Genomic DNA, 115,343 nt, shown 5'->3' on the forward strand with positions numbered 1-115,343 from the left:
GTCACCTGAATCAAATCTCCTAAGAGTTTTAACTCTAACCCTTTATAAAAAGAGCTAACCGATACCGCTGCAAGTCCTATTCTATCTAGCGTTTACGACTATTTCTAATCTCAAGCGTTAGTACTAGTTGGCCTGCTGTGCCGTGTCAGTGGATGCGCATTATAGGGATATCTCGGAGTAGCGCAAGGGGCTTATTGATAAAAAGTACAATAAAAATGAAACAACTTAACTAAACGAGTATAAAGCCCGCACTTTGTCGATAATTCAGGCCAAACTAAGGTTAGTTTCGGATGTTAACCTCGAATACTAGTATCGAATTAGTATCGAAGTTAGACCAATGTGTAGCAGCGATAACCAGCTAAGAGGCCAGTTTTGCTAAGTTTCTCTAGCCACCATGATAGAGCATCTAATTTTGGTGATTCTTTTAGGAGCTACACGACCTCAGACATATGTTGGTATTAATTATATATTCAAGCTAGCATATTGCATTGTTACAGACTGTATTTAACTTAGTTCATTTTTACTAGGGATAGAAAATGATTAGAACAACAAAAGCGCTTCTTTCTATACTCACTCCTTCAACTTTGGCTATTGTACTTACGGGCACCTCCATTGCGCTTACTTTATCAGGTGCCAACGTGCAGGCCAGTGTCATTTACACTTGGGTCGATGATAATGGTGTCACCCATTATAGTCAGCAGCCACCTGAGCAAGCTCAATCACCGACTGAAACAGATAAGCTATATAGTGAAGACATTAAACCTAAACACATTGGTACGGTTGCGCCTTTAGTTAAAGTAGCACAAGGCAGTGGACCATCAGATATAGAGAGAAAAGCAGCCGCTATCAACCAAGCAGACCAAAAGCAAGCCAAGTTAATCTGTAAAAATGCTCAACACAGTCTTAATGTGCTAACAACTCATTCAAAGCTAAATAAAAAGAACAAAGAAACAGGTGATGTTATCGCGATGACCGAAGAGCAAAGGCTGGCTTCGATTACAGAGCAGCGTGAACGAGTTAAGCTTTTTTGTACAAAGTAGTACCGTTTAAACCAAAACAGACTCGATTGAGTCTGTTTTCAGTTTCAGTATCTACAGCTACTTTTTAGCTTGTAGATTATACATTGAGCGTGGAATCCCATCAGCACAAGCTTCTTGCCCTGCAGTCCAACCGTCATCAAATTGTTGTAAGCCATCCAATGCTTTGTCTTTCTTTATAGAGTCATAGAGCTCGGTCTGCTGGCGCTCAGTAACATAAGCATTTTTACAGCCTCGGTAATACCCATAATGATAAAGACTTTCATACGCTTTATTTCCTTCACCAATATAAGGCCCTGACACCGACTCTTTTTCATTAATCGAATTTGAAGAACAGCCAATCACACTTAACGAAATTAATGTAATAACGGCTAATTGTTTTTTCATAATGCTCAGCTCCGTGTCCATATCGAAAGACAAAAAATTCAAAATGCATGGTTCAACATTAACCCTGAGTATTATGTATTACTCAAATATTACCAATTCGGCTAAGTTAGATATTGAAAACAAATATGTTTAGCTCAAAAAACAGCCTTCACAGTTCAAATATACATTAACAATCACAACTTAACAGGGTTTGTTGAAAGTTTTTCAAACAAAAAAGGCTTCAACTTATGTTGAAGCCTTTTACGCTACCATTGATAGTACAGTCGCTAATACTAATCCGACTACTGCTTAAAGACTAATGCGTCGCCTTCAACTGAAACCTTAATATCCTTACCGGGCAATAGCTTTCCACTGAGGATTTGTTGTGCCAGTGGATTTTCCACTTCTTGCTGTAAGGCACGCTTAAGCGGTCTTGCACCGTAAACGGGATCAAATCCTGCTCTGGCAATCAAGGCCAAGGCTTCATCGGTCATCTCAAGCCCATAGTCTTTATCTGCTAGACGTTTTTTTAGACCTTCGATTTGAATCGATGCAATATGAGCAATATTTTGCTCATCTAATGGATGGAACACTACCGCTTCATCAATTCGATTCAAAAACTCTGGTCTAAAGTTTTGCATGACAACTTGCATAACATCAGATTTCATTTCGTCATAAGTTTGCGTACCGAAGCCCATCTGGATCAGATCAGAACCTAAGTTTGAGGTCATGATCACTACGGTATTTCTAAAATCTACCGTGCGCCCTTGTCCATCAGTCAAACGACCATCATCTAATACCTGTAATAAAATATTAAATACATCAGGGTGCGCTTTTTCGACCTCATCTAGCAAAATAACTGAGTATGGCTTGCGTCTGACGGCTTCTGTTAAGTAGCCACCCTCTTCATAACCCACATACCCAGGAGGTGCACCAACTAAACGCGACACTGAGTGCTTCTCCATAAACTCAGACATGTCGATTCGAACCAAAGCTGACTCAGTATCGAATAAAAACTTTGCTAATGACTTACATAGCTCTGTTTTACCCACACCGGTTGGACCTAAAAATAGGAATGAACCAATTGGACGATCGGGATCGGCAAGGCCGGCGCGGCTTCGACGAATCGCATTCGCGACTGAATTTACCGCTTCATTTTGGCCAATCACACGCTCATGTAGCGCATCTTCCATCTTAAGCAACTTATCCCGTTCACCTTCAAGCATCTTAGACACTGGAATACCGGTCGCCTTTGACAGCACTTCGGCGATCTCAACGTCTGTGACCTTATTACGTAGCAAGGTCATATCCTGCATTTCAGCTTGCGCCGCTAAGTCCAACTGCTTTTCGAGTTCTGGAATACGTCCGTACTGCAGCTCAGACATACGAGTTAAGTCACCCGCACGTCTTGCAACCTCTAAGTCCATTCGCGCTTGCTCAAGATCAGCCTTAATATGCTGAGTTCCTGCTAATGCCGCTTTTTCAGTACGCCAAATTTCATTTAACTCCGACGCTTTCGCTTCAACCTCTTTCAGCTCCGCACGTAGCACTTCTAGACGACGTAAACTCGCCTCATCAGCTTCTTTACTTAGTGCTTGCTCTTCAAGTTTTAACTGAATAGCACGACGTTCAAGCCTATCTAATGATTCGGGCTTAGAGTCAATCTGAATACGAATGCTTGATGCGGCCTCGTCAATCAGATCGATTGCTTTATCGGGTAGCTTACGATCTGAAATGTAACGGTGCGACATACTCGCCGCCGCAACAATTGCCGGATCGGTGATTTCGACATGATGATGCAATTCATAACGTTCTTTTAAACCACGCAAAATAGCGATGGTGTCTTCAACACTCGGCTCATCTACCAATACTTTTTGGAAACGGCGCTCAAGTGCGGCATCTTTTTCAATATATTGCCTGTACTCATCTAACGTCGTTGCACCAACACAATGTAAGTCACCACGAGCCAATGCAGGTTTGAGCATATTACCCGCATCCATCGCACCATCAGATTTACCAGCGCCAACCATAGTGTGCAGCTCATCAATAAAGAGGATCACTTGTCCTTCTTCTTGAGATAACTCATTAAGTACCGCTTTTAAACGTTCCTCAAATTCACCACGGTATTTAGCCCCCGCCACTAATGCGCCCATATCGAGTGATAATACACGCTTATTTTTGATGCCTTCAGGCACCTCATTATTAATGATCCGCTGAGCAAGCCCTTCAACAATCGCCGTTTTACCTACGCCCGGTTCACCAATAAGTACCGGGTTATTCTTACTACGACGTTGCAGCACCTGGATGGTACGACGAATTTCATCGTCACGCCCTATTACAGGATCTAATTTTCCCTGCTCGGCACGCTCTGTTAAATCAACAGTGAATTTCTTCAATGCTTGACGTTGATCTTCAGCGTTAGGATCATCGACATTTTGGCCATTACGGATCTGAGTGATTGTCGCTTCCATTAACTCTTTTGTCGCACCAGATTGTTTCAGGGCTTGCGCTAGCGCATCGTTGCCCTCTAGCGCAGCTAATACAAATAGCTCACTAGAGACAAACTTGTCTTTGCGTTTCTGCGCCAATTTATCGCAAAGGTTCAATAAACGAACTAATGCCTGCGATAACTGTACGTCGCCGCCAGTGCCTTCAACTTGTGGTCGTTGCTCTAAATCCTTACTCAATAAAGATCGCAGGGTACTCACCTGGATCCCTGCTTGCGTAAGTAGAGGGTGAATTGACCCTCCATCTTGATTTAGTAATGCCATCATCAAATGTGATGGTTCGATAAATTGATGATCTCGACCGAGTGCTAATGATTGAGCATCTGAGATCGCCATCTGGAATTTATTAGTCATACGATCGAGTCGCATAAATCCTCCGATAACTCATAAAAATTGGGTAAATAAAAGGCAATGAACATTGCGTTTCTGCTTCGAGACATTGAATTGGACGTACTAATACATTCCAATTCAATGGTACATATTCATTCGCACTAAAATTCACACAAGAAAAAGGGGGTACTCCGCAATTGAGCAGAATATCTGTTACTTAAAAGATGGGGACTATTTAAACAAAATCAAGTTTGATTTAGCGATTAAGCCAAATAAATGATGCCATGCGGCCCGTAATGCCATCACGACGATAGGAGAAAAAGCTTTTTACATCAGAAACTGTGCAGCGTTGATCTTTAAAAATACGCCCAACACCTAAGAGTGAAAGCCTAAAGCTGGCTAACCCTTGAATATCTGCCATATATTTTTGCTCCCCTTGCGGGTTGATATGACAAGTAAAGAATTGACTCGATTGCGGATGCTTAGTTTCAAATTGTGCTTTAACTTCAGCGCCCACTTCAAAAGCTGTAGGCCCAATGGCAGGCCCTAAATAGGCAACCAGTTCATTAGGTTGATGATTAAATTTTTCGACAGTAGCTTCAATAATTCCATCACACAAACCGCGCCAGCCAGCATGAACAGCGGCGACTTCGGTGCCATTCTCATCACACAATAATATCGGTAAGCAATCGGCGGTCATCACAACACAAACTTGCTCGGTGTTATCGCTATAACTCGCATCGGCATGATGAACTTGGGTATTGTCAGCATCGACAACGTCAATACTGTGGGTTTGTTCTAGCCAGGCAGGCTTTGCGGGAAGATTTAGCTGCTCAACAATGAGCGATCTATTGGCCAGGACCTTGTTAGGATCATCACCAACATGCAGCCCTAGGTTCAGGCTGGCATAAGGTGGCAAACTAGCGCCACCTTCTTTAGTAGAAAAAGCCAGGCTCACCCCAGATGGGATAAACCAAGCTTGATTTTCTATTTTGCTTATCATGAATAAACTAAAGGATTTTCTTCAGTATCTTTACGTAACGCTCTGGTCAGCTTCACCATATCTTCTGGGATAGGTGCTTGCCAGCTCATGATTTCACAAGTAAATGGATGTGCTAGCTCAAGTCTAACTGCGTGCAGTGCTTGACGCTTAAAGCCCATGTAAGTCTCGAAAAAGTCTGGTGCAGCCCCTTTTGGTGGACGTGGACGACCCGCGTAAACAGGATCACCAACCAAAACATGACCAATATGTGCCATATGGACACGGATTTGGTGCGTACGGCCAGATTCCAAACGTAATCTTAGGCGAGTATGCGCTCTGAACTTTTCCGCCACGCGATAATGAGTCATCGCAGGCTTACCGTTATGAACAACTGCCATATGGGTACGCTTAGTCGGGTGACGATCGATTGGTTCATCGACAGTGCCGCCGGCAATAATCGTACCTGTCACAATCGCTTCATACTCACGCGTGATCTCACGGGCCTGCAGTGCAGAAACCAAGTGTGTTTGCGCTTCAACCGTTTTGGCCACCACCATCAAACCTGTGGTGTCTTTATCCAAACGATGCACAATACCTGCACGCGGCACTAATTCGATACCAGGGCAATGATGCAGCAGGGCATTCATTAAAGTACCATCTTGATTACCTGCGCCAGGATGAACCACTAAGCCAGCCTGCTTATTGATAACTAGAATATGGTCATCTTCATAGATGATATCTAAATCAATAGCTTCAGCTTTAGCTTTCGTTTCTTCTTCTAACGTGGCAGCAACCGTAACTTCCTGACCTTCTAGCACTTTAACTCTAGGCTTGTCAGAAACTTCGCCATCAATAAAGACTGAACCTGATAAAATCCATTCTTTGATACGTGTACGCGAGTAGTCAGGGAACAAATCAGCCAAAGTCTGGTCTAATCTTTGTCCGGTTTGTGTTGCTGTTATCTCGCTTTTTAGATTAATCTCTTGTGTCATATGAACCGTACCCACTTTTCTGGGTCCAAAAATGTTTACTATCTGTTACAATCGGATTGTTTCTATTTTATCGTGAAATGGAAAAATTCTTAACAATAACTTTAAAAGAATCGAATTCAAGTATGCATAAAATTGCCAAAAGTGTCGCTGTAGTCCTTATCACGCTTGCAGCTACGGCCTGTAGTAGTAAACAGGGCGAAGACCCTCAGATGACAAAAAGTTCACCGGAAATGCTTTATTCTCAAGCAAGAACCTCGATGGAACTAGGTAATTACAGCAAAGCTGTGCGTTCTCTAGAAGCCTTGGATTCGCGTTTTCCATTCGGTCCACACAAGACTCAAGTACAGCTTGACCTCATTTATGCTTATTACAAACTTGACGATCCAGCGTCAGGCATTGCGAATATCGATCGCTTTATTCGCTTAAACCCAACACATAAAGATATTGATTATGTTTACTACATGCGTGGCCTAGTCAATATGCAGTCTGATCGATACATGTTTCACGATATGCTAAATATCGACCGTTCTGACCGCGACCCTAAAGCCGCACAAGATGCATTTAAAGATTTCGATAGACTGATTAAGTCATATCCAAACAGTAAGTATGCAGCAGATGCACAAAAACGCATGCAGCATCTAAAAAATAGACTGGCACTTTACTCGATCAAGGTAGCTGAATACTACATAAAAATGAATGCATGGAGTGCAGCTGCAGTACGTGCACAGTCAGTTTTGGAGACTTATCCAGGTACTCCATCAGCTGAAAAAGCATTAGAAATCATGTCTACTGCCTATGGTGAACTTGGACAAGAAAAGCTTAAAGATCATGCACTCATGGTGATGAAGGCTAATTTCCCTAACAATAAGTTAGTCACTAACTAAACCAGTTGAACATGCATATTTGACGATAAATAAGACCTCTTTTTGAGGTCTTATTTTTTTGTTCAAAATTTGACTAGTACCGAAAAATAAAGCCCCGTAACGAAAATTTGTCATTTCAAGCAACTAGTGTTCAGCTTTTCTCAATAGCCAGCGCCGATAAAGTACCGGTAACATTAATACGTCAAAACCCCAGGCAAAGAGCACCACGAGACAAGACAGCAAGCTTAACTGAGAGATAGGCGTAAAGTCTGATAATAGGCCGATTGAAAAGCCGAGCGTAATGGTCAAGGTGGTAAAACTAATAACAGGCAAGACCTTAGATAAACTATCCCATATAGAAACAGTGGTGATCTCTCCCCTATCAGGCAGCTTTAGCATCAAATGTAAGGTGTCATCAACGATGATCCCAAGCATCATTCCTAATACCAATGCGGTACCTAAACTGATAAAACCACCATTCATTTGCCATAGGGCAAATACCCACAACAAAGGTAAAAAGTTAAGCAGTAAGCCCATAAAACCAAAAATTAACGATCGCTTTAATACACTCAATAATATCGCCAAGCCAATTAAAGCGACAGCAAAAGAGACAAGCATACTATTGGCATTATCGACACTAAGATGAGCAAACAACAAATTACTCCCAAGTGGTGGACTGACACCAACACCGATTGCATTTTCGGCTAACCAGGTATCGACCCGTTGCTCAAAAGCAATAAGCTCCATGGCTGTCATAGGTTGTAAATATAGCGTCATTAAGCTCGATTGTTTATCAACCGACAACTCACTTACCAAGCCCAGTTGTGCCACGCTATTTCTGGCCAAGATCTGCTTAAACTGACTCTGCCCTAGCCCAGCACTTTTTATCCAGTCACCGATATGCTGCACCTTAATCACTTGTGGCTGCAGTTTTAAAAAACGGCTGAATTTATAGATAAAGCTGATCTCAGTCTTATTTATCTGTTTTCGCTCTACGCCACTGACAACATAATGCTGCAGATTTATCCCCGAAAAGTATTGCGCCATTTTCTGACTTGAAACAATAAAAGGGGTGCTTGGCTCAAAGTAACTTAAGGGATCATCATTTAAGCTCAGCTTCGATACGCTAACAAGAGCCATTGCACTCAAAATGACGATACCGAGCATCACCGCTAGCGGCTGTTTAGTGTTGAGCTTCGCTAACACCAGCACCTTATTGAAATTAAGCAGTTTGCTTTTGGGTGCGCCCGCATATTTAGCGAAAAAAATCAGACTTGTTAGACTGAGAATATAATTACACAGCACAGCAAACCCAACCAGTAAGCCAAAACTTTGGATTGGCGGTGATGGGCTCAGTAGTAATAAGCTAAAGCCAAAGATGGTCGTCATGCTAGAGTAAAACAGTGGCGCTTGATTAACCTCAACCGTATAACGTAAAGCCTGCTGATTTGTTTTTCCTAGTCTCATCTGGGTTTGCCAACCAAAGTACAAATGAGATGCATAAGCTAAAGCGAGTGTCACTATAATCACTGGCACAAAAGCGGTAATCGCCGCAAGCGTCAGTTTTAACCAAGCCGCTAACCCCACGGTTAATATTAATGTGACCCCAGTATTAACAATAAGCGCAAAAATCCACGACTTTTGCTGTATAAACAGCACCGCCATCAACAAGATAATGCCTAACAAGGCTGGGGCAAACCAGCTCAAATCATGACTTAATACTTGAGCATATTGCCAGTTAAGTGCGTGAGTACCATTAAGATAAAAGTTAACCCCTAAGGGTTGCCAATAATGGCGACTATCGTTAGTGACTCTTTGCAGTACATCGTCTAACCACAAACTCTGTGTAGTGAACTCAGGCGCTCTGAGACTAGTTAATTGCAACTTTAACAGTAGCGCGTGACCATCAGTAGACAGCACAGAGGACAGCCGAGGGTGAGCTTTATAAGCTAAAATTTTATCCTGTTTGGCTGTGCCATCAATAAACTGGTTATAGCCTTGGATACTGGCGATATCTTGGTTGGCATCAAGCTTATCCAGAAACAAAGCTAATTGCGCCTGTGGCTTTTTATCTCGCCAATCTTGCGGCGTTTCTAACAACAGCCAAAGTTGATCATGACGTTCAAATTTAGCCATCATGTTATTGAATGCCACAAATCGCGGATCTGACGGCGCGAAGTAGTCATTAAAATCCATATCGAGATTGAGGCGATTAGCCCCCAACACAGAAAGAAGCAATAAAACCGCCATCGCGATAAACATGACGATTGGATGTCGCTGAATATTCCAGATGATCTGCGTTTGATAACCCAATCAAACTCTCCCTCTATATAGCTGTAAGTCGTGTGCATCTCAAAAGCGTCACTTCCTTGTATGCTCACTCAAACCAGCAAAGCTATTTTCATCAAACTTATTAAGCAATTTAAGCAATAAACCATTCATTTACGATTATTGCTTACTTCTAAAGCTAAGTGCCGAATTATTCAACGGGCAAGCAATAAAAATCACTTATTTTCAAAAATGGGTTGACTAAAAACGGTAAAAGCCTTTTAATAGCGCCCGTTGCCCGAATAGCTCAGTCGGTAGAGCAGAGGATTGAAAATCCTCGTGTCCCTGGTTCGATTCCGGGTTCGGGCACCAATATTTAGTTTAGGTGTTGCAACAACAATAGCTAGACCAGCGACAAGGCATATTAAGACCTATTATCGCTACATTAAAACCTCGCATCGCGAGGTTTTTTTATGCCTAAAATTCAAGACCGATGAAAGTAAACGCCTAGTAATTAGATGAGTTACTAGAGGCTTACTATCATCATGTTCAAGCCATAGCCTTATACCTTGAACTTACTCACCGCATCTCGTAGATACGCGGCACGCTCACGCACCTCATCCGTCGCACTCGCGTTTTGCGTTGCCACCTCTGCCGTTTCCTGAGCGATATCGCGGATCACCACCACATTTTGATTAACCTCTGCAGCCACCATGCTTTGCTCTTCAATTGCCGCCGCAATTTGTGTGCTCATATCCATGATATTGGTTACGTCGCTGTTGATTTGCTGTAATAAACTACCAGCTGAGGCCGCTTGTTCAGCGCTTGCATTGCCCTGCTCACAACTCGCGTGCATCAAGCTCACAATAGAGTGAGTGCGGGACTGCAAGGTTTGTATGATCGCGGCGATCTCTTCTGTTGATTCTTGTGTACGCATAGCAAGACTGCGCACTTCATCGGCAACCACGGCAAAACCACGTCCTTGTTCACCGGCTCTTGCAGCTTCAATCGCGGCGTTTAATGCTAGTAAATTGGTTTGATCGGCAATGCCGCGAATGACATCAAGTACGCTACCGATAGTTGCGCTGTCTTTTTCAAGATCTGTCACCACATCAGTCGACTCGTTGATCTGCTGCGCCAATAACTCTATCTTTTCGATTGTGTGTTGCACACCAACCTGCCCTGTTTGAGCATTGTCGTGAGTCATACTGGCTTTATTAGCAGCAAGTTCAGTGTTTTTAGCAATCTCATCAATGGTGGCTCCCATCTCAGTAATCGCCGTTGCGACCATATCGGTTTCATTCAGTTGGTTCTCAGCACCTTGTGAAGCGCGCGCCACATTGCTTGCTAAATCTTGGCAAGAGTCATTCATAGTATCAACAGACTGAGTCACTTGATGGATAAGCTGCTGGAAGCTTTCTACCATACTGTTAAAGTGCCTAGCGATTTGACCAAGCTCATCGTCACTGCTCGCATCGCAGCGCATAGATAAGTCTTTATTTTCTTCGATATAAGTGATCACCTCAGTAATGCGCTTAACTGGCTCAATAATACTGCGAATAATCATCAAGGTCGCAAATGCCAGAGCCACAGCAATCAGCACCGCAATTGAAAGTCCGACAATAAATGCCGAGCTTTTTTTATCGCTAATCACATCCATCGCCAAAGATTCGAGCTGATTGAGCGCCCTATCGGTATTGGCGACAGCTTGGCGCAATTGTCCACGCTCACCTTCAGAAATGGTCAGACCGAGTTGCTGCTCTTTTTGCACTAACGTATTGAAGTCTGTGCTATATTGTTGGATATAGCGGGCTATCTTTTGCTTCGCTTGCTCATCAAGCTGGGCTAAGCTCAGAGTATTGAGGAATTGCTGCAGGTTATCATCAAATTTACCCACATAACTTTCGCTACGCCTTAGCATAAAATCTTTCTCGGCTCGCCTAAGTTGCAGCATCTGCACCATCAGTTCAGGCTCATTATATTGCTCAACTAAACCTTCAACCTGATGCACAGCGCCTCGCAACGTGCCGTATAAACCTGTTTTTGGCGTTAAGCCTATCTGCTTATTGAGACTCACAACATTGCTAAAGGCAGATTCATAACGGGCAAGTTCTTGGCTAAAAAGGGTTAAACTTGCAGCGGGTATAGCGTATTTTTCAAATACACTAGTCAACTTAACCACTGTTGCTTGAGCATCACGATTATCAGATTTATGCTGATCAACGTACTTAAGATCCTTTCTTGCTAGAAAATCCTTTTCATCTTTGCGTAGTGTTAACATCTCATTTTTAAGCCCCGAAATATCCTGCGAAGCTTGTGCTAATTCCGTTTGCACTTGGCTAAAATAAACTTGAAGGCCAAACATGGCCGCTAATGCAGTGATAGACACGCCTGCACTTAACATTAATTTATATCGAATTAGCATGTTACATCTCTTTTTTATTAGCTTAAGTCCCTTAGAAAACATCAAATAGCAGTTACCTAAGGCTGTCTTTTATTTTATCGGCTGATTAGGTAGGACATTTAGCTACAAAAACACCTAAAAACAGCAAATAATATCTAACAATATAATTATTAAGTTGAAATATAATTCAGCTCATAAAAGTTCATTGACTCAGGCAAAGCCTACAAATAGTATAAAATATACTTAAATGGAGATTTTCATGTTAGTCATCAATGCAGAGTCAGTTCATCAATCCCTTAATTTCCCAGATTTAATCAATGCCCTAGATGAGACATTTTCTCGCCCAGCAGGTATGCCGCAACGTCAAGTTTTCAGCTTAGATGAGTCAGCCAGCCATAGTGACGCTTTTGCAGTCTTACCTTCATGGAATGACAAAGCTATCGCTGTAAAAGCGTTTACTTACTTTCCTGGTAACCCACAAAAAGACCCTAAACTGGCTAGTCTCTACTCTAAAATATTGGTCTTTAGTCGAGAGACCGGTGAGCCTCAAGCATTAGTAGACGGCACTAGCGTCACCTATTGGCGCACCGCTGCAATCTCTGCACTAGGTAGCCGATACCTGTCTCGTGAAGACTCCAGCAAACTACTGGTTTGCGGTACAGGCAATTTAGCCTCTTTTATGGCACTGGCTCATGCCAGCGTGCGCCCGATCACTCAAATTACCATTTGGGGGCGCAGCGAAGAAAAGGCTCGCAAAACGGTTGAGCTTATCCGCAACAAACGCCAAGATATTGAAGTCATTCTATGCTCTAACTTAGAGAAAAGTGTACGCGAGGCCGATGTCATTAGCTGTGCTACCGGCAGTCCAGCACCACTGTTTAACGGTGATTGGGTTCAATCTGGCACACACACTGACTTTGTCGGTAACCACAACCACGATAGACGCGAATGTGATACCCAATTAATCACTAAATCGTCGGTGTTTGTTGATTCCAAAATCAATGTATTTGCTGAGGCTGGAGAGTTACAGATCCCAGTGGCAGAAGGTGTGTTTTCCCTTGACGATGTAAAAGGCGAATTAGGTCAGCTTTGCACAGCAGAAGTTAAAGGCCGTACTAGCAATGAAGAAATCACGGTGTTTAAGACCGTAGGTACTGCACTGGCAGATCTTGTTGGCGCACAGCTCGTTTTCTCAAAACTAAGCTAGGCTAGCACTCTAAAATCAAAGCTCGCAGTCCCAAGTGCTAAGTTAGCATTCTCAAATCTAAGTTAGCCTTCAAAAAAGCTGAGCTCGCGTCACAATGTCGGTTTATCTGTTTATCTATATTGAGAGAAGCATACTTGGCTTCTCTTTTTTTGCTAAATCCAGCCGCTATATCCATAAAAATAGCTAGCCTCAAGCCATAACAAACAAGATTTATCTTTGCATCTCGACCAGCAAAAAATAATTTCTATTGCATTTAAACCTTTTTATCTGTTGGCTATGTCTTATTAGTAACGTAAGCGCACAAGGAAAGTTGAGTGACGGTACAAATACAGGTCATGGCGTCAAGGCCGCTTCTAGAATCTGAACTTATAGATAAAGCAAAGTTAGGTGATAAGTCCGCTTTTAAGCAGCTCTATCAACTGCACCACCAGCGAGTATACGCACTTTGCTTAAGGATCACGGGTCAAGTGTCGTTAGCAGAGGAAGCCACCCAGGATTGTTTCGTCAAACTATGGCAAAAGCTGCCTCAGTTTCGCGGTGAAAGTCAGTTTACAACTTGGCTGCACACGCTCAGCGTCAATCAGGCTCTATCTAGCCTTAAGAAACATCGCTCATTTTGGTCGCGATTTGTCAGTAGTGACACCGATGTGCAGAGCATCAGTGATGAATATGAAGACCTAGATAAACTATTACTCAAATTGCCAGAGCGAGCGCGGATCGTTTTTGTATTACATGCCTTAGAAGGCTATAAGCACGAAGAAGTTGGCCAACTAATGGGTATTGCAGCAGGTACAAGCAAGGCGCAATACCACAGGGCTCGACATTTACTTGAATTGCTTATAGACCCAAACCCGCTAGAGAAAGGAGGCCGCAATGAATAACGTTAAAACAACACTCACACAATTAGTCAAACTGGCTCCTCAAGAACTCGCCCCTCAAAGAGACCTTTGGAGCGATATTGAAAAGCAACTCGATAAACCCGATTTTCAGCAGGCTCAGCCTCACATTAAGCAAAGCGAGCAATGGCAACGCCTCGCGATTGCCTGCATAGTGCTACTCACAGGCCTGTTGGGGATGAATGTTTGGCAGCAAAATAGCCTGCCCTCGCCAAGTGATTCACCATTGCAGCTTACCTTAGCCGAGATCCAGATGCAGCATCAGCTTCAAGTGCAGCAGCTTAGTCAGCAACCGCACCTAGTTAACTGGCAAGGAACCGAGCTAGGCGTCCCCCTAGATAAAGGCATAGAGCAGCTCAGAAAGGCAGCCGAACAGATCTACCAAACACTACAAAAATCCCCTAATGATAAGGAACTGTGGCAGCTATGGCTGTGGACTCAACACAAAGAGATTGAGCTATTACAGCAAGGTCAAACGCTACCCGTTAACCCATTACCTCAAGGAGCATTAATATGAAACCAACACTCATCACTACGCTAATGGCTAGCGCTGTTTTATTTACGAATATGACTATCGCAGGAGAAGCTATTGAACAGCAACAAGCTGTTCAAGCAAATCCTGCTGTAAAAGTGAAAGTACAGCGTGGTAGCGTCACATTTAAGTCTTGGGATAAAAATGAAATCTCAATAAAAGGCACTTTAGACGAACTCAGTGAAGGCTTCATATTCTCAATCAAAGGTAATAGTGTCACGATCGAAGATAAGATGCCGCGCCAATATAATGGTAAGAATAAAGACGGCTCTGATTTAGTTATCACACTACCAAAGCAACTTGTGCTTGAGGCCGAAAGCGTCTCGGCGAACTACACGCTAAATGCCTTAGTTGGCAAGCTTGAGGTAAGCTCTGTCAGCGGCAATATCAAGGCTAACGACTTACATGAAAAAAGTCTGCTACAAACCATATCCGGCGATATTTTTACACGTAATTTAACGGGGGAGACTCAGCTTAAAACCGTATCAGGAGATATCAAAGATAGCCAAAGTAGTGGCTCACTAGACTATCAACTCGTCAGTGGTGAGCTCAGCGCAGACACCAAGGCCAGCAAGGTTTCAGTAGAAACGGTCTCAGGTGATGCCACTTTAGCCCTGGGTAATATCGACTCATTGAATGTCAAAACCGTTAGCGGCGATGTAGACTTATCGCTGACAGCGTTAACCCGTCGAGCTAAACTTGGCAGCGTCAGTGGTGATATGAGTATTACACTCCTAGATACCACCAATATCAGTTTCGATATCAACGGCGGCCCCGGCGGCAAGATCAGCAACAAATTAACTGACGACAAGATCACTAAAGAAAAGTATTCGCCGCAATCCTACCTAAAATTCCAAACGGGTGATGGCCGTGCAGATCTCGGCGTGTCGACGATTAGTGGCAAAATTGAATTACTGAAGTAATAGCGGTAAGCCCCACCATTGATACAGCCTCTTGCTTCTTATAGGCTGGCAAAATACAGGCTGTAAAGCGTCATGACTTACAGCCTATATTTTTAGCGATAATTAATGCACTTCAAGAGCTTAACGCCCTAGCTTCCAGCGGTTCCTATAAATGAAATAAATTCCTTTGCAGCTGGAGTTAACCCGCGAGATTTTAAATACACAGCACCATAATCCACACTGATGTAAGGCATGTCTTTCACGTTTAATAACACCAAACGTCCAGCACTTAACTCTTCGTCAATAATCACTTTTGGTAATAAACTAATCATGTCGCTGTTATATAGCAATTGCCTTATTGAGTGGAAAAGCTCGAACCTTACTAAGCCAGAAAATGCATGTCGACTGCTATCAAATAGGTCGCCAAACAAACTTTCAAGCTCGTGAGTTGTTGCTCTAGGCAACGCGATAGGAAAGTCTTTTAATCTGGGAGTATATAAATTTTGCTCTCTCACCAGTGGATGGTCGGGCCGACAGCAAAAGACCCCCACAGAGCTACAATAATTAATAATGTTTAAGTCTTCTCGCTTATCGAAACCAGTGACTTTCGTTTCAGCAACAAACAAATCCAGCTCCCCCCTTGAGAGTAAGTCATTAAGTTCACTCACATCTCGGGTACGCAGCTCGACACTTATCGATGGTGAGAACCTTGAGAACTCGCTGAGGATCTCACTCAATATATTACTTGAAGCAAGAGTCCCACCACCAACAACCAATTTACCTGTTGATTTACCACTATTAATTTTTATATCAGACTCGAGCAGATGGACGCCATTTAAAATCTTATCGCTATGCTTTAGCACCAAGTCCCCATGAAAGGTCAACTTTACATGCCTTGAGTCTCGAGTAAACAGCTGCACCCCAAGGTTCTGCTCCATCTTCTGGATACTGCGTGTCAATGATGGCTGAGTTATGGCTAGCTTATCAGCTGCAACACTGAAGCTCTTGCATTCAGCCAACGCCACAAAATGTTTTATATGCCGCAGCTCCATAAACCTCATCCAATTAATAATGGTCAATCCAAAATAAGTTCAAGCCGAAGTCACACTTCAGCCTACAAACTATGCCAGATAAAGGCCCGACACAAGTTCGCTATAGCGGCAATGTAACAACTTGTATCAATTGTATCCCTGTTAATATTTCCGGTTCATCTTGCTATTAATTATAGGGTTTCTAAATGAAATTAGATCCGTTCAATTCAATTACCCTCGTACTTCAACACGATAAAACCGCATAAACAGTCCGTTTTTAATCATAAAAAAACTTGCATACCCATCAGCTATAACAGCATTCACTCTGACTATTGGCCACCAAAGCAACAAACGGTTAACAATCTAGTTGCACAAATACAACCAGAAGGCAGAACAATGAAACTAAAAAAATAAGTCTGATGACTATCGCGGCAATCTACGCCGCTAGTGCAGGCACAGTGGCCGCTTCTGGCACTGATAACAATATACGTAGTATCGAAATCACAGATGCCATCCTTAAATACAATGAAGAGCTCCGAAGTGGTAACAGTAGAGCCGGCAATAGCGTAAACCGTCCCGCGAGTAACGCACAAAATATTCACCGTGCAATCGCTACAAACCAAAACAGCAAAGTACCGTTTAAACACCAAGCAGGTTTACAAGGGGAACAAACTTATATCGTAGAGTTAAGCGACAAACCCGTTTCTCTCTACCGTGGTGGCGTTGCGCAATTTGAGGCAACATCCCCGACGGTTAACACCATCCCTAGTATGTTAAGCCCTCGTGGCCACAACAAACTCGATACTAAAAGCAGTTCAGTTAAGCAATACAGCCAATACCTAACTGATAAACAAGATCAAGCGCTTAACCAAATATCCGCAAGGGTTGGGGCCAATCTTGATATAAAAAATCGATACACATTGGCGTTTAATGGTATGGCGCTACGCATGACTCAAGAGCAAGCTGCAAACGTTGCCAGCCTTCCAGGTATTCGTAATGTTAGCCTTGAGAAAATGTATGAGTTACACACTGATAATGGTCCAGGACACATAGGTGCCGACGGCATCTGGACTGGAAGTGCAGCTGATGATAAATACAAAGGTGAAGGCATTGTCGTTGGGGTACTTGATACCGGTATCAATTCAGATCACGCCTCTTTTGCGGCAGTTGCAGGCGATGGTTATACCCATACAATGCCAGATCGCTATAGCAGTTACCTAGGTGACTGTGAAAAAGTTGAATTTGCCAGCATGTGTAACGATAAGCTTATCGGTATTCGCTCCTATGAGAGCATCACCGACAGTTATATGGATGCCGCTTTCCAGCCAGAGCAACCCTCTTGGAACATTACCGACCCTAAGCGCCCTCAAAACGGTGAGGATTATAATGGTCATGGTTCACACACGGCTTCAACTGCGGCGGGAAATGAGCTGTTTAATGTAGAGCATGTGGTCGCTATTACGGGCGAAGTTGGTGATGGCATACCAACTGGCCTTAAATTTGACAAAGTGTCTGGTGTTGCACCACGCGCCAACATCATTATGTATCAAGTCTGTTTCCCTGGTGACGGCAGCTATGGTGACGGTTATGGTGGTTGTCCTGGCTCTGCGCTGTTAGCAGGTATTGAAGATGCCGTTGCTGATGGCGTAGATGTTATCAACTACTCAATTGGTAGCCCTTTTGGTACTTTCCCTTGGGATGACCCTATGGAGATGGGTTTCTTGGCTGCACGTGAAGCTGGGATCTCGGTTGCTGCTTCTGCCGGTAACTCTTATGCACCGCAACATGCCAGTCAAGCACGCGGCGCCATCGACCACTTCTCACCTTGGATCACCTCTGTAGCAGCAACGACTCATGGCCGCGAAATAGCGGTTGAAGGTAAAACGCTAACTGCATCAACTGGGGGAGAAAAGCCGCTTGATGAACTTGTCGGTGGCGGGCTAACTGGCGCTTACACAGGCCCCGTTGTTGAAGCCAAAGCTTACGGCAGTGAATATGAAAAGTGTAACGACCCCTTCCCTGCAGACTTCTTCTCGGTAGATCCTGATGGAAATCCATTTGCTACCGCGCCAATTGTTGTGTGTAAGCGTGGTGATATTGCCCGCGTAACCAAAGCGACTAACGTTGAGGCCGGTGGCGCAGGTGGCTTTATCCTGTGGAACTCGGGTTACTCAGAAACCACTGCCAATGATCCTTACTCTATCCCAGGTATTCATATTGATTACAACGCTTACTATGGTGACTACAAAAACGGTTACTTTGGTCTAGAAGATTGGCTTAAAGGTGGTGACAATCACAGCATAACCATCACGGCCTCTGAAGTGGTGGCCAATGAACGAGTTGCTGATTACGTTGCAGATTTCTCATCGCGTGGTCCCAATCTTGAAGCGCCCGATGTGATGTCACCAAACTTAGCTGCGCCAGGTGTTGACGTGTTTGCAGCTTGGGCCGATGAGATGCCATTTAGCACGCAAGGTATGCCAGCGGATTACGCAGCAATTAGCGGTACATCGATGGCAGCACCTCACGTAGCAGGCGCTATGGCACTACTGACTCAGGCGCATCCTGATTGGACGCCAGCGCAGATTCAATCGGCATTGATGACCACAGCGTCATTAGATAATGCCACTCGCTCGCGCGATGGCTCGCCCTATGACCCCGTCCCAGCGGGATACAGTGATGCAGGTAGTGGCGTGATCAACGTATCACGTGCTAATAATGCGGGTTTATTGCTCAATGAAACAGCTGAAAATTACCGCGCAGCTAACCCCAATAATGGCGGTAACATTCACACCTTGAACCTGCCTTACTTCTATCAAGATAACTGTGCCAGTACATGTAGTTGGATGCGCACAGTAACAGCGACAGAAGAAGGGACTTGGACCGTTGATGCGACAGCTGAAACTATGGATGGTGCACCTATGCTAGAGCTAGAGGTGTCGCCAAAGACCTTTACTCTTAAAGCGGGTGAGTCTCAAGCCATTAGCTTAAAAGCAAAAGTGTTAGAGGTCGAAGCGATTGGCGCCGACTCGTCAGGACTGCAGCTGACAGGTTCAGTCAAACTGACTCCAGCAAATAGCAGCACACCAATGCAGCACCTACATGTAGGTGTTCGTTATAGTGGCGACAACTTACCTGCTGAAGTGTCCGGGATTATTCACCGCGAGCAAGGGCATACTTTAACGCCAATGCTTAACACTGAAGAGATCCAGTCGCTAAACTCAAAAGTATTTGGTTTAACCAAAGGGGAAACATTTACCTATGCACTCGCTCGCGCAGATGCAAGAACTTACTCGACTGGCTTAACGCTTGCTGAGATAGAAGCCGATGGCGGCGCCAAAGTTCATTTCTTCGATGTACCAGCCGGTACGCAGCGAATTGTGTGGGAAGTCCTGTCGGCACCAAAACACGCTTATACCTCTATCGATCTGGGTATGGATATCAATGAAGATGGTGACATTCAATGGTTAGATGAAGCTATCTGCTACTCATTTACCGATAACGGCGACTTCTGTGCCATTAACAACCCGACCCCGGGTCGTTACTGGGCAATTGCTGCCAACTGGAAGTATGACTATGAAGACCCTAAAAACCTTGCTGACGAATTTGTTCTCAGTCTAGGTATTGTTGGCGGTTCCGATGATGCCAATATGACGGTTGAAGGCCCTGCGACGACCGATGGTCTGACTCCTTATCAATTAAAACTTAACTACAACCTGCCAGGCGCTACCGACGGTGACACTTACTACGGTGTTGTTGCGCTAGGCAGTGATGACTACAACCCAACTAACTTGGGGGATTTTGCTGTTAAATTACAACATAAGGGGATAGACACTGAAATTACTGCATCGCAAACGGCGGCTAAGGTTGGTGATATAGTTGATTTCATCGTTGATTTAGCACCTAACTTACTCGGGGCAGAGCGTGAGTTCACATTAAATGCAGCACTGTCTGAAGGGATGCAGTTAATCGAAGACTCTATCGTTGTTGGCGGCGTAGGTGACTATCATGAAGGCCTGACAGTGAGCGGCAATACGATTAGCATCAACGCTGCACAGGCATCGTCTAGCGATATGCAGCGTCACTATGTGTTTACTACCAACTTAGATGACGCGACCTGTAAGGTGCCTTACGGTGACGATGAAACCTTCTATGACCTACCTTTGCAAGGCTATCAAGATTTAGGTATTTCAGGTCTATCTAACCAGATGCTATACATACCGATGGAAGAGAATGGGTTACCTCATATACCTCTGTATGCCAATCCTCAGGAGTTCACACAAAATGTACTTGGGATCTCGCCATTTGGTTATATTCAACTCGATGCTAACCCAGAGTTTTGGAACTATAACCAGCCATTCAATGAGAACTTTCAAACCTTCCCAGACACGGTAATCGCACCACTATGGCGCGGTGATGTGAAGATGCCGCAAGGCTCGATTGATTGGGCAACATTCCGCTACACCAACGTGGTATATGGTGTGGTAACCAATGATCACTATATCTTCCAGTGGGATGGCGGTGAAGAGTGGAACAGCTTCTTGGTCGGTAACACCAACCCAGATCCTGATGCTAAGTTTAACATTCAAACTATTATTGCTAACTCAATAAGCTTTGACCCGGAAACACCAGAGATGATCTTTGCTTATCAAACTTTAAAATCAGCAAATGCTCACTTAGGTTCAATTGGTCTGCATGGATTCTGGGGCGAGCGTACGCCATTTGGCCCACTCTCCGGCTACTTGAATGACGGCTTTGCTTATAACGACGTTGATGAAAAAGTCAGTGAAGGTACAGTGGTTTGCGCCGATTATCGGGGGCCAGAGCAAACAGCACTTTCGCTTAAGTTCTCAGCCCGTGTATCAGCCTCCGCGATAGGCAGTGACAACACAGTGTCAGTTCAGACTCAATATGCTGATTCAGAGTTAGTGTCTGTTACTCATACCGTGCTAGCACCAAGTAATATCAGTGTTGCTGCAATGCCAGATATGGAGATGGAAGAAAATAGCACCCTTGAAGGCTTAAGCGTTATGTATAACGACGTAAAAGGTACGGTCAATGGTTTGATGGTCAGCGGTGAGAATATTACAGCGACTATCACTGGTGAAACATTTGCCATTACACCTGATGCTTACTGGCACGGCACCACAGAAGTTACCGTTACCGTTACCGTGCATGATATGGCATATCCCTCAGATCAAGCATCTACCCGCTTTATGCTAACGGTGCACTCTGATGGTATAGAGCCAACCCCACCAGCAGAAGAAACTCCGGATGAACAACCGGAGTCAGATTCTAGTGGGGGTAGCCTGGGCTTCCTAGCGCTTACGCTACTTGGATTGTTAGCTGGCAGCCGTAAAAAACGTCACTCGCTAACTTAATTAAAAAACCGTAACGCTAAGTTAGAACGTTACTTTTCTTCATCACTTGTCTTTGGCCCCTGATTATAAGGGGCCTTTTTTATCCCATCTTAAAGTGAGTTAAGAGTTAGATAACATCAACTGTAAGAAACGTTTAGCCGCTACACTAGCCTGACTGCGCAACATCACCACACTAAAGCAGACATCCAACTTCGGCATATCGACAGGCTTAAAGATATGTAGCTCATTCCTCATCGTTTCATCCAATAAGGCTACCTGAGGAGTAAGGGCTAACATCTGCGAATGCTGCATCGCCGCTTTAATCGGCGAAAAAGCGTCATAATGCAAAAGCCCTGCAAAGTCACTGCGATATTGAAACAAGAGATCACCGAACATATCAACGACACCAGCAGGTAAGTTCCTTGGAATGGCGATCGGAAATTGACGAATATCATCTAAACTCAAAATGTCACGTTTAGAAAGGGGATGATCTTTTCTGGCACAAAACACCGCATTATAAGTGGGCAAGTTAAAGCTTTGTACTAACGCCTCATGACCTATCTCCTCCCCCCTCACATCGGTAACCAATAGAGATAATTTTCCCTGTAGCAATTTGACCAAATTATTCTGCCACGTGCCCTCTTCTAACTCTATATGCACATCAGGATGGCGATCGATAAAGCGCCCGATTGCAGGCCCAAGGATAGTATTAGCTGGAACCGGGCTAGTCCCAATTGCAAGATGTCCGCTGCTTTTACCCTGTAGGTATTGTAATTCCTTGCGTAGCGTGTCGACCCCTTGAATAATATTTTCACTATGATTGAGCACCAACTCACCCGATGCCGTCAACGACATCGCTTGATGACCACGGTTCAAAAGCTCTGTCCCTAGTAACCCCTCTAAACGCTGAATACTTCGGCTCAATGAAGGCTGTGCCAAGTTTAATCTCTGCGCCGCCTTCTGATAATTTCCTTCTCTAGCCAGTACAGTAAAATTTCTCAAATGTCTAAATTCAATCATGACTCATCCGAAGTCAGCAAATTTAACAGAAACACAACATACAACTGTTAAATATTTTGAACAAGAAGCTCACTGTTACAACTTGTATCCATCCGCATGCAATGCACACAATCTACAACAAAAGTTAACCAGCTGTTATTAAAGGGTAAAGGTGAACACCCTACCTATTTGCATACAAAATACGTATCGCTTTATACGCATAACGCATTAGCCCGCAACACTATTCTGCAGTTAAAAACGCACAGCGACATTAACAATTTCGCAACAACGAATAACAAGGAATGGACCATGAAACTCAAGAAAATTAGCGTAGTCACAATGGCTGCGTTATACGCTACTGGGTTAGGGACGTTAGTCGCGGACCCTTTATCCATAGACACCACTAATGGTGGTAATAGCGAGCTTATCGGAATAAAACTCACACCAGAGCAAATCGAACAATATAAAAACAAGCCAAAACATCCTGGTGTTAATCAAGGTAACCGCCCTGGGCAAGTTGGCATGAACGTACATCGTGCGGCTAAAGGCAGCAGCCATAAGGCGCCTTTCGTATGGGAAGACGAGATTGAAGGGGAGCACACCTACATCATCCAGTTGATGGATGCACCGATTGCATTGTATCAAGGTGAGCGACCTGAGTTCGCCGCGACCTCTCCTCGTAGCCAACAACCATCGATGCGCAGCAGTGAGCGCTTCGGTACACTCGATGTTAAAAGCCCGGCAGTAAAAAGCTACCGTAGCTACCTGACTGAAACCCAAGACTTAACAGCAAGTAAAATCAGAATGGTCGCACCGCGCGCCGAGATTAAGCGACGCTTTAATATTGCTTTAAACGGTATGACGATGACCTTAAGCCAGCAAGAAGCGGCTAAAGTGGCAGACTTGCCAGGCGTTAAAGTCGTGAGTCGTGCTAAAGAATATAAGCTATTTACTGATGTAGGCCCTAAGCACATTGGTGCTGATATGGTTTGGCAAGGCAGTGGTGTCCCCGATGGCGTAGAGATGCGCGGTGAAGGCATCGTTGCCGGTATTATCGATACGGGTATTAACTCGGATCACCCATCATTTGCTGCAGTAGCAGGCGATGGTTATGTACATACAAACCCACTGGGCAAAGGCGAGTTTGTCGGTGACTGTGTTGAATATCCAAACATGTGTAACAGCAAACTAATTGGTGTACGCTCATACGATATCATTACCGATACCTTTAAAGATCCAGTATTCCAGCCAGATATCCCAGAGTGGGAAGCTGACTATAAACGTGCCCCCAATGGTGAAGATTACAACGGTCACGGCTCACACACAGCCGGTACCGTAGCGGGTAATGTACTGCACGATGTAGCCTACCAGTTAGCAGGAATGACTGAGAAATCAGATGGATTTGATACCCCATTAGTCTTCCCTGAAATTTCAGGTGTAGCCCCTCGAGCCAACATTATTGCTTACCAAGTATGTTACCCAGGTGGTGGTTCATTTGGTGAGACCTTTGGTGGTTGTCCGGGTGATGCACTGGTTGCAGCGATTGAAGATGCGATTGTTGATGGCGTTGATGTTATCAACTTCTCAATTGGTGGCCTTGAAAGCTTACCTTGGTACGATGCGATTGAAATGGCTTTCCTATCAGCACGTGAAGCGGGGATCTCAGTTGCAGCATCTGCAGGTAACTGGGGCCAATACGGACCATCATATATCGACCATGTCTCACCTTGGTTAACTTCTGTTGCAGCGAGCACTCACGGTCGCCAAATTGAACCAGTAGCTGGCCGCATTGGCGACTATGTTGGTGCTGGTGCACCTGATGATATTGAAGGTTACGGTATCACCGGTGATTTTACGGGTAACTTAGTTGATGCTGCGAATTTTGGTGATGAACTTTGTTTAGAGCCATTTGCTGAAGGGACGTTTACAAGTGACGATATTGTCCTGTGTAAGCGTGGCGATATAGCCCGCGTACAAAAAGGCGTTAACGTTGCTGAAGGTGGTGCTGGCGGCGTTATCCTCTATAACGCTATCTCTTGGGATGATGGCCGAGGCGGTAATAGCCTTAATTTAAACCCCTTCCCTATTCCTGGTATGCATGTCGATATGGCATCAGGAAATTCACTTGTGGATTGGGTCGCAAACTCAGAGTCTGCACCTCAGTTAAGTATCTATGCTTCAGAGATCACCACGACTGAACGTGAGGCTGATATATTAGCTAACTTCTCATCACGTGGACCAAGCACCACAAATCCAAATACTATGGTGCCCAACGTATCTGCACCGGGTGTAGATGTATTTGCCGCCTACTCAGATGAGATGCCATTTAGCTTGTACCCTGCGCCAAGTGACTATGTTGCAATCAGCGGTACGTCAATGTCTGGCCCCCATGTTGCGGGTGCATTAGCACTACTGACGCAGGCCCATCCTCAATGGACACCTGCGATGATCCAGTCAGCACTAATGATGACTGCACAATCAGGTAAAGCCTACAACAATGATTACCCTGCAGAGCTGGAAACAGCAAGCTTCCATCAAATGGGTAGCGGTGTCATCAATGTGGCTAGAGCGGTAAAAGCAGGTCTCGTCATGGATGAGAACGGTGACAACTATCGTGCAGCTAACCCTATGGAAGGCGGCGATGTAACCGCACTCAACGTACCTTATTTGGTTGATGCTGAATGTCAAAGCACCTGTACTTGGATGCGTACTTTTACTGCAACTAAAGACGGTGACTGGGACGTAAATGCAGAAGTGTTAGCGATGGAAGGCGCGCCGTTCTTGCAGCTAGAAGTCTATCCGCAGAACTTCTCTATTCTGGCAGGCGAAAGCCAAAGCATCATGGTGACGGCAACGGTATTAGACGTGACTTCGGTAAACGCAAGTTCAGCTAATCTTGATGTCTTCGGTAAAGTAAACTTAACCCCCGCTGATAAATCCATGCCAGATCAGTATCTGCCGGTTATTGCCCGCTTTAGCGGCTCAAAATTACCAGAAATGGTGTCAGGTATTATCCACCGCGATAACGGTACGATGCTCACTCCAGAGTTGATGACTAACGAGATTGCAGAGCTCAATGTTAAGGTTCACGGTCTCACAGCAGGTGATGTGGTTGAGCATCAGCTTAGCGCCGCTTATATCGATATTGAGGACCCTAGCACTCTGGTCGACAACCCAGGTATTAAGCTGCACTTCTTCGATGTGCCTGAAGGTACAGCTCGCATAGTATGGGAGCAGGTCTCTGAAGATAAAGCCGCTGAGACATCGTTAGATATCGGCATGGACCTCAATGAAAACGGTTTGGTTGAATGGTATGACGAAGCAATTTGTTATTCATTTACCGGTCTTCAAGAGTACTGCGCAATTAATAATCCAGTGCCAGGTCGTTATTGGGCCATGCTTGGTAACTTCAAACGTCCTTGGAGCGATGAAGAAGATACCTTGGATAACATTGTCACTAGCTTAGCGATTATTCCAAGCGTTGATAATGGTTCAGTGACTGTCACTGGTCCACAAACAACCAACGGTATCGATCCATATAACCTTAACATCAACTGGTCATTAAGCGATGCTAAACAGGGCGACCGTTTCTATGGCTTGGTTGAAGTCGGTAACAGTGCTGAAAATGTCGGTAACCTTGGAAAGATGGCGCTAAATCTAGTCCATGCGGGTGATGATGTAATGGTTAGCACCAGTCAGCAGCAAGCTAAAGAAGGTGACATTGTTCAAGTGAACGTAATGATGGCTCCTAACATGCTTGGGCTTGAGCGTGACGTCAATATGCAGTTAGAGCTCCCTGAAGGTCTACAGCTAATAGCGGACTCAGTTACTGCTAGCGGTAATAATCTCGACTTAACCGATAACCTTACGGTTGAAGGCAATCAAATTAGTCTTGCTACCATGCAGCCAGCCAGTAACACACAGGCACGAGAGTATCAGTTTACCACCAGCGATGACGACTTAACGTGTCGCATTCCTGTTGGCTCAAACCCTTACTATCTCGACTTGTTTGAGGAAGCATACATCGAACCTGTATTTGCTATTGCAGGTCGTGCAAACGAAACACTCACCATTCCGTTAAGTGCTTTTGGTGTCGATAGGATCCCACTTTATAATAACAATCCAGACTTTATGGAGAAGGACACCCTAACGATTTCACCAGCCGGTTTCATCCAGCTTGATAGTATGCCGCTATTCTGGCCACTGCACTTCCCAATGGACGAGCAGTTCTTCCCAGATACAGTGATTGCTCCACTTTGGCGTGGTGACGGTATGATTATGCCTGAGTTCAATATGGAGACAGAAGCCTACGACGGTGTATCACTGGCATCAACTACTGACGGTCGTTACTTGATTGTAGAGTGGGACAACATGCGCCAAGAGTTTGCCTTTGGTGTTAACTTTGACCCTGACTATGACGCTCGTTATAGCTTCGAGCTGTTAGCGTCTACCGAGCTTAACTTTGCCGCGGGTGAGCATGAGTTCATCTTTGCCTACGACACTATGACAGGTAAAAAATCGCACTTAGGCTCAATTGGTCTGCACGGTTTCCATGGTCCTCGTGGCACCTTCGGTCCAGCTTATGGCTATATCGGTGATAGCTTCGCCTTCAACGATGTTGACGAGAAAGTCTCTGAAGGTTTAGTGGTATGTGCCAACTACTTTGGTCCTGAGCAATCAGCCGTTGAGCTGTCATTCTCAGCTCGAGTGGGTGCTACCGCTGTGGGTCAAGATCTACAAATTGCAGTCGATAGCGACTACACAGGTAGTGATAGCATCACAACAACCGCAGCGCTAAAAGTACCAACCAACCTTGCGATTGGCGCCTTGAATAACATGAGTGTTGATGAGAACGCTAGCATCAGCTTTGAAGTCATGGTTCAAGATAAAGAGAGCACTGCCAATGGAGTTCAAGTGTCTGCTGAGCATGTAACCGCAGTCGTTGAAGGCAATATGGTGACGTTAACTCCAGAAGAAAATTGGTATGGCGAAACTGTGGTAACCGTAATGGCACACGACTTAGCCTTCCCTAATGACGCTGCACAAACGAGCTTCACCCTAACAGTGAACTCTGATGGTACAGAGCCAACTCCGCCACCAGCGGAAGAGACTCCAGATGAGCAACCTGAGTCAGATTCTAGCGGTGGTAGCTTAGGCTTCCTAGGTCTTGCTCTACTTGGTCTGCTTGCGACAGGTTGCAGAAAACAGCGTTAACACAGCTGTTCGACCAAGCGCTTTTACGAGCATTAAGGTTAAGTAATAGCAGCAATTGTTTTCACAACGCTTAACCTTTTTTTGGGCCCTCACTAGAGGGCCCTTTTTTTACGTATAGTTGTGTAGTTACGTCTAGTAATGAACTATTAAGCGTTACTTTACTGACTTAACTTCAGCATAGGTAACCGTTAAGTTCTGAAATCAACCTATTAAAGTCGCCTTGCTGACTTTTACTGCCTTAACTTAACTGATTTACATAACTGGCTTACTTAACTGATTGAGTCTCAACATCGGTTAAGTAGCGCCACTCGCCCAGCCCAAGACTTGGGTCAAGTTCAATTGCGCCAACACTTTCGCGGTGAAGTTTAGTCACTTTATTACCAACGGCTGCAAGCATACGCTTAACCTGATGATACTTACCTTCAGTAATCGTTAAGCGCGCTTGATTAGCACCTAAAATCTCAAGTACAGCAGGTTTAGTCAGGCCATCTTCATTATTAAGCTGCACACCGTCGCTAAACTGCTGCACTAAGTCATCAGTTAACGGCTCAGCGGTTTCTAATAAATAGCGCTTAGCGCACTCTTTCTTAGGAGAGGTGATCTTATGCGACCACTGACCATCGGTAGTGATCAGTACTAGACCCGTAGTATCCGCATCAAGACGCCCAGCAATGTGTAAGTCTTCAGGGCGAATAACATCCAGCAGGCTTATCACCGATGGGTACTCTTCATCTATGGTTGAGCAGATCGTATCAACAGGTTTGTTAAGCATGATAAAGCGCGGACCAATGATGGTTAACACTTCACCGTCAAGACGGATCTCATGTTCATCGGTAACTTTAAAGCCCGAGTTTTTAACCACTTCGCCATTACAAGTCACATCACCACGATGTAGGGCTTTTTTAGCAGAAACACGAGAGTGTGAAGTCGATTCACAAATAAATTTATCTAAACGCACAGGCATAACTCAGCTTATATAACCATAATGGCCGACATTATGAGGCCAGCGCCGCCAAAGGGCAAAGTTTTGCTTAAATCAACAGTCACTCAACGCTTATCACTGCAAGGACTTCAGCATGAGAAGGCGAGCTTATAGACCTAGAACCTAGAACCTAGAACCTAGACCCTAGGACCTAGGACCTAGGACCTAGGACAAAGCTTATACGCTAAATCTTTGTACTCAGGCTATTTGATAAAAAGCACTTTAATTTCAATCCAGGAAACCTTTTCTTACACATGTTTACCCAATAATCCCCATAAGTTTACAGAGCGGGCTTGTTCGTTATACGCTAAAAACCTTAACATACGTAACTCAATGTAATTCATGCTGGCTTGATAAAAGCGTGAGTGCAGAGCTTACTTCTAAAAAAACAACAAATTGACGGTATAGATTAAGGAAGAAAAATGAAAAAAGTACTCGTTGGGGGCTTATGCGCTTCCCTTATCGTTGGCCTCAGTGCGTGTAATAGCGAACCGACTAATGTTAAAACACCAGATACAGGTAAAACAGAAGCGGCCGTAGCGGTAGAAAAAGCCCTCACTTCTGGCATCGACTTTGCCAACTTCGACAAATCAGTTCGTCCACAAGATGACTTCTATTCGTACGTTAATGGTACCTGGGTAAAAGATACGGTTATTCCAAGCGATCGCACTAGCTCTGGTGCATTTTACGATCTACGTGAAAAGTCACGTGATGATGTAAAAGTGATTATCGAAGAAGTGGCTGCAACCCCAAATCTTGCAGCTGGTAGCGACGAGCAGAAAGTTGCCGATCTGTATAACTCATTTATGGATGTCGAGACGCTAAATAAACTGGGTGTAACACCTATCCAAAGTGAGCTTGAAACCGTTAATGCCATTAAGTCAAAAGATGATCTAGTGACTTACTTTGCTCGCAGCCAAATTAACGGTAGCGGTACACCGATGGCATTTTATATCAACGTCGATGCCAAAGACTCAAGCCGTTATGCCACCCATATCTGGCAATATGGTCTAAGCCTGCCAGAAAAAGATTACTACCTAAACCAAGATGAGCGCTTCGTGAATATCCGCAAAGCCTATCTTGAGCACATCGAAAAAATGTATACCTTAGCTGGCCTACCCAATCCAAAAGCCAGTGCTGAAGCGATTCTTGCACTTGAAACTGAGATAGCTAAAAAGCACTGGGACGTGGTTGAAACCCGTGACAGCACTAAGACGTATAACAAATACCAAGTTAAAGATTTAGCTACATTGGCCCCCGACATTAACTGGGACGGCTACTTAGCAACACTTGGCGCCGACAAGCAAGCTGACATCATTATCAATCAGCCTAGCTATATCCAAGGTCTAAATGAAGTCATTAAAGACACCGATCTAGAAACCTGGAAAACCTACATGCAGTGGCAAGTGCTGACTCACGCAGCAAGCAGCCTAAGCGAAGCTATCGATACAGAAAACTTCGAGTTTTTTGCTAAAACGCTTAACGGCCAGCAAGAGCAGCAACCACGTTGGAAGCGCGGTGTGTCGTCGGTCAATGGTCTACTCGGTGAAGTGGTTGGTAAGGTGTACGTTAAGCGCCACTTTAAACCTGAAGCAAAAGAGCGCATGCAAGTGCTGGTTGAAAATCTACGTGGCGCCTATGGCAATAGCATTGAGTCGCTAGAGTGGATGAGCGCAGACACGAAAGTCGCAGCCAAAGATAAGCTGGCTAAATTTGATCCCAAGATTGGTTATCCAGACCGCTGGGAAGATTACAGCAAGCTGACTATCAAAGCTGACGATTTATATGGCAACAACCAGCGCGCAAGCAAGCTTAGCCATGAAAAAGAATTAGAAAAACTCGGTAGCCCAATTCGTAAGTGGGAATGGCACATGACACCGCAAACCGTCAATGCTTACTACAACCCAACCATGAACGAAATCGTATTCCCTGCCGCTATTCTTCAGCCGCCATTCTTTAACATGGAAGCCGATGACGCAGTAAACTACGGTGGTATTGGTGCGGTTATCGGTCACGAAATGGGCCACGGTTTTGACGACCAAGGTGCTAAGTTTGACGGCGAAGGTAACATGCGTGATTGGTGGACAGAGCAAGACTTAACTGAGTTTTCAGCTCGTGGTAAGGCGCTTGTTGACCAATACAATGACTACGCTGTATTTGACGATCTCAACGTTAACGGTGAGCTGACTCTTGGCGAAAACATTGGTGACCTTTCTGGTGTCACTATCGCGTACCGCGCTTATAAAAAGTCGCTTAACGGTAAAGAAGCCCCGGTGATTGATGGCCTAACGGGCGATCAGCGTTTCTTCATTGGTTTCAGCCAAATTTGGCGCGCCAAAATCAAAGAGGAATCTATGCGTAACCGCGTAGCAACTGACCCACATTCACCAGCACAGTTCCGTGCTCTAGGTGCCCTATCTAACATGCCTGAGTTCTACAGCACTTACGATGTTAAGCCCGGTGATGCGATGTACATTGCACCAGATAAGCGCGTGAAAATCTGGTAGTCAAACTTTAGGTCCTAGGTTCTAGGAAATGCCAAGAAAGGTCCTAGGAAAGCAAGAGGCGTGTGGCTGTTGTAGGTCGGGCTTTAGCCCGTCAAGCTCCTGCTTCTGCTAGCAAGACCATTCTAGGTCCTAGGTCCTAGGTCCTAGGTCCTAGGTCCTCCAAATAATAAAAACGAAAAAGCCGTTGATGTCTCATTTCATCAACGGCTTTTTCGTTTATTGTTACTTTTCAGAAGCGACAGCTCACACTATGAACAAATGTTAATTTGTCATTCAGCATAGCTTAAGCATTTGCCAGTTAGATTATGGGTACAGCCACAAACTAGGACTGCCATGAACCGGATATTACGGACTTTTTTCATATTCTTACTGCTACTGTCGACCCGTTCAGCTTTTGCCCATACTGTCGAGCATAGTCAAAACAATACCAAGGATAACGGTAGCTACGCCGCCAAACTGGCTTTTTCTAAAAACATCGATGGGCTTACCGCGATTCAGTCTATGCAATACCAGGTGCCTAGACAAACTAGCGCCGATCTCGACACCCTCTATAGCCAAGCCAATCACGCCCAACAAGAGCTGAGCCAGTTGCTTAAACTGATCACCTCACAATCTCAAACCCAATCAATATTGGCCGATATTAAGAGCCGCGAAAGAGCGCAGACCAAGGTACAAAACAAACTTGGTAACGACGCGAGCCAGCTCACCGATATCGTAAGAGCGAGTATCGTCAGTAACGACATCCATAACTTGATGCAAGCATTTGCCTTACTCAAGTCTGACAGCGAACTTATCCAGGTTAAAAACCGCTTTGCCACCCCAAAAGAGTCTGGCTACCGTGACCTTAACCTACTGATTAAACTCCCTCAGTCACAGATGATTGCCGAAGTGCAGCTGCACCTTGCCGATATTGCCGATATTAAAAGCGGCGCCGAACATAAGGTCTATGAGCAAGTGCAATCTATTCAAGCCTCTGCCATACAGCAGCAACGTGATTTAAGTGAGATTGAAAACGCAAAAATCACTCAGCTGCGTCAAGAGTCACATAAGCTTTACCACAAAGCATGGCTAAGGTATAAGCGCAGCGACCAAGCTAAAGTTATCGATGCAGTAGCAGCATAAAACCTCGATAAACCGATTCAACAAGGCCCGCTAACACGGGCCTTTTTTTTGTCCTCATCCCGCGGTGAACATCACCTAAATTCCAAAGTCATAAGTGCATTTAATTACTACTGTAACCTGCACTTCCAACTGATTTGGAGTTATACTCCGCTCCAATAATCTATACACCCAAATATACCCAAGACCTTATGAACGATATCATTGAGCAACTGCAAGAGATGAGTGAAACGGTACCTGTACCGTTAGAGCTAGCGACGTTTGAGCAAATTGTTGAAGTGGAAGAAGAAATTCTTATCCCACTGCCTATGGAGCTTAAAGAATACTTACTCTACGCCAGTGATGTGATCTGTGGCAGCCTAGAGCCTGTCACCGCAAGCGACCCCAATTCGCATACTTACCTGTCAGAAGTGACCTCTTATGCTTGGTCGGTCGGCTTACCGCGTGAGTTTGTTCCTATTTGTCAGCAGGGCGATAATTTCTTCTTTATTAGCCAAGAAGGTCAAATTCAGCTGTGGCAAGATGGTGAAATCGACGAGGAAGAAACCTGGGAATCTTTTTGGGACTGGGCCGAAGATGTATGGATGCGTAGCTAATAGCCATCGATATCGCTAATACGCCATCACAACAATTTTACTAAGGAAATATCATGTCTAAAGAACTTGGTTTCAATGCCATTGAAATGCAGTACCTTCGTCACTCTTTGGCGTTAACCACAGCTCAAGTTGCCGAAATTGGCAAAGTCAGCGAAGCCGATGTGATTGCCTGGGAAGCCGGCGAAAAACCTGCTCACATGCCAGTACAAAAGAAGCTAATCGAAATCGATGAAGCCATAGAGATGCAAGTACTCAATACTTGTGATGGTATTGAAGAGCTGTTCAAGTCAGAACCAAAGCGTACCTTAAGCTTTGTGGTATACCCAACTCAGGCACTTTATGCCCAGTACAACCCTGAGTTTTTAGGTACTCTTCCGTTAGCTGAGCTTTATAACACCTCAGCTTGGCGCATCAAGAAAGAATGTAAGCTAATGCTAGAAGTCGATGTGGTATTAGTGCCATTAGACTTTGAATCATATAAAGCGTACCGCGACAAAGATGGCTTAAAAGAGAGCCGCGAAAATCGCGCAAAATGGGCGAAGACGCAGTTATAAGCTTTAGCTCCTAGGTACTAGGAAAGGCAAAAAAAGGTCTAGGTCCTAGGAAATGCAAAAGGCAAAAACGATGAAAGCCGAGACGGATAAAGCCGGTTAAAAGCTGTGAACAACAGTGTTTGTTGTAGGTCAGGCTTTAGCCCGTCACGCTGTTGCTTTTCCTAGCAGGGCGGAGCCCGTCCTCGAAGCGAAGCGTTCTAGGTTCTAGGTTCTAGGTTCTAGGTTCTAGGTTCTAGGTTCTAGGTTCTAGGTTCTAGGTTCTAGGTTCTAGGTTCTACATTAAGAAAAGCATCCACTTTATTCTATATAATGGATGCTTTTTTTGTGCTTAATTTTTAATTTAAGCAGGGGTTAAGCTGCGCCAGCTTCCTCTTTTGCTAAGCCTTTGGCCATGGCTGGACGTGCGGTGAGTCGATCGCGATAGGCAGCAAGCTTTGGCGGAATATCTTGCTCAAATCGCGTTGCCCACAATAAGGTGTGCCCAAGTAAAATATCGGCAACACTTAGCTTATCCCCCAGTAAAAACTCGCTATCGGGTAACCACTTCTCAGCTATCGCAGCAGCCTTATCAAACTCCCACTTTGCTACCGCTAACATCTCGGTTAAACGCTGAGCTTCAGGTAAGGCAAACTTATGCTTACCCATGGTCCACAAAGGCTGCTCAAGCTCACTAATAATAAAGCTAATCCACTTATGGTGTAGTCCTGACTCATGGCTGCCCGCTAACGGCAATAACTTCCCCTCACCGTATTTCTCGGCCAAGTAGAGCACGATTGCTGCAGACTCGGTTAATGCAAAACCATCGTCTTCTAAGGCGGGGACTTTACCGCAAGGGTTAACGGCCAAAAACGCGGGATCACGCCCATCGCCATTCACAAAGTTGATATATTGATATTGCCACTCTAAACCGAGTTCCTCTAGCGTCCACGACACTCTTAAAGAGCGACTACGGGGAATGCCATATAACTTTATCATCGTGCGCTTCCTTAACCTGATAACAACTGAATAAATAGAGCCCTTAAGCTACTGTGAAGCAGTAAAAATAGAAACTAGCACTTTGTTTCAAAATAAGTCAGTTTCAAAATAGGCTTCAGAATGAGACGGCTTCAAATAAGCTCATTTCAAAATAAAACAGGTTAATAATATAACAGTTTCAAATCAGCTGTAATTTTGCTTAAGTAATGGATGAAATAAGAACATAAATTACAGCAATATAAAATAAGATGAAAATAATGAGACTAGTGTGATAAGCCTTTTACAAGAGATCTCTGATACTCTCAAACGCATTGAAACCAATAGTAAAAGTTAGAGACTAACACCAGGATCTGAACCGATAACTTGAGCTAGAGATAAGAATCAGCTTCATAACATTGCCTATAACAATAAAAAGATATTAAACATGAGTCATAACAGCGCGGCACTAACAAACCAAAAAATGAAATTACCCACACTACTGAACGCCATGGGACCAGGCCTGTTAATGGCCGCGGCAGCCATTGGAGCCTCACATCTGGTCGCCTCAACCCGAGCAGGCGCAGAGTTTGGTTGGCAACTGGCCTGGGTTATTTTAGCCGTCAATCTGCTTAAGTACCCATTTTTTGCGGCAGGAGCGCGATACACCAGCGCCACTGGCGAGAATTTATTGCAAGGTTACTTAAAGCAAGGACGCAAGTATCTGCTGGTATTTACCGCGCTCAATACTATCGCCGCCATCGCCAGTACCGCAGGCGTTGCGATGCTAACCGCCGCCATGCTGACTCAATTTATCCCTTTGCCCATAGATATTCTGGCGCTACAGGTATTAGTCTCCAGCCTAGTTATTCTAATCTTCGGCCATTACGCCTTGCTGGATAAACTCACCAAAGTCATTATGCTGGCGCTAACCCTTACCACCTTAATTGCCGTTGCACTGGCCTTTAACGCACCAGCAATTGTTAACCCAGAGTTTGTGCCTCAATCCCCCTGGCAATGGGCTTATATCGGCTTCCTGGTCGCCATGATGGGCTGGATGCCAGCGCCGATTGAAGTCAGTGCTTGGAACTCGCTTTGGCTAATAGAAAAACAAAAGTTATCTCCAGTGACCAAAGAGCAGGCACTGTTTGACTTTAACTTTGGCTACTTAATGACGGCGCTACTCGCCATAGTCTTTCTCGCCCTCGGCACTTTAGTTATGTACGGCAGTGGCGAGCAATTTTCGGCATCCGGCGCTAAGTTTGCCAGCCAATTAATCAACCTTTATAGCCAGGTGATGGGCAGCGAAAGTCGCTATCTCATCGGCACTGTGGCCTTTTTATGTATATTCAGTACCACAGTGACGGTGATAGATGGCTATAGCCGCACCCTCAACATGGGTTGGCAACTGCTGACTCAGCAACAAGATAGTGAGCGACGGTTTAATGGGGTAATGCTATCAATCAGTGCTCTGGGCTTAATTATCATATTGTTTTTTAAAGGGGCTCTACTTCCTTTACTGGAATTTGTTATGATCCTCGCCTTTATGACAACGGTCGTTTTTGCTTGGCTTAACTATAAGTTGATGATCAGCACAGCACTGTTACCAGCAGACAGGTATGGTAGCGCCATGAGAGTGCTCTCATGGCTAGGCTTAACTTACTTAGTAAGCTTTGCCCTGCTCTTTATCTATTGGATGCTAACAAAATAACGTACACGGACACCTACACCTCAAATGCACCTAATAACAAAAACACTTATAGGCACAGTCGTGGTTGGCTGCTGCCTTTGGGCAGCAAACAAAGCCAGTGCGAATCGAATGGCCAGCAGCGATATAGCCAAGCAATTACCAACCCTTATCGCACAAAATGAGCGCCCGTTTAGCGGCATCATCATGCTCAAGCGTGACAATCAGCCGATATTTACTTATATCTCGGGTGATGATGTTGAAATTAACTCAAGCTTTGTCATTGCCTCTTTATCTAAGCAAGTCACTGCGGCGTTAATTTTAAAAGCGGTGGATGAAGGCTTAATAGAACTAGAGAAAAGTGTCAGTTTCTACTTATCAGAAGACACTAACCAGACCCAACACTATATCCCCCCGAGCATCACGGTGTCGCAGTTACTGAGCCACACATCCGGTCTCGTCAATATCGGCGAAGCGCCCCGATATAAGCCCGGAAGTCAGTTTCAATATTCTAACTATGGTTACGCGCTATTAGGTGAGTTACTGGAAACCGTTTACCAAAAACCGATTTATCAACTGATTAACCAGCTCAATGAGCAAACTAAGCTAGATGGCCTGTATGCCCAAACGGGTGGTATTAGTAGTATTCAAGCCAAACACCCAAGCTTGATCCTTGGCCAAGTCGAAGAGCTAGGGCAAAGTAGCGATGGTAAAAGCCATGCTCACTACACTCAAGTCGATTTAAACATCGATAATCAATTGGTCGCTTTTGGTGGCATGATTGCCTCGGCAGAAGCGTACAGTCAGTTTCAGCATGCCCTGTATAGTGGTAATTTGATCACTGCCAACAGCCTTAAGTTAATGACCTCTCCTCAAGCAACCCGCAACCACAGATGGGGCGTCTTAGAATACGGTTATGGCATTCAAATTAGCCGAGACGAGCAGTTAGTCGAATACAGTCACAGTGGTTACCTACCCGGTTATGTGAGCCTTGCGGTCTACTACCCTAAGTCAAAGGTGAGTCTGGTTATCTTTGAAAACACCTCGTGGGATCTGAGCGATAGCCAAAGAACTTTTGGCTTGCATGACGACATTCGCAACAGCATTCGCAGTAAATTGATTGCAATGGAAAACCGTCCAGTCGAAAAACTCTATCAAGCTGGCATATCCGCAGTAGAAAATGCCTTATCGGCTAAACCTGAACCAAAATCAGAACCCGAACCAAGACCTGAAACTGCACAGCTTAAGAGTGCAGAGTAATTGCTATTGAAGAGTTAACTTCTGCTATAATAACCGCCGATGATCGCGCAGCCGCGCGATCCCATAGCTAGAAGAAATCAAACTTATGATTAACAATGATATTTTACGTAAAGTTCGCTATATCCTCGATTTAAGCAATGCAAAAATGATCCGTATTTTTGCCAAAGCTAAGCACGAAGTGACTCAAGAAGAGATCATCGACATGCTAAAAAAAGAGCATGAAGAAGGTTATACACCTTGCAACGACAAAAACATGTGTCGTTTCTTGGATGGTTTAGTGATCTACAAGCGTGGCCTAAAGCCTGGCGCAGAAGTACCAGAGCCATTATCGCAACTGACCAATAACCTTATCTTTAAAAAGTTAAGAGTGGCATTTGAGTTACGCGAAGAAGATATCATTGAAGCGTTAGAGCTTGCTGAGTTCAACATGACTAAGTCAGAGCTAGGCGCACTATTTAGAAAGCCTGGGCACAAGCACTACAAGCCATGTGGTGACCAAGTGCTGCGTAACTTCTTAATGGGTTTATCGCTAAAGCACCGTCCAAAAGACGCTGAATAATAGTTACGTTCACTCGTGATCAGAAAAGCACTGCCAGCGGCGGTGCTTTTTTTTTAAAGAAGGTACTAGGAAGAAGATCCTAGACTCTAGGGCGCTACGCTGCGAGGGCGGGCTTCGCCCAGCTAGAAAGTGCAAAGGCTTGACGGGCTAAAGCCCGACCTACATATCTTAGGCTCTAGGTTTTAGGACCTAGGACCTTTCTCAGCCTTGCCTATTTTTCCGTAAGCGCAGCGTTCCGTAGTGACGTAGTCACGTTCCCTAGGCAGCAGGCCGTTCGGCTGTTACCGTCTTTGCTTTCTCCGTCTTGGCTTTCATCGTCTTTGCTGTTTGCCTTTCCTAGAGCCTTCACTTTTCCCATATCTAAAAAAGTTAGCTTAATTCGGCCGCAACCGCTAACAAAGATCACGCTTTGTGTTAATCTTCCGTGATTCGCATCACCTGTCATCCAACTAACAAAAATAAAGAAAAGGTTTCCAATGGACGATAATAAACGCCCGCTCTATCTTCCTTTTGCTGGTCCAGCCATTCTTGAAGCCCCTTTGATCAACAAAGGCAGCGCTTTCACCGACGAAGAACGGATTTTTTTCAATCTTGAAGGCCTACTGCCGCACGTGATTGAAACTATTGAAGAGCAAGCCTCACGCGCTTACGACCAATATAAAAACTTCAGCAATGATCTCGATAAACACATCTATCTTAGAAACATTCAAGATACCAACGAGACCTTGTATTACCGCCTAGTACAAAACCATATTACCGAGATGATGCCTATCATCTATACCCCAACTGTGGGTATGGCCTGTGAGCGTTTTTCTAAAGATTATCGTCGTAACCGTGGCCTATTTATCTCTTACGCCAATAAAGACCGTATCGACGACATTCTTAATAACTCGACTCGTCAAAAGGTTAAAATCATCGTTGTGACCGACGGTGAGCGCATCTTAGGCTTGGGCGACCAAGGCATTGGCGGCATGGGGATCCCGATTGGTAAGCTGTCACTTTACACCAGCTGTGGTGGCATTAGTCCAGCTTACACCCTGCCAATAACCTTAGATGTGGGTACCGATAACCCGCACCTGCTTGAAGACCCAATGTACATGGGCTGGCGTAACCAGCGTATTGGCGGCGAAGAGTACACCGAATTTGTCGAAGCCTTTATGCAAGCCGTTCACCGCCGCTGGCCAGATGCACTGATCCAGTTTGAGGATTTCGCGCAAAAGAACGCCATGCCACTGCTAGAGCGTTATAAAGATCAATACTGCTGCTTTAACGATGATATTCAAGGCACTGCGGCTGTAACCGTTGGCTCGCTTTTAGCAGCATGTAAAGCGGCAAACACTAAACTTAGTGAGCAGCGCATTACCTTCTTAGGTGCAGGCTCTGCAGGTTGTGGTATTGCCGAGGCAATCGTGGCGCAAATGGTGTCAGAAGGCATCACTGAACAACAAGCGCGCAAGCAAGTGTTTATGGTTGATCGCTGGGGCATGCTGCAATCAAACATGCCTAACCTTCTGCCGTTCCAGCAAAAGCTAGCGCAAAACTGTGATGATATCGCTAATTGGGATAACTTCAGCGACAACATCTCACTGCTGGATGTGGTCAACAATGCCAAGCCTACAGTATTGATTGGCGTATCAGGTGCCCCCGGTTTGTTCACCGAAGAGATCATCAAAGCGATGCACAGCCATTGCAAACGCCCAATTGTGTTCCCACTGTCGAACCCGACTAGCCGCGTTGAAGCCACACCAAAAGATATTTTGCATTGGACTCAAGGTCAGGCACTTGTCGCGACAGGCAGCCCATTTGAGCCCGTAGTTGTTGACGACACCACCTATGAAATCGCTCAATGTAATAACAGTTATATCTTCCCGGGTATTGGTCTTGGCGTATTAGCATCTGGGGCAAAACGTGTCAGTGATGCCATGTTGATGGCATCGAGCCGCGCGTTAGCCGAGTGTTCACCATTAGCGCTTAATGGCGAAGGTTCGCTACTTCCTAAGCTTGAAGACATTCATATGGTGAGTAAGCGTATTGCGTTTGCGGTGGCCAGAATGGCGATTGAAGAAGGTCATGCTTTAGCGACAACCGATGAGCTGTTGACCTATGCGATTGAAGAGAACTTTTGGACAGCAGAGTATCGACGTTATAAAAGAACTTCTTTCTAGTTCTGAACGTTAGTATTCGCAACGTTTATTAGCGAAGTTGAAATCAAAAGCAGTCATATTTGGCTGCTTTTTTGTTTTTTGGATTTGGGGTTATCTGGTAGTTGGTTTGCTATCAGGCTTTGCCTGACCTTTAAGTTAGACTTCGTCTAACAGTTAACATCAGTGGTGATGCCACATTGGTAATGCATCAGGCTACGCCTGACTAGGGTCGTGAGCTTCCAGCTCACACTCGGGCAAAAGGGGGACAACAGCTTCCCCCTCTTGCATCACCCGAGCCGCCCCGACGAAGTTACATGCATTAGATACGGGCCTCATACTCCAATAAAAATCGCCTAACGGCTCAGATGGGACATCCATGTCCCCCCGAGCCTGAACCATCATCCATGATGGTTCCACGACATTTTCATCTACGTACTTCGGCAACTTCGATGGGGAATGGGTGTTTTCTGTAAGTGTCGCAACTCACTTTTGCCCCAAAACATGTTTACCTTCAAATGAAGGCTGATTACATTTTTTGGGTAGTTGCTACGGGGAAGCGAGTTCTCAATTGTCGCTTTAGAGTTATCAATCGCCTGCTGCGGGTGCTGGACAGGACGTCCGAATGTCGTGATCACATGGATGTGAAGGAACGACCTTATGTGCAGACACTGCCGTGACACGCAACAAGTCCATCCTTGGAAGCTCGGCCATGACGTCCATGTCATGGACGGTCACGGCCGCATCTACACCGGATAATTGGTGCCTTCATTTGGGCCGTGCAGGTTTGATTGCTAGCTTGGAAATGCCCCTTTATCAGTTTCACAGTTAAAAAGTAAGTATGCCAAATGCAACTTTGGCTTTAGAAAAGCTAATGTACTAGGGGTTTACTTAGCAGGAAGATTTTGCCTGCCACGTCCTTTGTTTTTATCGAAGCTAAAATTAGCTTAAAATGCATCGATGAATTTCAAATTAAAATATAATTGTTACATTTCAAAGGTTTAATTTTAGTGTGGACTTGCAATAGACTCGATAAATGTTCTTGTTCAACTTTGCGGAGTGATCAACCAGAAAATCACATGGAAATGAGAGGTTAGTCGCTTTACACCAATAGGTTACATTGATATTTTAATGGAAATTTTTTATAGGCAGATATTTATCCGAGACGCAGGATAAATAAGCTGTTAGCAGGTATGGCGATTACCCGTACCTTGAAGTATCAATACAGGAAAGTATTAAAATGAAAATAATATCGGTTTTCAATAACAAAGGCGGAGTAGGTAAAACAACATTAACTTATCATGTTGCCAATGCTCTGTCAGAGATGGGAAAAAAAGTACTAGTTATTGATGCAGACCCACAATGTAACCTCACTATTTATGCATTAAAACAAGAATACATACATGATCTTTGGGCCACAGAAGACTCCTTTATTGATGAGGGTTTTGAAACATCCAAGAAAAAACTATCAGAGGCTGATTATGGAAAAGTTATTAATTCACCAAGGAGTATTCATTTTCTACTAAAACCTACAGAGGAAGGTACAGGGGATCACGAAAAATTACCCCCACCGATAGTTTTAAATAACAATTTACACATCATACCTGGGCGACTAACACTTCACCTGTATGAAGAAAAAGTTGCAAGTAGATGGACTGATATTTATAGAGGTGAACCTTTAGCCATTAGGACAATTACCAAAATTAGAGCATTAGCAGAAGAGTATGCTGATCTTTATAGTTATGATTATGTAATTATCGATACATCACCAAGTTTAGGCTCCTTAAATAAGGTAATCATCTCTACTGTAGATGGATTTTTTGTTCCTGCATCACCTGATTTGTTTAGCTTATATGGTATAAAAAATATAGGGAAGGCTCTAAGTTCATGGAAGGCGGAGTTTGATGTTATTTATAAATTAATTTCAGATGAAAAAAGGCATGTTTTTCCTGAAAATTTTGTAACTTTCCTTGGGTATACGATATATAACGCTAAAAAATACACGGGTTATAACAAGTGGGATTTAGCTAAAGCTCACCTTAATTATGCAAGTAAAATCCCAGCTACAATCGAAGAAAATATTCAGCTTGAAATGAGGTCACACTTGACTCAAGAGGTAATGGAAGCGCCAATTGGTTTAACTTCAGTAATGCATACTCATAATACATTCCCGTCAATGGCTCAACATTATAATAACCCTATGTGGCTTGTACCTGATTTACCTAATTTAGATAAAGAGCACGTTAGTACTTTAGGTGGTTCTGGAAACAAATACAGGGAAACGAGACAAGGATATATTAGTTTTTGTGAAGATTTATTATCACGAATAGATTTATTGGGGTAATAATATGAGCATGGATGATGTAAATAAAATAATCGCAACATATGAGGATGAAAAACATTATTTTGAACGCTTTATGAATGGTGTTGTTGATACATTTAAATTAGAGCCAAAATTAAATGAATACGGAAATCCGATTATATATACAATAAAGAGTAGGTTAAAAGATCCTGATCATCTCCGAGATAAAATATCAAGAAAATGGGATGATGAAGATCCACTTACGCCAGATAATGTTTTTGAAAGGATTACTGATTTAGCTGGCGTTAGAGTACTCCACCTTTATCAAGATCAATTTAAAATTTTACATAAACATATTCAAAAACAAGTGGATAGTGGAGATTGGTTTTTAAAAGAGAATCCAGTAGCTTATTCATGGGATCCAGAATCCACAAGTTATTTTCAAGAACTTGGTTTAGATCCTAAAATCAAAGACTCTTATTACACCAGTATTCATTATGTGATTATGCCTAAGGCTAACTCGAATATTTGCTGTGAAATACAAGTTAGAACTCTTTTCGAAGAAATTTGGGGGGAAATTGATCACACAATTAATTACCCTCATCCGACAGAAAATATATCATGTAAAGAACAGCTTAGGGTTTTATCTAAATTAGTGTCTACAGGTACAAGATTAGCTGATTCAATATTTAGAACGCACAATCAATAAACTTGCTAAATCGGGTAGCCGGAGGTATCTAGCCTCCTGCCCCCACACCACCCTGCATGCGCCTTCGCACTGGGCAGTTAATTTAGAACACCTAGACTCTCTGGTTAGCTTCTTGTTTCGAGAATGAACTGCGATCCATCCATCTCTTAGTGAACATAAATGCACTTTCTTAAGATAGTCATTACAAATGATAATGCGTAGCATGAACTTTAGAGTTCAAGCCCTAGCTCATTTCTGTCCGTGCGACCTGAGGTCGTATGAAGCGCTGTTCACCGCGATAAGAGTGAACCATCTGTATCACCAGATGACCCTAAGACTCTGAATAAAGCAGCGAGTCTGACAATGTAACGATATTTGGCTTATGCCGAATGGGAACTGAATCGTGAGAGGACGTTCTTCCTGATAACCACAATCGGGTAAGTGCTAGGGTGTCAGTATGATGAACGTAAGTGAATCCATGTAAGGTGCGTTATATGAGAAACAGCGGAAGTGGTTAATACGCTGTGGCCAAAAGGCACGAGAGTTGGAAAGAGATTGGACAGTGCTCTTTCGTGATCAATATTACTCTCCGCACTATAGTGGGCATCTAACCTGACGTTGCGCGACATACGGAACAGGGTAAGCCTGTATTGCTCCCTTTGGGAACGCAGTCTGCGAAGGCTGCCGACAGTAATGCAGGTAAAGGAGGCTAGAAAAAGCGAATGCCGTGTTGTAATGATGCGGATACAGGTTGTTATCTGGCGCGAAAGCGAGCTGACTTCTAGCTGGTCTCCCATTGCAAGATGATTTGAAGAACTTTATTCAAGGAGAAACGCAAATGATGACTTCAATTGAAGTTAGTGCATCTCCTGACAATGCTCAATGGCAATCCATTAACTGGAAAGCGGTTAAGCAACATGTATTAAAGCTTCAAATGCGCATTGCAAAAGCAACCCGAGAAGGTAAACACGGCAAGGCGAAAGCATTGCAGTGGATATTAACTCACTCTCAATCAGCAAAATTGCTTGCTGTTAAAAGAGTTTCTCAAAATAAAGGCAGCAAAACGCCAGGAATTGACGGCATCATTTGGAACAGTGATGCTCGTTGTATGACTGCGGTTAATCAACTGAGTCGAAAAGGCTACCATGCCAAACCACTCAGGCGTATCTACATCCCCAAGAAAAATGGCAAACTCAGACCTTTAGGCATTCCCTGCATGATAGATAGAGCGCAGCAAGCGCTTCATCTTCTCGCTTTGGAGCCTATTTCGGAAACGGTAGCCGACCTCAATAGCTATGGCTTTCGACCTAACCGAAGCGCAGCAGATGCAATAGCACAGTGCTTCAAATGTTTATGTATGAAGCGCTCTAGCCAATGGGTTCTTGAGGGTGACATCAAAGCTTGTTTCGATAAGATAGGTCATCAATGGCTCATCGACAACATTCAATTAGATAAACGAATGCTGAAACAATGGCTTGGATGTGGTTATGTTGATAAAGGATTGTTCTACAAAACAGCAGAAGGAACACCGCAAGGCGGGATAATCTCCCCAACGCTTATGTTGCTCACACTTGCTGGGTTAGAACAATTAGTTAAGTCTATTGCCAGTAAAACAGGTAATAGGGTCAACTTTATCGGATACGCAGATGATTTTGTTATCACAGGTTCTTCGAAGGAAGTGCTGGTTAATGAAATCAAGCCGCAGCTAATTGGTTTTCTACAGGAAAGAGGCTTAACACTCTCTGATGAGAAAACGCACATAACTCATATCGATGATGGTTTTGACTTTCTGGGATTCAATCTTAGAAAGTACAAAGGCAAATTGCTCATTAAACCGAGCAAGAGCAATGTTCTATCATTTTTGAGTAATCTACGTGAATTCATCAGAAAACATCCAACAATCCCCGTTAACGATTTAATCAAAATATTGAATCCGAAACTGAGAGGATGGGCGAACTATTATCGCCACAGTGTTGCAAAGCAAGTTTTCGGTTATGTAGGCCATCAACTTTTCTGGTTGTTATGGCGTTGGGCAGTTAGGCGTCATCCAACGAAAAGTAAGGACTGGGTGAGGTGTAAATACTATATGAATCGCATAGGTGGGTGGCAATTTCACGGCTGGCAGAAGATTGCCAACATGGACTGCCATTTTAATCTGGTTCAGATAGCTCAAACGCCGATAAAGAGACATGTGAAAATCAGGAGCGCAGCCATACCTTACGACCCCGAATACGAAGCTTACTTAGGTAAGCGAAAACGGGCAAAGGAAGGCAGAAACTCTTGGTTTGATCCTGTTTTGGCTGCTATGTAGGGGGCTGGGTAACAGAATACGCCTTAGTGGAGGCTTGAGCCGTATGCAGTGAAAGTTGCACGTCCGGTTCTTAGGAGGGCGGTACTTGGTAACAAGTGCCGCCTATCCGACAGAAATGAGTTTGTAACATCTGAAGTAGCTAATTCTGAGAGATGAATGCTGAGATGTGAATACGGCAGTGACCTTCGGCAGCAGGGAAGCTGTCGTAGAGGCTATAGGGACACTTCTTACGAAATCAAAAGCCGCGCCGAGTCACTGAAGTGTTCGCACATTCAGCAACAGGCTATAAATCTAATGAAACAGAAAATCTAGAACAGGCATAACTCTTTCAAAGCACGAGTCTCACCACGAAGCGCTTCGCTTTCACGGAGGTCACGGAGGTCACGGAGAAGATCGTAGAGCAAAAGTTCAACATCTTGATGACGAGTCTTTTGCTGCTGCTTTTGTTATAGCTGTTGCTTTTCTTCGTGTAGCGTAGCGCTCCGTGTCCTTCGTGGTAAATGAGATCTTGCCCAGTAACGAGCTAGGGCTTTAGCCATAACTCCAAATGCCTAGAATGACGCTTGTCTAACCTAGTGTAGATGCGGCTGAGACCGTCGAAAACATGGATGTTTTCGTTGAGCTCACATGGATGTGCTTGCAGCGTGTCACGGCAGTGTCTGCACATGCGCAGGCCGCAGGCCATTGGAACCACTAATGGTTGATTTCAAGCAATGCTTGAATAAGTTTGCGTTGCCAAAAACCATACGCGAAATAGCAGAATGACTAATCTCAGCTAACAGAAACAAAAAAGGCTACAGAAACCCTGCAGCCTTTTTAAACTAACTTTTTAGCAAAAAGCTAAACCACTATTTGCCAGCAATCACTGTCTTAATGCTATACAGCATTGAGCGATCCGTTCGGGCTTTCTTAAGCTTGCGAACACTCTCTTTAAGTGATGCGTCAGCTAAGCGAGTGAAAATACCGTTGTATTCTTTCTCGGCAATCTCATCGTCAGTCTCAGCCATCTCGGCAATGTCTTGGGCAACGCGGCTAAGTTGAAACCAAGCGTTAGCAATGTAAAAACCATGGAAGTCTTCTTTCGGCAATAGGTTCTTGGCGCTCGCAGGTAGTGCATCCCAACCTGCGCTGAACTTAAGATCGGTATCTTCAATTAGCTCATTGCAAAGGTTTGCATAGGCTTCGAACAATCCCTCTGGAATGTCGCTCATCGGCATTACTGTGTTGCACACGTTTAATGCTACTTGCTCGGCGCGTTCTTTGTACGCTGCTGTTACTTCAGTCATTTCTTTCTCTCTACAGATATCGCTAAAAATTGTTTCTACAAACTGTTTCTATTCATTCACGCTAGAACTTACCGCTAACATATAGGCCGTAATGACCATTGCCAACCACTGGCGTGATGGTGATGCCTTTATATGGGTCGGTAAAGTATAGGCCTGATAATATGCCTATTGCGGCGCCAGCTAATACGTCTTCTACATGGTGCTTGTCGCTTTCTACGCGGGTATAGCCTACGTAAGTCGCACCTATATAAGCAGGTATAGCCCACTGCCAACCGTATCTTTGCTGCACAAAGGTTGCCGCGGCAAAACTGTCGGCGGTGTGCCCTGATGGAAACGAGTCATCGCCTGAGCCATCGGGGCGGTCTTTATCAACGCTGTACTTAAGGCCTTCCACGACTAAACGTGACACTATCCCCGTTTTGGCCAGCTGCCATGCGCCCTCAAAGTCGTCTTCATAAATAAGGCTTGTGCCCAATGCTGCGGCAGGAATTAATAGGTGCAATACATCACCTGACTTTTCTAAATCAGATGCTGCAAACGTTGACCCACTTGCCAGCAACAGTAAACAAGCAAAGACTTTTCTCATCCTTATGACCTTATTGACGAACTATTTTAAGGCCGTTGTTATACAGGCTGCTCAGCACAAATGCAAAAACTTGTCTAAGGTGTGATCTATTTGCGCTTACTCGCAATTTAAGTTTAGTTAAACTTCGTTACCATCGTGTATCCTACTGCATGAATATAAAGGACTTTAATACATAAAATAAATCTCAATGAACAAGCTGACCCTGTTACCTCTTTTTATGCTCGCCCTAAGCTTACTCTCTGTAAGCCGTCCAGTTACTGCTACTGAAATCGATATAATTCAAGCTGACAAGCTATTTGATATGTTCGATAGCGGCGTCGTTGAAAATAACGCCGAGAGAAAACAATACCTCAAAGAACTCAAATCATTAGTGCCTAAAAATGACATTGCTAGGCAGCTACTTTTAACTCGCGCCACCTGCTGGTCATTTAACATGAATGATGATGCTGAGACTGCCCAGGCCCTATTATTCGCGAAAGAGGCCCTAACCCGACCAGAGTTAGCCAGTTTTCCCGATGACAAATTAGATTTAGAGCTTTGCTACGCTTGGTTTTCAGAGCAAAGAGGCGATGTAGCCACCGCCGCCGCCTATTACGACCGACTCGTAAATGAAGCCTATAAGCTTGAAAATTTACGCCTGATGGCTGACGTGCGCATGATGCGTGGATTTTTAGCATCCCTCCAAGGTAACTACACCTTGGGGCTCGAAGACTTAATGACGGCTAAAACCCTTTATAAAAGTCTCAATGTCACAACCTGGGTACAACACAGCCTATACGAGATCGCGACCATCTATCGCCGTTTAGGTGATCAAGACAATGCCATTCGCTATTTCAACCAATTACGTGAGAGCCACATTGATAACGAGCAGTTTGATAAAGCCAATGTTGTGAGCTCATCAATTGCCATCGCAGAAGAAGAAGCGAATAATTTTGCTGAGGCTAAAAAGCTGTTTTTAGAAAGTTACCACTACTGGGATAGCAAAGGTGAAGCGTTCAAAAAAGCAGGCGTAGCCGTTAATATGGCGGGAACCTTAATCAAATTAGGAGAGATCAACTTAGCCCGCCAGTATTTAGACGAGGCCGCCCACGCTATCACTCCATCTGCGTCAGGGTTTTATAATTATATGCAGTTGTTTTATGCTCAGGTTTACTTGGCGCAAGGGCAATTTACCCAAGCTCACAACAGCATACAGTTAGCTCGACAAGCCTTTCAGCGAGTCAAAAGCTTGCGGGGTCTGGTGCAGCTGCAACTGGTAGAAAGCCAAATATTTCTTAAGCAGTACGATTGGCAAGCAGCCTATCAATCGCTACACAAATATATGGAGCTTCATATGGAGCTCGATAAAAAAATATTCTCTCGCTACAACACAGAGATGCGAACTCGCTTTAATGCTGAACAAATAGAGGAGGAAAATCGTCACTTAATTGAAAACCATAAGCTCAAAGAACTTGAGTTGGCGATGCTGGAACAAAATGAGGCGCAGCAATGGATTATCATTTTCATGGGTAGCATCATTCTGATTATCGTGTCGATTTTTACCTATAATCAGATACAAAAGAATAGGTTACTGTCTGTGTTAGCGCTCACAGACGATCTCACTCAGCTGCCTAACCGGCGTTATATTTACACTCAGGCCCAGCACCATTTTGAGCGTGCAAGCAAAACCCAGCAACCTTTGTCGGTTATTAGTTTCGATGCTGATTATTTTAAACGCATTAATGACAAGTATGGCCACGAAGTGGGCGACCTGACCTTAAAGCTGCTCGCCAATACCTGTAGAGAAGGGCTAAATTCTAAGTATGACGCTGCCAGAGTAGGCGGTGAGGAGTTCCTCATTCTTCTGCCAGATACAGATAAAGCCCAAGCCGTTAAGATAGCTCAGGACCTAGTCAATCAAGTTCGCGATGCTGATTTCAGTTCATTCCCGCCGGACTTCTCGATTACTATCAGTGCTGGCGTTTCGATGCTTCGCGAGAGTGACGATAAGCTGTCACTGCTACTAAAACGCGCCGATGACGCGCTTTATTTAGCAAAAACAAACGGCCGAGACCAGGTTAAAATGTGCTAAATGGCTAGGCTACTAAGGCTATTCTTTAGGCTTTTAACTGCTGCTTATTAGCGATATACCTAAGGCCTGCTATGTATAATAGCAGGCCTCTCCCCCTGTAATTCCAGTTGCAGTAACCGTCCCAATTACAGCCCCTGTTACTGCCCCCATTCTCGTCAATAGTACTGGCTAAGCCTGCATTCGCTTGTTATAGATGCAATCACACGCCATAACTAAGCAATGCACTAGAAGAGGTATTTGAGCATTCGCCATGATTGATTCTGTTAAAAAATAACTAAAATATATATTTTATCGTGTATGCTTGTGCATGATTATCAATGACTTTAATGCTAAGAAAGCGCTAAATGCCCAAGCCGTTTTTGTTAATAAAACTCATTCTGTTTTTAAGCTTACTTTGTGTGAGTGTTTTCGGTTATGCCGAGCAAAACTATGCAGAACAAAGCAATGCAGAAAAAGCCGATGCGATTTTTACACTACTCGATAGTGGCACCGTTAATAACAACCAAGTTCACCTCGCTTATGTCGCCGAGCTTGAAACGCTAATCGCTAAAGATGATATCGCAAGAAAGATGCGCCTAACCCGAGCGCAGTGCTGGTCATTTGATCCATTTAAAGAGGGAGAGGCAGCCAAAGCATTAGCGTTTGCTCAGCATGCACTTACCCACCCTGATCTAGCTCGCTTTCCTAACGACAAGCTAGATTTAGAACTCTGCCAGGCCTGGTATACCGAGCAAGACGGCAATGTTGAGCTAGCACTGCAAGGCTACAACAAGGCGATCAATCAAGCTTATGCGCTTGAGAACTTACGCCTAATTGCCGATGCCAGAGGTATGCGCGGTTACCTTCATTCTTATCAAGGTAACTTCACCCAGGGGCTAGAGGACTTAATCACCTCGCAATCCCTCTATAAAAGTCTTAACTTACCCGCTTGGGTCAGTATTAACCTGTACGAAATCGCCACTAGCTATCGCCGCTTTGGCGATCAGAAAAATGCCATTCGCTACTTTAAAAAGCTCGAAAAAAGTAAAATAGAGAGTAAAGACTTTGATGCCGCAAATAGCATTTCAGTCGCCATTGCCATTGCCGAAGAAGAGTTAGGGAATTTAGAGCATGCCAAGCAACTGTTTGAAACTAGTTACTTGTATTGGAAAGCTAAAGGGCGCGAACTCGAGCAAGCAACTGTCGCGGTCAATATTGCAGGAACGCTAATTAAACTGAGTGAACTTGATGAAGCAAAGCGATATTTAAATGAAGCTAAACCTTTTATTTTGCCATCTGATGAAGGTTTCTTCAGCTTCATGCATCTATTTCTCGCTCAAGTGGATTTAGCCGATGGTCAATTATCCCAGGCCCATGACAACATAGCACTGGCGCGTAGTGCCTTTAAACGGATAAAGAATATACGTGGCTTAGCACAGCTGCAGTTGGTCGAAAGCCAAATATTTCTCAGTCAAAATAACTGGAAACAAGCTTATCTGGCGCTTAAGCAGTACATGACTATCCACAACGAGCTTGATGCCAAACAGCTATCAAGCTACACCACCGAAATGCGCACACGGTTCAATGCCGATCAGATAGAGCAAGAGAATCGTCATCTCATCGAAAACCAAAAGCTCAGAGAGATAGAGCTGGCCATGTTGGAGAAAAATGAGCTCCAGCAATGGATCATCATCTTGCTAGGCGGCTTTTTGATGCTGATTGTGTCGGTGTTTGCTTACAAGCAGATCCAGAAAAACACATTATTATCAAAGTTGGCGCTCACAGACGATCTAACCCAACTACCAAATCGGCGCTATATCTATAGCAAAGCGCAAACATGCTTTGAAGAAACAAAAATAAAACAGAGCTGTTTTTCAGTCATCGCTTTCGATGCAGATAACTTTAAGCTGATTAACGATAACTTTGGACATGAGGTCGGCGACCAGGCTCTTGAGTTACTCGCTGAGATCTGCCGCAGTGCCCTCGCCCCGGAGCATCAAACCGCGCGTGTCGGCGGCGAAGAGTTTTTGATTATCCTGCCAGATACCGACAAGGCGCAGGCCTACAAAATAGCGCAAGCCTTAGTGCGAACCGTCTGTAATAGCAACTTTAGTCAGTTCCCACAGGGCTTTAGCATGACCATTAGCGCTGGCGTTGCCAGCTTAATGTCAAGCGACGACAAGCTGTCGCAGCTGCTAAAACGCGCCGATGATGCACTCTATCTAGCTAAGAGCGAAGGCCGTAATCAAGCTAGAGTGAGTTAGCCCATTGAGAGTCTAAGATGAGTCCAAGAAGAGTCGAATAACATCTCAGGATACCTATTTACTCTCAATAACTGCTATCATTAGCGCTTACTTAAAGCCGTTACTTTCGCCGATACTTTTCGCCGACAATAGACCTATGTCTGACTCTTCTTCACAACTTGCTGCAATCGACACCTTAACGCCCACTCAGCTCGGCGAATTAGCCCTTAATATTAAAATATGGGGTAAAGAGCTAGGCTTTGCTCAAATCGGTATTTGCGATACAAACTTAAGCGCTGAAGAGCCAAAATTACAGCAGTGGTTAGACAAGGGCTATCATGGTGATATGAGTTACATGGCCAATCACGGCATGATGCGCGCTAGACCTTATGAACTTCACCCCGGCACTAAGCGGGTTATTGCCGCTCGCATGAACTATCTACCACCCGAAGCCGGTTTTGCGGTTAACCTTAAAGACCCTAATCTTGGCTATATCTCGCGTTATGCTGGCGGGCGTGATTATCACAAGATGATCCGTAGCCGCCTTAAAAAGCTCGGTGATAGAATCGAAGCTGAGTTGAAAAACCTAGGCATTAGCAAACCAAACTCTCGCCCTTTCGTTGATTCTGCCCCTATTTTAGAGCGCCCTCTCGCCGATAAGGCAGGCCTTGGCTGGACAGGTAAACACAGCTTATTACTCAACCAAGACGCTGGCAGCTGGTTCTTCTTGGGTGAACTATTAATCGACCTGCCTTTGCCCGTCGATATTCCTATTAGTGAAGGCTGCAACACGTGCGTAGCGTGCATTAAATCTTGCCCGACCAACGCGATTATTGAGCCTTACGTTGTTGACGGTAGTCGCTGTATCTCTTACTTAACCATTGAGCTACAAGGCGCCATTCCAGTAGAGTTTAGACAAGCTATTGGTAACCGTATTTACGGCTGCGATGATTGCCAACTCGTCTGCCCAGTAAACGCTAACGCGCCACTCACCGATGAAACCGACTTTCATACTCGCCCCTCACTTAAGCAGCCACAGCTACTTGAGCTGTTTGCGTGGAGCGAAGCTGAATTTTTAAAGCTCACTGAAGGTAGCCCTATTCGCCGGATTGGCCATGCACGTTGGCTTAGAAATATCGCCGTTGCGCTGGGTAATGCGCCCCACAGTGAAGCGATTATCGCAGCGCTTGAGGCCCGTAAACTATCGAATGAAGTCGATGATATGGTGATAGAGCATATTGATTGGGCTCTACAGCAACAAGCAGCAGATGAGCAGAACCTAAGCCGCAAAACCCAAAGGGTGATCCGCAGTGTCGAAAAAGGCCTAGCGCGGGACGCGTAGGCCTAATAACAGATCATTAGAGAGCTGTTATGCATTTGGATCTAAGGTAAAGCCGACTTTAATTGTTACCTGCCAGTGCGCCACCAACCCCTCTTCAAGGTGGCCACGAGTTTCAACCACCTGAAACCATCTCAAATGCTTCAATGATTCATTTGCCGCGGCAATCGCATTCTTGATGGCCTCATCAGAACTAATAGGTGACGACCCGGTCAATTCAATAATTTTGTAGGTATGGCTCATAATGACTCCAGCGATGAGAAGGAAATAACTTTAGTCAGTATAGAACAACCTCTGTGATAGTCAGGACAAAGAATTCCCCCCAACACTCGCGGTAAATATGAGAGCAATTTTCCCTCAAAAGACAGCATGCACAGTTTATTTCAATCAGTATGATGCCAGAAACATACGCCATCCGATCCCGGGAAGGCTAGTAAAGCCGGTGGTATAAGACACCACTTTGCCTTCATTGATGATAATCAGAGTCGGTGTAACATGCACCGACCAATCTTTGGCACTGCGATTATCAGCATCATTAATCACAGGAAAGTGATAATCATGGTCCTGCATATAATCATTTATCTCACTATTAGTGCCCGATGCAATGGCCACGCTCACCACTGGAAAATAAGCCGAAATAGCCTCAACAGATGGGCTTACCGAACGGCAAATAGGACACCATGTACCCCAAAAATACACCAAAACGGGCCCATCGGTACTAAGCGTCGATACGTTAATCTTCTCACCTGTGATAGCAACACCACTAATCACCGGAAAATCATTGATCTCTAAGTTTCTACTACGCCACTTATCCATGACCCAAGCTACGGCGCTCAGCATGATAAGCAAAATCAATAACTGCTTAATCCAACCACCAATACGGTGCTTCAATGTCGGCTTTTTTTCTGGCGATTGTTTTTCTGTCATTTTCTTTTCAGTCGTTTTCTTTTCAGTCGCTTTCTTTTCGGTCGCTTTCTTTTCGGTCGCTTTCTTTTCGGCCATAGCGCTCAGCATTACCGGCATTATATTGCGGCAGTAAAATGAATATGACTCTATAAGACCGGATAAGTAAACAAATAGTTCATCACAGCACTCACTCTAGCAGCACTCGCCCCTTTAACCGCCAAGGATAACGGGCAAACAGACTAGGCAAGCACTCGAAAAAAACAGAATTGATAAACACACTAGGCTGACTAGGAAAACGAATACTGCCCCCCAACAAACTATCAGCTAATGACGAGCTAAAGACGAGCTAAAGACGAGCTAAAGACGAGCTAAAGCACCATAAAACAGGTAATGCTTTAGCTCGTTTGCTTAAGTTAACTCAGCAGGCGAGCAGCGCTAGCCTAATTTGCGCCGCAATATCTTAGTCGCCTCAACAAGGTTAACCAACGCGGGCTCCACTTCGTCCCAAGTGCGTGTCTTTAAGCCGCAATCAGGGTTAATCCACAGTTGTTCTACCGCAACTTTACTCGCCGCTTTTTCCATCAAACTGACAATTTCATCAACCCTTGGTGTATTGGGTGAGTGAATATCGTAAACACCCGGACCAATTTCATTTGGGTAGTTAAAGTCCTCAAATGCATTGAGTAGCTCCATTCTTGAACGCGATGTCTCAATGGTGATCACATCGGCGTCCATCGCCGCGATTTCTGCGATGGTTTCATTAAATTCGCTATAGCACATATGGGTATGAATTTGCGTTTCGTTGCTAACACCTGCCGCACTCAGCTTAAAGGCATTGACCGCCCAGTTAAGGTAATGCTGCCATTCACTCTTTTTAAGCGGCAAGCCTTCTCGAAATGCTGGCTCGTCGATTTGAATAATGCCAATACCGGCATTTTGTAGCTCAACCACCTCATCACGAATGGCGAGGCCGATTTGAGTCGCTATCTGCTCGCGACTGATATCTTCGCGCGCAAAAGACCAATGCAGTATGGTTACCGGCCCTGTCAGCATGCCTTTGACCGGCTTTTCTGTGAGGCTCTGAGCATATGTAGCCCACTCTACCGTCATCGCATTTGGGCGTGATACATCGCCATAAATAAGTGGTGGTTTAACACAGCGTGAGCCATAGCTTTGTACCCAACCAAACTGGGTAAAGCCGACACCATCGAGCTGTTCGCCAAAGTATTCCACCATATCGTTTCGCTCTGCTTCACCATGCACTAATACGTCGATACCTAGCTTTAACTGCCGCTCAATAGTGTCTCTGGTCACTTGGCGTAACTGATCATTATATTGCTCAAGGCTTATTTCACCTTTACGCCAGCGGCTACGCAGGCCACGAATTGCAGGCGTTTGAGGAAAACTCCCTATGGTGGTCGTTGGCAATAATGGTAAGCGGTATTTTTGTCTTTGCGCGGCTTGCCTGAGTGAAAATTCATCATCACGCAGGTAGTCTTGCTCAGTGAGAGCATCGACTCTGGCTATTACCTCTTGATTGGCCGCCTTTGCCCGTGCGCTACGTCGTTGTTGGCACTCAAGCACTATGGCTTTGGCCTCGACAGAGTTTGGAGCTGTGAGTAACGTCTTCAATTGACCCAATTCAGCCAGCTTCTGCTTGGCAAAAGAGAGTTGCAGCTTAAGTTCAGGCTTAAGCTGAGTTTCTACCTCTAAATCGACCGGACTATGTAGCAAAGAGCACGAAGGCGACAGCCATAAACGCTGCTTAAGATCCCGCGCTACACTCGATAATCCCTCTGCGAGTGTATCGAGCTCTGCCGCCCACACATTGCGGCCGTTAATCACCCCTGCTGACAGTATTTGATCTTGCCTTAGGCTGATGGAAAAAGCGCTGAGCTGCTCTGGCGCTGTAACCAAGTCTAAGTGTAACCCTGCCACGTTAAGCGATGCGACAAGCTGATGGTGGTGCTCAATACTGCCGTAGTAACTGGCGAGCAAGATGTTTAGGTTACAACGCTCAAAATCACGATAGGCTTGGCTAATCGCGGCTTGCCAATCACTGTCTAGCTCTAGGGCTAAAACAGGTTCATCAAGCTGAACCCATTCGACACCCTGACTAGCAAAGCGGGCCAATATTTTATGGTACGCTTGCAGAAGTTGCGGTAATAAACTCAGCTTATCGAACGATGAACCAACAGTTTTAGACAGGTATAGAAATGACACTGGCCCCAAGATCACAGGCTTGACCTGATAGCCTAAAGCCTGAGCTTCACTCACTTCATCAAACAATTGCTCATAACCAATATCAAAGCTTTGATCGACCGTTAGCTCCGGTACGATATAGTGATAATTACTGTTAAAAAACTTGGTCATTTCAGCAGCGGCAGCGTCTTTCCCCGTTGGCGCTCGGCCTCGTCCGATACGGAATAAGGTATCAATATCGGTGGGGGTATCACTTTGATGACGCTCTGGGATCACATCCAAAGTGGCACTTAAGGTTAATACCTGATCATAGAAAGCAAAATCGCCAACAGGCAACAATCTCACCCCGGCATCAGCCTGCCAGCGCCAATGTGTTTGGCGTAGTTCTTTTGCAATTTCAACTAACTGCGACTGCTTAATTTCACCACGCCAATACTTCTCTAAAGCAAATTTTAGCTCTCGTAAACGACCAATTCGTGGAAATCCCAAACTATTTAATTGCATATTGTATACCTTTTGATGTTAAGATGAGCAAAATTCAGAGTTAACGCCCCTCTGAATTTCATATAACTAAACAGAACAATGGGCGTCTGGACGTCTAGAAGTTTATTGTGTTAGCCTTAGTATTCGCAATCGAAACGAATTCAAGCGCAACATGAGCGAATTTCATGTGAGGATAAAATGATAGAGCTTAGACATTTACGTACGTTAGTTGCCCTAAAGGAAAGCGGCAGCCTCGCTGGGGCTGCAAAAAAACGCTTCGTCACCCAGTCGGCACTGTCTCATCAGATCAAGGAATTAGAGACTCGCATTAACTCAGCTATTTTTGTGCGCAAGAGTAAGCCCCTCTCTTTCACACAAGAGGGTGCGCGATTGCTCAACCTTGCTGAAGATATTCTGCCGAAAGTGATCGAAACCGAATTTGATTTAAAGAAAGGCTTAGCTGAAGGGGATAATCATTTAGGCGTAGGTATTGAGTGCCACAGCTGCTTCCGTTGGTTAATGCCGGTAATGGAGCAATTTAGAAAACAATACCCACAGGCGGATCTCGACCTCTCTAGTCGCCACTTATTCGACTCATTAAACGCGCTTGAGTTAGGTGAGCTAGATGTCGTGCTGACATCGGATCCAGTACCTGCTCAGTCGATTGCTTATCAGCACTTGTTTGATTTTGAAGTTAGATTAGTGGTTGCCAGCGACCATCCGCTGGCGCAGCAAGAGTATGTTACACCGAAACAGTTAGAAAACTTGGCGATTTTAAGCTACCCAGTTTCACTTGAGCGCTTAGATATTTATCGCCACTTCTTAGAGCCTGCAGGCATAAAGCCTGGGCCACAGGTAAAGTGTGATTTAACCATGATGTTACTGCAGCGTATTGCCTGTAAAGATGGTATTGCGGCGCTGCCTAGTTGGTCGATTAACGAAGCTCATGGACTTAGCCTTACCAGCGTTAAGTTGGGGCCAGATGGCCTTAAACGCCCGCTGTTTGGCGCATACCGTCGTAACGGTGCCAATGCACGCTTAGCCCAACATTGGTTAGAGCTCGTCTCAAAAGAAGGGTTAGCGAAGCAGAGATTGAACTGAACAATCCGTACTATAGTGAGCACTACGCTCTGTAGCATACAAAAAAGCCTGCATATTGCAGGCTTTCTTTTTATAGCGCTTTAAGTAGCAAATTTCTTCTCGCTAATACCCGTCTCAAGACCAAACCTGGAGAGTTAGCGTTATGGGTTTGACGTAAGTTATGCGCGATTAAGAACTCATCACGTAAATCATCATCTAGCCCTAATGACTCAAAAGCTTCAAGCGTTAAGGTTTCTTGTTTATCTTCAATCACAGACTTAAGCAGGCTCAGTGGGTAATCCTGTTCAAGTTCTGAGTTTAAGTAAGCAAATGCCGTTAGTGCAATAATGTCACCAAATACGCTAAATAGTGCCAGGGTTTGCACTTCATCAGGGCTAATTTGCAAACTTTCTAGCTGATGCAGTTGATCAACGGCGTCCGCTGCAATCGCTTCGGTAAGCGCCCAATAACCATGAACCAGCTTTTTGTAAGGCTCATTCAATTCGTCTAAACGCTCTTTCAGATAGAAAGTAAACGCATAACGATAAATATTAACCTGACCTAAACGTACTAAAGCATCTTTTAATGAGCGATTCTTACTCGATTGCGGTGTGGCGTGATCTGCACTGTTGCTGCGCCAAAGCAGATGGGCAGATACGGCCGGATCGGATGACACGATATCGATAACATTACGGATATCACCGTCTGCAATAATGGCCTTTTTCAATGGGATAAGGATCCCTCTACGACCAATTACCTGCTCTTCGTTGCTGATAATTGCGCGTACTTGAGTAAATACTTGCTGCTCAAGATCTGTCATGCGAAACATTAAACCTTATTATTTTTAATCATGATGTGCACTCAATTCCGTGGCAAATTAACCCACACAATGACGTCAAAGGTCAAGCCATATAAGCGACAACCTTAACAAGTTTCAACAATTTTATTCACCTCCACTAAATAAGTAGCTGATAAAACCTGCCATCAGTAGCAAGAGCCAGGAATAGTATTAAAACCGGAGGGATTTTGGCTACGCTAATATATTAATGTAAGCCTTTGTTATATAGCCTGATAAATCGCTTTGGCAAGGTCAAAATAGCCTGCGTCATTTAAATGTATCGCATCCGATTTTTTACTCGGACTTTTCAATAAGCGACTTAACGCATCGTCGACTAAAACCAACTCATATTGCTCTGCAAGCTCCTCATAAATCGGTGACGCCGATAAAAATAGGCTCTTTTGTGGCACCGCAACCAGTAAAACTGGGATCTGTTTCGACTGGGCCATCTCTATCATGGCGGCCAAATTAGATTTAGTCGTCGTGATAGCATGGTTTCTTAAGAAGTCATTACCGCCCTCTAACAAAATTAATAGCTCTGGTGAATGCTTATCTAATAACGAAGCTAAACGTGCTGCACCACCCGTTGTTGTCTCGCCCGATACGCCCGCATTAATCACCTCAAAACCACTAAGAGAAGCAAGCTGGCTAGGGTAGTCTTGGCCCTTCGACGCGCCAACGCCATAGGTAAGGCTATCGCCAAAAGCTAATATCCGTGCATTATCTGATAAGGGCGGAATACTCGCCCCAGAGCAAGCTTGCAATAACAGCAGTGCGCAACTAACGAGCAATAGGACAATAGGGCGACGCTTAAATAATGGTTTCATCAATAACTTTTAACTTGAGACTGTAGCCAAAAAATAACATAAAAAAAGCCAGACACAAGGTCTGACTTAAGTACGCATATCATTTTAAATATGTCACAAAAAACTAGAATGCTTGATAGCTAACACTCAAAAATAGCTCTCTACCAGGGCTAAAGTAGTTTTGAGCGGAGATAATCTCTGCGTCAAAGATGTTGTTCGCTTTTAAACGTAAGCTCCAAGCATCATCGAGCTGATAACCCACACTTAAATCAACTTTATGATAGGCATCCAAAAACGCATCATAACCAGCATAACGCTTACCTTGATAATGGTAGTTAGCCAAGAGATCAAAACGTTGCCAGCTATAGCTCAGCATATAGTTAAACTCATTCTCGCTACGGCCAACAAGCTGCTCACCTGTTTGTTTATTCTCAGCATCCAGATAGGTATAACCCAGTTGGTGCTCAAGGCTCAATAACTGGAAATTAGCAGACAGTTCGATACCGCTGATCTCAGCTTCATTGATATTCGCAGGCTTCCAGATATCCCAACCATAATCGTCTTTCTCACCCGTAGGGGCCCAAGCAATCAGATTATCGATAGTATTTTTAAATACACTGATATAAGCACGCACATCTTTAGCATTAAAATGCAGCGTTAGATCGTAACTCTCAGCGGTTTCTGAGAGCAACTCTGCGTTACCAGAACCTGGCCAGTACAGGTCGTTAAAGGTTGGCACTTTAAAGGCCGTACCCGTTGTCGCGGCCAAACTCCATTGAGCATTAAACTGATATGCGAGACTAGCGTTATATGAAACTTCGCTGTCGATATTTTCCACATCATCATAACGCACCGCAACTTCAGCCAGTATATTGCTCCACTGCTTTTGCACTAAGGCGTAGACACCTAAGATATCTCGCTCATCTTGGGCATAATCGCCCTTAACAGACTCATTTGACCAATCGACACCGCCCGTCAGGGTCAAGTCGCTTGCCGCTAGGTATTGGTTACTCCAATTGACCTGATCGCGTTTGGTTTCAAACTCAGATATTGGCACACTGATATCGTTACCACGAAAGTTCTCGTTTGAATCGCGAGACTGGCTTAAGGCTAATTTGCTGGTAAATCGGTCATTACTGTATTGCGTAGCAAGATCCCAAAAGTAATTCTCATAGTCTGACTCATCTGCCGAACCTGAGGCATAGATATCGTCGTACTGAGTGTTACCTTTATCGTATTGTCCGGTCCAAAGTGCTTGCCAGTTTTGATTAATTTGCTGAGAGCCGTTTACTGAAAGCGCGTTGCGCTTATAACCATCATCATCATTTTCAACCTCTGCGCCGTTATATACATCATAACCTTCTGATTGCTCATGGTTAACGCTCAGTGTTGTACTACCATCGCCATGGGTCATACCTGCGCCAAATGAGCCGCGAATATATTCATTGCTGCCATATTCAGCACCCGCAAACCATTCACCGCCCTTGAGTTGGCGAGTAAAAATCTGAATGACGCCGCCAATAGCATCACTGCCCCACACAGACGCTCGAGGCCCTTTTAGGACTTCGATTCGCTCAATATTTTCAGGTGATAAACTGTTAAAGCTAACTGTACCTAATGTGGCAGAGCCGACTTTAACGCCATCGATTAGGACTAATACATGGTTGGAGTTACTGCCGCGAATACTGACAGATGTTGCCTGACCCGCACCGCCATTGCGCGATACACTAACACCCGGAAGTGTTTCTAATACGTCAGCCACAGACTTTGGATTAAGACGCGCTATCTCTTCACGTTCAATGGTATTAATGACGGTTAGCTGCTGATCGGCGCTTCTATCAAAACGAGAACCGGTTACGGTAATCGTTTCATCAACATTTGCTAAGTGAGATGCGACTTCTTCGGCCGAAACTGAAAAGGCTGATAAGCTAACAAGACTACTGACTAGTAGTGCGATTTTTGATGGTTGTGTTCCCATTTACCTTTTTACTCCTAAAGGAAAACGGGGCAAATACGTCACGGTGACACGACCCATAAATGAAAAAAATCACTCGTTTATTGGTTCGTTTAATTGCCGCATTTCGAGATCTGCCCGCCGAAATCATCGAAATCACTTTGCTGGCCGGTCTCCGGACTTAGGTTCTGTATTAACGTATTAATACCCGAATACAAGCTTTCAACACCTATCCATTAAGGCGCACTTGTCTCTCACCATTCACCGTTGCGGGGGCAGTGTCAGAATTTAACTGACTTCCCGATTATCCCTAAGTTACAGCCGTAACCTGAGGCACCAATAAAGTTGACTAAATATCGTTATAAGTTTTTGTTACTCAAAAGTGAACAAATATCACTATCAAGAGTTCCGCGCATTATAGACGTCTATACGGTTAAATGTCTAACTTAACACCACTTAAAACCCGTATTTAAGCCGAGGAATATTCACCTTGTACCTAGCGATCTAATGTTTCACATTAATATCAGCAACATATAATTATCACATTGAGTCTACCAAGCCTTTAATACAAGCCTTTAATACAAGCTCAGAGGGGTAATACTAGATAAAAACTCTTGCTGATTTTGCGCTTTGATGGGAGGATTTTCTTTGCTAAATGCGTCACCACGAATCGATTTATGAATTAAATACAGATCCAGTTTCCCCCTGATAGCGGTGTAATGGCCAATCTCTCCTAGAGTTTGCACCTCATCATAAGCAATACCTGCTACCGACTTAATATGAGAGTTGGGCATCTTAGTGCAGCCGATAATCGCGCTTGCTGTTTCATGGCCGTTGAGTGGCTCACTTTGCAAGGTTTCAAACACCGTTTCCCCTTGGCAACTGTCGAAGTATACCTCTGCCATAGTCTCTAAAAATTTTTGTGGGCTCACATCTTCAGCGATCCCTTTAAACCCTTGCACACACAGCATAGATGACCAGGTTTGTAACGCTTGAGAAGCGGGAACAAACTCAGCAGAGAACATCGTCTCTTGTTGATTTGAATAAGCGAGTTTCCAGTCTAACGGCAAACTAAAATTAAATGTTTGACTAAAAATCGCTAGTTGCTTGGGAGTTTTATCGACGTGCGCTGTAACCGCTTCATCACTTAAACCGTATGATGGAAAAGCTAGAAATATTACACATAACAGGCCTGCTGCCATGCGCGGAGATAATGACGTCATACCTTTACAATCCTTGTTGGGGGTACTTTTATGAACAGATATTCTATCTGTGCATCTGTCAAAGTGGTACTTAAAAAGTCATTAAATTGAATCCGCATAAATGCACAGTCATCTTCAATGGCTATCACCTCCGCCCTTCTATATTTAACAATAGCTTATATACCGACAGTTAATCTAGAACAAAAAAAACACCAAAAAGTACTTGCGCAATACAATTACATTTGTAATCTTAAATATACATTACAGCTGTAATCGTAAAGAACATTCAGCAAAGGATGACTTTGAAAGAGGCCGACTTTGAAAGAGAGCAACTATGAAAAAGGTTTTACTATGAAAGAGGTTTTACTATGAAAGAAATCAGTAATGCCGAGCTGTGTGTGCTCAATATCCTTTGGCAATCATCGCCAATGAGTGCTAACGATGTCATCAGTGAATTATCTCGCAGCAATGACTGGCACGAAAAAACGGTCAAGACGCTACTTAACCGCCTAGTAAAAAAACAAGCCATTGGCTTTGACAAGCAGGGCCGCTCATATCTTTACTTCCCTCTCATCGAACAGAGTGAATACCAGCTTAAAGAGAGTGAGTCTTTCATCGAGCGCTTATTCTCTGGTCGCGTCGCTCCCTTAGTGGCCGGTTTTGCCAAGCAAAACAAGCTCAGCGCCGAAGACGTGGCCGAATTACAACAACTGATTGATACCTGGCAAAAGGACAACAAATCATGATGCTATGGATGGCACAGCAAACCCTGTTACTTACTCTTGTTTGTGGTGGTTTACTCATAAGCCACCGCTTTTTACAGCAGCGATTGGGGGCACGTAAAACCTACCAGCTATGGTTAGCAGTTCCCGCTTTACTGATAAGCTCTGCGTTAATCGCAAGCATGCCCAACACTCTTGCTGCAGCCCAGGCAGAACAATTCGCTCACTATAGTGTTATCGCTAGCAAAGCTATGGCTACAGTTCAAACCAGCGATTACGCCAAGATTGCGCTGTCGATATGGTTAGTTGGCATTGCGGCTATGGTGACTCTGCTCAGCCTACAAGCGATAGCTTTAACTCGTATATTAAGCACTGCGACTAGAGTCCATCACACTGGCGCCAACTTACCGACCTATAGCCACCCCGGTGTGCAATCACCTATGCTCGTCGGGGTCATTAACCCGAAAATCATACTGCCCTCTAATTTTATTCAGCTTAACGCCGATGAGCAGCAATCGATTATCGCCCATGAGCAATACCACCACCAGCGCCGAGATCTGCTCAGTAATTTATTGGCCTACAGCGCACTCAGCCTGTTCTGGTTTAATCCTATTTGTTGGCTCGCTTATCGACGCTTTAGAGATGATCAAGAGTTAGCCTGTGACGCCTTTGTCACTCAATCATTGAATAAACAACAAAAGATCTGCTATAGCCAAGTGCTGTTAGCCTACTCCCAGCAAGCTCATCACGGCCTGCTACACACACATTATGGAAATAAAAACATACTCAAGGAGCGTATTATGCAAATGAAGACATTTCAACAAGGTCAGAGCGGTTTTGCCATTATCGGTTTGACTATCGCATTAGGGATCAGTGGCTTGCTGCTCAATCAGCAGGTGCAGGCCGGCGATCACAACCATGACGCTGTTCACCCAACAATCCGTATCGAGCCTAAGTATCCTATTGAGGCAGCTAACGCTCACCAAAGTGGTTTTGTTGTCTTACAGTTTGATATCAGCCCAAGTGGTGCGGTTAGCAATGTAAGCGTTGTTAAGTCATCACCTGAAGGGGTATTTGATAGCTCTGCGACAACTGCACTTAAGCAGTGGCAGTACAGTGAAAGCAGTAAAGGCCTTAAACAGGCAAAGGTACAGCTCGACTTTATGATTGATCCACCAGCGACTGACGTTGAGCGCATCAAAGTTACGCCTTAAACAAGCGGTTATCACTTAAACGAGCTCTGATAAAGAATCTCGCGATATACATGTGATGTGATAAAAAATAGCTAAACCGATAAAAGCGCCAGCAGCTGGCGCTTTTATCGGTTAAAAAATAATGATATCAATAGGTCACACCTCAACCCTTGTTTATTTAAACCTTAGCTTATTTAAACTTTAACTTATTTCAATAAAACGACCGCTTCTTTCAACGCCGCTACAAGTTCAGGATTTCTCAACACTTGCGTTTCCATATCGAAGTTATCAAAAAAGCTTGGCACTGAGAGCGTTGCCCTGACATCTGCAGCAAAGTATGGCGCAGATCCTGAAGCTGCAGCTAATACGCTTGATGCACCGCCCGGCCCCGGAGAGGTAGCAAGTAATAGCATTGGCTTGTTTTGAAACACTTTCATGTCGATACGTGATGTCCAGTCAAACAGGTTTTTATAAGCGGCAGTGTATGAACCATTATGCTCAGCAAAAGAGATAATAATGGCGTCGGCTTCACCAATCTTGGCAAAAAACTGCTGCGCCAGCTCTGGGTGACCAAGCTCTTCTTCTCGGTCCTGACTAAAAAGTGGCATCTCATAATCGTTAATATCAAGAATTTCAACCTCAGCTCCCTGCACTAATGATGCTGCATAGGTTGCAAGTTGCTTGTTGATTGACTTAGTGCTGCTGCTAGCTGCAAAGGCTAATAGTTTCATAATAGGACTCTCATATTCAGTGACTGCAGTTAACTCTGCAAATTGCGTTGGGTTCAAGTACCGTGCTCACAATTAAGCAAAGGTTAAGTTTAGAACGACAACTCGATGTAGAGCAGTGTATATTGATGACAAATAAAGATTAATAACCTCAAAAGATATTTACTATTTCCATATGGCTTTTAATTAAGGGGGATATGACTATAAATAAACTATTTGATGGAATTGTAATATTTGTCCAAGTCGTAAAAAGTGCTGGCTTCTCAGCCGCGGCAGAGGCTTTAGGTCACTCTACCTCTTATGTGAGTAAAGAGGTCAATAAGCTTGAAGCTCGACTTGGGGTCAGGCTACTCAATAGAACCACCCGCTCTATCGGCTTAACACCCGAGGGAGAGGCTTACTATCAGCAGTGCTTACAGTTAATAATTGATGCCGAACAGGCGGTGGGCTTGGTCACTCAACACGATGTCAGCCCCCGCGGTGTACTTAAATTAAGTTGCCCGGTCGGCTTTGCGCAAAACTACCTTAAGCCCATTATTTCTGAATACCTGCAGCGATACCCCAATGTAAGTTTAGACTTAGATTTAAGCGATAAACGCACCGATGTGATTGCCGACGGTTATGATTTAGCCATTAGAGCATCAGCACACCTTGAAGAGTCGAGCCTTATTTGCCGCAAACTTTATAGCTGCAAAGCCTACACTGTGGCGTCGAAAGCGTATATTTCACGCCACGGAAAACCCCACCATCCCAGAGAATTAGAAACACACTACGGCATCTGCTACTCCAATCATAAGCAGCCAAGCCGCTGGGATTATATTGATCATGACGGCAAACATTTTGTCGTTGATATTCGCCCAAAAATACTCTGCAACAATGGTGATATGCAGCTGGATATGGCACTGGCGGGTCATGGTATCACTCGTTTACCGAGTTTCTATATGCGAGATGCGCTTGAAAGTGATCAGTTAGAGATTTTATTTGAACACTTGCCTAATTCCGATATCGATGTTTTTGTCGTTTACCCGAGCCGTAAACACTTATCGCCTAAAGTCAGGGCATTTATCGACTTAGCGGCTAAACACTTAACCCGCTGCTAATGTTAACCTTTATGCCCAAATTTTAAATTTATTACTTTAAAGTAAACCAATACCGAACTTATAATAAATAACATTTCCCAGTCACAGTTAACGCTTCTTTTTAACTGTGCTAAAAATCTTTCCACTGGGATCTCAAACTACTTAGGTGATGTGCGTGCTAAAGAAAGCTCTTGCAATGTCCAGCTCAACCCAGATGTTAGTGGCCATGTTTGTTGGTTTTGCCGTGGGGCTGTTTTTCGGGGAATCCATCGCTTGGATGGCGACCATAGGCACAGGGGTGATCTTGCTGATGCAGATGACGGTACTGCCCTATATCGTTGTGTCACTCGTTGGCGGTATTGGTAAACTGCAAAAAAATACAGCCAAACTTATTTTTAGCCGCGCCGGTCTTATCATGTTGCTGCTTTGGCTATTAGCGATTGTAATGATTGCTTTAATGCCGCTGTCTTTCCCTGTTATCGAATCGGCCTCCTTCTTTAGTACCAGCAGCATTGAACCTGTTACACCAATCGATTATTTCAAGCTGTATATTCCCTCTAACCCCTTTGAGTCCATGGCTGATGGTTATGTACCTGCCATGGTGGTATTTAGCATCGCTATGGGGCTTGCGCTTATCGGCATGCAAGGCGAGCATAAACAGCAAATACTGACCTTTATGCATACCAGCTCAGAAATTTTTTCGCGCATTACTCAAGGTCTAGTGAAAATTCTACCTATCGGTATTTTTGCTATGTCGGCCTCGGCAGCAGGCACCATGGGAGTCGATGAGTTTGCCAGTATGCAGGTTTACCTTATCAGCTACTTTGTGCTGTGTTTGCTACTCACATTTTGGGTATTGCCCTGGATTGTAGCTTCGTTGACGCCCATTACCTTTGCTCAAGCACTGCGCATTTCTAAATCCAGCCTAGTCACCGCTTTTGCTACCGGTAACATCTTCATCGTAATCCCGGTGATTGTTGAAGAGTGTAAGCAGGTGATGCGCGAGCACGACGACTTATGCGAAGACGGCGCCACCTTGATTGAAATTTTGGTGCCTATCGCCTTTACCTTCCCTAATATCGGTAAGCTCACCGTTATTATGTTTATCTATTTTGCAGGTTGGTTTAATGGTACTCCTGTTGATATTACCAGTATCCCTTCGCTTTCTATCAGTGGGCTATTAGCGCTATTTGGCAGTGTCTATGTGGCCATTCCGTTTATGCTCGACTTAGTTAAACTCCCAACTGATCTATTCCAGTTATTTGTCATGTCTGGCTTTATCACAGGTAAATTTAATTCTATTGCGGCGGTAATGAACCTGTTTGCACTCACCTTATTAACGGCATCGCTGTTTCAAAAATCACTCAAAATACGCCCACCGCAACTATTGAAGATGAGTTTAGGCATTGGTATCAGTGTGTTTGCAACCTTATTAGTTTGCCGTGTCGGCATGGGGATGTTTATTCATAGCCCAGAGATCACCAGTGGCGTTATCGCCAACATGCAGGTGGCCGATAAAGTACCTACCAAAGTAAAAAAACAGTTCCCGATTGTAGGCCAAACTCCCGCAACCCCCATCCGAGGGGTACAAGCGATTCGAGATGCGGGCACCCTCAGAGTGGGTTATATCCCAAGTAACGTGCCCTTTAGTTATTACAACAATGCTGGACACTTAGTCGGGTTTGATACCGCTATGGCGACGAAACTTGCAGAAGACTTAAAGGTGAAAATTGAATTTATTCCCTTTAAAAAAGACCAACTGGTCGCCTCTCTAAAAGCGGGTTTTTTTGATATTGCCATGTCAGGACTTGCCATGGACATCGAGCAGATGGATGCCTTAAGTTACGCTAACCCAGTGCTTGAGCTTAACCTTGCTATAGCGACTAAAGACTATTTGGTGAACGACTTTAAGAGTAACGAAAAAATTAAACAGATGCAGGGCATGACCATAGCTTATGTTGAACATAGCGATGCTATCGAAGAGGCTAGGCGTTTCGCCCCCAACCTCAAGTTTGTAAAAATTGAAGGCTACAAAGACTTCTTTAGGCAGAAAAAACACAAATATGATGCGGTAGTGATCAGTGCCCAGGCAGGCTCAGCCTGGACCTTGTTCTTCCCGGGCTACGGTATTGCACTGCTAGAAAATAAAACACATTATCCTGTGGCGTACGCGGTCGCACAATATAACCAGTCGCTGCTCAACTACATCAATAATTGGCAGCGCTTACGTAAAGTTGATGGTACCCAAGCAGCTATTTACGATTATTGGATGCTAGGTAAAGGCGCTAAAAAAGTAGAGCCGCGTTGGTCAATCATTCACAATGTACTGCACTGGACAGACTAATCACTAAATGAGGCTGGTGCCCAGTGAGCTTGAGTTTAAGTTTAAGTTTAAGTTTGAGCCAAGTGGTTACTTAGCAGACTATTGCTTTAAGGGCTATGTCGGCGTTGGCGTCGACAATTGCTTAACTTCAACCTCGCTCAGATAGCGCCACAGCCCCAGCTCAACATCGAGTTTAAGCTCGCCTATCTGCTCACGATGCAAGCCGTTGACGCGATTCCCCACTGCGGCAAACATCCGCTTCACCTGATGATACTTGCCCTCGGTAATGGTAAGTAACACCTCTTTAGGCGTGACAATCTCAAGCTTCGCTGGGAGTGTTAGCGCCTTTTCATTTTGCAATTGCACACCCTGTTTAAACTTTTCAGCAACGTCTTCGGCAACTGGGTCTCTTAAGGTCACTCGGTAGGTCTTTTCACACTGTTTGTCGGGTCTGATAATATCAAACGACCAACGACCGTCATCGGTCAGTAGCACTAAGCCTGTCGTGTCGGCATCAAGCCTACCTACAATGTGTAAATCTTCCACTCTTTCGAGCTTAATACAGTTAAACAGGCTTGGATAATCGCCATCCACATTCGAGCTTAGCGTATGCATAGGTTTATGCAGCATGATGTAACGCGATGGCCGCGCCACTAATCTGCCCCCTTGATAGCGGATCTCATTGCTTTCATGTACCTGAAAAGCCACATCCGTGATGGTCTCGCCATTGACGCTAATTTCAGCGCGCTCAATACAATCGCTAGCCTGAGCACGACTGAGATCGGTACTTTTACAGATAAATTTGTCTAAACGCATGTTACTTAGTTATCACCCAATATTTTTACTGTACTTTTTTACAATACGACTCACCGTACTAGCCCCAGCATTAGCGCCGAGACGACTTACTGTAGTTAGCCCCTGTATTAGCGCAAAGAGGACTTACAGCACCCCAATACTAAGCTGGATTATCGCAAGCAGCCAAAATTGCACAAGCGCTCATTTTAAAATGGTCAGTATTTATCGACTCTTATAGAGGTTCAGCTATTAAGCGGCCGCGATTTCAGGCACAATACCGGCCTAAGAAAAGGCTGAAAAAGCCAGTTACTTTGTCGTAAACGCTTAGGAACCCCAAATGACGCAGATCACCCTACTTACCCCTGACGATTGGCACCTACATTTTCGCGATGGCGATATGTTACAAGAAACGGTTCCCGCAACAGCGCGCCTGTTTCAACGTGCGATTGTTATGCCTAACCTTTTACCACCTGTCACCGATGCAAAGATGGTAACTGAGTATCGTGAACGTATTTTGGCTGCGCGCCCAACAGGTTCGACTTTTGAACCGCTTATGACCATCTTCTTGACCAACAACACCACAGAGCAAGACATCATTGATGCTAAAGCTGCCGGCGTTGTTGCTGCAAAGCTTTACCCTGCAGGTGCAACCACCAACTCAGACGCGGCTGTCAAAACGCTTGATGCGCTGTTCCCTGTATTTGAAGCCATGGCTAAACACGGTATGTTGCTATTGGTACACGGTGAAGTCACTGAATCGCATATCGATATTTTCGACCGTGAAGCCATATTTATTGAGCGCTACCTTGCCCGCATCGTTGCCTCTTTCCCAAGCCTAAAAGTGGTATTTGAACACATCACCACTAAAGATGCGGCTGACTTTGTTATGTCAGCAGCGGACAATGTGGCGGCAACGATTACCCCGCAGCATTTATTACTTAACCGTAATGACTTGCTTGTAGGTGGCGTTCGCCCACATAACTTCTGCTTGCCAGTTCTTAAGCGCAGCACCCACCAAGAAGCGCTTCGCGCTGCGGTTGCAACAGGCTCAAGTAAGTTCTTCTTAGGCACCGACTCCGCGCCGCACGAGAAGCACCGCAAAGAGTCAGCTTGTGGCTGCGCCGGTTGTTATAGCGCGTGGAGTGCATTAGAGCTATATGCACAGGTCTTTGATGACTTAGGTGCACTAGATAAACTTGAAGGCTTTGCTAGTAAGCATGGCCCTGACTTCTATGGCCTCGCTCGCAACACTAGCACGGTGACGCTAGTGAAAGAGAAATGGACGGTTCCGAGCGAAATCATCTTGCCAAACGGTAATCCAATCGTGCCATTCTTCGCCGGTGAAGAAGTTAACTGGAAAGTGAAGAACGCTTAACAAGCATTCCCGCCTTCACTTTTATTAAGATTGAAAAGCTCGCTTATTGCGGGCTTTTTTGTTTTTAAAGTCTCGTTATGTCGCCAAATGTATGCATATTTGCGCCACATACACATGTTGTTACCTGCAGACATCAACTGAATTGAGAATAAGATAAAGATACACTTGTATACAAAGTTAACACATCATTTATCATCAGCTTGCGCTTAAATAGCTCCATGCAAACGCATAACTTAAAGTCTTTTTAAGTCCCCCACGCAAGGAGCAACCGATGAAGAAAATGATTACATTAACCGCGATTATACTGACCTCAATCACTTTTAATGCATCAGCCGCAATGGAACCTAATTTAGAGAAAACACTCATCGCAGTCTGTAAAACAGGCTTAAATAACAACCTCTTTTTGTATAACAGAACCATGCAGGAACATAAAATCAACAAGCGCAGAGTGTTTCCAAAACTCGTGTGTAACGGTCAGAGTTTCCATCAATTCGCACTCTCTAATGGCGCTAACAAAATTGCCGCTAAAATTACCCCCTATAGCTTAGGTACAACAACGATTACCGATATCGCAATGACGCCCCCACAAGACGCAAACTACTCAGTCACGTTTTAACACCATTAAGCTAACGAAAAGCCACCAGCTTTTCGTTAGTTTCTCTGATTTAAGATGACTGCGACTCTCGCCCTATCGCATCACCTAAAGGCTCAAAATAAGCGATGAGCGCATTAAAAATCTGCGCTCTATGCTCAATACTTGGGTAACCTCCAGCATCAAATAAGGACGACTTTAAGGTTTCATCAACCAAGTAAGGGTTACAAATCTCTTGATAAGACTCAATGCAGCTCTCAAAGGCCCGCGCCATTAACTCGGTTGGCCGCGAAAAATACTGAGTACCGTACTGCTTATCGAGCACAATTGCCCGACTAACATAGTCATGGCCATCGTTGCCATTATCAGAAAGCATCGTCACCTCAAATACCCGCTCTAAACGCTGATTCAACGGATGCTTTATCGGTTTAACATCGGCTATCCAGCTGTGGCTAGCAAATGAGATCCCCCGTGGTGACGTATGGTAGGATTTTGGCGCAATATAATGGTCAAACGCATGCCAGAATTCATGGGCAAGCGCCCCAGCTCCTGCATTTTTGGCCAGTGCTAACTCACACCGGTGCGGCGCATAATGGGCCTGTACGCCTTTTTGACCACCACTACCAAAAGCGAGGTTTAAGGTTTCGCGCAGGCCGATTGCTTTAGGAGGGAGTTTTAAGATAAACGCCAAATCTGCTAACGAATCAAAAATCAGGTTAGCCGCTTTATCCCGCTCCTCGTTTTCAACCCACTTACCAAGGCGAATATGACCAAGACCGAATACCTGTTTGATATCAACAAAACTCACTTGCTCATCGAACCGATAATCTGGACCTATACGTTTATAACTGCGGCTTTTTAACACTTATCGATTCCCAGCTGAGACTGTTATGTGACTTTAAGGCCATCATTATAGAGCAACCAATAACGACACACGAATGCGTATATCAGCGTCACTTTAGCTTAACGCTAGCCTAAGACACGCCATAAACGATATAATCTCGCCCATTAGTTTCAAATTATATAGGCCTTAAGATGGCGCGCACTGCAGCCGCATTACACATTTTGGTGAAACACCAAACACTTGCCGAAGATATTATTAAGCAGCTCAATAAAGGGGCTAAGTTTGACGTACTAGCCAAGAAGCACTCAACCTGCCCATCGGGTAAGAAAGGCGGTAGCTTAGGCGAATTTAAGAAAGGCCAGATGGTGCCGCAATTTGATAAGGTTTGCTTTACAGGTGAGCTCATCACACCGCATTTGGTTAAGACTAAGTTCGGTTGGCATGTGATAAAAGTGTTGTACAGAACATAAATCAACCAAGTTACTGGCAATGATCACGTAACTAAAGTGTTGTACAGAACTTAAGGTTAGAGCATAGGCCCTAGAACCTAGGACGCTTCGCTGCGAGGACGGGCTTCGCCCTGCTAGGAAAAGCACAAGCTTGACGGGCTAAAGCCCGACCTACAACAGCCACCGCTTTTCCGACTTTCCTAGGACCTAGGACCTTTCTTAGCTTTTCAACCCGTTCCGTAAGTGACGCAGTCACGTACGCAAGACCGCAGGCCGTCCGCCTTAGCTTTTCCGACTTTTCTAGGACCTAGGACCTTTCTTAGCTTTTCCTAGCACCTATCTTTTAAGCTTATAAATATTACCGCTATCAGTACTGAAATAGATATCGCCTTTGGGCGAGACTTCAATATCACGAATCCGCTCGCCAAGCTCTGACATTATTCGCTGCTCTGCAATAGCCTCATCAGCATCATTAATGCTAATCACATTGATGTGAGTTAGCTTCAATGCGCCAGCTAGCAGCTTCCCCTTTAACTGCGGAAATTTATCGCCTCGATAAAGCACTAAACTACCGGGTGCGATAGAGGGGATATACACCTTAACTGGTGGTTCAACCCCTTCTTTTAATTTACCGTCGCCAACACTAAGCGGCCCCCAATACTCTTTACCGTGTGAGGTTATTGGCCAGCCATAATTTGCGCCCTTTTTAATAAGGTTAAGCTCATCGCCGCCGCGGGGTCCATGCTCAATTGACCACAGATTTTGGCTATCAGCATCAAAGAATAAGCCTTGTGGATTGCGGTGTCCGTAGCTCCAGATCTCATCAAGCACCGTTGCATTATCGATAAATGGGTTATCACTTGGCACTGTGCCATCGGGGCTTAGGCGTAAGATAGCACCAGCATGAGTTGTTGTGTTCTGGCCGTTATCGCGTACACCGCGATCGCCAATGGAAAAGTAAATACTGTTATTATCAAAGGTAATTCGGCTACCAAAGTGCCTACCGGTATCTGAGCGGGAGTTTGATACAAACACATCTTGCCAGGCAGACAATTTTCCGTCTTTATATATCGCACTTGCTAGTGTGGTGGCGCCCTCACCTTGAATATCTTTACTGTAAGTAAAGTAAATTTTATTCGCTTCGAAAGGAGAGAGTGCGATATCAAGCAGACCACCCTGACCTTCTGCCCAAACATTGGCAGGCTCAAGCAAGGTCTTATGCAGCCCAGTTTTAAGGTCCAACTGTTTAATCGCCCCATCTCTTTGGGTAACGAGCATAGTGTTAGCATCAATGTAAGCCAAGCCCCACGGAGTGCCCAGTCCACTAGCAACCTTTTCAACCTCAAATGCCTGAGGGCTAGTTACCGCGACAAGCGTTAACATCAACGCGCTTATTCGTTGGCATATTTTCATCGTCATCCCTTCCTTTGGTCATTTGATGTTATACCAAACCATAACGCTTTATGAGGCTGTAGAGAATAGTTTTAGCAATAAACTCAAACGGTCTGCCAGGTACAACTTACTTATAAATGGTACCGAATAGGCAATAAAAAACGCCCTGTTACGTGAGTAACAAGGCGCTTTATTAACACTCTAGCTTGTATTAGCGGATTGCCGATATAAGGTAGTCGATCACGGCTGTCTCAGGTGTCGATTTATGCTTAAGCTCAAATAACGGGATTGGACGCTCTAACATATTACGCTCAACCATTTCGTTGATAATCGGTAAATCAAGCGTACCCGCTTTACCTGCTAGTAAGTTATCTAACGACGTGGTTTTGCTTAAGTTAACGATATCTCTAAAGCCTTTTAAGTAAAGGAAATCTTTAGTTAATCCACCGCCACGGTAAACACGTGTGGTTAAGGTAAAGGCTTGCTCTGTTGTTTGACCATACTCACGCTTAAGCGTTTCAAAGGTCATCGAGAAATCACGCTGCTCTAGCATCAGATTCACCGCAATAACTCGCAATGCCAAGATCTTAAGGCGATTTAAGGTCAAGTTGCCCGAGCAATACTCACTGTAAATTGCCACACCTTCTTGAGTATGGGTGTTACCCACAAGCCCTAAGGACAACACCCTTAACTTTTGGCGGCGAGCATTAACAGTGGTCAGCATATGTACGCCCAGCTCATGGTAGGCAAACGCAATCAACTCTTTGCTAGTAAACATGGCATCTTTGTTGATTAACAAGCTACCACGCTCATTGTTTACCATCGCCTTAGCAACAATACGCGATGACTTTTCAACCTTACACTTAAGACCCCATTCATCCGCTTGCTGTTGGAATGACTTCACCGCATAGGCAGAATCATAAATGGCCTCTTCGTCATCACCTTCAAGATCGGGTGCTCGCAGTAAGAACTCAGCATTAGCAATATCGTCTTTATCTGGCTGACCGTAATATTTAAGCGAGTTATAAACAAACTCGTCAGTGCCAATAGAGCATAACAGATCAATTTTTGTTGCTAAGTTATCAATCACATGGCGATAAAGCTGTTGAATATCCGCATCCATAATATTGGCCACTGGCAGCTTATATAGTTGCTCGCGGAACTGATATGGGTTTAGGTTTAGCTGCTTATAGCTAAACTCTGGCGCAGCGACACCTTTACGGGCTAAAAACTTTTTCCGCTCACTGGCAATATTAATCGGGTTAATATATTTCAGTGTGGCGACGTTACTGGCTAGCTTAAATAGGCTCTTATCAAGCGACAAGATCTCAGGCGGTAAGCTTGACGATAGTAAGTCAACATTTCTGACCGATTTTCGCTTACCAAAACGGCGCATAAAATAAGCCGCCGTCTCAGAGATAGCCTGCTTAGTGCCCGCTTTCAGCTCCTCTAAAACCAATGGGTATAGCTCACCAGAGGTTTCATCCATAAACACTTTTTTCACTTCAAGTGGCAACACTAAGGTGTTATCGAAATGCGCGTTCACATGTGCGATAAGATAGCCGCGACCTTGGAACACTTCATCTCTTGCTGCGCGTACAGCAAGGTTCGGTAACTCAATTTTACTCAGCTGCTTTTCAAAGTTCTGGCAAGTCGTCCCCCAACGTTCAATATCAATCTGGCTGGTTCCAATATTAAATGTTGGCGTATCGGCTTCAATTTTTTGGTAATTATATGAGTGAACATCAAATACAATGCTGTTTTTGAACTGCTTCTCTAAACGCGCAACCAATGCACTCAGTACATTATAAAAAGACTGATGTTTTGCATGGCTTTCGTTACGCTGCTTAATGGTTAATGGCTTTTCCCAGGCCGTTTTAAAATGAGTTGAATGCGCCTTTGGGCGGTTCAAGTCATATTCAAAACGTGAGTCGTTACCCACTAATACAATAGGAAAAGACGACAACATTTCTGCGGTATAAGGCGCCTCAGCATAAAGACGTTCTTCATCGGTTAATTTGCAGTTCTTTTTCAGTTCATCTCGCAGACGATGGCCGTTATGGATAGCGGTACACACAAACGGCGAGTACTCATCAATCTTGACCGTAAATGAACCAGACTCAACTTCAGCGTGGAAACACTCACCTTTATTAATTAACGTAATACATTCTTTTTCAGATAACGTGAGCATCTTCTATCGCCTTTCTAAATTCTGTTTTTCTTGTGTTTAATGCTTGTTTGGCATTGATTACACTTTCAATAAAATCAATAACTTTCTTTTGAAGCTTAACGTTATTCAGCTTGTTTATACGCATAATGCCACCAGGGCTTTGTACGTTAACTTCAATCAACTTTTCACTGATAACATCAATACCTACAAAAAATAAGCCATCACGCACTAACTTGGGGCCAATATGCTTGCATAGCTCTTTTTCTTTCTTGGTCAATGTGTGCTTAACCACACTGCCACCTGCATGAATGTTGGAGCGAACCTCTCCTTCTGCAGGCACACGCTTCATGGCACCAATAGGTTCGCCATTGAGCATTAAAATACGCACATCGCCAGCTTCAGCACCCGCTACATATTCTTGTAAAATAACGTAGTTGCCGCCTTTGCCACTGTTGATATAAAACTGCAGCAGTGAGTGGAAACTCTTTTGCGCCGCTTTCTCAACTAAAATAACCCCTTGACCGCCAAAACCATCTAGCGGTTTCATGATCATCTTGTCCGTCTTTGACTCACGCAGCACCTGCTCTAAATACTCAGGTGTTTTCGAAACGTGAGTAACCGGAATAAAGGTATTATTGGGGTCATCAAATGATGCGGTATAGAGCTTATTATTGGCGATACGCAAACCATCAATATCGTTCATGATGAACACATCATCACGCACAGAATCAAGGAAGTTTAGCGCGATAGGATCCAGCGGCGGGCTGGCACGCATAAAGATGCTGTCAAATCCAGCCAGTGGCAACTGAACCGTTTTAAACCGCGCCTTCTTATAAAAAGACACGATGTTACTCGGCGCTGATGCCTCTTTATTGAATACTTGGCAAAATGCACTGGCTTCAGAGTCACGCATGGTTAAATTACTTGTGGTGGCAAGCGCAACGGTATGCCCCCTTGCAACACACTCATGAATTAACCGCAGCGTTGTGTCGGTCTCCGGCACAATCGTCGACCACGGATACATCAAAAATAGAATATTCAATGGGATCTCTTAATAAAACGGAATGCTCTAAAGATCTTGGGCCAGGTGGTGGCTTGGGGAGGAGTAGAGTATTCAAAATAAACAACACAATGACTTAGGTGAAATGACCTAAACCGGACTATGGCATCTATCTATCAATACAAGTTGAACTAGATAAGGTAGCGGTAATTTACACCAAAACTTGCAATTGGAATATAAAAATATTCACACAAAATAAAATAAATTTATTCACTAATCACACAACAAGTCGACAAGCCCCGATGCCCTGTAGCATAGGCTTTCAGGGCTTTTGGGTTATACGTATATGTAGCTATATAGAGCAGCGCTAAGCACGACTGACAGGGTCCAGAAAGTAGATGAATGCAGAGGCCGTTACCGGGAGCGCTACCGCCATGGATACTATGACGATGGATACTAGCGCTGAGACACAATTAATGACCTTGCCTTAACAGCGCAAAGTCATCAAAGGTCACCAAAAGACATCACTCAAAAAACATCATCAACCAGAGATACGCGAACGTTCGAGTCAATAGCAATTTATTGGCACTGACACACGGCAGACGCTCCACATGGATCAGCCTGAGCCACGGTGCACATGCCACTAGTATTGCCCGTCCCAACACACCAGGCATTACAATCAAATACATCAGGGTGACCGGTATCATCGGTATGACGGTGCAGCACATCTTTACCTGGGTTTGACTCCACCAGCAAGCCATTTTCAAGGCAGGCTTCTCCAAAGGTTCTTCCGTTTAAGTTACCTTCTATATCGGTAGCCACGTGACATCCAGCCACATCAGGGGCCACACCGTCGGTATCTTTCCACCAGGTTGTTTCACCGGCTATCCAATCTGTAGGTTTAAAAGCAAAGGTGCCCTTTGCCCCGGGCATATCTTTAGCGCCTTTAGAGGGAGCATCATAGTGCTCTTGAGCACTTAACATGGCACAAAAGAAAACACTGATGATGACTAGTAACTTTTTTAACTGGCTCATTTTGGTACCTTCATATAGAGCGACTCTATAAGGCTCTTTAGCTTTTCGCTAATCCTGCAAGTGGTAAAGAGTGGACTCTGAATAAGTAAAAGACTCAGCTAAAAAACTTAGTCGTGATTTATCAAATGTTCAAGCCGAGTTAACTGCTGGCCCAAGGCTTTAAATAGAAAGCTTTCTATTTAAAGCTTGAACTCCCCCCTTGAACAAGTGTGCTTAATCAAGAGCGCTGGCAGTCATCCTAATCCGCAAGCTAAGCCTTAATTCAAATCCATCAGCATGTTAAAAACATCAAGTGAATAGATTTATGGCTATGCTTTAAGCAACTTTCGACGTCCAATTTTTAGTGGTGCACACCTTAAGGGGGGGAAATGAAACCTATCATTGCCGATAACAAACCAGCTAAAGTCACCCTAGTACAGGGAAAAGAGTACTACTTTTGTCGCTGCGGTCGCTCTAAAAGCCAGCCTTTTTGTGACGGTTCCCATGCTGGTACCGAGTTTACACCTCTGGCATTCACTGCTGATAACAACGAAGAAGCCTATCTGTGTCAGTGTAAATACAGTGCTAATCCGCCTCTTTGCGACGGCTCACATGAACAATTTGTTCAAGCCGATGTAGGTAAACAAGGCCCTGAAGTCACTCTTATCAGCGACGCGCCTCCCCAGGCTACCAATACGCCAGCAGAGCCGACCCTTGAATATATCCACCTACTGGCACGAGAAGGCTTATCTAAAGTTGGCCGCCATGGCCCAATGACCGCGATGGGCGTACCGCGCAACGAGCTACCACACTGGGACGATTTACAATTGATGGTGGCACAAATGGCCACAAAACCTTTAATGGAAGACATAGAAGTATCAACCGAGCTCATCATTGGCCCACAGGCACGTAAACCACTTAAATTAGCCATCCCACTGTTTGTTTCTGATATGAGTTTTGGGGCCCTATCTGAGGAGGCCAAAATAGCACTCGCCCGTGGCGCTGAACTCGCAGGCACTGGGATCTGCTCTGGTGAGGGAGGGATGTTAGCGGAGGAGAAAGCCGAAAACTCGCGTTATTTCTATGAACTTGCCAGCGCAAAATTTGGCTATAAAGAAGCCTTGCTGAGCCAAGTGCAAAGCTTTCACTTTAAAGGCGGCCAAGGCGCAAAAACAGGTACTGGTGGCCACTTACCCGCGAGTAAAAATGTTGGAAAAATATCTGAAGTGCGTGGTTTACCTGAAGGCACTGATGCTATCTCGCCCCCTACCTTTACCGATCTTAAAAGTAGCGCTGACTTTAAGCGGTTTGCCGACCGTGTCCGAGAAGTATCGGGCGGTATTCCCATTGGCTTCAAGCTCAGCGCTAACCATATCGAACGCGATATTCAATTTGCTTTAGATGCCAGTGCCGATTACATCATACTTGACGGCCGAGGAGGCAGCACCGGAGCGGCACCTGACATTTTTCGCAACCATATCAGTGTGCCGACTATTCCTGCGATTGCTAGAGCAAGACGTTACCTTGAGCAACAAGGTGAGAGTGGTCGAGTCACGTTAATTGCCACTGGCGGTATACGTACTCCCATCGACTTTGTCAAAGCGCTCGCCTTAGGCGCCGATGGTGTAGCAATATCAAATAGTGCAATACAATCAATTGGCTGTGTTGCCGCGCGAATATGTAATACCAACAACTGCCCTTCTGGCATCGCGACTCAAAACCCTGAGCTTCGCAAAAGGCTTAACATTGATAAATCTGCCAAGCAATTACAGAATTTTTTTAACGCTTCGGTGCAACTTATGCAGGTCATGGCCCGCGCTTGTGGCCATGACGACTTGAGTCAGTTTAATAAGGACGATTTAGCCACATGGCATATTGAAATGGCTCGATTAACCGGGGTTGAATATTCCGGATTTATGGCGCCTTAACAGTCCACAGAGCACTAGCCAAGACTTTAAAGTTCCATTAATGGTTAATACATTATTTTTAAAAGCCCTAGTGAGAAACTAGGGCTTTAATATTTACAACGTTGACAACTAACAAGAGTAGCCCCTTTACTGCTCCACTCCCCGCATATAGGCTTTATCAGCCAGCGCCAACATGGCTAAATCCTCTTTAGTGTCACCATAAGCATAAATGATATTGTACTGGCTTAAATCAAACTGTTTACTGACCTTGTCAGCTTTGACATGGCAACTGCAATCATCAGCACTGTAGTAGCCAGTATAGCGCTGATCATGGTAGGCCATTTCGCTGCAGATAAGCTCAATATTCATCATCTGACACCAAGGTTTAAGGTAGAGATCTAGTGAGGCTGAGACGAGGACAATGGTCGCACCATCTGCTTGATGTTGCTTGAGGGTTTGCATTGCATCGAGTCGAATATGGCTGGGGATGATCTTATCTGCATAAACTTGCCCTATTGCCTCAACTTGCTGTTTATTGCGGCCAGCAAACGCAAAAAAACTCACAAACGGCCGAAGCCTTCTCGCAGGGATAATACCTAACTTGTATAGCAGATAAAGCGGTGACATAAATACCATGCCAAGCACTAATCGCACAGGCGTGGCAGAGTAAAGGATAAATTTGGTAAACATATCTTGTTGAGTCAAGGTGCCATCAAAATCAAACAAAACCAATTTCAAATCGTTCTCCTAACGCCTAACTCTTAATGCTTAATGCTTAATGCTTAATGCTTAATGCTTAATGCTTAATTAATGTCTAACATCTAACTCTTAACTCTAACCCTAGCCTTAACCACAAATTAATCAGGCATTTTAACTGAGGTTAGGCTATCTCTTCTTCAATAATATCCACGAGTTTTAACTGTTCATCATGACCAAAGGAACTGTTTTCTGCGTTAGAGACCAAAAATACATTTTCGGTACATTCCCCTAAGGTACTAATTTTCGCCGAGTGGATACTCAGGTTACGTTCAGATAATAGATTACAGATCTGCTCTAAATAAATAGGGTCATCTAAGGTATTTACCTTTAGTAGGGCTCTATTTTTCTTTGTGGTGTGCAGCACTGTTACGACCGGAGGACTATCGAAATTCTTCAATGCTCTTGGCGTCATGAGTTTTCTAGGTCTGTCTTTTTGGTCAATAGCGCGATAGATCCGCTTAACTATTTGCTCTAACCTTGGCTCATCATCAATAGGCTCATCTTTATGATCTAGCACCTTAATTATCTCCAATACTTGACCATTTTTAGTCTGCATCATCTGTGCATCTTTCACCTTAAGCTTCGAACTTGCTAACGTCTTAAACAGGTCAACAAACAGCTTAGGCCTATCCTCGGTATAAACAAAAATACTGGTAAAGCCGTTTTCACCATTTTTACCCACCAACACTCGAGTCGTGCCCGCTTCCCCCGCCAAAATACCTTGGCTTATCTCAATGATATCCACTAACGAATTACCACTAAAGAAGTTATTCGGTAAACTGTGCCAGAAGCGATTAAGGCGATCTTCCTCAACCCCCTGTTTTAGCAACTCAGCCTTGGCATCCGCCTGGTTTTCACGGATAACTGTTCGCACTTCGAATATATTTTCAATCCCCTGCTTTAACGTCTCACGAACCGCCATATACAGTTGAGTTAACTGGCTTTCTTGCCAGTCATTCCAGTAGCTTTCGTTGGTCGCCATCATATCGGCAATGGTAAACAAAAACAGTGCGTTTAGCTTACCCTCCGAGCCAATGGATTTAGCCAAGTGTTTTATAACATCAGGATCGCTAATATCTTGGGTTTGAATGGCACTAATGAGTACATCTTGATTCGCCACTAGCCAATAAATCAGCGCTGTGGTCGAGGCTTTAAGCAAATGTTCCTCGGCTAACTCTTTCGCTTGAATTGCACTTAATTCGCTGTTTTCAATCGCCTGCTTCCCAGATAGGTGATGACAGAGTGTGGCAAATACCAGTGCGAATCGATTACCAATATTTTGATAAATACTATAGGTAAGGCTGTTTTTCTTATTGAGGGCAAAGCTATCGATATATTGGATCGCTTTAAAGGTGTGCTCATCCACAGTAAAAGCGTTATGCATGTCAAACTGCATCTGACCTTCAATAGCATGCCACTGTGAGCAATACGCAGCGAGTACGCCGTAACGGTGCATTAAACCTAAACATTTACGCAGTCCCTTAGGGTGCGCCAAAATCGCTAAAAACTCTTCACGACACCCTTGATAATCTTGTAACTCACCCAATAAACCACGGCGAGTTTGCCTAAGTAATCTAAGGGTTTGCGGCGCAATGCCATCAATATTATCGTTCTCAGCAATAAGCTTGAACATCCGCATCACTTGGCGTTTATCAATAAACGCCTGAGTAAACTTAACCTCAATCAGTCCGTTACAAACACTGAAGTATTTATCAATTGATTGCAGATTGCCGCGCTCGGTTTCGTTTAGCGTATCAAGCTTAAATGAGTCACAGATAATTTGATTTAACTCTCGCACACGCGTCATGGCTCTAAAGAGTTGACGCATCATACGTTCGATCGCCAACTGGCTATTATCGCCTTGGCCAAACTGCATAAACTCGGCCACACCTGCTTGATGCTCAAATAACAAAACATCCTGCGCCGATTGTGTCACGCAGTGAAGCGCCCATCTAACACGGCAGATGAAGTCATACGCTTCGAGCAGCTCATACACTTCATCTTGCTGTAAAAAGCCTATGGTTTTAAGGGCGTTGGCATTAGCCAATGAGAAATGCTTTTGCGCAATCCACATGATCGTATGCACATCGCGCAATCCACCAGGGTTATTCTTAAGATTGGGCTCTAAATAAAGTGCGGTGTTTAGCGCTTTATTGTGCCTTAATTGCTGCTCAGCCATTTTAGCATCGTAGAAAGACAGGCTGGTCCATAGCTGATTTTGATAAAGCTGCTCTTTAATGGTTTGCGCATGTTTTTTGGCGCCAACTAAACAGCGGATATCGAGCAGGTTGGTGGCAATGGTAATATCTGAGCGGGCTGATTCTGTCGATTCAGAGAGTGTTCTAACGGTTTGGCCTATATCTAAACCAAAATCCCAGAGGCGGGTGAGAAAAAGTGATAATTGTTCTTGCTGATGTGGGGTCAGTTCTTGCTCGACAATAATGGCTAAATCGATATCAGACCTTGGATGCAGTGCCCTTCGACCATATCCTCCCACCGCATTAAGTGACATAGAGGTATTATGCAGGTTGTACATCTTCCATAATGCAACCAACATTTCGTCTATATGCTTAGCGCGCCTCTTAAGTAGAGTTTGCACAGGCAGCGTTAAAAACTGCTCGTTAAGCTTTTCGTCGAAGGTTTTTATATGAAACTTCAACTCCGAGAGAGAATTCAGTTCCACTATATTAGACATAATAAGGTACTTTCCTATTCGCTATATAACCACTGGTTTATACCTTAAGACACCAAGGTAGATGACAACATTCAACGTGCTATTTAGTTCGCTGAAAACATGATTTGACTGGATTAATCGCGACACAACCATAACAATTACAGGACTTTTTTTCAACAAATCACAGATTTAGCTAGCGTTACCTAGCAAGATAAGCCTACCTTTATCAACAAAAATGAATAGCCGTTGCAATAACATTGTGAAAGTATTTTCGCTAACCCACCGTCATTCCCCCTCTATAACCGCCTTGAATAATAAAGAGTTAATCATATTTACCGGTTAGTGCTAATAGAGTAATCTGTAGCGTTAAACAGACAAGACTCGCGTTATCAACGCCTCTAAATATTGCACGAAAATAACAGACTAAGGCGCATCAATGAAACAGAAAATAGTATTAGTGAAGAGCTATTTTGCCAAGATTGAAACCGATAAGCGTGAGGAGATGTGGGCCGCGAAGCCGAAAACATCTGACTTTGAATATTCAACCTGTAAGATTGATAACGAACGCCTCAATGATGATCTGCAACAAGCTATCGAAGCCTTGAATAATGATGGCTTTAAAGTGCAGCAGATAACCCCTGTGACGTCTGGAGATTATGTCTTTAAAGATCACTTCAGCGACCCTCACCTACTCGGTAATGGCGTCAGCACTGAAGGTGGCTATGGCTATGGGTTTTCCTATACCGATAGTCTTATTATCTTGGCAGAGCAGCTAACAACCCCTGTCCTACAGGCTGAGATAAAAACCGAGCCTAGCATCAACGCGGTTATTGGTGTCGATTAATACTGTTAGCCAATAACAATAATGGCAAAGTTAATCCCAGTAGCAGTAATGCTACACATTCTGGAATAGCACTTCGAGAGAAAATGTAAGGATGAATTGATTGATACGCTCTGAAAACTCATCCTCTTTACTCCAATTATATTCAGGAGTGATCGAATAGAATAGCCAATCCCTGGCAACATTCTGCCGATAAGTGAGGCTGACACTGGCATTTTTCACATAATGATAAGGCTCATTAACGCCATAAATGCTGGCTTGGTAACTTAGCGCTTGTTTATTATTGATGTATTGATACAGCTTGGCACTTGAACCAAACTCCCAACCATTACCACGACTCTCGTACTGTGCTACCGCACTCCAGCGCCCCACAAATGTTTCGTTAAAAGCATGCTCAACATCAAATTCAGTCGACTCCCCCGTCACCTTTTTCTCCTGATAAAGCTTCTGAGTTAACCGAGTCACTGTACTGTCAGAAATGGGATAAGTGTAGCGCCAACGCGCTTCTACTTTAGGTTTAAAGTTAGCCTTAATATTAAAACTGACACGATCTTTGGCGTACCAGTCGTACCTCAGTCCAATGTCTCTTTCATTTTTGTCATTTGGAGATTTAATAAACGCAAAAGGGTCATCTTCGCCTGTTGAGTCCAAAATAAGCTTTACACGTTTAGTGACACCGGGTAAATGCAATCTAGCGTTAAGGTTAGCCCGATACTTAAACCCTTCTTTTTCATAATAAGAAAAGTCGTTATACCAGCGCACTATAGTGCCTGCTCTAGCATCCTCTTCGACGCGCTCATCCACAAAAAAGCTATCAAACCAAATAGCAGGCTGACAAAACTTAGTATTGAGGTAATCAAAAGCCCTATCGATTGTGCCTTCCATCTGCGACTGGCTATAGCAAGGATCGTCTTCAGCACTAAGAGACGACGGATCTTCATCCTGGCTCTGATCATTCGTTTCGGCCTGAGTATCCCTCTTTGTAGTATCAGCCTGAGTATCGCTCTTGGCAGTATTAGCCTCTGCCCCCCGTATTTCAGAGGCATGTACCGGGACAAATAAGCTGTGATAACACGCTAAAGCCAGAGGGAAGAATAATCGCTTATACAACAAGTATGGTACTCAAAACATGAAAGAAATGTTTCGCAAGAGTATCACTCATCACATCGGCTTTACATCTGGATTTTCAACCTTAACCCGCGAATATGACCAATAAGTTGCACCATGCTGCACTAACAATAGTTTTGCTCATCTATGGCGTATTTAAATAAAAGTGTCATACAAGCTCAATAAACTGGCGTTATATGGAGTAAGAATCTATCTAGCAGGATGCGCTAGCGCGATTAGCTCAACGATGTATTTAAGCTGAATCAAAATAGGATAGGCAGTGTCTTCAATCAATCCAGATTTATTTATCGACAAAGAACTCTCTTGGTTATCTTTCAACGAACGGGTATTACAAGAAGCGTGTGATAAGGCTGTTCCGCTAATCGAAAGGGTCAGATTCTTAGGGATCTACTCCAGTAATATGGACGAATTTTTCAAAGTCAGAGTGGCAGCGGTGAGGCGTGAAATATTACTCACTTACCCCAACGCATCAGATAAAAACCAGAAGCTGATGAATAAGATCCAAGATAAAGTGCTTAAGCTTCAGGAGCATTTCGATGACACTTATCATGCCTTGATGAAAGCCCTTGCACGAGAAAACATCTTCTTGATTAATGAGAAACAGCTCAGTGACTTTCATAGTGCCTGGCTAAATAAATACTTTAAAGATCAGCTTATTCGTCACATCGCCCCACTTATCATCACCAAGCAGAATAAACTTATTAACCATATTGATGATGACTCGACTTACCTTTGCACAAGCTTGCAAAAGGGAGAGGTGAGTCGCTATGCATTTGTAAAAATCCCCAATACCAACTTACCTCGCTTTATTGAGCTTCCCCATGAAAAATCAAGTAAGAATAGACATTTTATCTTACTAGACAATATCATTCGCCACTGTATCGACCAGCTGTTCCAGCCTTTCTTTGACTACGACAGCATCCAGGTCTATTCAATGAAAATGACCCGAGATGCAGACTTTGATATTACTGAGGAACTTGAAAAAACTCAGTTAGAACAAATGAGTAATGCCATTCGCAAGCGTTTACAGGCACAACCCGTAAGACTGGTTTTTGACCGAAACATGCCAAGCTCTATGCTAAAGATGTTAAAACGAAGCTTAAGCATCAGCTCAACCGAATGCTTAGTGCCTGGCGGGCGTTACCACAGCTTTAAAGACTTTATCGACTTTCCGGTATCGAGTCGACGCAAGCATAGCTATGAGACCCTTAGCGCCATCGAAAGTAGCCAATTCAATGCTTTCAACAACTGTTTTGACGCCATAAATCACAGCGATATTGCACTGAACTACCCGTATCATAAATTCTCTCACTTTACTGAGTTGGTGCGTCAAGCCGCATTCGATCCGGCTGTACATTCAATTAAGATTAACCTTTATCGCGTCGCCAAAAACAGCCACATCATGCAGTCTCTTATCGATGCTGTACAAAACGGCAAGCAAGTGACTGCGGTTATCGAACTCAGAGCCCGCTTTGATGAACAATCCAATATCGATTGGACCAAACGCTTAGCAGAGGCTGGCGTTAAGGTGCATCACGGGATCCCGAGCCTAAAAGTACACTCAAAACTTTGCCTGATCAGCCGTAAAGAAAACGACAAAACTCGGCTATACGCTCATATTGGTTCAGGCAACTTTAATGAAGGTACTGCGCGTTTTTATACTGATTTCTCACTGTTTACTGCTAACCAAGCCATTGCCCGAGAGGTTAAGCATGTCTTTGATCTACTTAAGCGTCCCTATCAGCGAGATTACTTTGATCACTTAATCGTATCGCCCTTTAATTCAAGGCAGCAATGGCTCAACCTTATCGATGATGAAATTGATAACGCTAAGCTGAGCAAGCCCGCGGCTATCACGCTGAAGCTAAACAATTTAGTCGATAAAGTCATGGTCGAAAAGCTGTATCAGGCCTCTCAAGCAGGTGTGATCATTAAGCTGATTATTCGCGGCATGTGCATACTCATCCCGCAACTTGCTGGAGTCAGTAGTAATATCGAGGTGTACAGTATTGTTGATCGCTATTTAGAGCATTCTCGCGTGATGCTATTTCATGCCAATGGTGAACAGAAACTCTTTTTAGGCTCATCTGACTGGATGACTCGCAACCTTGACGAGCGAGTTGAAGTTTGTACGCCAATTTACAGCCAGGCGCTCAAAAAGATGATTATCGATATCATCCATATCCAGCTAAGTGATAACACTAAATCTCGTATAGTCGATCAAGAGCAAAGTAATCAATACCGCTCCCGCGGTAATAGAAAAAAGGTACGTAGCCAAATGGCTATTCATCAATATTTACAACGCTACGAAGCAACTCAAGCACAAATACTAGCGAACTCTCCTGCGCCATTTGTTTATTGGCAAACTGACACCATACAAAAGAAGGCTTAATAGAACGTGGCCCCACAAGACAACTCAGTCCATTTTGTTGCTATCGATATGGGCTCTAATAGCTTTCACTTAGTGATTGCAAGAGAGCAAGACGGCACGATTCAGATCTTACATAAAGAAAAGCGCCAGGTTCAGCTCGCTGAAGGTATTGCAGACAACGGCCAGCTAGATCAGCAAGCCATTGAGCGCGGCCTCACTTGTTTAACTGAATTTCATCAGCGCTTTTCAGGATTAGAACAACCCAGAGTGCGTCTGGTGGCAACCCATGCCCTTAGAGTCGCTAAGAATGCCCGCCAGTTTATTAAGGCCGCCTATAAGATCATCCCCTACTCGATAGAGATTGTATCGGGCCATGAAGAGGCGAGATTGATCTACAGTGGGATCAGCAATAGCCAAAGCCTGCAAACACGCAATTTGGTTATCGATATTGGCGGTGGTTCGACCGAGGTTGTGATAGGCAAGCAAACAAAAGCCACAGCATTAGCCAGCCTCAAATGTGGCTGCGTGAGTTATAACAAGCGCTTTTTTTCTTCTGGCGTACTCGACAAAGCCAGCTTCAAGGCCGCACAGACTTCAGCCGATAAGCAGTTTTCTTTACTACCCAATGCCTATTTTAAGGGAAACTGGCAATTAGTGCTCGGAAGCTCAGGCAGTGTCAAAGCGATATATGAAGCGATAAATCACCAACAAGAAACACCGACTGACATTACATTAGAACGCTTAATTACGCTCAAACAATATCTGTTAGATGCACGTCATATCGATAATATAAACCTGCCCAATCTTGACCCCAAACGCATTGCGCTACTGCCTGCTGGTCTGTGTATATTGATCAGTTTTTTCAAACGCCTCGCCATAGATACCATGCAAGTTGCCCAAGGGGCTTTACGTGAGGGGATCTTGTACGAGCTGGCACAAATAGGCCAACAAAAAAGCATTAAGCAGCGCACCGTTACCAGCTTGGCACAGCTCTATCATGCCGATCCTGTCCAGGCGAGTAATGTCAGTCACTCTATCAATCATCTATTTGAGCAAGTCAGCGAGGACTGGCAGATTTCGCCTTACCTTTGGTTGCTAGAAAGCGGAGCCGAACTACACGAGATAGGCATCCATATTAACTCACGATCCCATCATAAACATGGTGGCTATATTATTGAAAATAGCGATCTTCCGGGTTTTAGTCAGCATCAACAGACCCTGCTCGCACTACTTGTGTTAAACCATAGAAAACGCATCAATCAAAATAGAGTTGAGCTACTGGAGCCAGAAGATAAATTACTCATAACCAGGTTACTCGTTATCTTTCGAATAGCTATCGTGGTTAACTTAGGACGGATTAGCACTCAACCGGTACAGTTGAAAATGGCTGTTAAAGATAACCATGTTATATTAATCATCCCTGACATGCCTGATGAAGAAAAACTGCTATTGAGTCGAGATTTAGCGGTTGAGCAATCGAAGATCGCCAAACTAGGCATTAAGCTTCACTTTTAACCCCAGAGAAACACCCTGTGAAGCGTAATAAAAAGTAACAACATAAAGAGCGGCCCTAAGGCTGCTCTTAGCTATCGATTGTTAAAGCTATTGTTATTGCGTTAACCAAACAAACTTAGGCAGTTGCGTGAGATCTAAACAGTTTCCCTGCTCAGCTATCGCACTGTGAGTTGGCGCATTGTGCGCATCTTCATTAAGTGCAGCCAACAACGCTTGCTGCGATTCACTCTCGCCATGCACCAGCACAAGAGGCGGCGAGTCGTTAAAATGTCGATACCAGCGCAGCAGTTCAGCCTGATCAGCATGAGCCGATAACCCACCAATCGTATGTAGCCTCGCTGCAACATTAATACTTTGGCCGCTGATGGTTAAACTTGTCGCACCATCGACTAACAGTCGTCCTGGCGTCCCCTGCGCTTGATAGCCACAAATAATCACATCAGACTGACTATTAGCTAGGTTATGCTCTAAATGACAACGAATACGACCACCGTTACACATACCACTGCCCGCGATAATAATCAGTCCTTGGTGAATATGGTTGAGCTCCATTGACTCTTCAGTGGAATCGATAAAATCCACATTCGATAGTAACGGGTGCTTACCGGGCGATAAGCGGGTGAAGCGCTTAAAATCCTCATCCATTAAGTTATAATTCTCGACATAGATCTTGGTCGCTTTTATTGCCATAGGGCTATCGAGACAAATACGCCAGTGAGACAGATCCCACTCTTTAGCGTAGAGGTGAAACAGATAGAGTAACTCCTGGGCTCGGCCAACTGAAAATGCAGGCAGTAAAATATTGCCACGGCTCTGCTCTATGGTACGTGCAAATATTGATTTAAGCTCTTCTAGCGTATCGTCCCAACTACGGTGTAACCTGTTACCGTAAGTGCTTTCCATCAATACCAAATCCGCCGTATCGATTAAACTTGGGTCATCTAATATCGGCATGCCTTCACGGCCAAGATCGCCGCTAAAGACGAGTTTTTTAGTCGCTTCGCCCTCACCTAGCCAAAGTTCCACCACAGCGGAGCCTAAAATATGTCCCGCATCAGACAAACACACCTTAAGCTGTGGGATCACTTGCGCTTTCTCGCCATAATCGAGCGCCACAAACTGCTGCATAACACGGTCAACGTCGCCATCATCGAATAACGGCTCTAATAAAGGTAAATCATTCCTTGCACGCTTCTTGTTGAGTCTCTCTATATCTCTGGCTTGGAGCATGGCGGCGTCTCTGAGCATTACCGCACAAAGCTCTACCGTCGCCTTATGGCTATATATAGGCCCAGTAAAGCCTGACTTTACCAGTAAGGGCAGCCGCCCAGAGTGATCGATGTGGGCGTGGCTTAATACCACCGCTTGGATCTGTGACGGCGTGAAAGCAAAAGGGTCATGATTTCGTAACACATCAGCCTTACTGCCCTGGATCAGGCCGCAATCGAGCAACACTTGCTGACCATCAATATTGAGTAGGTGACAAGAGCCTGTCACCTCTTGCGCAGCGCCAAGAAAAGAGAGAGTCATCTGCATAGCAATCTTCCTTATAAAGGCACCGTCCCCCTTTGGGTTACTTCAATATGGGGTGAGTCAACTCTGGTGCTTATCATTAAAAGATAAACCCTTAAGCTGATCCCGACTAGTTGGAGATCAAAATAAAGGAGCTTTAAAATCCACTGCCTTTATGACAATCATCAATGCCAAGGCTTTAAAGTCAGTTGACGCCAAAATTAAAGCTAAGGTTGTCAAGGTCATGGCCTGTAAATGTTACTTGTTCTATCGAGAATAGCTGCTTGGTTAACGACACAATCCGTACAATCGAATAAGTGTAATCGAGAGAACCAAGCCAGCTCAATAAGTAAGTTGTAACGTAAAATAGGCTGCAAATATCGCCCAGATTTTAGGTAAGATGAGCAGTTGTTACGTAAGCTTAATTGTGAAAGAAGTATTAAACCTCAACAAGTAACCTTGAAATTAATCCTACGATTAGCTTTACTTAGCTTTGTAACAATACTGTCCATTAACGATTTAGGGGTTGATATGTTAGGCGAAAACCACTCAATAATGCATGAGTTTCCTGAGTACCAAGATATCATTGTTAAGCTTTGCCAAACCGATGAAGCTTTTGCTAAAGATACCAAGCACTACAATGCGCTAGATAAAGAGATCCGCGAACTTGAATTAAGAGGCGCGCCTATTGATGACGACGCCATGAATCAACTGAAGCATGATAGAGCAGAGTTAAAAGACTCACTGTTTCATCGCCTCAATACCAACTCTTGATTAGCCAACACTTAACAAGTCAAAGCTAAACCAACTAAGGCTTAATCAACTATGGCTTAATCAGCTAATGTGAGTCAGCAAGTTCTGAGTCATTAGCTGACAACAAAAAGGGAGCCGAAGCTCCCTTTTTTAGTCATTGTTATTCATTACTGAGGCATGCTGCCCTGAATGATTGTCGCACTATTATGACTTCCTACAGAAGTCACTGTAGCAGCGTTACTTGCATCGTACTGAGTAACAGAAACATGATTACCTACGCCACCATAAACATGCACATCAGTAACATGAGACTCACCCGTTTGTGCAACAGTGATATCGTTTTGCTCTCCCCACCAAGATTCAACCGATGCCTCGTTGAAGTCACCTTGCTGAGAGATATCTACAGTAGACTGATCATGTGCTGCATCAGCATAAACGCGGTTACCCGTGCCGTCTTGAGAAACCATAAGTAAATTATCACGTCCCCAAGTACCCGCTCCAACGGTGTCACCATAACCACTTGGTGTATTACCACCGCCCATGATGACGTTATCAGTACCTTGCTGGTCAATCGTTATTTGGCTACCTGAACCAAAACGTGTGCCTGCTGCAGCAAAGTTACCTTGACCATTTTGATTAATGCTAATACTGTTACCGTAGCTGTCGTCTGCTTGTTCTACTACAGCAGTGTTGCTTTCGCCAAGTTGAGTAATGATGGCTGAATCACCGTCACCCAATTGGCTAACTGTTGCTGCATTACCGTTACCCGCAGTGCTGCCACTCTGAGTTAGTGAAAGCTGGTTATTCATACCACCTTGAGTCACGTTTGCAACGTTCGATTCATCAAACTGAGTAATAATTGCAGATTGCACAGTACCAGTTTGATTAACTGTCGCGCTGTTGCCAAAATCTTGCTGGTTTAACGAAACAACACTTAAATCACTTGCTTGAGTGATGCTAGCGCTTTGGCCTGCACCTGACTGATTCACTGTTGCCTGGTTTTCATTACCAATTTGATCAATCGATGCGGACTGTGAAGTCCCCGCATCCGCAGTTTGATTGACATAGATGTTGTTAAGGTTACCAGTTTGGCTAGCGCTTAACGTATTACCTAAATGCTCTGAACCCGCTTGATTAGCAAAAAGGCCGTTACCATTGCCTGTTTGTGTTGCGGTTACACTGTCTTTAGCTTGTTGGTTAATAAAGCCTTGGTTGTTATTACCAATTTGATCAAGGTTAGCTACAGCCTCTTCACCAGTTTGAGTAACACTGGCAATGTTTGCATCGCCTAACTGACTAACATTTGCCGTGGTTTGCATCGCTGTCTGGCTAATATAACCATTATTGCCTGCACCATTTTGATTCAATGTCGCGGTTGTTGAATCTGAGCTATCATCAAAATCATCAGCATTGGTGAACTGATCAATAGTACCAATGTTCGCACTACCCGTTTGGTTTAACTCTGCAGTTGCATAATCAGCATCACCTTGTTGAATCGTTGCGTTATTACCGCCACCCACATTTTGAGTAATCGTCGCACTTGCATGATCTGTTGCCATGTTATTGATAAATGCCGTATCACCAGAACCGTTTTGAGTAATGCTTGATAGTGAACCATCGGCACTGTCTTGGAAAATAGTCGCGTTGTTAGTATCACCATTTTGAGTGATGATTGCAGTCGCTTCTTCCTGCGTACCACGTTGCTGTCTAATGCTTGATACGTTCGCATTACCCGTAGTGTCGATTGTTGCCGTTGAGGTGCTGATCTCGTCATTTTGCTCAATATTAGCACGGTTACCTTGACCTACTTGGTCGATATCAGCCGTTGCATTTGCAGTTTCAGTTTGCGAAACAGATGCTTGGTTCGCACTACCATTTTGATCGACTGTCGTAGTGTTATTCACACTTTCGTTGGCTTGAAGAACATATGCTTGGTTACTGTCACCATTTTGAGTGACATCTGCGTTATTGTTGTTGCTTCCCGTCGCATAAGCGCTTGTCGATGCAAAAATAGCTGATGAGACCAGCAGTGCAATTTTAGTGTATTTCATATCCCTATACCTTTCCCTAAATTAACAATTTTGAGGTAACAGACCGAGCCCGCTTACCACGACAAGGAGCAATTGCAATAATAAAAACTCCAAAAAACAATTCTGAGTACTCGGCTGACAGCAAAAGATAGTCACTAGCTCGCAACAGGGGTAACCAGAATGTCGCCACAGATTATGCTTAGAGAAAAGCGTCCTTGAATCCGCTCAAAGTATTAAGCCAAACTAGCCTAAAGTTGTAAAAATCTCCCACACATAGACTTAACTACTAGTTATTTCGAGGGGAAGCAACCAGCCTTCACAGCATTAAAAACTAATAAAAATCCGATACCAAACACTATTAACCAAACAGTGTCAAAATAACGCCCAGCAGAAGTGTATAACGTATCCAAAGTGACAGTTGCCCCTATATTCTATTTTAGTGAATATGGCCGCGACTCCAAAAGTAAAATCAGCTACATGTGTTCAAAAAACTTCAGTTCTAACGTCACATCCTCTCGTGCTAATTGCTATGAATATACTAACTTGATTAGCTTGACTAGCTGCAAAGCTCGATAGTATTTAAGCCTATAAACTGAAGCCCTAATTAGTCATTACATCGGGCTATGGGGAGGTTCGGTAAATTTTTATTTAATTGCCTAGCTTGCTCAAGATCAAAGTATTAACCTTCTAATGTCACCACTTCCCAAAAGTCATTGAAACATAAAGCCATTATCAATATATTCAGCACCAAAATTGTCAGTAAATCGATTGAATATAGCGTAAAAAACTCGAATTAGAGGTACAGACAATAAACTGACCCAGTATTTGGAATAAGGATAAGCAACAAATGACATCATTGAAGTTAACCGCAGGCTTACTGGCATCAAGCCTGTTAGCCTTAAGCGGCTGCGCCCTAATACAAGCTCCAAAGCAAGTCAGCGAGGTTCAATTTACCGACCCACAATTTGCACAATGCGTTCAACAAAACGGCATCACGGAACTGGCCAAAATCACCCAACTTAGCTGTAATAGTCAGCAAATAACCAACGTAGACGAAATTAGCTTGATGCCTGCTCTGACAGCATTAGTGTTGCTGGATAATCAAATCAGCCACATTGATGTCAGTCATCTAGAGCAACTTGATAGGCTTATCGTAGGTAATAACCAGCTTACTGATATTGATCTGTCTAACAACCCATTACTCATTGCACTCAATATTTCAGGCAATAACATTACCACTGTCGATGTGAGTGAAAACCCACAGCTTATAAGCCTTTATGCCTATAAATTACCACTGACTCAAATTGATACTTCTACGCTACCAAAACTAAGAGATTTAGGCTTAAGCCGCCATCAGCTGACCGAGATTGACCTGTCTCATAATCCTGAATTACAGACATTAAATCTATCGGTTGGCACCTTGAGTAAAATAGATCTGTCCCATAATCCTAAGCTTAACCACCTTTACCTACCGAGCAATCAACTTACCGCGCTGGATCTCGAACACAACCCTGATCTCAGAGTTGTTGCGGTCAGAAATAACCAGCTCAAGCAATTGGATTTAAGCCAAAATCCACGCTTAATAAAAGTCAAAGCCGATTACAACCAGATTGATGATATGACATTGAGCCCTGCCGCACCTTTAATTGAACTAGAGCTCAACAATAACCGCATCACAGAGTTAGACATTTCAACCTTTAACAAACTGAATAAGCTCGTTGCATTTAATAACCCGCTACAAAGTTTGATACTTGATCCGCAATACCATCCTAAAATGCTATCGATAGAAGGCACACCGGTTTCAATCGCCAATAACGTCTTAAACCAACAGGATATCTCAAACCTATTATCGCCCCGAGTCAGTATCATCGAAGCCGGCACCATTACCCAGGATGGGGCTCAATATGATGTCAATTCCAGTCAATTAGTGATGCCGACACTTGGCCAATATATCGGTTATCGTTACGCGGTTAATTTACCTAAAGATGCCTCAGGTAAAGTCGATTCTCACCTTGCCAAGCAAAACCAATTTCCCATTACAGTTCGCATGACTCACCCAGAGATTGTCGACCCTAAAAGTGGTAAAGGCTTCACCACCTCAAGCTGGACGGACACCATGTTCAAGCACGACCGTAATCTGGCGATGTGGTATTTCGGCGACGCCCATGAGTTAGTAACTGGGCGATGGACACTTGAAATTCTTTATCGCGATTCAGTGGTCTCCAAAAAGTCTTTCATGTTGGTGAATATGGATGAAAAAAACGTGCTAAAAGGCGGGAAGAATAAGGCTGTTGAGCAAGCCTTAACGCTAGAGAAGTTAATCACTCAAGGTGAGTATTACCTTTGCAATCAGGATAAATACCAGCGTTGTTTAGGTTTTAAAGATGCCAAAAGCTGCGCAATTAAACTGCAGCCTTTTAAATCTCAATGCTTGAAGGACGCATTAACTGCGGTTAAACAACAATCGGCACTGCCAATGAACGACCAATTAAAAGAGTTCTTTAGTCATTACATCGCCTGTATGGGCAGTCAATACATCACCACTACCGAGCTTGATCCGCAGCAGGTCGGTAGCTGCTTAAAGCGTTAAAAACACGCATTAAAAAATAACCATTGTCGTTATAAGTAGAAGCCCTACCGCCCCCTTATGAAAGCAAACCCGCACCTAGCGGGTTTTCTTTATATCTAGCTATATCTATCAACATATATACCTATCATGCGCCTTTACACTTCTTTAATTGCAGTTGATAGTGATATTGATTATCATTCACACCTATTTAATTGCCGTAGCCAGTTTACTCAACCTATTAAAAAATAATTTTACACAGGTTGCTACGTTAAAACCCTTTCAGGGTCTTTTGGCAAAATGTGCCTAGACCGATTCGAGAATATCAATATGAATGTAGTACCTTTTTTAAAGTGGTTTCATAATTGGGTAGGTTTTTTTATCAGTATTACCATGCTGATTGTACTGACTACCGGTGTCTATCTTGGTAGCGTCGACATGTATAAAAGGCTTGATGATAAAGGTCAGCAATATGCGTCGCTATCTATTGAGCAAAAAGCGCATACCGTAGAAGTCTTATTTGAACGTTATCCAGCAATGAGTACCGTGCGCTTTCCAACAGAGCACAGCCCTTATATTCAAGCTGCAACTCGCGGAAAAACCATCGCATTAGATAACCAACTTAATGAGCTTTCTATCAGCTCATTTGGTGACATTCCGGGTTATGCCACTGTATTTTGGCTACACCGTAACTTCTTATTAGAAGACTTTGGCGGCAAGTACATTAATGCTTGGGCATCCCTGCTTGGCGGCGTGGTCACACTTGTCGGTATCTATCTTTGGTGGCGAGTACGTAAGGGCTTTAGATTGAAACAGAGTATTCCAACGAATACCCGTTCAAGCAGCTTAGTTAAGAGCCATATCCAGCTCGGCCTGTTTATCTCTGTACCGCTGTTTATCTTGTGCATTAGTGGTTTTTTAATTACTTACAAGAGTTTGTGGACCGGAGCACTTAAGCAACCAGCAACTGAAATGGTCTACCCGATTAGCCAAGCAAACAACTGGCAGAGTCAGCTACAAACAGCGCAAGATTTATGGCCAGAATCACACTTAGTCGCGATTAGTAAACCAAGAGTTAAAAAGGGAGAAACACCGACAGAGCTTAACTACAGTATACGTTTTGATAGTCATAGTGGTGTTTGGCTGCGTGAAGCCGACCGTATAACAATGAGCTTCGAGCAAGGTGTGATTAAAGACGCGATAAAGCACAGCGATAGACCGCTTTCAGGCCAAGTGGCAAGTTTTGTTAGACCACTGCATGACGCTTTAAACATGCCGCTCAGCTACTCCTTGTTTATCACCACTGTATCGCTGGTTGGTAGCTTAATCTTAATGTTCAGCGCAGTGACTTTCTATCGCCGTATATTTAAAAAGAGCATCAAACGTATTAATCGAGAAGTAACGGCATAGGTTTGTCACCGCTTAATTTACATTAAAAATAGCAGCCACTTGGCTGCTATTTTTATATCAGTAAAGCTAGGTGTCTTCGCATTCAGTCCTTCACTCAAACTTATTAACAATTCAAATGTTGACATTTTATGGCAATTCTACAAGATAGCTTGGTTAACAATAATAAAAAGTTTATTGCAAAATCATAATAAGAACCGTTACAAAAACGATAAAAACTATTGGCAAGGAAGAGATTAACATAATGAAAAAGTCCCTTATCGCAATGGCCCTAGCAACCTCCTTTTTGGGTGGCTGTGGCACGTCAGATGTAAATAACGAACCCCAAGCAAAAGTGACTGAAGCTGAAGTCACTAACACTGCTAACAACAAAGCAGAACTCGGGAGCTTTGGTGTCGATCTCAGCGCGCGTAACGAAGCCGTAAATCCAGGCGATGACTTCTTTATGTATGCTAGCGGCACATGGTACGACAACTATGTAATGCCAGCTGACAAAACCCGCTTTGGCGCCTTTACCGGTCTTGCTGAGCGCAGTGAAAAACAGGTTAAAGAGATCATCGATGATATCGCTAGCCGCACTGACCTTAATGCCGAAGAACAGCTAATCGCCGATTTTTACCAGTCATACATGGATACTGATACGATTAATAAACTCGGTATCACCCCTATCCAGAGCACGCTAGAGCAAATCAGTGCGATTAAGTCTACTGACGATTTAACTAAAGTATTTGGTCAAGCTTGGTTAACGGGCGCCACCTCCCCAATATCTGGTGGCATGTGGTTTAACCGTCTTGATCCAAACCAGTATGAAATGTCTATTGGTGCCGGGGGCTTAGGCTTACCCGATCGCTCTTACTACCTAGAAGACGCCGAGCGTTTCGTTAAAATCCGTGAAGCTTACGTCAATCATATTGCTGAAATGCTGGCCTTTGCTGGTATAAAAGATGGTCAAGCACGTGCAACCGCTATTCTTGCACTAGAGACTAAGATGGCTGAAGGCCAATGGCCACGTGAGAAGCGCCGTAACCGCGACCTAACACTGAACCAAGTGAAGCGCGCTGATTTAGCAAAAGACTACCCAGGATTTGATTGGGATGTTTATTTTGAACAAACTGGCTACCAAGTACCACAGCTAAATATCTCTCAGCCAGATCCTGTCAAAGCGATGATTGACCTCGTTAATACGCAACCTCTGAATGTATGGCTGGATTACCTGACCTTCCACACAGTCAGTAACAATGCTGGTCTTTTATCAGAAGATATTTACGCGGCCAACTTTGGTTTTTATGGTAAAACTCTAAGCGGTCAAGAAGAGCCTCGTCCACGCTGGAAACGCGCGGTATCAGAGATGTCAGGCACTCAGTCACTCGGCTTTGCTATCGGCAAGGTGTATGTGGCGCGTTACTTCCCAGAGTCATCTAAGCAACAAATGGCAGAGCTGGTTGAAAACCTGCGTACCGCTATGGGTGAGCGTATTGACGGCCTAGACTGGATGGGCGCTGAAACTAAGGTCAATGCCCACGCTAAGCTTGCAGCATTTAACCCTAAAATTGGTTACCCAGATGTGTGGCAAGAGTTTGATGGTTTAGCGCTCACCAACAAAGACCTCGTAGGTAATATTCAAAACCTACGTCAGTATTTTAATGCCGATAGTGTCGCTAAAGAGCTTAAGAAAACTGACCGTAACCGTTGGGGTATGACACCACAGCGCGTTAATGCCTATTACAACAGCTCGTTTAACGAGATTGTATTCCCAGCTGCAATTCTACAACCACCATTTTTCGATCCCAATGCCGACCCTGCCGTAAACTATGGTGGTATTGGCGCGGTTATCGGTCATGAAATGGGTCACGGTTTTGATGACCAAGGTTCAAAGTCTGACGCTAACGGGATCCAACGTAACTGGTGGACAGATGCTGACCGTGCTGCATTTGAAGCCAAAGCCGATCAGCTTGCCGCGCAATACAGTAAGTATGAACCAATCCCAGAAAATTTCGTCAACGGCCGTAACAGCCTAGGTGAAAACATTGGTGATGTTGGTGGTTTATCAATGGCTTACCATGCATACAAGTTGAGCCTAAACGGTAAAGAAGCTCCTGTGATTGATGGTGTAACTGGTGATCAGCGTTTCTTCCTTGCTTGGGCACAAGTATGGAAAGAAAAACGTACTGAACAAAGCATGCTAAACCAGCTACGTGCAGGCACTCATGCTCCGGGCCGCTACCGCGCTCAAGCACCACGTAACCACGATGCTTGGTACAAAGCATTTGACGTAAAACCGGGTGACGAGCTGTATCTACCAGAAGATCAGCGCGTACGCATTTGGTAATGGGCTAACTCACACTTTAACAAGTCCACTGAAGTTAAAGTAAGTTAAGTTCTCCCTTAAATGCCAGTCAGTCACCTGACTGGCATTTTTTATTCCTCATCGCTCTCAATCAGATTAAACGGTTATATTCATAACTCGATTTTAAGGGTTTAAAAAAGAGCAACTGACCCGATATCTATACTGTTAACACAAAGCAATCAATGTCGCTCGGCGCTAACAACAAATGCAGTTAACAATTGTCGTTAACAGAGCTAATACCTATTAGGACAGAACATGACAAACCCATACACACCAGCAAAAGTTTGGACCATGGATAATGAAAATGGCGGCGAGTGGGCCAGCATCAACCGCCCAGACTCTGGTCCAAGACATAAACACGTATTAGCCAAAGGTAAACATCCGCTGCAGCTGCATTCACTGGCGACACCTAATGGCCAAAAAGTCACGATTATGCTAGAAGAGTTACTCGCCAAAGGCGTGACTGGGGCTGAGTATGATGCCTATCTAATTAACATCGGCGAAGGCGATCAGTTCGGTTCAGGCTTTGTCGATATCAATCCAAACTCTAAAATCCCCGCCCTTATCGATACCACAGAGACAAAGCCAATTCGTGTGTTTGAGTCGGGTAATATTTTGCTTTATTTAGCCGAAAAATTTGGCTACTTTTTACCAACAGAGCTGGCGGCTAAAACCGAGGTCATGAACTGGTTATTCTGGTTACAAGGTTCTGCACCTTACCTTGGCGGCGGCTTTGGCCATTTCTATGCTTACGCACCAGAAAAGTTCGAGTACCCCATCAACCGCTTCACTATGGAAGCAAAGCGTCAGCTTGACGTGCTCGATAAGCAACTTGCTAACAATGAATATATTGCGGGTGACGAGTACAGTATTGCCGACATCGCAATATGGCCTTGGTACGGTAATTTAGTGCTTGGCAACTTATACGATGCCGCCGAATTTTTAGATGTTGCTAGCTACCCTAACCTACAGCGCTGGGCTAAACAGATTGAACAGCGCCAAGGCGTGCAGCGTGGCCGTATCGTTAACCGCTCATGGGGTGAGGAGTGGGAGCAACTAGCTGAGCGCCATAGTGCTGCCGATATTGATGCTGTGTTAGCAAAGCAGTCATAACGCTAAGTTAATAACTTGCTTAAGGACCTGCTTAAGGGCTTGCTTAATTACTAAGTTAAAGCTTGAGCTAAGGGCTGAGCTTAAGAAAAAAAAGGCGGCGGGTCACATCGCATTCGGCGCCTTTTTGCATCTGCAAGCGAGGGCTTCCACTAGCGTCTCATCCCCTATGCAGTCACTATTAGACTGTCACACTTAGGCAATCATTCTTAGACTGTCATAATTAGAGAGTCATCACTAGCTACCGACACCACTACGGCTAAGGCGCTTAATAATATCTTGATGCTGCGGGTAATCCGTCAACAAGGTTTCTTGGCTAAACAACTCAAAATCATCAAAGGTAAAACCTGGAGAAACCATACAACCGACCAGTGAAAAGCCTGGCTTATTCATCGCCGAACCAAAAATACAGCCCTTAGGGACTAAAAATTGTGGGCGCTCGCCCGCAGCCATATCTAAGCCTAATTGTGCGCTGGTCAGCTCCCCTTGCTCATCAATCATATAAATCGTTAATGATTCACCTGCGTGGAAATACCACATCTCATCCGCCGTTAAGCGATGAAAATTCGATACTTCGCCGGTACGCAATAAAAAATAAATACTCGTCCACAGTGCCCTTGTGTCATCGAACTGCTGCTTTGAGCGATATGACGAGCGAAAATAGCCACCTTCAACATGTTGTTCTAATTCGAGATGTTCAATAAATTTTTCAGCGGTTTGCATTGCAACTACCTATTATTTTGGTTGGGAACGTTTTAATTGAAAACGTTGTTGTAGGGAACGTTTCTAAAACAGAATATCCCGAAAGTGTAATCCAATACCGTAATAAAGACTGCGAGCAAAATTAGAATTTCGGGCATTGCTAATACTTTCTAATACTGTAAAAGGTGCAATAAAAAAGCCAAAACTCATTAAGCTCGGGCTTCCATAATCTATCCATAAAATAACGGATTTAGTGTTTGCCGGTCACGCCGTCACGCACCATATCTTTGCCAGTTTCATACACTTCATCGGTTACCCAACGGGCATGTAACAGCTTATGGTTATTATCAAATACGGCAACAAAGTGACGACCATCGGCATTATTAGTCGCCATGCCAACACCAGCTACACCTTCAAGACCCAAACCACCCGTTTCAATCGACACTAATAAACGTCTTAGGTCATCCAAATTATCGATAACTTTTTGCTCGTCACTCATCTTCAATACTCTTGTGTTCGTTACTTAGCAAATGGACCATATGACCCAAAGCCTACTATGTGGCGTACTTTACAGATCCTAGCTTCTGATGAAAAGACTGTAAAATGAATAAGCCAACGAATGTATCTATTGTGGCTAAATGAACGCTTATATCTATTTCACTGGCTGCATTTTAATCGTCTGCATATTGAGTCTATTAGCTTAGTCACAAAACGCGGCTTATTTTACTCAATCTGATTGCGCGCATGTAATACTCCCGCCGTGATAATACCAATCAGTTTAAAGATTTGGTCGCTCAGCGAGAATTTAGCGGTTATGAGGCAAGGTCATTAAATGCTCCAGCATGAATGACATTCACCACATCTGACCTTCAAGGATGGAGGAAATGTCTTATGTATGTCTGGAACATACAAGACCATGTGGTTTGCGATGAGTGAAGATCATAGTTGAACTAAAGTTTAGCTCCCTCTTGTTCATTAAGAGTCACAGCAGCTGAGCCGCTAAAACTCGCCATTCTGGAGCGATTTTGGCTGCCTACTTCTGCGTTGAACAGCTTTACAAGGGAATAACCATTCTTTCAGCTATTCGCCTTGAATTAGTTTGCCAAAAACCGCTCTGAGTAGAGCAACTTCTTATACTGATTGATATAACCCTACAAACAATAAGATGGATGCATACTGATGTCTGAGATTAAATTTGGTGTATTAGGACAGTATTTTCATTGTCCTGTGAAAGGTGATTTTGAGTACGCAGCTCAAGCGCTAATCTTGGTCGATAATAACGGTATTATTAAATCCGTTCTCACAGAAAAAAACGTCGATTTTGACCAGCAAATAAGTGCATTATCGAACAATAAGCAACTCATAGAATTGAGTCCTACTCAATATCTCATGCCCGGTATGGTCGATTTACATGTACATGCGCCGCAATTCCCACAAGCGGGGAAAGGGCTAGATCTGCCACTGTACGATTGGCTGCAAGATTATACTTTCCCGCTTGAAGCCAAGTTTGAAGATATGGGCTTTGCCAAGAAAGTTTATCCAGAGCTAGTGCAATCACTGCTCGCTAACGGCACCACCAGCGCCGTGTATTTTGCCACTATCCACAAAGACACTTCAGTTGAGCTTGCTCGTGAATGTGTAAAGCAAGGCCAGCGTGGCTATGTTGGCAAGGTCAATATGGATGAAGCCAGCCAATGTCCGCCATATTATATCGAAGCATCTACCCAAGATGCCCTTATCGAGACCGAAGACTTTATTAAGCAAGTCTTGGCACTTGAAGGCAACGAGCATCAGTTAGTATCACCGGTTGTCACCCCGCGTTTTGTGCCAAGCTGCACCAGTGAAATGCTACAAGGGCTGGGCACATTAGTACAAAAATACCAATGTCATGTGCAAACCCACTGCTCTGAGAGCGACTGGGCACGGGATTATAGCCAACAGATGTACGGCAAGACAGATGTTGAGATCTATAACGATTTTGGCTTAATGACCAGCAAAACCATTTTGGCGCACTCGATCTTTTTAACCCCAGAAGATCACCAAATGATTAAGGCTACAGGCGCAAGTATTGCCCACTGCCCGCTATCTAACATGTACTTTGCCAATGCGGCAATGCAGACTCGAGAGATTTTAGATAACGAACTTAAATGCGGTCTAGGTAGCGACTTAGCTGGCGCGCCAATCCCATCTATATTCCACACTTGCTTAGATGCCGTGAATCACTCTCGCGTACGCGAAGATGGCACTTCAACTTATTTGCCAGCTGATACTCGCGGTGAAAGCGGCAGTCGTATTTCATTCTTAGAGTCTTATTGGATGGCAACGGTTGGCGGCGGACAAGCCATTGATGTCAAGGTAGGCTTGTTCCAGCCAGGGTTTGAATTCGATGCGCTGGTGGTTGATACCTGCGTCACTGACAGCAACATCTTTATCCTCGATGAAATGGACAGTGCTAAAGATAAGCTTGAGAAAATCATCACCCTCAACAGTCGCCAAAACATCCGTAAGGTGTGGGTAAAGGGCCAGATGGTGGTTGAAAAATAATTGCCTAGTGACTACTAAGCCACGGCTATAAAAAAGGCTCAGAAGGATTACCTTCTGAGCCTTTTTTTATGCTTAACGCTTTTTTACAAGCTACTCATTAACACGGGAGTGATTAATGACCATCAACAAAAGCAAATTTGAAAATAAACAGTAGTGCAACGATAGCCACCCCTGGGTGAATTTCACGCCAGCGATTTGTGCCTAGCTTTAACACGCAATAGGTAATAAAGCCAGCCGCAACGCCTTCGGTGATAGAGAAGGTAAATGGCATCATCACTGCAGTAATAAAGGCTGGAGCTGACTCAGTTAAGTCTTTGCCATCTATTTTTGCTAGTTCAGATGACATTAAAATCCCCACATAAACCAAGGCGCCAGCAACCGCATAACCTGGAACCATTGCCGCCAGTGGCGAGAAGAAAATAACCAGGATAAACAGCAGACCCGCAACGATAGCAGTTAAGCCTGTGCGGCCACCAGCAGCAACACCGGCAGAACTTTCAATGTAAGCGGTCACTGTAGATGTGCCCATATAGGCACCAACCACAGAGGTTGCAGAGTCAGTAATCAACGCTTGCTTCATACGCGGAAAACGACCACGTTTATCGGTAAAACCACATTTCTCTGTTACACCTATCATGGTGCCAGAACTATCGAACAAGCTCACCAAGGCAAATGAGAAAATAACGCCCATCAGCGCCACATCAAGTGATCCAGCCAAGTCTAACTGACCGAAGGTATTAGCAATGCTCGGCGGCATAGACACAATACCGGTGTACTCAATATCACCCATCAAGGCCGCTATGGCGGTCACAATAGCAATAGACACCAGCACTGCAGAATGAATGCCGCGAGAGGCCAAAATAACGATAATAAAGAAGCCTAGCGCGCCCAAGACACATTGTAGCGAGCTCAAATCACCGACCGTGATCATAGTTGCAGGGCTTGCCACCACTATCCCCGCGTTACTAAAACCGACCATAGCGATCAGTAAGCCAATACCGCTAGGAATACCGATGCGCAGACATTTGGGAATGTTAGTTAAGATCCACGAGCGGATCCCGAGTAAGGACACTATGGCAAAACAAACTGCGCCCCAAAAAATGGTGCCCATACCGACTTGCCAACTGACGCCCATACCGACTACTACGGAGAAGGCAAAAAACGCATTCAGCCCCATGGCTGGTGCCAATGCTATCGGTAAGTTAGCAATCAAGCCCATACCAATACAGCCAATCGCACTGATCATACAAGTCACCACAAATACCGCACTGGCATCCATTCCTGCTGCAGAAAGGATTTGCGGGTTCACAAATACGATATAAACCATGGTCATAAAGGTGGTAATGCCTGCAATGACTTCGGTTGATACTGTAGTGTTATGGGCTGATAGTTTAAAAAAGTGCTCTAGCAACCCGCCTTTAGCTGGCACCTGCGCATCATTAACTGCGGCTGCGTCAAGGTTGTCGTTACCAACAGAGTTGGGTTTGTTGCTTGCGGTACTCATGAATAGATTGTTTCCATCTTTAACTCAGCGAATCTGCGCCCCAAACAGTAGGTATAAAGTGTATCGCGCTAATTTTTTTGTAAAAAACGCACGCACTTAATCGCCAGAAATATGCTTTCTGCCGACGACGACTTATTGATTATGATATGACATTACGAGATGGCGATATTGTAGGCTACGAGCCCCTTAACCATGAGTGATTAACTTCACATATTTCAGAGTTAATTTGAAAACAACCAATCTTGGCAATGCAAGCCTAAATAAGGCTTATGAATGATAGCTGCTATCAATATTGCTGCGAAAGCCGAGTGCACAATCATGCCAAGTACTGCTTTCACGGTGGTCAGTCTCAACAAGCACAGCAAGAACCGATCGTCACTCTTAATGCCATAGTCGTTAATAGCATTAATAACATAGACGTTAAAGCCGAAACCACTACTAAATCAGCAAGTGAAATAGTCGTATGCGAGCAACTAAGTTGCGCCAGTAGCCAAGCCCCAACGGCGGAACCGATAAAGGCTGCGAGCCCTCGTAAGAGCCCAGCGCAGATGCCACAGTCTGTGGTCAACTATGACAAGACCTGCTTTAGCGCCTAATTTTTGGTGGCACTACGACTGGGGTTAACGGTTACAGCGGCCTATTATAGTAGCGAGTACCTTATCTGCGCTTCTGTTCTTGGGGCAATCATGTCGACCGTTTACGGCCTAAGCTTGCGTAATGAACGCCGCAACCTAAAAACGGCAAATCAGGTAATTAAACCTATCATGGACATCCTATATCGGGTTCGCGATGGTAAGCAGCAACTTTTAGCCTTCTTACATAAGCTTAGCTAGAATAAAACGAGAGTTAATCTTGAAAGCCAGCAATCAATTGCTGGCTTTATTATTTGTCCTATTTTATAGGTTGCCAGCCTATCGGCATAAACATACCTTTGCTCTGCTTCTATTCTGGGATAGGTTTTTTTTCAACTTCGCGTTTAAGTTCATCGGCTTTTTTACGGGCTTCATTTTCATATTTATCAGCATCTTTTCTCACTTCGAACGCATCCTTGTCAGCCCTGCGCATATCCTCGCTCATATCTTTACGGGCATCACGCTCATACTTATCGGCATCTTTTCTCGCCTCGATCGCATCCTTGTCAGCCCTGCGCATATCCTCATTCATATCTTTGCGGGCCTCACGCTCGTATTTATCGGCATCCTTTCTAGCGTCTTGTGCCTCTTTCTTAGCTGCTTTCATGTCCTTATCAGCCGCTTTACGCGCTTCACGATCATACTTATCGGTATCCTTTCTAGCGTCTTGTGCTTCTTTCTTAGCAGCTTTCATGTCCTTATCAGCCGCTTTACGTGCTTCACGATCATACTTATCGGCATTCTTTCTTGCCTCGCGCGCCTCTTTAGCTGCCTGTTTTTCTTCTTTTCGCAGCGTTTTGTCTAGCTCTTGCTGCCCTTTATTCAATTCTTTTTGCGCTTGTTTTTCGGCTTTTTGTGGTGGCTCTGCTACTGCACTTGGTGCGAGCACCAACGAGGTCGATACTAGCAGTACACTGACTAGTTGTGTGGCTGTCATCTTCAAACTCCTTTTAGCTTAACCTAAGCAACTGAATAAATGAGTAATTAACTAAGTAACTGTCTAAGTAACTATAGCTCTGTCGGTAACATTTCAAGCTGCTGCTACCAAAAGAGCAAAATTGAATCATTCAAGTATAGTCAAAATATCAGCGTTAAACGCTTTATCCTCTGTAACTAAGAGCCTAATAGACTTGGGGTTTGTTGCGGACAATTTATAAAAAAAGATTAATGTGAAAACTCCGCGTTTTTTCTATATATGGGATATCTAAAACATAAATAAGTGTGGCAGTATATTCAGCCACAAAGGCATAGCCATAAAAATAAATCAATAAAAATAAAAAGTTAGCAACAAACTGGTGTTTTTTTTATAACGCCTTTATCTATTTTCTAGGAGTCATATGAATACAGTCTTTACCATTGGCGAACTGGAATCGTTTTTAGTTGCGATTCTGGTGCTTTTCATAGGTCATACGGTTAACCGCTATGTTCCACTGCTTAAGAAATACAATATCCCCGAACCCATTGTTGGTGGGCTTCTAATTGCAGCCCTTATCACTGTGCTGCACTTTAACAATATCACAGTGGCATTTAGCCTCTCGATGCAAAACACCCTAATGCTGATGTTCTTTAGCACCGTAGGATTAGCCGCAAACTATAAGTTATTACTCAAGGGCGGTAGTAAAGTATTCCAATTTCTCGGTGTCGCCTCACTGTTTATCGTTATTCAAAATATCGTCGGCATTAGCTTAGCGAACCTATTGGGTCTAGAGTCTTTCATGGGCTTACTAGCAGGTTCCATTACCCTTTCAGGTGGCCACGGTACCGGCGCGGCCTGGGCGGATACCTTTCAAAGTGAATATGGTGTCAATACCTTAGAGTTTGCTATGGCTGCTGCCACATTTGGTTTAGTCATGGGCGGGATTATCGGCGGACCTGTGGCGCAACGGCTTATTAATAAAAATAACTTAGTATCAAGTTACGGTGTGGGTGGAAATCATCATACCGACCACCCAGATCTGGTAACTTATGATCAGCTTGAAGAGGACAGAGTCACAGCTAAAAGTGTATTAGAAGTCCTGTTTATCATGCTGTTGTGTGTCGCGGGCGCGAAATGGACTAGCGCCATTATTGAAGCCCTAGGAGCGAGCTGGCTCAAGATGCCTGAGTTTGTCTATGCGCTGTTTATTGGCGTAATGATTACCAACTTAACTGAAATATCTCGCGGCTACAAAATCAACAGTGAATGTGTTGACGTACTGGGCTCAGTCTCGCTAGCGCTGTTTTTATCTATGGCTTTAATGAACTTAAAGCTTTGGGAGATCTTTGATCTCGCCATACCGCTACTTGCCATCTTAGTGGTACAAACAGCCGTGCTGGCGCTCTTTGCCTATTTTGTGACATTCAGAATAATGGGCAGTAACTATGATGCAGCAGTAATGGCGGGGGGCCATTGCGGTTTTGGCTTAGGCGCAACGCCTACTGCAGTGATGAACATGGGTGCGCTAGTATCAAGAACAGGCCCATCACCACAGGCCTTTATGGTGGTACCGATTGTGGGCGCTTTCTTTGTTGATATCGTTAACGCGTTGATCCTCAAAGGCTTCATGATTTTTATTGGCTAGGTTTCAATAGCAAACTGTATTCTAGCCGCAAAAAAGCCAGCGATTAACGCTGGCTTTTTTATCACAGTTTCTAGTCTCAGCTTGTACCGTCTCAGTACTCCCTAGCACCTTTCTTTGCCTTTTCTAGAACCTAAGGCCTTACTCGTCCCATAAGCGAAACGTTCTGTAGTGACCTAGTCACGTTCGCTAGGCCGTTCCACTCTTCTAAAACCATCTCATGTAACGTCTCAGCTCTTCCTAGGAGCTCGCACCTAGGACCTTCTTTCCCGCCTCAACTTGTCCGGCTTTTACTTGCTCAACCTTGGCATAGTATCTAGAAAGCTTGATATAGATAAGTAAGGATAAAAATATCACCCCACCACCAATAAGCTTTTGGCTTTCAAGGGATTCGCCTAGCACTATCACGCTAAGGATCAGCGTCCAAATCGGTTCTAAGATCATCAAAAGCGCGGCGGTTTCCATACTCACCTTATATTGACCCATCGTCTGTAATAGGTATCGCACAGACGTTGCGATTAAGGTAGATATGGCAAACCAGATAATCAGGTTACTCGAAAACACTATGGTGTGAGGCTGAGTAAAAATCGCATATACCACGCCCACAACCCCCACAACAAACAGCTGCAAGCAGATAGAAACAAGCGGTTTTAAGTTGCCACTGATTCGTTTATTCAGCACGAAATGTACCGACAGTAAAGACGATGCTAGCAAGAACAACAACTGGCTCACTTGCATATTCCAGCCGTTGGTTAGGCTAAGTAGCATCATGCCGCTAATACTCACGGGCAGTGCAATCCAAAAGGCGCGGTTAGGCTTAATTTGAAACAGTAACCAAGCCGTAAGCGGGGCTATAATCATCGCTAAGCTCATGATAAACGCGCCTTCAGATAAGCTCTCACTGATCGACACTGCGTATATCCAAACCTGCAATGCGCCGCCTAGAAATACACCGACACCACAAGCCGATAGCACTTGCTTCAAGCTCAATTTGAGCAAGCTTTTATAGCAAAATGGCACCAAGATCAGGCTTGCCAATATAAAACGCGTTCCAATAAAGACCTCGCCAGGTATCGATTGCACCACAATTTTTGAGGCTACCCACCCCACAGCGGCCAACAAGGTGGCGATAAATAGATACAACACTCCGCGCATTAATAGCACTCTTAAATAGAAGGCCTACAGCCAATTAGCAAATGGGATTAGGGGGTATAGCATGGGTGAAAAGTAATTCTTTCACCTTGCTAATAACAAAAATAGCAATCCCATTTACATGGGATTGCTATTGGCTTGTCGTGCTATTTTAAAGTAAGAACCGCTATTAACGCTACAGATTATACTCAGTGTAATCCGTTAAGCCTTTTTCAGCGCCGCCAAACAAGGTTGCCGGATCATGAGCGGCCAAAGGATAGCCATGCTTTATGCGATTAGGTAAATCTGGGTTAGCCACAAATGGACGACCAAAACCAATCATATCGGCAAGGCCATCAGCAATGGTTTGCGCCGCTTTGTCTGCGTCATATTTACCGGCATAAATCAAAATACCATCAAATGCTGCACGCACTGCATGTTTAAAGCTTTCTGGTGTTTCTGGCGCATCATCCCAGTCCACTTCAGCAAGATGTAAATAGGCAATCCTATGCTTATTGAGCAGCGCTGCCGCTGCGGTATACGTCTCTTCAGGGCTCGCATCCACTGTGCCGTTGAGTGAGGTAAATGGCGCTAAACGCACGCCCACTTTGTCGCTGCCAATAGCATCTACCATGGCGGCAACGACTTCATCTAAAAAGCGTAAACGATTTGCAATGCTGCCACCGTATTCATCGGTGCGATTGTTCGCTTCAGAATCAATAAACTGATTCACCAAGTAACCATTAGCTGCGTGCAGTTCAATGCCATCAAAACCTGCTTCTACGGCATTTAATGCAGCTTGTCGGTACTGAGCTATAACCTGTTCAATATCGTCCTTGGTCATTGCTCGTGGCTCAACCACCTCAACAAAACCAGGCTCCTCAGTACCATTATCGATAAACACTTTAACGCCTTCAGCTTTTAATGCTGATGAAGAGATAGGTTGCTCGCCGCCAATATTATCAGGATGAGTAACACGGCCTACATGCCATAATTGAGCAAAAATCACTCCGCCTTTTGCATGTACTGCGTCGGTAGTTTTCTTCCAACCGGCAATTTGCGATGGGCTATAAATACCAGGCGTCCAAGCATAACCTTGGCCCATTGGTGAGATTTGCGTGCCTTCGGCAACAATTAGACCCGCCGATGCTCGCTGAGCGTAATAAGTGGCCATAATATCGTTAGCTTCATTACCCGGCTGACTCGCTCGCGAGCGGGTCATTGGTGGCATCACAATACGGTTATTAAGAGTATGTCGGCCAAGCTGTACGGACTGAAATAATGCATTTTTCATCTTAAGTTCCTTATCAATAACCCGCTGTATTTACTCTTATAGACGCGCTCTGCTGCATGGCTATCTTGTTCGCCTAAATTGGCTATTAATCTGCTTACGCTACTGATCCGGCTTTAATCCAACAGGATCAGTTCTATTTGGTATCCATCAGGGTCTAGCCCAAATGCGATATGCGGCTCTTGCTAGTTTGTCTCTTGCTAGTTTGTCTCTTGCTAAGAGATTATTGCTAATAGTTTATGGCCGTCATATTAAGACAATTTAGATAAGATGAATAATTATGATATTTTCTGATAACAATAACTTTTTGTTATTAAGAGTTGTACTCAATCTTGCCGATGCAACCTATCCTGACACTGGGTCCGTATCAGCAGCATAAACAAAAAAGCGAACCTTCTGTAAAATACAAAAGATCCGCTTTCAACTATCTTATTACTATTGTTTTAAGCCCAATATGGCTTAAACAGTATAAAGACCTATCACTTAGCGATTAAGACAGGGCTCTACTGAGCCGCTTTCGCTCGTGCACTGTGCAGCTTTTTATAGCTTTCAATCAGTCTTAGATGTGGCTCGATGCCTTCAAGCGCCATGCTGGTTTTAGTTAAACCATAAAAACGCACGTCACCATTAACAGTACCAACGACATTATTCATCACTTCTTCACCAAACATACGCTTGAAGTTATAGATGAAGTGTTCAAGCTCAAGCTCTTCGTCCATCTCAACTTCAAGCACAGCACTAACCGCTTGATAGAATAAGCCACGCTCAACCGTGTTGTCGTTAAACTGTAAGAAACTATCGACTAGCTCCATCGCCTCTTCTGCGGCGCCAAGTGCTAGATAGATTAAGATCTTAAGCTCGATAATAGTTAGCTGACCCCAAACGGTATTTTCATCAAACACAATACCAATCATGGTGCGAATGTCGGTGTAGTTATCTAGCTGACTTTCTTCTAAACGATTCACTAAGTCCACTAACTCTTCATCACTTAATGAGTGCAGATTTAAAATATCTTCGCGGTACTCCAGCGCCTTATTGGTGTTATCCCAAATCAAGTCATCAACTGGATACACTTCAGAAAAATCAGGTACTAGCATACGACATGCTGACGCACCTAACTGGTTAAACTCAGCGGTATAAACCTCTTTACCTAAGTCAGCCAAAATGCCAAATAAGCTGTCAGCTTCTTCCTGGTTGGTACCAGAGAAATCCCATTCGCAGAAATCAAACTCTGCATTGCTGCTAAAGAAGCGCCATGAAATCACACCGGTTGAATCGATAAAGTGTTCAACAAAGTTTTCAGGCTCAGTTACCGCCATGCTGTTAAAGGTTGGCTTTGGCACATCGTTCAAACCTTCAAAGCTACGACCTTGCAATAGCTCGGTTAAGCTGCGCTCTAACGCCACTTCAAAGCTTGGATGCGCGCCAAATGAGGCAAATACGCCACCGGTTTTCGGGTTCATTAAGGTCACACACATCACCGGGAATTGACCACCTAATGATGCATCTTTAACCACTACCGGGAAGCCTTGCTCTTCAAGACCATTAATGCCAGCTAAGATACTTGGGTACTTTTCGAGTACTTCCATTGGCACTTCTGGCAGGACAATTTCTTGCTCGATGATTTGGCGTTTAATCGCACGCTCAAAGATCTCTGACAGACACTGAACCTGCGCTTCTTGGATATTGTTACCCGCGCTCATACCGTTACTTAAGAACAAGTTCTCAATCAGGTTTGATGGGAAGTAAACCGTCTCGCCATCTGAATGACGGGTGTAAGGAATAGTACAAATGCCGCGGTCGATATTACCCGAGTTGGTATCAATCAGGTTAGAACCCGCAAGTTCACCTTCTGGGTTATAAATGTCTAAGCAGTATTCATCAAGCATACCAGCAGGTAATGAGTCGTCGTCTTCCAACGCAAACCATTTTTCGTTCGGGTAATGTACGAACTCGCTATTAGCAATCTCTTCACCGAAGAACTGATCATTGTAGAAGAAGTTACAGTTTAGACGCTCGATAAATTCGCCCAATGCCGAACATAGTGCACTCTCTTTCGTCGCGCCTTTACCATTGGTAAAGCACATAGGTGATGCCGCATCACGAATATGTAGCGACCATACATTAGGAATAATGTTGCGCCATGATGAAATCTCAATCTTCATGCCTAAATCGGCAAGCATTCCAGTCATATTAGCAATGGTTTGCTCAAGTGGCAGATCTTTACCCAAAATATAGGTGCTAGCATCGCTATCACTTTGCCCCATCAGCATTGCATTGGCATCTGCATCTAGGTTTTCAACAGTTTCAATCTTAAACTCAGGGCCAGTTTGTACCACTTTTTTCACGGTACAGCGCTCAATTGAGCGCAAAATACCTTGGCGGTCTTTATCTGAAATATCGTCTGGCAACTCAACCTGGATTTGAAAAATCTGGTTATAGCGATCTTCAGGATCAACAATGTTGTTCTGCGACAGTTTGATGTTCTCTGTTGGAATATCGCGAGCCTTACAATACACCTTAATGAAATAGGCCGCACACAAGGCAGATGATGCTAAGAAGTAATCAAATGGACTCGGTGCAGAGCCATCGCCTTTATAGCGGATTGGCTGATCGGCGGTGACGGTAAAGTCATCGAACTTGGCTTCTAATCTCAAATTATCGAGAAAGTTAACTTTGATTTCCATTGAATATGATTTCCACTTTGTTGCGAGCGTTGCCCTTGGCACAGATATCAGCCTGTCACACAAGCATCTAGCTTAATTGTGGATCCAGACTGGGTATCAGCCCTGAGGCCAAATAAACGAATTGGGGGAATTATCGGTGTTTTTGGCGCATTAGTCTTGGGTTAATTACACAAAAGCTCAGATTCACAGCACTGACATCTAGAATAAGCATTGTCAATCAGTATCAAGCTGCGCGCTCATCGAGTTTTTTGCTTCCCAAAGCTTATTGATTCTTATCGGCCTCGCGCTTCACTAAGATAAACGTGAGGTACATTTTCGTCGGCAGTGACAGCACCATGCCAAATGCCACGCAAACGGCACTAATGATAATCCCGGTTACGCCCATAGCGTGGATGGTGTCGTTGAAGTTATGCAGGTAAATCCCAAGCAAGATTAAACATAACCCAATTCCGATACAGGTTTTAAGAATTAAGATTAGCTTTTGGTCTGTGACTTGACTATCTGACACCACGTCGCTCCTTACAATCAGCCTCTTGTAATCAGCTGTTTGCAATGAAGCTCTTGGCAATAAACCTTTTACACTAAACAATGTATGATTATGGCGACACGGTGTTTTTTTGTGCTGATGTAGATCAAGTTTAGTTAAGCTAGCGCTAATTAAAGCTCACTCTGTACAACCGCAAAGCCCTCAATATAAAACTGCAAATAGTCTCTAAGCTGTTTGTTAAAGCTATTTATTCAAGCTACTTGATAACTCGACTTGTGATGGCTGGTTAACCAAAGGCTATCTAATAACTTCACGATTAAAGACCTTTAGCTAAAAGAACTGGCGATTAATGGCCATCTATCGGCAGCGTTACCAAGGCTTTATCTGGCTTGGCATAACTTAAACGTGCCAACCTTTGTGTTTGGTGATAGCTATCAAGCCCTGATACCGCAACACTTTCCAGCGCTTCAATATCAATATAGCCATCGTCTTTTAGGCCTGACTCATCAACCATAATATGAGTGATTTCGCCTATCACTAAGATAGTACCGTTAATTGCCAGTGGCATTATCTCTCGTAGGTCAAGCGAGAATTTAAGCTGACTTTGCGCAACAAAAGGCGCCTCAATACCAGCAACAAATTCAGCTGATAGACCGACTTTATCGAATTCTGACACCTCTTCGGCATAA

The 115,343-nt window shown here is 44.2% G+C and carries 84 protein-coding genes, 1 tRNA gene and 1 riboswitch (1 of these 86 running past the window's edge); of the genes, 44 read left to right on the forward strand and 41 right to left on the reverse strand.

Annotation, left to right across the window (positions count from 1 at the left end):
* Positions 1–536 precede the first annotated feature (536 nt).
* Positions 537–1,040, forward strand: a complete 504-nt coding sequence (locus ACVBJC_RS09635) for a DUF4124 domain-containing protein (protein ID WP_447160768.1) — start codon at positions 537–539, stop codon at positions 1,038–1,040.
* A 57-nt stretch (positions 1,041–1,097) separates the two neighbouring features.
* On the opposite strand, the gene ACVBJC_RS09640 is transcribed toward ACVBJC_RS09635, so the two are convergent.
* The 4 genes from ACVBJC_RS09640 to rluD all read right to left on the reverse strand — a co-directional run bounded on the left by ACVBJC_RS09640 (position 1,098) and on the right by rluD (position 6,214).
* Positions 1,098–1,424: a hypothetical protein gene (locus ACVBJC_RS09640; protein WP_447160767.1), complete on the reverse strand. Its 327-nt coding sequence runs from the start codon at positions 1,422–1,424 to the stop codon at positions 1,098–1,100.
* 281 nt (positions 1,425–1,705) lie between these two features.
* On the reverse strand, positions 1,706–4,279 hold the full coding sequence (clpB, locus tag ACVBJC_RS09645; protein WP_447160766.1) for an ATP-dependent chaperone ClpB: 2,574 nt from the start codon (positions 4,277–4,279) through the stop codon (positions 1,706–1,708).
* A 217-nt stretch (positions 4,280–4,496) separates the two neighbouring features.
* A complete protein-coding gene (pgeF, locus tag ACVBJC_RS09650) occupies positions 4,497–5,243 on the reverse strand; it encodes a peptidoglycan editing factor PgeF (RefSeq protein WP_447160765.1) in 747 nt (248 codons plus the stop codon).
* Positions 5,240–6,214, reverse strand: a complete 975-nt coding sequence (rluD, locus tag ACVBJC_RS09655; protein ID WP_447160764.1) for a 23S rRNA pseudouridine(1911/1915/1917) synthase RluD — start codon at positions 6,212–6,214, stop codon at positions 5,240–5,242. The genes pgeF and rluD overlap by 4 nt, the downstream gene beginning before the upstream one ends.
* 122 nt (positions 6,215–6,336) lie before the next feature.
* Here rluD and ACVBJC_RS09660 point away from each other — a divergent pair, with 122 nt between their 5' ends.
* Positions 6,337–7,098 (forward strand): outer membrane protein assembly factor BamD, encoded by a 762-nt coding sequence (locus ACVBJC_RS09660; protein WP_447160763.1) that lies wholly within the window; start codon positions 6,337–6,339, stop codon positions 7,096–7,098.
* A gap of 123 nt (positions 7,099–7,221) precedes the next feature.
* Here the strand turns inward: ACVBJC_RS09660 and ACVBJC_RS09665 are convergent, their stop codons facing one another.
* A complete protein-coding gene (locus ACVBJC_RS09665) occupies positions 7,222–9,390 on the reverse strand; it encodes an efflux RND transporter permease subunit (RefSeq protein ID WP_447160762.1) in 2,169 nt (722 codons plus the stop codon).
* A 251-nt stretch (positions 9,391–9,641) separates the two neighbouring features.
* Here ACVBJC_RS09665 and ACVBJC_RS09670 point away from each other — a divergent pair.
* Positions 9,642–9,717, forward strand: a tRNA-Phe gene (locus ACVBJC_RS09670).
* 190 nt (positions 9,718–9,907) lie between these two features.
* Here ACVBJC_RS09670 and ACVBJC_RS09675 read toward each other — a convergent pair.
* Positions 9,908–11,770 carry a methyl-accepting chemotaxis protein gene (locus ACVBJC_RS09675; protein WP_447160761.1) on the reverse strand — a complete coding sequence of 621 codons (1,863 nt, stop codon included), beginning with the start codon at positions 11,768–11,770 and terminating at the stop codon, positions 9,908–9,910.
* Between the two features lie 238 nt (positions 11,771–12,008).
* Between ACVBJC_RS09675 and ACVBJC_RS09680 the strand changes: the two genes are divergently transcribed.
* From ACVBJC_RS09680 to ACVBJC_RS09695, 4 genes are all read left to right on the forward strand, one after another.
* Complete coding sequence (locus tag ACVBJC_RS09680; protein WP_447160760.1) at positions 12,009–12,956, forward strand: ornithine cyclodeaminase family protein; 948 nt, start codon at positions 12,009–12,011, stop codon at positions 12,954–12,956.
* A 335-nt stretch (positions 12,957–13,291) separates the two neighbouring features.
* Complete coding sequence (locus tag ACVBJC_RS09685) at positions 13,292–13,837, forward strand: RNA polymerase sigma factor (RefSeq protein WP_447160772.1); 546 nt, start codon at positions 13,292–13,294, stop codon at positions 13,835–13,837.
* Positions 13,830–14,369: a hypothetical protein gene (locus tag ACVBJC_RS09690; protein WP_447160759.1), complete on the forward strand. Its 540-nt coding sequence runs from the start codon at positions 13,830–13,832 to the stop codon at positions 14,367–14,369. Before ACVBJC_RS09685 ends, ACVBJC_RS09690 begins: the two co-directional genes overlap by 8 nt.
* A complete protein-coding gene (locus ACVBJC_RS09695; protein WP_447160758.1) occupies positions 14,366–15,307 on the forward strand; it encodes a DUF4097 family beta strand repeat-containing protein in 942 nt (313 codons plus the stop codon). Before ACVBJC_RS09690 ends, ACVBJC_RS09695 begins: the two co-directional genes overlap by 4 nt.
* Positions 15,308–15,435: 128 nt before the next feature.
* Here ACVBJC_RS09695 and ACVBJC_RS09700 read toward each other — a convergent pair whose 3' ends face one another.
* Positions 15,436–16,338, reverse strand: a complete 903-nt coding sequence (locus ACVBJC_RS09700; protein WP_447160757.1) for a LysR family transcriptional regulator — start codon at positions 16,336–16,338, stop codon at positions 15,436–15,438.
* Between the two features lie 398 nt (positions 16,339–16,736).
* Between ACVBJC_RS09700 and ACVBJC_RS09705 the strand changes: the two genes are divergently transcribed.
* Positions 16,737–21,698 carry a S8 family serine peptidase gene (locus ACVBJC_RS09705; protein ID WP_447160756.1) on the forward strand — a complete coding sequence of 1,654 codons (4,962 nt, stop codon included), beginning with the start codon at positions 16,737–16,739 and terminating at the stop codon, positions 21,696–21,698.
* A gap of 99 nt (positions 21,699–21,797) precedes the next feature.
* Here the strand turns inward: ACVBJC_RS09705 and ACVBJC_RS09710 are convergent, their stop codons facing one another.
* Positions 21,798–22,697, reverse strand: a complete 900-nt coding sequence (locus tag ACVBJC_RS09710; RefSeq protein WP_447160755.1) for a LysR family transcriptional regulator — start codon at positions 22,695–22,697, stop codon at positions 21,798–21,800.
* A 288-nt stretch (positions 22,698–22,985) separates the two neighbouring features.
* Between ACVBJC_RS09710 and ACVBJC_RS09715 the strand changes: the two genes are divergently transcribed.
* Positions 22,986–27,890 carry a S8 family serine peptidase gene (locus tag ACVBJC_RS09715; protein WP_447160754.1) on the forward strand — a complete coding sequence of 1,635 codons (4,905 nt, stop codon included), beginning with the start codon at positions 22,986–22,988 and terminating at the stop codon, positions 27,888–27,890.
* A 265-nt stretch (positions 27,891–28,155) separates the two neighbouring features.
* Here the strand turns inward: ACVBJC_RS09715 and rsuA are convergent, their stop codons facing one another.
* Positions 28,156–28,854, reverse strand: a complete 699-nt coding sequence (gene rsuA / locus ACVBJC_RS09720; RefSeq protein WP_447160753.1) for a 16S rRNA pseudouridine(516) synthase RsuA — start codon at positions 28,852–28,854, stop codon at positions 28,156–28,158.
* Between the two features lie 440 nt (positions 28,855–29,294).
* Here rsuA and ACVBJC_RS09725 point away from each other — a divergent pair, with 440 nt between their 5' ends.
* The 4 genes from ACVBJC_RS09725 to ACVBJC_RS09740 all read left to right on the forward strand — a co-directional run bounded on the left by ACVBJC_RS09725 (position 29,295) and on the right by ACVBJC_RS09740 (position 33,648).
* Entirely contained in the window at positions 29,295–31,379 is a 2,085-nt protein-coding gene (locus ACVBJC_RS09725) for a M13 family metallopeptidase (protein ID WP_447160752.1), read from the forward strand.
* Positions 31,380–31,712: 333 nt separating this feature from the next.
* Positions 31,713–32,501, forward strand: coding sequence for a RelA/SpoT domain-containing protein (locus ACVBJC_RS09730; protein WP_447160751.1), 789 nt, complete (start codon positions 31,713–31,715; stop codon positions 32,499–32,501).
* Between the two features lie 188 nt (positions 32,502–32,689).
* The gene (locus ACVBJC_RS09735; protein WP_447160750.1) at positions 32,690–33,094 is read left to right on the forward strand and encodes an SMI1/KNR4 family protein; all 405 of its coding nucleotides are present in this window, start codon (positions 32,690–32,692) and stop codon (positions 33,092–33,094) included.
* Positions 33,095–33,147: 53 nt separating this feature from the next.
* Complete coding sequence (locus tag ACVBJC_RS09740; RefSeq protein WP_447160749.1) at positions 33,148–33,648, forward strand: DUF4447 family protein; 501 nt, start codon at positions 33,148–33,150, stop codon at positions 33,646–33,648.
* Positions 33,649–33,999: 351 nt separating this feature from the next.
* On the opposite strand, the gene ACVBJC_RS09745 is transcribed toward ACVBJC_RS09740, so the two are convergent.
* Positions 34,000–34,623 carry a glutathione S-transferase family protein gene (locus ACVBJC_RS09745; RefSeq protein WP_447160748.1) on the reverse strand — a complete coding sequence of 208 codons (624 nt, stop codon included), beginning with the start codon at positions 34,621–34,623 and terminating at the stop codon, positions 34,000–34,002.
* Positions 34,624–35,047: 424 nt separating this feature from the next.
* Here ACVBJC_RS09745 and ACVBJC_RS09750 point away from each other — a divergent pair, with 424 nt between their 5' ends.
* The 4 genes from ACVBJC_RS09750 to ACVBJC_RS09765 all read left to right on the forward strand — a co-directional run bounded on the left by ACVBJC_RS09750 (position 35,048) and on the right by ACVBJC_RS09765 (position 40,270).
* Complete coding sequence (locus tag ACVBJC_RS09750) at positions 35,048–36,310, forward strand: Nramp family divalent metal transporter (RefSeq protein WP_447160747.1); 1,263 nt, start codon at positions 35,048–35,050, stop codon at positions 36,308–36,310.
* Positions 36,311–36,334: 24 nt separating this feature from the next.
* On the forward strand, positions 36,335–37,546 hold the full coding sequence (locus tag ACVBJC_RS09755) for a serine hydrolase domain-containing protein (protein ID WP_447160746.1): 1,212 nt from the start codon (positions 36,335–36,337) through the stop codon (positions 37,544–37,546).
* A gap of 85 nt (positions 37,547–37,631) precedes the next feature.
* Positions 37,632–38,105 (forward strand): DUF1456 family protein, encoded by a 474-nt coding sequence (locus ACVBJC_RS09760; protein ID WP_447160745.1) that lies wholly within the window; start codon positions 37,632–37,634, stop codon positions 38,103–38,105.
* Between the two features lie 476 nt (positions 38,106–38,581).
* On the forward strand, positions 38,582–40,270 hold the full coding sequence (locus tag ACVBJC_RS09765) for an NAD-dependent malic enzyme (RefSeq protein ID WP_447160744.1): 1,689 nt from the start codon (positions 38,582–38,584) through the stop codon (positions 40,268–40,270).
* A gap of 192 nt (positions 40,271–40,462) precedes the next feature.
* On the opposite strand, the gene ACVBJC_RS09770 is transcribed toward ACVBJC_RS09765, so the two are convergent.
* The gene (locus ACVBJC_RS09770; RefSeq protein WP_447160743.1) at positions 40,463–40,666 is read right to left on the reverse strand and encodes a hypothetical protein; all 204 of its coding nucleotides are present in this window, start codon (positions 40,664–40,666) and stop codon (positions 40,463–40,465) included.
* A gap of 820 nt (positions 40,667–41,486) precedes the next feature.
* Between ACVBJC_RS09770 and ACVBJC_RS09775 the strand changes: the two genes are divergently transcribed.
* From ACVBJC_RS09775 to ltrA, 3 genes are all read left to right on the forward strand, one after another.
* The gene (locus ACVBJC_RS09775) at positions 41,487–42,590 is read left to right on the forward strand and encodes a ParA family protein (protein WP_447160742.1); all 1,104 of its coding nucleotides are present in this window, start codon (positions 41,487–41,489) and stop codon (positions 42,588–42,590) included.
* A 4-nt stretch (positions 42,591–42,594) separates the two neighbouring features.
* Positions 42,595–43,257, forward strand: a complete 663-nt coding sequence (locus ACVBJC_RS09780) for a hypothetical protein (RefSeq protein ID WP_447160741.1) — start codon at positions 42,595–42,597, stop codon at positions 43,255–43,257.
* Between the two features lie 817 nt (positions 43,258–44,074).
* Positions 44,075–45,547 (forward strand): group II intron reverse transcriptase/maturase, encoded by a 1,473-nt coding sequence (ltrA, locus tag ACVBJC_RS09785; RefSeq protein ID WP_447160740.1) that lies wholly within the window; start codon positions 44,075–44,077, stop codon positions 45,545–45,547.
* An 848-nt stretch (positions 45,548–46,395) separates the two neighbouring features.
* Here ltrA and ACVBJC_RS09790 read toward each other — a convergent pair.
* Together ACVBJC_RS09790 and ACVBJC_RS09795 are read right to left on the reverse strand one after the other, a co-directional pair.
* Positions 46,396–46,833, reverse strand: coding sequence for a DUF3069 domain-containing protein (locus ACVBJC_RS09790; protein WP_447160739.1), 438 nt, complete (start codon positions 46,831–46,833; stop codon positions 46,396–46,398).
* A gap of 61 nt (positions 46,834–46,894) precedes the next feature.
* Positions 46,895–47,419 carry a phosphatase PAP2 family protein gene (locus ACVBJC_RS09795; protein WP_447160738.1) on the reverse strand — a complete coding sequence of 175 codons (525 nt, stop codon included), beginning with the start codon at positions 47,417–47,419 and terminating at the stop codon, positions 46,895–46,897.
* A 187-nt stretch (positions 47,420–47,606) separates the two neighbouring features.
* Here ACVBJC_RS09795 and ACVBJC_RS09800 point away from each other — a divergent pair, with 187 nt between their 5' ends.
* The 3 genes from ACVBJC_RS09800 (at position 47,607) to queG (ending at position 53,054) form a co-directional block, all read left to right on the forward strand.
* The gene (locus tag ACVBJC_RS09800) at positions 47,607–49,490 is read left to right on the forward strand and encodes a tetratricopeptide repeat-containing diguanylate cyclase (RefSeq protein WP_447160737.1); all 1,884 of its coding nucleotides are present in this window, start codon (positions 47,607–47,609) and stop codon (positions 49,488–49,490) included.
* Positions 49,491–49,834: 344 nt separating this feature from the next.
* Positions 49,835–51,733, forward strand: coding sequence for a diguanylate cyclase (locus ACVBJC_RS09805; protein WP_447160736.1), 1,899 nt, complete (start codon positions 49,835–49,837; stop codon positions 51,731–51,733).
* Positions 51,734–51,869: 136 nt separating this feature from the next.
* Positions 51,870–53,054, forward strand: a complete 1,185-nt coding sequence (queG, locus tag ACVBJC_RS09810) for a tRNA epoxyqueuosine(34) reductase QueG (protein WP_447160735.1) — start codon at positions 51,870–51,872, stop codon at positions 53,052–53,054.
* Between the two features lie 27 nt (positions 53,055–53,081).
* On the opposite strand, the gene ACVBJC_RS09815 is transcribed toward queG, so the two are convergent.
* The 3 genes from ACVBJC_RS09815 to metE all read right to left on the reverse strand — a co-directional run bounded on the left by ACVBJC_RS09815 (position 53,082) and on the right by metE (position 56,663).
* On the reverse strand, positions 53,082–53,294 hold the full coding sequence (locus ACVBJC_RS09815; protein ID WP_447160734.1) for a dodecin: 213 nt from the start codon (positions 53,292–53,294) through the stop codon (positions 53,082–53,084).
* Positions 53,295–53,438: 144 nt separating this feature from the next.
* A complete protein-coding gene (locus tag ACVBJC_RS09820; RefSeq protein WP_447160733.1) occupies positions 53,439–54,053 on the reverse strand; it encodes a redoxin domain-containing protein in 615 nt (204 codons plus the stop codon).
* Positions 54,054–54,392: 339 nt separating this feature from the next.
* Positions 54,393–56,663, reverse strand: a complete 2,271-nt coding sequence (gene metE / locus ACVBJC_RS09825; protein ID WP_447160732.1) for a 5-methyltetrahydropteroyltriglutamate--homocysteine S-methyltransferase — start codon at positions 56,661–56,663, stop codon at positions 54,393–54,395.
* Positions 56,664–56,840: 177 nt separating this feature from the next.
* Here metE and ACVBJC_RS09830 point away from each other — a divergent pair, with 177 nt between their 5' ends.
* Positions 56,841–57,743 carry a LysR family transcriptional regulator gene (locus ACVBJC_RS09830; protein WP_447160731.1) on the forward strand — a complete coding sequence of 301 codons (903 nt, stop codon included), beginning with the start codon at positions 56,841–56,843 and terminating at the stop codon, positions 57,741–57,743.
* Positions 57,744–57,813: 70 nt separating this feature from the next.
* On the opposite strand, the gene ACVBJC_RS09835 is transcribed toward ACVBJC_RS09830, so the two are convergent.
* The 4 genes from ACVBJC_RS09835 to ACVBJC_RS09850 form a co-directional block, all read right to left on the reverse strand.
* Positions 57,814–58,542, reverse strand: coding sequence for an HDOD domain-containing protein (locus ACVBJC_RS09835; protein WP_447160771.1), 729 nt, complete (start codon positions 58,540–58,542; stop codon positions 57,814–57,816).
* A 239-nt stretch (positions 58,543–58,781) separates the two neighbouring features.
* Positions 58,782–59,387 (reverse strand): arylesterase, encoded by a 606-nt coding sequence (locus ACVBJC_RS09840; protein WP_447160730.1) that lies wholly within the window; start codon positions 59,385–59,387, stop codon positions 58,782–58,784.
* A gap of 103 nt (positions 59,388–59,490) precedes the next feature.
* Positions 59,491–61,344, reverse strand: a complete 1,854-nt coding sequence (locus ACVBJC_RS09845; protein WP_447160729.1) for a TonB-dependent receptor domain-containing protein — start codon at positions 61,342–61,344, stop codon at positions 59,491–59,493.
* A 125-nt stretch (positions 61,345–61,469) separates the two neighbouring features.
* A riboswitch (cobalamin riboswitch) is annotated at positions 61,470–61,676 on the reverse strand.
* 219 nt (positions 61,677–61,895) lie between these two features.
* Positions 61,896–62,543 carry a hypothetical protein gene (locus ACVBJC_RS09850; protein ID WP_447160728.1) on the reverse strand — a complete coding sequence of 216 codons (648 nt, stop codon included), beginning with the start codon at positions 62,541–62,543 and terminating at the stop codon, positions 61,896–61,898.
* A 347-nt stretch (positions 62,544–62,890) separates the two neighbouring features.
* On the opposite strand from ACVBJC_RS09850, the gene ACVBJC_RS09855 reads away from it, so the two are divergent.
* The gene (locus ACVBJC_RS09855; RefSeq protein ID WP_447160727.1) at positions 62,891–63,268 is read left to right on the forward strand and encodes a BlaI/MecI/CopY family transcriptional regulator; all 378 of its coding nucleotides are present in this window, start codon (positions 62,891–62,893) and stop codon (positions 63,266–63,268) included.
* Complete coding sequence (locus ACVBJC_RS09860) at positions 63,265–64,458, forward strand: TonB family protein (RefSeq protein ID WP_447160726.1); 1,194 nt, start codon at positions 63,265–63,267, stop codon at positions 64,456–64,458. Before ACVBJC_RS09855 ends, ACVBJC_RS09860 begins: the two co-directional genes overlap by 4 nt.
* Positions 64,459–64,643: 185 nt before the next feature.
* On the opposite strand, the gene ACVBJC_RS09865 is transcribed toward ACVBJC_RS09860, so the two are convergent.
* Entirely contained in the window at positions 64,644–65,168 is a 525-nt protein-coding gene (locus ACVBJC_RS09865; protein ID WP_447160725.1) for an NADPH-dependent FMN reductase, read from the reverse strand.
* Between the two features lie 194 nt (positions 65,169–65,362).
* Between ACVBJC_RS09865 and ACVBJC_RS09870 the strand changes: the two genes are divergently transcribed.
* Complete coding sequence (locus ACVBJC_RS09870) at positions 65,363–66,265, forward strand: LysR family transcriptional regulator (protein WP_447160724.1); 903 nt, start codon at positions 65,363–65,365, stop codon at positions 66,263–66,265.
* Between the two features lie 175 nt (positions 66,266–66,440).
* Positions 66,441–68,588, forward strand: coding sequence for a cation:dicarboxylate symporter family transporter (locus ACVBJC_RS09875; RefSeq protein WP_447160723.1), 2,148 nt, complete (start codon positions 66,441–66,443; stop codon positions 68,586–68,588).
* A 93-nt stretch (positions 68,589–68,681) separates the two neighbouring features.
* Here the strand turns inward: ACVBJC_RS09875 and ACVBJC_RS09880 are convergent, their stop codons facing one another.
* Positions 68,682–69,383, reverse strand: a complete 702-nt coding sequence (locus ACVBJC_RS09880; RefSeq protein ID WP_447160722.1) for a pseudouridine synthase — start codon at positions 69,381–69,383, stop codon at positions 68,682–68,684.
* 316 nt (positions 69,384–69,699) lie between these two features.
* On the opposite strand from ACVBJC_RS09880, the gene pyrC reads away from it, so the two are divergent.
* Both pyrC and ACVBJC_RS09890 read left to right on the forward strand, forming a co-directional pair.
* Positions 69,700–70,737: a dihydroorotase gene (pyrC, locus tag ACVBJC_RS09885; protein WP_447160721.1), complete on the forward strand. Its 1,038-nt coding sequence runs from the start codon at positions 69,700–69,702 to the stop codon at positions 70,735–70,737.
* 271 nt (positions 70,738–71,008) lie between these two features.
* Positions 71,009–71,353 carry a DUF3718 domain-containing protein gene (locus ACVBJC_RS09890; RefSeq protein WP_447160720.1) on the forward strand — a complete coding sequence of 115 codons (345 nt, stop codon included), beginning with the start codon at positions 71,009–71,011 and terminating at the stop codon, positions 71,351–71,353.
* 49 nt (positions 71,354–71,402) lie between these two features.
* Here ACVBJC_RS09890 and ACVBJC_RS09895 read toward each other — a convergent pair whose 3' ends face one another.
* Positions 71,403–72,194 (reverse strand): CLCA_X family protein, encoded by a 792-nt coding sequence (locus tag ACVBJC_RS09895; RefSeq protein WP_447160719.1) that lies wholly within the window; start codon positions 72,192–72,194, stop codon positions 71,403–71,405.
* Between the two features lie 170 nt (positions 72,195–72,364).
* Between ACVBJC_RS09895 and ppiC the strand changes: the two genes are divergently transcribed.
* Complete coding sequence (gene ppiC / locus ACVBJC_RS09900; protein ID WP_012156435.1) at positions 72,365–72,643, forward strand: peptidylprolyl isomerase PpiC; 279 nt, start codon at positions 72,365–72,367, stop codon at positions 72,641–72,643.
* Positions 72,644–72,958: 315 nt separating this feature from the next.
* On the opposite strand, the gene ACVBJC_RS09905 is transcribed toward ppiC, so the two are convergent.
* From ACVBJC_RS09905 to ACVBJC_RS09920, 4 genes are all read right to left on the reverse strand, one after another.
* Positions 72,959–74,035, reverse strand: coding sequence for a PQQ-dependent sugar dehydrogenase (locus ACVBJC_RS09905; RefSeq protein WP_447160718.1), 1,077 nt, complete (start codon positions 74,033–74,035; stop codon positions 72,959–72,961).
* Between the two features lie 190 nt (positions 74,036–74,225).
* Positions 74,226–76,205, reverse strand: coding sequence for a flavohemoglobin expression-modulating QEGLA motif protein (locus tag ACVBJC_RS09910; RefSeq protein WP_447160717.1), 1,980 nt, complete (start codon positions 76,203–76,205; stop codon positions 74,226–74,228).
* Positions 76,189–77,226: a glutathione synthase gene (gene gshB / locus ACVBJC_RS09915; RefSeq protein ID WP_447160716.1), complete on the reverse strand. Its 1,038-nt coding sequence runs from the start codon at positions 77,224–77,226 to the stop codon at positions 76,189–76,191. Before gshB ends, ACVBJC_RS09910 begins: the two co-directional genes overlap by 17 nt.
* Positions 77,227–77,763: 537 nt before the next feature.
* Complete coding sequence (locus ACVBJC_RS09920) at positions 77,764–78,219, reverse strand: hypothetical protein (RefSeq protein ID WP_447160715.1); 456 nt, start codon at positions 78,217–78,219, stop codon at positions 77,764–77,766.
* Between the two features lie 368 nt (positions 78,220–78,587).
* On the opposite strand from ACVBJC_RS09920, the gene ACVBJC_RS09925 reads away from it, so the two are divergent.
* Positions 78,588–80,126 carry a glutamate synthase-related protein gene (locus ACVBJC_RS09925; RefSeq protein WP_447160714.1) on the forward strand — a complete coding sequence of 513 codons (1,539 nt, stop codon included), beginning with the start codon at positions 78,588–78,590 and terminating at the stop codon, positions 80,124–80,126.
* A gap of 126 nt (positions 80,127–80,252) precedes the next feature.
* Here the strand turns inward: ACVBJC_RS09925 and ACVBJC_RS09930 are convergent, their stop codons facing one another.
* Together ACVBJC_RS09930 and glnD are read right to left on the reverse strand one after the other, a co-directional pair.
* The gene (locus tag ACVBJC_RS09930; protein WP_447160713.1) at positions 80,253–80,843 is read right to left on the reverse strand and encodes an HAD-IB family hydrolase; all 591 of its coding nucleotides are present in this window, start codon (positions 80,841–80,843) and stop codon (positions 80,253–80,255) included.
* Positions 80,844–80,985: 142 nt separating this feature from the next.
* Positions 80,986–83,559, reverse strand: coding sequence for a [protein-PII] uridylyltransferase (gene glnD / locus ACVBJC_RS09935; RefSeq protein WP_447160712.1), 2,574 nt, complete (start codon positions 83,557–83,559; stop codon positions 80,986–80,988).
* A gap of 415 nt (positions 83,560–83,974) precedes the next feature.
* Here glnD and ACVBJC_RS09940 point away from each other — a divergent pair, with 415 nt between their 5' ends.
* Positions 83,975–84,382: a hypothetical protein gene (locus ACVBJC_RS09940; protein ID WP_447160711.1), complete on the forward strand. Its 408-nt coding sequence runs from the start codon at positions 83,975–83,977 to the stop codon at positions 84,380–84,382.
* Positions 84,383–84,433: 51 nt separating this feature from the next.
* Here the strand turns inward: ACVBJC_RS09940 and ACVBJC_RS09945 are convergent, their stop codons facing one another.
* Complete coding sequence (locus tag ACVBJC_RS09945) at positions 84,434–85,489, reverse strand: hypothetical protein (RefSeq protein ID WP_447160710.1); 1,056 nt, start codon at positions 85,487–85,489, stop codon at positions 84,434–84,436.
* A 277-nt stretch (positions 85,490–85,766) separates the two neighbouring features.
* Between ACVBJC_RS09945 and ppk1 the strand changes: the two genes are divergently transcribed.
* Positions 85,767–87,899 carry a polyphosphate kinase 1 gene (gene ppk1 / locus ACVBJC_RS09950; protein ID WP_447160709.1) on the forward strand — a complete coding sequence of 711 codons (2,133 nt, stop codon included), beginning with the start codon at positions 85,767–85,769 and terminating at the stop codon, positions 87,897–87,899.
* A 6-nt stretch (positions 87,900–87,905) separates the two neighbouring features.
* Positions 87,906–89,393, forward strand: coding sequence for a Ppx/GppA phosphatase family protein (locus tag ACVBJC_RS09955; RefSeq protein WP_447170438.1), 1,488 nt, complete (start codon positions 87,906–87,908; stop codon positions 89,391–89,393).
* A gap of 93 nt (positions 89,394–89,486) precedes the next feature.
* On the opposite strand, the gene ACVBJC_RS09960 is transcribed toward ACVBJC_RS09955, so the two are convergent.
* A complete protein-coding gene (locus ACVBJC_RS09960) occupies positions 89,487–90,929 on the reverse strand; it encodes an MBL fold metallo-hydrolase RNA specificity domain-containing protein (protein WP_447160708.1) in 1,443 nt (480 codons plus the stop codon).
* A gap of 507 nt (positions 90,930–91,436) precedes the next feature.
* On the opposite strand from ACVBJC_RS09960, the gene ACVBJC_RS09965 reads away from it, so the two are divergent.
* Positions 91,437–91,679 (forward strand): YdcH family protein, encoded by a 243-nt coding sequence (locus ACVBJC_RS09965; RefSeq protein WP_447160707.1) that lies wholly within the window; start codon positions 91,437–91,439, stop codon positions 91,677–91,679.
* A 146-nt stretch (positions 91,680–91,825) separates the two neighbouring features.
* On the opposite strand, the gene ACVBJC_RS09970 is transcribed toward ACVBJC_RS09965, so the two are convergent.
* Complete coding sequence (locus ACVBJC_RS09970; protein WP_447160706.1) at positions 91,826–93,709, reverse strand: beta strand repeat-containing protein; 1,884 nt, start codon at positions 93,707–93,709, stop codon at positions 91,826–91,828.
* An 826-nt stretch (positions 93,710–94,535) separates the two neighbouring features.
* On the opposite strand from ACVBJC_RS09970, the gene ACVBJC_RS09975 reads away from it, so the two are divergent.
* The 4 genes from ACVBJC_RS09975 to yghU all read left to right on the forward strand — a co-directional run bounded on the left by ACVBJC_RS09975 (position 94,536) and on the right by yghU (position 101,121).
* On the forward strand, positions 94,536–96,278 hold the full coding sequence (locus tag ACVBJC_RS09975) for a leucine-rich repeat domain-containing protein (protein ID WP_447160705.1): 1,743 nt from the start codon (positions 94,536–94,538) through the stop codon (positions 96,276–96,278).
* A gap of 306 nt (positions 96,279–96,584) precedes the next feature.
* Complete coding sequence (locus tag ACVBJC_RS09980; RefSeq protein ID WP_447160704.1) at positions 96,585–97,664, forward strand: PepSY domain-containing protein; 1,080 nt, start codon at positions 96,585–96,587, stop codon at positions 97,662–97,664.
* 241 nt (positions 97,665–97,905) lie between these two features.
* The gene (locus ACVBJC_RS09985; RefSeq protein WP_447160703.1) at positions 97,906–99,990 is read left to right on the forward strand and encodes a M13 family metallopeptidase; all 2,085 of its coding nucleotides are present in this window, start codon (positions 97,906–97,908) and stop codon (positions 99,988–99,990) included.
* 273 nt (positions 99,991–100,263) lie between these two features.
* Positions 100,264–101,121: a glutathione-dependent disulfide-bond oxidoreductase gene (gene yghU / locus ACVBJC_RS09990; RefSeq protein ID WP_447160702.1), complete on the forward strand. Its 858-nt coding sequence runs from the start codon at positions 100,264–100,266 to the stop codon at positions 101,119–101,121.
* Between the two features lie 234 nt (positions 101,122–101,355).
* On the opposite strand, the gene ACVBJC_RS09995 is transcribed toward yghU, so the two are convergent.
* The gene (locus ACVBJC_RS09995) at positions 101,356–101,841 is read right to left on the reverse strand and encodes a cupin domain-containing protein (RefSeq protein ID WP_447160701.1); all 486 of its coding nucleotides are present in this window, start codon (positions 101,839–101,841) and stop codon (positions 101,356–101,358) included.
* A 229-nt stretch (positions 101,842–102,070) separates the two neighbouring features.
* Complete coding sequence (locus ACVBJC_RS10000) at positions 102,071–102,319, reverse strand: hypothetical protein (protein WP_447160700.1); 249 nt, start codon at positions 102,317–102,319, stop codon at positions 102,071–102,073.
* A gap of 680 nt (positions 102,320–102,999) precedes the next feature.
* On the opposite strand from ACVBJC_RS10000, the gene guaD reads away from it, so the two are divergent.
* Positions 103,000–104,364 (forward strand): guanine deaminase, encoded by a 1,365-nt coding sequence (gene guaD, locus ACVBJC_RS10005; RefSeq protein ID WP_447160699.1) that lies wholly within the window; start codon positions 103,000–103,002, stop codon positions 104,362–104,364.
* Between the two features lie 112 nt (positions 104,365–104,476).
* Here guaD and ACVBJC_RS10010 read toward each other — a convergent pair whose 3' ends face one another.
* Complete coding sequence (locus tag ACVBJC_RS10010; protein ID WP_447160769.1) at positions 104,477–105,775, reverse strand: NCS2 family permease; 1,299 nt, start codon at positions 105,773–105,775, stop codon at positions 104,477–104,479.
* Positions 105,776–106,137: 362 nt separating this feature from the next.
* Here ACVBJC_RS10010 and ACVBJC_RS10015 point away from each other — a divergent pair, with 362 nt between their 5' ends.
* Both ACVBJC_RS10015 and ACVBJC_RS10020 read left to right on the forward strand, forming a co-directional pair.
* Complete coding sequence (locus ACVBJC_RS10015) at positions 106,138–106,464, forward strand: hypothetical protein (protein ID WP_447160698.1); 327 nt, start codon at positions 106,138–106,140, stop codon at positions 106,462–106,464.
* A 90-nt stretch (positions 106,465–106,554) separates the two neighbouring features.
* Positions 106,555–106,701, forward strand: coding sequence for a hypothetical protein (locus tag ACVBJC_RS10020; RefSeq protein WP_447163978.1), 147 nt, complete (start codon positions 106,555–106,557; stop codon positions 106,699–106,701).
* A gap of 109 nt (positions 106,702–106,810) precedes the next feature.
* Here the strand turns inward: ACVBJC_RS10020 and ACVBJC_RS10025 are convergent, their stop codons facing one another.
* Complete coding sequence (locus tag ACVBJC_RS10025) at positions 106,811–107,437, reverse strand: hypothetical protein (protein ID WP_447160696.1); 627 nt, start codon at positions 107,435–107,437, stop codon at positions 106,811–106,813.
* A 400-nt stretch (positions 107,438–107,837) separates the two neighbouring features.
* Here ACVBJC_RS10025 and gltS point away from each other — a divergent pair, with 400 nt between their 5' ends.
* The gene (gene gltS, locus ACVBJC_RS10030; protein ID WP_447160695.1) at positions 107,838–109,061 is read left to right on the forward strand and encodes a sodium/glutamate symporter; all 1,224 of its coding nucleotides are present in this window, start codon (positions 107,838–107,840) and stop codon (positions 109,059–109,061) included.
* 237 nt (positions 109,062–109,298) lie between these two features.
* On the opposite strand, the gene ACVBJC_RS10035 is transcribed toward gltS, so the two are convergent.
* The 5 genes from ACVBJC_RS10035 to ACVBJC_RS10055 all read right to left on the reverse strand — a co-directional run.
* Positions 109,299–110,213: a DMT family transporter gene (locus ACVBJC_RS10035; RefSeq protein WP_447160694.1), complete on the reverse strand. Its 915-nt coding sequence runs from the start codon at positions 110,211–110,213 to the stop codon at positions 109,299–109,301.
* Positions 110,214–110,385: 172 nt separating this feature from the next.
* Positions 110,386–111,483 (reverse strand): alkene reductase, encoded by a 1,098-nt coding sequence (locus ACVBJC_RS10040; protein ID WP_447160693.1) that lies wholly within the window; start codon positions 111,481–111,483, stop codon positions 110,386–110,388.
* 500 nt (positions 111,484–111,983) lie between these two features.
* Positions 111,984–114,167, reverse strand: coding sequence for an OsmC domain/YcaO domain-containing protein (locus ACVBJC_RS10045; protein ID WP_447160692.1), 2,184 nt, complete (start codon positions 114,165–114,167; stop codon positions 111,984–111,986).
* Between the two features lie 262 nt (positions 114,168–114,429).
* Positions 114,430–114,675 carry a hypothetical protein gene (locus tag ACVBJC_RS10050; protein ID WP_447160691.1) on the reverse strand — a complete coding sequence of 82 codons (246 nt, stop codon included), beginning with the start codon at positions 114,673–114,675 and terminating at the stop codon, positions 114,430–114,432.
* 325 nt (positions 114,676–115,000) lie between these two features.
* Positions 115,001–115,343, reverse strand: the 3' portion of a protein-coding gene (locus tag ACVBJC_RS10055; protein WP_447160690.1) for a flavin reductase family protein. 305 nt of this gene lie beyond the right edge of the window; 343 of the gene's 648 nt are visible here — the last part of the coding sequence; its start codon lies off the right edge, out of view — the gene reads right to left on this strand; its stop codon occupies positions 115,001–115,003.

This window comes from Shewanella sp. 0m-6, assembly GCF_052977325.1.

What these genes read in the sequence shown, in the direction of transcription:
- ACVBJC_RS09635 (WP_447160768.1), top strand. Translation starts at nt 537, where the DNA reads ATGATTAGAACAACAAAAGCGCTTCTTTCTATACTCACTCCTTCAACT.
- ACVBJC_RS09640 (WP_447160767.1), bottom strand. Translation starts at nt 1,424, where the DNA reads ATGAAAAAACAATTAGCCGTTATTACATTAATTTCGTTAAGTGTGATT.
- clpB (WP_447160766.1), bottom strand. Translation starts at nt 4,279, where the DNA reads ATGCGACTCGATCGTATGACTAATAAATTCCAGATGGCGATCTCAGAT.
- pgeF (WP_447160765.1), bottom strand. Translation starts at nt 5,243, where the DNA reads ATGATAAGCAAAATAGAAAATCAAGCTTGGTTTATCCCATCTGGGGTG.
- rluD (WP_447160764.1), bottom strand. Translation starts at nt 6,214, where the DNA reads ATGACACAAGAGATTAATCTAAAAAGCGAGATAACAGCAACACAAACC.
- ACVBJC_RS09660 (WP_447160763.1), top strand. Translation starts at nt 6,337, where the DNA reads ATGCATAAAATTGCCAAAAGTGTCGCTGTAGTCCTTATCACGCTTGCA.
- ACVBJC_RS09675 (WP_447160761.1), bottom strand. Translation starts at nt 11,770, where the DNA reads ATGCTAATTCGATATAAATTAATGTTAAGTGCAGGCGTGTCTATCACT.
- ACVBJC_RS09680 (WP_447160760.1), top strand. Translation starts at nt 12,009, where the DNA reads ATGTTAGTCATCAATGCAGAGTCAGTTCATCAATCCCTTAATTTCCCA.
- ACVBJC_RS09685 (WP_447160772.1), top strand. Translation starts at nt 13,292, where the DNA reads ATGGCGTCAAGGCCGCTTCTAGAATCTGAACTTATAGATAAAGCAAAG.
- ACVBJC_RS09690 (WP_447160759.1), top strand. Translation starts at nt 13,830, where the DNA reads ATGAATAACGTTAAAACAACACTCACACAATTAGTCAAACTGGCTCCT.
- ACVBJC_RS09695 (WP_447160758.1), top strand. Translation starts at nt 14,366, where the DNA reads ATGAAACCAACACTCATCACTACGCTAATGGCTAGCGCTGTTTTATTT.
- ACVBJC_RS09700 (WP_447160757.1), bottom strand. Translation starts at nt 16,338, where the DNA reads ATGGAGCTGCGGCATATAAAACATTTTGTGGCGTTGGCTGAATGCAAG.
- ACVBJC_RS09705 (WP_447160756.1), top strand. Translation starts at nt 16,737, where the DNA reads ATGACTATCGCGGCAATCTACGCCGCTAGTGCAGGCACAGTGGCCGCT.
- ACVBJC_RS09710 (WP_447160755.1), bottom strand. Translation starts at nt 22,697, where the DNA reads ATGATTGAATTTAGACATTTGAGAAATTTTACTGTACTGGCTAGAGAA.
- ACVBJC_RS09715 (WP_447160754.1), top strand. Translation starts at nt 22,986, where the DNA reads ATGAAACTCAAGAAAATTAGCGTAGTCACAATGGCTGCGTTATACGCT.
- rsuA (WP_447160753.1), bottom strand. Translation starts at nt 28,854, where the DNA reads ATGCCTGTGCGTTTAGATAAATTTATTTGTGAATCGACTTCACACTCT.
- ACVBJC_RS09725 (WP_447160752.1), top strand. Translation starts at nt 29,295, where the DNA reads ATGAAAAAAGTACTCGTTGGGGGCTTATGCGCTTCCCTTATCGTTGGC.
- ACVBJC_RS09730 (WP_447160751.1), top strand. Translation starts at nt 31,713, where the DNA reads ATGAACCGGATATTACGGACTTTTTTCATATTCTTACTGCTACTGTCG.
- ACVBJC_RS09735 (WP_447160750.1), top strand. Translation starts at nt 32,690, where the DNA reads ATGAACGATATCATTGAGCAACTGCAAGAGATGAGTGAAACGGTACCT.
- ACVBJC_RS09740 (WP_447160749.1), top strand. Translation starts at nt 33,148, where the DNA reads ATGTCTAAAGAACTTGGTTTCAATGCCATTGAAATGCAGTACCTTCGT.
- ACVBJC_RS09745 (WP_447160748.1), bottom strand. Translation starts at nt 34,623, where the DNA reads ATGATAAAGTTATATGGCATTCCCCGTAGTCGCTCTTTAAGAGTGTCG.
- ACVBJC_RS09750 (WP_447160747.1), top strand. Translation starts at nt 35,048, where the DNA reads ATGAGTCATAACAGCGCGGCACTAACAAACCAAAAAATGAAATTACCC.
- ACVBJC_RS09755 (WP_447160746.1), top strand. Translation starts at nt 36,335, where the DNA reads ATGCACCTAATAACAAAAACACTTATAGGCACAGTCGTGGTTGGCTGC.
- ACVBJC_RS09760 (WP_447160745.1), top strand. Translation starts at nt 37,632, where the DNA reads ATGATTAACAATGATATTTTACGTAAAGTTCGCTATATCCTCGATTTA.
- ACVBJC_RS09765 (WP_447160744.1), top strand. Translation starts at nt 38,582, where the DNA reads ATGGACGATAATAAACGCCCGCTCTATCTTCCTTTTGCTGGTCCAGCC.
- ACVBJC_RS09775 (WP_447160742.1), top strand. Translation starts at nt 41,487, where the DNA reads ATGAAAATAATATCGGTTTTCAATAACAAAGGCGGAGTAGGTAAAACA.
- ACVBJC_RS09780 (WP_447160741.1), top strand. Translation starts at nt 42,595, where the DNA reads ATGAGCATGGATGATGTAAATAAAATAATCGCAACATATGAGGATGAA.
- ltrA (WP_447160740.1), top strand. Translation starts at nt 44,075, where the DNA reads ATGATGACTTCAATTGAAGTTAGTGCATCTCCTGACAATGCTCAATGG.
- ACVBJC_RS09790 (WP_447160739.1), bottom strand. Translation starts at nt 46,833, where the DNA reads ATGACTGAAGTAACAGCAGCGTACAAAGAACGCGCCGAGCAAGTAGCA.
- ACVBJC_RS09795 (WP_447160738.1), bottom strand. Translation starts at nt 47,419, where the DNA reads ATGAGAAAAGTCTTTGCTTGTTTACTGTTGCTGGCAAGTGGGTCAACG.
- ACVBJC_RS09800 (WP_447160737.1), top strand. Translation starts at nt 47,607, where the DNA reads ATGAACAAGCTGACCCTGTTACCTCTTTTTATGCTCGCCCTAAGCTTA.
- ACVBJC_RS09805 (WP_447160736.1), top strand. Translation starts at nt 49,835, where the DNA reads ATGCCCAAGCCGTTTTTGTTAATAAAACTCATTCTGTTTTTAAGCTTA.
- queG (WP_447160735.1), top strand. Translation starts at nt 51,870, where the DNA reads ATGTCTGACTCTTCTTCACAACTTGCTGCAATCGACACCTTAACGCCC.
- ACVBJC_RS09815 (WP_447160734.1), bottom strand. Translation starts at nt 53,294, where the DNA reads ATGAGCCATACCTACAAAATTATTGAATTGACCGGGTCGTCACCTATT.
- ACVBJC_RS09820 (WP_447160733.1), bottom strand. Translation starts at nt 54,053, where the DNA reads ATGGCCGAAAAGAAAGCGACCGAAAAGAAAGCGACCGAAAAGAAAGCG.
- metE (WP_447160732.1), bottom strand. Translation starts at nt 56,663, where the DNA reads ATGCAATTAAATAGTTTGGGATTTCCACGAATTGGTCGTTTACGAGAG.
- ACVBJC_RS09830 (WP_447160731.1), top strand. Translation starts at nt 56,841, where the DNA reads ATGATAGAGCTTAGACATTTACGTACGTTAGTTGCCCTAAAGGAAAGC.
- ACVBJC_RS09835 (WP_447160771.1), bottom strand. Translation starts at nt 58,542, where the DNA reads ATGACAGATCTTGAGCAGCAAGTATTTACTCAAGTACGCGCAATTATC.
- ACVBJC_RS09840 (WP_447160730.1), bottom strand. Translation starts at nt 59,387, where the DNA reads ATGAAACCATTATTTAAGCGTCGCCCTATTGTCCTATTGCTCGTTAGT.
- ACVBJC_RS09845 (WP_447160729.1), bottom strand. Translation starts at nt 61,344, where the DNA reads ATGGGAACACAACCATCAAAAATCGCACTACTAGTCAGTAGTCTTGTT.
- ACVBJC_RS09850 (WP_447160728.1), bottom strand. Translation starts at nt 62,543, where the DNA reads ATGACGTCATTATCTCCGCGCATGGCAGCAGGCCTGTTATGTGTAATA.
- ACVBJC_RS09855 (WP_447160727.1), top strand. Translation starts at nt 62,891, where the DNA reads ATGAAAGAAATCAGTAATGCCGAGCTGTGTGTGCTCAATATCCTTTGG.
- ACVBJC_RS09860 (WP_447160726.1), top strand. Translation starts at nt 63,265, where the DNA reads ATGATGCTATGGATGGCACAGCAAACCCTGTTACTTACTCTTGTTTGT.
- ACVBJC_RS09865 (WP_447160725.1), bottom strand. Translation starts at nt 65,168, where the DNA reads ATGAAACTATTAGCCTTTGCAGCTAGCAGCAGCACTAAGTCAATCAAC.
- ACVBJC_RS09870 (WP_447160724.1), top strand. Translation starts at nt 65,363, where the DNA reads ATGACTATAAATAAACTATTTGATGGAATTGTAATATTTGTCCAAGTC.
- ACVBJC_RS09875 (WP_447160723.1), top strand. Translation starts at nt 66,441, where the DNA reads ATGTCCAGCTCAACCCAGATGTTAGTGGCCATGTTTGTTGGTTTTGCC.
- ACVBJC_RS09880 (WP_447160722.1), bottom strand. Translation starts at nt 69,383, where the DNA reads ATGCGTTTAGACAAATTTATCTGTAAAAGTACCGATCTCAGTCGTGCT.
- pyrC (WP_447160721.1), top strand. Translation starts at nt 69,700, where the DNA reads ATGACGCAGATCACCCTACTTACCCCTGACGATTGGCACCTACATTTT.
- ACVBJC_RS09890 (WP_447160720.1), top strand. Translation starts at nt 71,009, where the DNA reads ATGAAGAAAATGATTACATTAACCGCGATTATACTGACCTCAATCACT.
- ppiC (WP_012156435.1), top strand. Translation starts at nt 72,365, where the DNA reads ATGGCGCGCACTGCAGCCGCATTACACATTTTGGTGAAACACCAAACA.
- ACVBJC_RS09905 (WP_447160718.1), bottom strand. Translation starts at nt 74,035, where the DNA reads ATGAAAATATGCCAACGAATAAGCGCGTTGATGTTAACGCTTGTCGCG.
- ACVBJC_RS09910 (WP_447160717.1), bottom strand. Translation starts at nt 76,205, where the DNA reads ATGCTCACGTTATCTGAAAAAGAATGTATTACGTTAATTAATAAAGGT.
- ACVBJC_RS09920 (WP_447160715.1), bottom strand. Translation starts at nt 78,219, where the DNA reads ATGAGCCAGTTAAAAAAGTTACTAGTCATCATCAGTGTTTTCTTTTGT.
- ACVBJC_RS09925 (WP_447160714.1), top strand. Translation starts at nt 78,588, where the DNA reads ATGAAACCTATCATTGCCGATAACAAACCAGCTAAAGTCACCCTAGTA.
- glnD (WP_447160712.1), bottom strand. Translation starts at nt 83,559, where the DNA reads ATGTCTAATATAGTGGAACTGAATTCTCTCTCGGAGTTGAAGTTTCAT.
- ACVBJC_RS09940 (WP_447160711.1), top strand. Translation starts at nt 83,975, where the DNA reads ATGAAACAGAAAATAGTATTAGTGAAGAGCTATTTTGCCAAGATTGAA.
- ACVBJC_RS09960 (WP_447160708.1), bottom strand. Translation starts at nt 90,929, where the DNA reads ATGCAGATGACTCTCTCTTTTCTTGGCGCTGCGCAAGAGGTGACAGGC.
- ACVBJC_RS09965 (WP_447160707.1), top strand. Translation starts at nt 91,437, where the DNA reads ATGTTAGGCGAAAACCACTCAATAATGCATGAGTTTCCTGAGTACCAA.
- ACVBJC_RS09970 (WP_447160706.1), bottom strand. Translation starts at nt 93,709, where the DNA reads ATGAAATACACTAAAATTGCACTGCTGGTCTCATCAGCTATTTTTGCA.
- ACVBJC_RS09975 (WP_447160705.1), top strand. Translation starts at nt 94,536, where the DNA reads ATGACATCATTGAAGTTAACCGCAGGCTTACTGGCATCAAGCCTGTTA.
- ACVBJC_RS09980 (WP_447160704.1), top strand. Translation starts at nt 96,585, where the DNA reads ATGAATGTAGTACCTTTTTTAAAGTGGTTTCATAATTGGGTAGGTTTT.
- ACVBJC_RS09985 (WP_447160703.1), top strand. Translation starts at nt 97,906, where the DNA reads ATGAAAAAGTCCCTTATCGCAATGGCCCTAGCAACCTCCTTTTTGGGT.
- yghU (WP_447160702.1), top strand. Translation starts at nt 100,264, where the DNA reads ATGACAAACCCATACACACCAGCAAAAGTTTGGACCATGGATAATGAA.
- ACVBJC_RS09995 (WP_447160701.1), bottom strand. Translation starts at nt 101,841, where the DNA reads ATGCAAACCGCTGAAAAATTTATTGAACATCTCGAATTAGAACAACAT.
- ACVBJC_RS10000 (WP_447160700.1), bottom strand. Translation starts at nt 102,319, where the DNA reads ATGAGTGACGAGCAAAAAGTTATCGATAATTTGGATGACCTAAGACGT.
- guaD (WP_447160699.1), top strand. Translation starts at nt 103,000, where the DNA reads ATGTCTGAGATTAAATTTGGTGTATTAGGACAGTATTTTCATTGTCCT.
- ACVBJC_RS10015 (WP_447160698.1), top strand. Translation starts at nt 106,138, where the DNA reads ATGAATGATAGCTGCTATCAATATTGCTGCGAAAGCCGAGTGCACAAT.
- ACVBJC_RS10020 (WP_447163978.1), top strand. Translation starts at nt 106,555, where the DNA reads ATGTCGACCGTTTACGGCCTAAGCTTGCGTAATGAACGCCGCAACCTA.
- ACVBJC_RS10025 (WP_447160696.1), bottom strand. Translation starts at nt 107,437, where the DNA reads ATGACAGCCACACAACTAGTCAGTGTACTGCTAGTATCGACCTCGTTG.
- gltS (WP_447160695.1), top strand. Translation starts at nt 107,838, where the DNA reads ATGAATACAGTCTTTACCATTGGCGAACTGGAATCGTTTTTAGTTGCG.
- ACVBJC_RS10035 (WP_447160694.1), bottom strand. Translation starts at nt 110,213, where the DNA reads ATGCGCGGAGTGTTGTATCTATTTATCGCCACCTTGTTGGCCGCTGTG.
- ACVBJC_RS10040 (WP_447160693.1), bottom strand. Translation starts at nt 111,483, where the DNA reads ATGAAAAATGCATTATTTCAGTCCGTACAGCTTGGCCGACATACTCTT.
- ACVBJC_RS10045 (WP_447160692.1), bottom strand. Translation starts at nt 114,167, where the DNA reads ATGGAAATCAAAGTTAACTTTCTCGATAATTTGAGATTAGAAGCCAAG.